This window comes from Pseudomonas sp. R9.37 (assembly GCF_963878885.1).
Classification (GTDB): domain Bacteria; phylum Pseudomonadota; class Gammaproteobacteria; order Pseudomonadales; family Pseudomonadaceae; genus Aquipseudomonas.
In genome coordinates, this window is sequence record NZ_CAWNZA010000007.1 from 1 (window position 1) to 103,342 (window position 103,342).

A 103,342-nucleotide genomic window follows, 5' to 3' on the forward strand; every position below is an offset into this window, starting at 1 on the left:
CACGGATTCAAGCCGGAGTGAGGGCACACCGAGCCTAAGCGAGGTGCCGAGTGGTGGGGCAAAGACCTTTTGGTTACTTTTGGGGCGTTTGCCAAAAGTGACCCGCTGTAAGAGCGGAACCGCCAGCGGCCGTGACCGCAGCAACGGATATACCCCCCCACCCAAACCCAACGGAACTTTGCCAACAAATAACCGCCTGAATCCGGTACGCTCACCCTTTTTATTCAAGGAGTTATTCCCCATGGCCAAAGCCACCGCCCGTCACATCCTCGTGTCCACTGAAGACAAGTGCAACGAACTCAAAGCCCAGATCGAAGGCGGCGCCGATTTCGCAGAAATCGCCAAAGCCAACTCCAGCTGCCCGTCCAGCCGCGACGGCGGTAACCTCGGTTCGTTCGGCCCAGGCCAGATGGTCAAAGAATTCGACACCGTCGTCTTCAGCGCCCCGGTCAACACCGTGCAAGGCCCGGTCAAGACCCAGTTCGGCTACCACCTGCTGGAAGTCACCAGCCGCCAGGACTGATCCAGTCTGTGCTGATGCTATAAACAACGGCCCGCCTTTTGGTGGGCCGTTGTGCATGTGATGACTGGCAAGGCTTAAGCCGATAACGTACACATCTCTATTCTTCTTCACCCGGCGCTCAAGGCTGACAATGCGATTGGCTTTTTCCATAAAATTCTGCAGCTCCGCCCTGGCCCTGCTGCTGGCCAGTACCGCTGTGATCGCGGCCCCGCAGACCTACCTCACGGTCTACGGCGAACCGGCCAAGTACCCCGCCGGCTTCACCCATTTCGACTACGCCAACCCCAACGCCCCCAAAGGCGGCAGCCTGCGGCGCTCGGCAATCGAGATCGGGCGTTTTGACCATGTGCTGCCGTACATCGACAAAGGCATCGGCGTCTCTCAGGTCGACGGCTGGCTCTACGCCCCGTTGGCCCAGCGCTCCCTGGATGAGCCCTACACCGTCTACGGCCTGGTCGCCGAGAAGATGGAGCGCGCCGACGACGGCCTGTCCCTGCGCTTCTACCTGAACCCCAAGGCGCGCTTCGCCGACGGCAAGCCGATCACCGCCGAAGACGTGCGCTACAGCTTCGACCTGCTGATGACCCAGGGCAGCCTGCGCTTTCGCACCCTGTTCGCCGACGTCAAGCACGTCGAAGTCGAAAACGAGCGCCAGGTGCGCTTCGATTTTTCCAGCAATGAAAACCGCACCCTGCCGCTGGATATCGCCACCCTGCCGGTGTTTCCCGAGCACTGGTGGAAAACCCGCGACTTCGCCAACGGCGGCGGCTACGAAGCCCCGCTCGGCAGCGGCCCGTATAAAGTCAGCAAGATCGACTCCGGCAGCACCATCACCTTCACCCGCGACCCGGACTGGTGGGGCAAGGACTTGCCCGTCAGCCGTGGCCTGTACAACTTCGATCACCTGAGCCTGGAGTACTTCGGCGATACCGAAGTGGCCCGTCAGGTGCTGCGCGGCGGTGCCTACGATTTCAACCGTGAGTTCTCCGCCACCGGCTATTCCATCGGCTACAAAGGCCCGGCGCTGGACGACGGCCGCCTGCAACGTGCGCACCTGGCCAAAGAGATGCCGCAACCGGCCCAGGGCTATGTGTTCAACGTGCAAAAGCCGATGTTCAAGGACCGCCGCGTGCGCCAGGCCCTGGCGATGCTGTGGGATTTTGAATGGGCCAACCGGCAGATGATGCGCAACCTGTACATTCGCCAGCAGAGCTATTTTTCCAATAGCCCGCTGGCCGCCAGCCAGCTGCCAACCCAGGAAGAACTGGCCATTCTTGAACCGCTGCGCGAACAGGTGCCCGCTGAGGTGTTCACCCAGGTGTTCAAGGCGCCGGTCACCGACGGCAGCGGCATGATTCGCGACAAACAGTTGCAAGCCCTGGCACTGCTGGAAGCGGCAGGCTGGAAACCCAAGGGTGACAAGCTGGTCAACGCCGACGGCGAGCCGCTGGAGTTTACTTTCCTCAATGCCCAGCCCGGCCTGGAACGCCTGCTGTTGCCGTACAAGCGCAACCTGGCACAGATCGGCATCACCCTGAATATCCGCCGCATTGACTCCTCGCAGTATGTGAACCGCATGATGGCCCGTGATTACGACATGATCGTCGTGGGCTTCCCGGTCACGACCTCGCCGGGCCTGGAGCTGTACAACTACTTCGGCTCGCAGGCGGCCTACGACCCCGGCGCCAACAACTACATGGTGCTCAAAGACCCGGCCGTCGACACGCTGATCAGCGGCCTGGTCAAGGCCACCACCCAGGCGCAGATGCTCACCTACGCCCATGCCCTGGACCGTGTGCTGCAATGGAATTACCTGTGGATCCCAAACTATTACCCGCCCGGCACCTCGGCCGCGTGGTGGAACCGCTTCGGCCGGCCGGCGATCGAGGCCAAGAACGACGAAGCCCTGGAAACCTGGTGGGAAATCAGCGCCACGCCACTGACCAATGAACAAATGAACGCCGAGTTGAAAAAACGTGGAGGGGCCCGCTGATGTTTGCCTATATCGTGCGGCGCCTGCTGCTGATCATTCCGACGCTGGTGATCATCCTGCTGGTCAACTTCGTCATCGTGCAGGCCGCACCCGGCGGCCCGGTTGAACAGGCCATCGCGCACTTGCAAGGGATTGGCGGCGGCGGCATCGGCGGCGGCTCCGGCGAAAGTATCAGCGGCTCCCGCGCCAGCCGCGGCCTGGACCCGAAACTGATCAAGGACATCGAAAAACAATACGGTTTCGACAAGCCCGCCCCGGAACGCCTGTGGCTGATGCTCAAGAATTATGCGCAGCTGGACTTCGGCAACAGCTTCTTTCGCGGCTCGACGGTGATCGACCTGATCCTGGAAAAGATGCCGGTGACAATTTCCCTCGGCCTGTGGGCCACGTTGATCACCTACCTGGTGTCGATCCCCTTGGGAATTCGCAAGGCGGTGCGCCACGGCAGCAGTTTTGACGTGTGGAGCAGCACTGCCATCGTCATCGGTTACGCAATGCCGGCGTTCCTGTTTGCGATGTTCCTGATTGTGGTGTTCGCCGGCGGTACGTCGCTGAACTGGTTCCCGGTGCGCGGGCTGGTCTCGGAGAATTTCGAAGAGCTGAGCACCGTGGGCAAGATTGCCGACTACTTCTGGCACCTGGTGCTGCCGGTCACCGCGCTGGTGATCGGCGGGTTCGCCACGCTGACCATCCTGACCAAAAACTCTTTCCTGAATGAAATTACCCGCCAATACGTGGTCACTGCGCGCGCCAAGGGTTTAAGCGAACGACGCGTGCTGTATGGCCACGTATTTCGCAACGCCATGCTGCTGGTGATCTCGGGGATTCCCCAGGCGTTCATCAGCGTGTTCTTCGCCGGCTCCCTGCTCATCGAGGTGATTTTCTCCCTCGACGGCCTGGGCCGCATGAGCTATGAAGCCGCCGTGTCCCGTGACTACCCGGTGGTGTTCGGCTCGCTGTTTATCTTCACCCTGTTTGGCCTCTTGATAAAACTCATCGGTGACCTCTGCTACACCCTGGTGGACCCGCGTATCGACTTCGCCGCGAGGAACGCCTGATGCTTGATTTGTCTCCGGTGGCGCGTCGGCGTTTCGAGCGCTTCAAGAAAAACCGCCGCGGCTGGTGGTCGCTGTGGCTGTTTATCGGCCTGTTTATCCTGACCCTGGGCGGCGAGCTGATCGCCAACGACAAGCCCTTGGTGCTCAGTTTCAAAAACGAGCTGTATTTCCCGGTGTTCAAGCGTTACACCGAGCAGCAGTTCGGCGGGCAACTGCCGTTCCAGGCCGACTACCGCAGTGACTACGTGCAAAAGCTGATCAAGCAGGACGGCGGCTGGATGCTGTTCCCGCCGATCCCGTTCAGCGATGACACGCCCAATTACGAACTGAGCCGCCCTGCCCCCAGCCCGCCCTCGGCGGTGAACTGGCTGGGCACCGATGATCAGTCGCGCGATGTGCTGGCGCGGGTGATCTTTGGCGCGCGCGTGTCGATCCTGTTCGCGTTGGCGCTCACCGCCATCAGCGCCGCCATCGGCATTGCCGCCGGCGCTTTGCAGGGTTATTACGGCGGCTGGGTGGACTTGCTGGGCCAGCGCGTCCTGGAAGTCTGGTCCGGGCTGCCGGTGCTGTACCTGCTGATCATCCTGTCAGGGTTCGTGGAGCCGAATTTCTGGTGGCTGCTGGGGATCATGGCGCTGTTTTCCTGGCTGGCACTGGTGGACGTGGTGCGCGCCGAGTTCCTGCGCGGGCGCAACCTGGAATACGTCAAGGCCGCACGTGCCCTGGGCCTGGGCGATGGCAAAATCATTCGCCGGCATATCCTGCCCAATGCCATGACCGCCACCTTGAGCTACCTGCCGTTTATTTTGACCGGGGCGATTTCCACCTTGAGCGCCCTGGATTTTCTCGGGTTCGGCATGCCGGCAGGCAGCGCGTCGCTGGGCGAACTGATCGCCCAGGGCAAGCAGAACCTGCAGGCGCCCTGGCTGGGCCTGACGGCGTTCTTCACCTTGGCGCTGATCCTGTCGTTGCTGGTCTTTATCGGCGAGGCATTGCGTGATGCCTTCGACCCCCGCTCATGAGTGACTGCCTATGAACCTCATTGAAATCCGCGACCTCAGTGTCGCCTTCAGCGGCCAGACCGTGGTGCGCAACCTGTGCCTGGACGTGCGCCAGGGCGAATGCCTGGCGCTGGTCGGCGAGTCGGGCTCGGGCAAGTCGGTGACGGCCCATTCGATCCTGCAACTGCTGCCCGAAGCCGGCACGCACACCACGGGCTCGGTGAAGTATCGCGGCCAGGAGCTGATCGGCGCGTCGGCGGCGACCCTGCAAAAGCTGCGCGGCAACCGCATTGCGATGATCTTCCAGGAGCCGATGACCTCGCTCAACCCGCTGCACAGCATTGAAAAACAGATCGGCGAAACCCTGCTGCTGCACAAGGGCCTGGGGGGCAAGGCGGCGCAGGCGCGCATCCTTGAATTGCTCGAGCTGGTGGGTATCCAAAAGCCCAAGGAGCGCCTCAAGGCCTATCCGCATCAGCTCTCCGGCGGCCAGCGCCAGCGCGTCATGATCGCCATGGCCCTGGCGTGTGAGCCGGAACTGTTGATCGCCGATGAACCGACCACCGCGCTGGACGTGACCGTGCAGCGCAAGATCCTGCTGCTGCTCAAATCCTTGCAACAACGCCTGGGCATGTCGCTGCTGCTGATCAGCCATGACCTCAACCTGGTGCGCAGCATTGCCCAGCGCGTGTGCGTGATGCGCGCCGGGGAGATTGTCGAGCAGGCCGACTGCCAGACGCTGTTCAACGCACCGCAACACCCTTACAGCCGCCTGTTGCTGGATGCCGAACCTGCCGGCGATGCGCTGTGCAGTGATGAACGCGAAACGGTGTTGCAGGTCGATGACCTGACGGTGCAGTTCCCCCTCAGCGGCGGGCTGTTTCGGCGCAAGACCTACCTGCGCGCGGTGGACGGCATCAGCCTCAGCGTGCAGCGCGGCAAGACCCTGGGAATTGTCGGCGAGTCCGGTTCGGGTAAATCGACCCTGGGCCAGGCGATCCTGCGTCTGCTCGACTCCACCGGCAGCATCCGCTTCCAGGGTGAAGCGCTCGACCCGCTGAATAATCAGCAAATGCGCCCGTGGCGCAAGCAGATGCAGGTGGTGTTCCAGGACCCTTACGGCAGCCTCAGCCCACGTATGTCGGTGGAGCAGATCATCAGCGAAGGCCTGGAAGTGCACGCGCCGTGCAGCTTGGCCGAGCGCGACGCGCAAGTGGTGCAGGTGCTCAAGGACGTGGGCCTCGACCCCACCAGCCGCCACCGCTACCCCCACGAATTTTCCGGCGGCCAGCGCCAACGCATCGCCATCGCCCGCGCGCTGGTGCTCAAGCCGGCACTGATGCTGCTGGACGAACCGACCTCGGCGCTGGACCGCACGGTGCAAAAGCAGGTGGTGGCGTTGCTGCGTGAGTTGCAGGAGAAATACGGCCTGACCTACCTGTTTATCAGCCATGACCTGGCCGTGGTGCGCGCCATGGCCCATGACATGATTGTGGTCAAGGACGGCAAGGTGGTGGAACGCGGCGCGAGCCATAACGTGTTCGAATCGCCACAGCATCCGTACACCAAAGAGCTGCTGGCAGCGGCGCACATCCCCTTGTAGGAGCACGCTCTCCCCTGTGGGAGCGGGCTTGCTCGCGAAGGCGGCGTGTCAGGCAATACCTGCGGCACTGCTACAGCGCTTTTTCGCGAGCAAGCCCGCTCCCACAGGGTTGCGACTCCACCCTCCATTTGTGTTGACGGCATAAATATGAACATCAGCGACAGCCTCAAGGACTACCAACAGGTTCGCGGCCTGGCCATCCAGTCGCTGTTCGAAATCATCGAGCAGTCCAGCGAAGGCACGGTGATTGTCGATCGCGACGCCAATATCGTGTGGATGAACGAGCGTTACGCCAAGCGCTTCGGCCTCAAGCGCGCCGACGAAGCCATCGGCCAACCGTGCGAGCAGGTGATCTCCAATAGCCTGCTCCGCCAGGTGGTGCGCAACGACCAGCCGATTTTGCTGGACATCCAGGACACGCCCAAAGGCCCGCTGGTGGTGATGCGCCTGCCCATTCACGATGACGCTGGCGCGGTGATCGGCGCGATTGGCTTTGCGCTGTTCGACGAGTTGCGCAACCTCTCGCCACTGATCGAGCGCTACCTGAGCATGCAGCAGGAGCTGGCGTCCACCCGCTCGCTGCTGCGCTCGCGGCAGAGCAAATACAACTTCGCGCATTTTATCGGCACCAGCGCGGCCAGCCTGGACGTCAAACGCCGGGCGCGGCGCAGTGCGAATGCGCAGTCGCCGGTGTTGCTGCTGGGTGAAACCGGTACCGGCAAGGAATTGCTGGCCCAGGCGATTCACGGCGCCTCGCCGCGTGCACACAAAGCTTTTGTCAGCATCAACAGCGCGGCGATTCCTGCGGATCTGCTTGAAGCCGAATTCTTCGGCACTGCGCCGGGGGCCTTTACCGGCGCCGACCGCAAAGGCCGTCCCGGCAAACTGCAGATTGCCCAGGGCGGCACGCTGTTTCTCGACGAGATCGGCGACATGCCCCTGCCGCTGCAAAGCAAACTGCTGCGGGTGTTGCAGGAAAAGGAATACGAGCCGGTAGGTTCCAACGAAATGCTGCACAGCGATGTGCGGGTGATTGCGGCCACGTCCATGGACCTGGAAGCGGCAATCAAGCGTGGCGAGTTTCGCGCGGATTTGTATTACCGGCTGAATGTGCTGCCGATCCAGGTGCCGCCGTTGCGCGAACGCCTGGATGACATTCCGGCGTTGAGCGAGGCGATTCTGGAGGAGCTGCGCAGCCAGCATGAACTGAACCGCGAGGCCCTGGCGTTGCTGGCACAGCATGCGTGGCCGGGGAATATTCGCGAGCTGCGCAATGTGCTGGAGCGCGCGGCGTTGTTGAGTGATGACCTGGTGCTGGATGCCAACGAGATTCGCGCCGCGATTGGCACGTTCAGCCCGGTGGCGCATGGCGCCGTAGCAACCGTCGAGGGCGAGACGTTTGCGGCGGCGCGGGAGCGGTTTGATCGGCAGGTGATTGAGGCAGCGTTGGCGGCGTGTGAAGGCAACGTCGTGGAGGCAGCCAAGCGGTTGGGGCTGGGCAGGTCGACGCTGTACAAAAAGATGGTGGCGCTCGGCATTGCCCAGTCTCAATAAAGAGACTCGATTCTCACTATAAAGACAATCGGATGTGGGAGCGGGCTTGCTCGCGAAAGCGGTGGTTCAGCAACTCATGCGCCGACTGATACGCCGCTTTCGCGAGCAAGCCCGCTCCCACATTGGGTATTCACCTGTCTCTAAATAGAGAGTAATTTCGGAATTACCGATCATAAATCAATAAATATCCTTATATTTCAAGAAGTTAATAAACTGGCACACATCTAGCTATAGCCCCTCTCCAACGCCTCACCCCACAAAAATAACAATTCGATCTGGAGACACACCATGAGTGTGATCATTGCCCTGGCAGCCCTCGCGCTGCTGATGCTGGCTGCCTACCGTGGCTACAGCGTGATCCTGTTTGCCCCCATCGCCGCCCTCGGCGCCGTACTGCTCACCGACCCGTCCGCCGTCGCCCCTGCGTTTACCGGGGTGTTCATGGAGAAAATGGTCGGTTTCATCAAACTGTATTTCCCGGTGTTCCTGCTCGGCGCGGTGTTCGGCAAGCTGATCGAGCTGTCGGGCTTTTCGCGCTCGATTGTGGCCGCCGCCATCCGTTTGCTCGGCACGCGCCAGGCGATGCTGGTGATTGTGCTGGTCTGCGCCCTGCTCACCTACGGTGGCGTGTCGCTGTTTGTGGTGGTGTTTGCGGTGTACCCGTTTGCGGCAGAGATGTTTCGCCAGAGCAATATTCCCAAGCGCCTGATTCCGGCGACCATCGCCCTCGGCGCGTTTTCGTTCACCATGGACGCCCTGCCGGGTACGCCGCAAATCCAGAACATCATCCCCAGCACCTTCTTCAACACCACCGCCTGGGCCGCGCCGTGGCTGGGGCTGATCGGCACCGTGTTCGTGTTCTGCACCGGCATGCTCTACCTGGCGCGCCAGCGCAACAAGGCCCAGCGTGCCGGCGAAGGCTATGGCACCGAGCTGCGCAACGAGCCGGAAACCGCGGACAACCTGGCGCTGCCCAACCCATGGATCGCGCTGTCGCCGCTGCTGCTGGTGGGCGTGATGAACTTGCTGTTCACCCACTGGATTCCGCAGTGGTACGGCAAGACCCACAGCCTCAGCCTGCCGGGCATGAGCGCGCCGGTGACCACCGAGATCGCCAAGCTCACCGCGATCTGGGCCGTGCAGGCGGCGTTACTGGTGGGCATCGTCATGGTGCTGGTGTTCGGCTGGTCGGCGATCAAAAGCAAGCTCGCCGAAGGCAGCAAAAGCGCGGTCAGCGGCGCGCTGCTGGCGGCGATGAACACCGCGTCGGAATACGGTTTTGGCGCGGTGATCGCCTCGCTGCCGGGCTTTCTGGTGCTGGCGGACTGGCTCAAGGGCATTCCCAACCCGCTGGTCAACGAGGCGATCACCGTAACCCTGCTGGCCGGCATCACCGGTTCTGCGTCGGGCGGCATGAGCATCGCCCTGGCAGCGATGTCCGAGAGCTTTATTTCAGCGGCCCATGCGGCCAATATCCCCCTTGAAGTGCTGCACCGGGTCGCGGCCATGGCCAGCGGCGGCATGGACACCCTGCCCCACAACGGCGCGGTGATCACGCTGCTGGCGGTGACCGGGCTGACTCACCGCGAAGCCTACAAAGACATTTTCGGCATCACGATTATCAAGACCCTTGCGGTGTTCGTGGTGATCGGTACTTTTTACGCCACCGGCATTGTGTGAGGTTTTCATGACGACATTGAACGGCAAGACCGCCCTGGTTACCGGCTCCACCAGCGGCATCGGTTTGGGCATCGCGCTGAGCCTGGCAGAGGCCGGCGCCAACCTGATCCTCAACGGCTTCGGCGACGCCAGCGCGGTGATCGCCCAGGTACAGGCATTGGGCGGCAAGGTCGGCCATCACCCGGCGGACGTCAGCGACCCGGCGCAGATCGCCGACATGATCGCCTACGCCGAGCGCGAGTTCGGCGGCGTCGACATTCTGGTCAACAACGCCGGCATTCAGCATGTGTCGGCGGTGGAGGACTTCCCGGCCGAGCGTTGGGACTCGATTATCGCGATCAACCTGTCGTCGGTGTTCCACAGCACCCGCTTGAGCTTGCCGGGCATGAAAGCCAAGGGTTGGGGGCGCATCGTCAACATTGCCTCGGTGCATGGCCTGGTCGGCTCGGTGGGCAAGGCGGCCTATGTGGCGGCCAAGCACGGCGTGATCGGCCTGACCAAGGTGGTGGGCCTGGAGACCGCCACCAGCAACGTCACCTGCAACGCCATCTGCCCAGGCTGGGTACTGACGCCGTTGGTGCAACAGCAGATTGATGACCGCGCAGCCAAAGGCGTGGACCCGCAGCAGGCGCAGCACGACTTGCTCGCGGAGAAACAGCCATCGCTGGCGTTTGTGACGCCGCCGCAGTTGGGTGAGTTGGTGTTGTTTTTGTGCAGTGAGGCGGGCGCCCAGGTGCGTGGTGCCGCGTGGAATATCGATGGCGGCTGGCTGGCCCAATAAAAACAGACGCTGAAGATCGAATGTGGGCGCTGGCTTGCTTGCGATAGCGGTGGGCCAGCTGGCTCATTTGTCACAGATACACCGCTATCGCAGGCAAGCCAGCCCCCACAGTTTCGACCTGTGTTGGCTGCAAGATTTGTACAAGAACAAGAGACTTCCTCATGTCCGACATCCTCTGGCAACCCTCCCCCGAGCGCATCCGCAACACGCGGATGGACCAGTTCCGGCGCTTCATCAACCAACGCCACAGCCTGCAGTTGGCCGACTACCCCGCCCTGCACCAGTGGAGCATCGACCAGCGTCCCGACTTCTGGCAGGCCATCGTCGCGTTCTTCGACGTGCAGTTTCGCAGCCCGCCCACCGCGACGCTGATCGAAGGCACTCAGATGCCCAGCGCCCAGTGGTTTCCCGGCGCCACCCTGAACTTTGCCGAACACCTGCTGCGCCGTCGCGACGGTCACCCGGCGGTGGTCGCGATCAGCGAGGATGGCCAGCGCGAACAACTGACCTACGCCGAAGTGGCCGAACACGTCGCCGGCCTGCAACACAGCCTGCGCGCGGCCGGTGTCGGCGTGGGCGACCGCGTGGCCGCGTGCATGCCCAACACCTGGCAAACCCTGGTGGGCATGCTCGCCACCACCAGCCTCGGCGCGATCTGGTCATGCTCATCGCCGGACTTCGGCACCCAAGGCGTGATCGACCGTTTTGGCCAGATCGAACCCAAGGTATTGATCACCTGCGCGGGCTATCGCTACGCCGGCAAGGGCATCGACCAAACGGCCAAACTGAATGAAATCCTCGCGCGCCTGCCGTCCCTCGAACAATTGATCATCGTGCCTTACGCGCGGCCTCAAGCGCGCGTCGCGGACTATCAGACCCAGGCCAGGGTGGCGCTGTGGGATGACTTCTACACCCCCGGCGGCGAGCCTGAATTTGTCGCGGTGCCGTTCGATCACCCGCTGTACATCCTTTATTCCAGCGGCACCACCGGCGTGCCCAAATGCATCATCCACGGCACCGGCGGTGTGCTGCTCACCCACCTCAAGGAACACGGCCTGCACGCCGACCTGTCGCGCGAAGATTGCCTGTTCTACTACACCACCTGCGGCTGGATGATGTGGAATTGGCTGGTGTCGGTGCTGGCCCTCGGTGCCACGGCGGTGCTGTACGACGGCTCACCGTTTCACCCCGGACCGGAACGCTTGATCGACCTGATCGACGCCGAGAAAATCAGCGTGTTCGGCACCAGCCCCAAATTCCTCGCCACCCTGGAAAAAGCCGGCGTGCAGCCGCGCCTGAGCCATTCGCTGAACAGCCTCAAAGGCCTGATCTCGACGGGCTCGCCGCTCTCGCCGCAGAGCTACGACTACGTGTACCGCCAGATCAAGCGGGAGCTGTGCCTGTCGTCGATGTCCGGCGGCACCGATATCGTCTCCTGCTTTGTGATCGGCAACCCGGTGCTGCCGGTACGTCGCGGGCAGATGCAGTGCAAGAGCCTGGCGATGGCCATCGAAGTATGGAACGAGCAGGGCAAAGCGGTGATCGGCGAAAAAGGCGAACTGGTGTGCACCCGGCACTTTCCGGCCATGCCGATTGGCCTGTGGAACGACCCGCAGCAGCACAAACTGCGCGCCTCGTACTTCAGCCAGTTTCCCGGCGTGTGGGCCCAGGGCGACTACGCCGAGCAATGCCCGACTGGTAGCTGGCTGATTCACGGCCGCTCCGACGCGGTGCTCAACCCCGGTGGCGTGCGCATCGGCACGGCGGAGATTTATCGCCAGGTGGAAAAAGTCCCGCAGGTGCTGGAAAGCCTGGCCATCGGCCAACGCTGGCAGGATGACGTGCGCGTGGTGCTGTTCGTGCGCCTTACAGACGGTATCGAACTGGATCAGGCCCTGGAGCAGCAGATTCGCCAGGTGATTCGCGCCAACACCACGCCGCGCCACGTGCCGGCGAAGATCCTCGCCGTCACCGATATTCCGCGCACCATCAGCGGCAAGATTGTCGAGTTGGCGGTGCGCAATGTGGTGCACGGTGAGCCGGTGAAGAACACCGACGCCCTGGCGAATCCGCAAGCGCTGGAGCAGTTTCGCCAGCGCCCTGAGCTGGCCGAATGATGAAAGGTTTCAGCGCAAAAGCACTCAATTGAAGACAAAGTCCCAATGCATGCTATTTTTCGAGGGGTAGTCAGCCGCTCCCGTCTCGCGGGATAATCGGCTTTTGTTGTACTTCAAAGTGTCAGGTGTAGGGCTTTTTCATGAATGGAACATCCACCGGTAGCGAAGCCGCTGCATTGATTGCGCGGCTGGACTGGGCGCAAAGCCCCCTCGGTGAGGCCAACGACTGGCCGCAAAGTCTACGCACAGCGGTCGACATCGTGGTCCACTCACCGATGCCAATGCTGCTGCTGTGGGGCCCCCTGCTCACGCAGCTTTACAACGACGGCTTTGCGCGGCTTGCGGGCAACAAGCACCCTGGCGCGTTGGGCCAGCCGGCGCATGAGACCTGGCCGGAATTGGCCAGCTTCACCGCGCCTGTCTACGACGCCGTGCTGAGCGGCCAGGTGCGCACGTTCAGCGAGCAACGCTTTGTGTTGCAACGCAACCACCGCGATACCGAGATCTGGCTCGACCTGACCTACAGCCCGGTCCGCGATGAAAGCGGGACGGTGGCCGGTATCCTGGTCACCGCCATCGAAACCAACGAACGGCGCAGCAAAGCCCTCGAGCTGCAGCAGCGCTCCGAAGACAGCCTCAAGGCCCAGCACAGCACCGAGCAACGCCTGCAACTGGCGCTGGCGGCAACGGATGCGGTCGGCACCTGGGACTGGGACATCGGCGAAGACCGCTTTATTGCCGATGCCCACTTCGCCCACCTGCACGGCGTCGACCCGAGTGACGCCGGCCTGCTGCCCATCAGCGACTACCTGCAAGGCGTACACCCCGAAGACCGTGGCATGGTGGCGCGCAGCATCAAGCATTGCATCACCTTCGGCACCGAGTACGCCGAGGAATACCGCCTGCTGCAAGCCGACGGCCAGGTGCGCTGGGTGTTCGCGCGCGGGCGCTGCTACAAGGATCATCAAGGCCGCCCGGCACGCTTTTTAGGCGCAGCGCTGGACCTGACCGAGCGCAAACACACCGAGCAGGCCCTGCGCCAAAGCCAGACCGAACTGCAATTGATCATCAACGCCATGCCGGTGCTGATCGGTTACGTCGACCATGAACAACGTTTTCGCCTGAACAACAGCGCTTACCTCGACTGGTACGGCATGACGCCCCAGGAGTTGTACGGCAAGAGCATCCGCGAAGTGCTCGGCGATGAGGTGTATGCCGGGCGCGAAGACAAGATCGCGGCCGCGCTCAAGGGCAAGGCGTGCAGCTTCATGACCGTGACGCCCCACCACGACGGCCGGCCGCGCCATGCACTGATGAAGTACTTGCCGCGCTTTAGCAATGACGGCTCGGTGAATGGCTTTTACATCTTCGTGATCGACGAGACCGAACGCAAACTCACCGAAGAAGCCCTGCGCCACCTCAACGAGAACCTCGAAGAACGCGTCGCCCAGCGTACCCAGGCGCTGGCCGAGGCCAACCAGCGCCTGCAAAACGAGATGTTCGAACGCGAGCGCGCCGAGGATGCGCTGCGCCATGCGCAGAAGATGGAAGCGGTGGGTCAGCTCACTGGCGGCATCGCCCATGATTTCAACAACATGCTCACCGGGATTATCGGCAGCCTGGACCTGATGCAGCGCTACATCGCCGCCGGGCGCAGCGATGAGATCGGCCGGTTTACCGACGCGGCGGTCTCCTCCGCTCACCGTGCGGCCGCCCTCACCCACCGGCTGCTGGCGTTCTCCCGGCGCCAGTCGCTCGACCGCCGCCCGCTGGACCCGAACACGCTGGTGGCGTCGCTGGAAGACTTGTTCCGCCGCACCAAAGGCGCGCATATCTCACTCAAGGTGCAGTTGGGCAAGGACATCTGGCCGGTGAATACCGATGCCAGCCAGTTGGAAAACGCCCTGCTGAACCTGGTGATCAACGCGCGCGACGCAATGCCCGACGGCGGCGAATTGGTGATTGAAACCGCCAACAGCTACCTGGACGGCACCGACATCACCACCCTCGAACCGGTCAAGGCCGGCGACTACGTGATGCTCGGCGTAAGTGACAACGGCAGCGGCATGGCGCCGAAGATTCTGGCCAAGGCCTTCGACCCGTTCTTCACCACCAAGCCCATCGGCCAGGGCACCGGCCTGGGGCTGTCGATGATCTACGGGTTTGCCCAGCAATCGGGTGGCCACGTGACCATTCAAAGTGAACCCGGCCAGGGCACCTGCGTGCGCCTGTACCTGCCGCGCCTGCATGGCACCGCGCTGGAAAGCAACCTCCCGCAGCACCTGAGTGAAGCGCCGCTGGCACTGGCCGGTGAAGCGGTGGTCGTCGTCGAGGATGACGCCGCGGTGCGCATGCTGGTGGTCAATGTGCTGGCTGAACTGGGCTACACCGCCCACCAGGCGGCGGATTCACGCACGGCACTGCCGCTGCTGGAGTCGGATTTGCGCGTGGACCTGCTGGTCACCGACGTCGGCCTGCCGGGCATGAACGGCCGCCAATTGGCAGAAATCGCCCGCCAGCACCGGCCCGGCCTGCGCGTGTTGTTCATGACCGGTTACGCCGAAAAAGCCGCCGAGCGCCAGGGCTTCCTGGAGGACGGCATGGACATGGTGGCCAAGCCATTCTCGGTTGAGCTGCTGGCGACCAAAATCCGCAGCATGATCAGCGTCGATGAATGAGTTCAGGCATAATCGCGCGCCCTTACGTTTGACCGTTGCCAGGTAACAACATGAAAGCCCAAGCCCGTCACATCCTGGTGAAAACCAGTGAAGAAGCCGAACAGCTCAAGCAGCGTATCGCCAAGGGCGAAGCGTTTGATGTGCTGGCCAAGAAATACTCGACCTGCCCGTCCGGCAAGCGCGGCGGTGATTTGGGTGAAGTGCGGCCAGGGCAGATGGTCGGGGCAATTGACGCGGTGATATTCAAGAAGCCGTTGAAGGTGGTGCATGGGCCGATCAAGAGCAAGTTTGGCTATCACCTGGTGCAGGTGTTTTACCGGGATTAAGTGTTTGGCTTGAGACCGCTATCGCAGGCAAGCCAGCTCCCACACTTGACCGCATTTCAACTCAAGAATGCAGCCTGCTGAAGGGATGCAGTCAACTGTGGGAGCCGGGCTTGCCCGCGAACCGCCGCAGGCGGCCATGTACCCGCTACCTCGGAATCAGTGCCCCCGGCACCTGGATGACCCGGCTCGCCAACCGATGCCCAGCCAACGCTGCCTCTTGCGACGGCTCACCCTTCAGCCGACTGGCCAATCGCAGGCAAGCCAGCTCCCATACCTGACTGCATTTCCACTGAAGGAATGCGGCCTGCTGAAGGAGTGCAGTCAACGGTGGGAGCCGGGCTTGCCCGCGAACCGCCACAGGCGGCCATGTACCCGCTACTTCGGAATCAGTGCCCCCGGCACCTGGATGACCCGGCTCGCCAACCGATGCCCAGCCAACGCTGCCTCTTGCGGCGACTCACCCTTCAGCCGACTGGCCAATCGCAGGCAAGCCAGCTCCCATACCTGACTGCATTTCCACTGAAGGAATGCGGCCTGCTGAAGGAGTGCAGTCAACGGTGGGAGCCGGGCTTGCCCGCGAACCGCCGCAGGCGGCCATGTACCCGCTACTTCGGAATCAGTGCCCCCGGCACCTGGATGACTCGGCTCGCCAACCGATGCCCAGCCAACGCTGCCTCCTGCGGCGGCTCACCCTTCAGCCGACTGGCCAGATACGCCGCACTAAACGAATCCCCCGCCGCCGTCGTGTCCACCACCTTCTCGACCTTCAACGCCGGCACCGCAAAACGCTCGCCGTCACAACGGATCAAGCACGCATCCGCGCCGCGCTTGAGCACCACCTCTGCAATCGCCGGATACGCCGCAAACACCTGCTCGCTGTCGGCGTACCCAAACAACGCACGCTCGTCGTCCTCGGTCAGCAAGGCAATATCCACCTCGGCCAACACGGCGTGGTACGCCGCGCGCGCCGCCTCGACGCTGGCCCATAAACGCGGCCGGTAGTTGTTGTCGAAGACTACCCTGCCACCGCGCTTGCGCGTTTCGATCAAGGCTTGCAGTAACCGCGTACGCCCGATTTCTCCCAGCACTGCCAGGGTAATACCGCTGAAATACACCACGTCATAACCCGGCAAAGCCGCCAGGATCGGCTCGGCGGCCGGGGTGGTGAAGCAGTCGCGCACGGCGGCTTCGTTGCGCCAGTAGAGGAATTTGCGTTCACCGTTGGCGTCCGTCTGGATGCAGTACAACCCCGGTAATCGCCCGGGCAAGCGTTGGACCCTGCCCAGGCCCAGGCCCTCTTCGGCCCAGTGCTTGCACATGGCGTCGCTGAAACTGTCATCGCCCAGGGCGGTGACGTAGTCGACCGTGCCGATGTCGCCCAGCTCGCGGCGCAGGTACACCGCTGCGTTCAGGGTGTCGCCGCCAAAGCTTTGTTGGAGGCTGCCGTCGGCGCGGTGTTGGAGTTCGATCATGCATTCGCCGATCAGGGCGATGCGCGGTTGTGGGTTCATGCCTTGGTCTCTCGCTGTTCTGGAGGGCCTCTTCGCGGGCAAGCCCGCTCCCACATTCAACCGCATGCCTTCATTTGAAATGCAATCAACTGTGGGAGCGGGCTTGCCGGCGATAGGCGCGACGTGGTCTAGAAGCAGGTATGCAGCGACTCGATCACCTGCAACTGCTCATCCACCAGGCAGCCCACTTGCCACTTATCGAAGGTCAGACAAGGGTGCGAGGTGCCGAACGAGATGATGTCGCCGATGCGCAACTCAACCCCCGGTGCCACCGTCATGAACGCATGCTGGTCCATCACCGCCGTCACGATGCAGGCGGTGACGTCATCGCCTTCGGCCGGCACAATTCCAGCCCGGTAGCGCTTGAGCGGCACCGGCAAACCGGCGTCGTAGGCCACGTCGCGCTTGCCCAGGGCGATCACCGCAAAGCCTGGCTCGGGCATCGATTGCACGTGCGCCCAGACTTCCAGCGCCGGGCGCAGGCCTTCGTTGAGGTCGCTGCGACGGTCGAGCACGCAGCATTGCGCTTGCTTGTAGATACCGTGGTCGTGGGCCACGTAACTGCCCGGGCGCAACACGCTTAAGAAACGCCCCGCGGCGTTTTGGGTTTCGAAGGACTCGGCGATCAGGTCGTACCAGGCCGAACCCGAGGCGGTAATGATCGGTTTGGGCAGGTCGAAAGAGCCGTTGTTTTGCAGGTCGACCGCCAGGCGCACCAGGCTGGCGGCGAAGTCGCGGATGCCGCTGATGGCGTGCTCGCCATGGATCACGCCTTCGTAGCCTTCAATGCCGGTGAGGGCCAGCGCCCGTTGGGCCTTGATCGCCTTGGCCAGGTCGCGCACTTCCTGCTCGCTGCGGCAGCCGCAACGGCCACCGACCACGCCGTACTCGATCATCACGTTCAAGCGCAGGCCACGGGCGGCGAAAAACAGCCCCAGGTCGGCGACGTTGTCCGGGTGATCGACCATGCAATGGAAGTCGAAGTCTTTGTCGGCCAGCAGATCAGCAATCAACGCCATGTTCGGCGCGCCGACCAATTGGTTGGCCATCAATACGCGACGCACGCCCCCGGCATAGGCGGCGCGGGTCTGCACCGCATTGGCCAGGGTGATGCCCCAGGCGCCCGCCTCGATCTGGCGCTGAAACAACGCCGGCATCATGCTGGTTTTGCCATGGGGCGCCAGTTCTGCGCCGCTGTTGCTGACGAAGTCCTGCATCCAGCGAATGTTGTGTTCCAGGGCGTCACGGTGCAGCACCAGGGCCGGCAAGCTGACGTCGCGGACCAGGTGGGCGCCAACGGCGGCGGCGCCTTTTTCAACGGCGTTGAGGGCAGTCATAAAAACTCCTATTCGTTGATGCGTCGGGCCAGGTTGTTGGCGCTGTCGATCAACACCCGGCGATAGTCGTTGTAGTTTTTGATCGCGTCGGCCCGTGGGGCAACGATGCACAAGGTCGCAATGCTGATGCCCTGCGCGTCCCGCACCGGGGCGGCGAAGCAATGGGTGAAGGTGTCGGCCACGCTGTCGAAGGAGAAGAACCCATCGAGCGTAGCCTGGCGGATCTGCGCCAGAAACGTCTCCAGCGGCAGGCGTTGGCCGTCCGGCAGGATGAAATCGTCGTAGTCGATCAGGTCGATAATCTGCTGGTCGCTCAAGTGCCCCAGCAACAGGCGCCCGGAAGCAGTCCAGGGGATCGGTGCGTTTTCGCCGATGTCCGACGAGATGCGGAAATGCCGCTCGCCCTCGCGCATCAGCGCCACCGTGTATTTGCGCCCGTTGAGCAGGCACATCTGCGCGGTTTCGTGGGTCTGGCTGACGATTTCCTGCAGGGCGTGATCGGCCTCGCGGGTCAGGTCGAAGTGGCGCAGGTGCGCCTGGCCGAGGAAGTACAGTTGGCGGCCGAGGTAGACGTGGCCGTCCTTGCCCACGGTTTCGAGGATGCGCCGCTCAAGCAACGAGGCGACCAATTCGTAGACCGTGGATTTTGGGCTGCCGATGCCGCTGGCAATATCATTCGGGCGCAGGGGCTGGCCGATTTCCTTGAGAAAATCGAGGATATCGAATGCACGGTCCAGTCCTTTGGCGCGGCGTTTGATGGTGTCTTCGGTCATGGCAGTTCGGTCCGGTCGAAATTCTAGGGTCTGGCAGAGATCCCCTGTGGGAGGGGGCTTGCCCCCGATTGCAGTGTGTCAGTTGATACAGGTGTTGCTGATACACCGCTATCGGGGGCAAGCCCCCTCCCACATTTGATCTTCAGTGGATTTCAAGAGAGGGGCATTTAGCCTTTTTTCTTGTAGGCCACGCAATCAATCTCAACCTTGCAGTCGACCATCATGTTGGCCTGCACACAGGCGCGCGCCGGGGCGTGTTCGGGGGTGAAGTACTCGCCGAACACCTTGTTGAAACTCCAGAAATCGCGCGGGTCTTCCAGCCATACACCAACGCGCACCACGTCTTTCAACTCGTAACCGGCCTCTTCCAGAATGGCCACCACGTTGCGCAGGGTCTGGCGGGTTTGTTCGATGATGCCGCCGTTGATGATTTCACCGTCCACCGCCGGCACCTGGCCCGAGACGTAGAGCCAGCCGTCCGCTTCCACTGCACGTGCGAAAGGACGCGGTTGGCCACCGCCGGCGGTGCTGCCGGTGCCGTAACGAGTAATGCTCATAAAGTTGCTCCTGATTTAAAAACGAATGTTCTTCAAAAATTCCGCCAGGCGCGGCGATTGCGGGCGTTCGAAGATGTCCTTCGCGCTGCCCTGCTCTTCAATGCGGCCCTGGTTCATGAATACGATCTTGTCCGACACTTCGTAGGCAAAGCGCATTTCGTGGGTAACCAGCAACATGGTCATGCCCTCTTCCGCCAGGCCCTTGATCACGCTGAGCACCTCGCCCACCAACTCCGGGTCAAGGGCCGAGGTGACTTCGTCGAAGAGCATCAAGCTGGGGTTCATCGCAATCGCCCGGGCAATCGCCACGCGCTGTTGCTGACCGCCGGACAACTGGCCGGGGAAGTGATTGCGCCGCTCCAGCAGGCCGACACGGTCCAGCCATTTTTCGGCGAGGGCCACGGCTTCGTCCTTGCCCATCTTCTTGACCTTGAGCAGGCCGAGGGTGACGTTTTGCAACGCGGTGAGGTGCGGAAACAGGTTGAACTGCTGGAACGCCATGCCGGTCATCGCGCGGTGCTGGGCAATCACCCGCTCAGGGTGGCGCACACGCTTGCCGGCGATTTCGCTGTAGCCGATGGACTCGCCGTCCAGGGTGATCTGCCCGCCCTGGAATTCTTCCAGCAGGTTGACGCAGCGCAGCAGCGTGGTTTTGCCCGAGCCGCTGGAGCCGATCAACGTCACCACGTTGCCGCGCTGCATGGACAGGTCGACACCCTGGAGCACTTCGACCTGGCCGTACTGTTTACGCAGGCCGCGAATGTTCAAAAGCGGTTGGTTGGTTTGAGGTTGGTTCATGGCAAGGCCACCCGCTTTTCAATGTAGCGCCCGAATAACTCGATGGCGTAGTTGATGACAAAGAACAGAAACCCGGCGAACAGGTAGAACTCCAGGGTCATGAAGGTGCGCGCGATCACTTGCTGGGTGCTCAGCAGCAGTTCGGCCACGCCGATCACCGAGAGCAAGGTCGAGGCCTTGACGATTTCCGTGGAGGAATTGACCCAGGTCGGCAGGATCTGGCGCAGCGCTTGAGGCAACAGCACGTAGCCCAGGGATTGGTAGAACGTCAGGCCAATTGCCTTGCCCGCTTCCAGTTGCCCACGGGGAATGGCTTGCAGCGCACCGCGCACGATTTCCGACACGTGAGAGCCGCAGAACAGCGTCAGCCCGACGGCGCCGGCCTGGAACGCGGTGATCTGCCAACCGAGCGCCGGCAGCATGTAGAAACACGCCAGCACCAGCACAAACACCGGCGTGCCACGGATCAGGTCGACATACAGACGAAACGGCGCGCGCATCCAGAATTTGCCGTAGGTCAGGATCAACCCGGCGACGATGCCGATCAGCGTACCGAAAATAATCGCCAGCGCAGACACATACACGCTGGCCTGAAAGCCCGCCCACAGGGTGTCCCGGGCGATCCACAACTCATGCAACCAGCTGGGGGACTCGTACATGGAAACCCTCCTTAACGACGGATCGCCAGACGCTGTTCCAGGTAACGGAGCAGCATGGCAATGAGGTAACAGGCAGCCACGTAGAGCGCGGTCGTGACCATCCAGGTTTCAATCACCCGGTAGCTTTCGACGTTGATCTTGCGGGCGTAATAGGTCAGCTCCGGCACGGCAATCGCCGCGGCCAGCGAGGTGTCCTTGAACAGCGAAATGAAGTTGTTCGACAACGCCGGCAAGACGTTGCGCAGCATCACCGGCACGGTGATGTAGGCGCGGATACGCCACTCACCCAGGCCGATGGCCAAGCCGGCTTCGCGCAAACCCTTGGGAATATTCAGCAGCCCGGCGCGAAACACTTCGGTGAGGTAGGCACCGGCGTACAACGACAGCGTGATGATGAAGGACGGGATTTTGTCGAGACGAATCCCCAGTGACGGCAGTGCAAAGTAGATCAACAGGATCAGCACCAGAATCGGCGTATTGCGGATCACCGTCACGTACACCGAGGCGATGATGCGCAACGCGCGGTGTCTGGACAGCATGGCGAACGCCATCATCAGGCCGATCACGCAGCCAATCGCGATCGACAGCAGCGCCAGCTCAAGGCCCAGGCCGAGCCCCGCCAGCAAGCTGGGGAAATCACGCCACACGGCGGCAAAGTTCAACTGATAGTTCATGGTCGGCAGTACCTGATTGGGGCGCCGTCAGCGACGCCCCAGGGTTTACGATTTACTTGAACTCAACCGGGAAACCGATCGCTGGCTCTGGCAAATCCACGCCGAACCACTGCTTGAACGAGGCCTTGTAGGTCGGGAATTCCACGCCGGTCATCGCTTCATGCAGCGCGGTGTTGACGAAGTTCAGCCAGTCCTGGTCGCCACGCTTGACCGCGCACGCGTAGGTTTGCGGGCTCCAGGCGTAGGTCGGGCTGCGGTAGCGGCCTGGGTTTTGCACCATCAGGTACTTGACCGACGACTGGTCGGTGGCGGCAGCATCGGCGCGGCCGGAGTTCACGGCCTGGTACATCAGGTCGACGCTGTCGTACTGGTCAACCTTGGCCTTGGGCAGCGCCTGGTGCACCAGCTCTTCGGCGTAGACGTTTTGCAGCACGGCCACAGTGACGCCGTCGCCGGCGGCTTGCAGGTCTTCGATTTCCTTGTACTTGCTGTTGTTCGGCAACAGCAGGCCCACGCCTTCGCGGTAATACGGCAAGGTAAAGGCAACCTGCTGCGCACGGCTGGCGGTGACGGTAATGAACTGGCAACTCATGTCGACCTTGTCGGTCAGCAGGTTGGGAATACGTGCGTCGGAAGACTGCACCACAAACTCGACCTTGCTCGGGTCGTTGAACAAGCCTTTGGCGACAATGCGGCCGATGTCGATATCAAAACCCTGCAACTTGCCATCCGCTCCCTGGAAGTGCCACGGCGCATTGGTACTGCCTGTACCCACGATGAGATGCCCACGCTTGAGCACATCATCGAGCTTGCTGTCCGCCGCGTGCACAACGCTTGCGAGGGAAGCCGATGCGGCGAAGAGAAAAACACACGCTTTAAACACGGAAGGTCGGTGATGCATGACAAGCACTCCAGGAGTTGTGTATTCCGCTATACCGGAACTTAGTATGTAACAACGGAATAGACAGCAGAAAGTGTGCCACACGCAGTCGCAGAAAAACATGACGCGGGTAAAGTTGTTCTAAATCAATTGGATAGATATTGAGCTGGGGTAAGGCGCTATGCCAGCAGCCGGGAATGTGTTGCTACGCAAGGCCACACACGGCGGTGACAGTTGGATGCGGCGCACCACGGTAGCGTTACCGTGCACCGTGGCGGTGCTCGGGCGTGGGTGTTTTCTGTGGCAAGCGGGCTTGGTGTGGCAGGCGGGCGTGTGATGGCAGACGGGCTTCTCGTGGTGGCAAGCGGGCTTCTTGTGGCGAGCGGGCTTGCCCCGCGTTGGGCTGCGAAGCGGCCCCAAAACCTGGCGACGCGGTTTTTCAGGTATAGCGCGGCGGCTGGCTTGGGAGCGCTTCGCACTCCAACGCGGGGCAAGCCCGCTCGCCACAGGAAGCTTGCTCACTACAGCTAGCCTGTTTGCCACGACTGGCCCGTTTGTCACATGGCCCATCTGCCACAAGTCGCCCGTCTGCCATGCCAGGTCTGCTCGTCACCAGCGTTTCTTGGCGAGGCTCTGGTTGTTTTTTTGTGCTGGGCTAGGCTGGTGGGAGGTCTGTGTACGGGAGCGTGGCGTGATGAAGGTAAGCCTTATGGTGGTGTTGCTGGGCTGTCTGGCGGCCGGTACGGCTTCGGCCAGTAATGATCGCCGTGAATGCAAGGAAGAACTGCAGAAGCTCAAGGAAGCCTTCAGCACCGATTACACCAGCCAGAACCACCATGGCTATCGTCGGGCGAAGGCGTCCAGGGACAATGAGGAATACAAGAAATGCGCGAGCCAAGCGCGCAAGGCGCGTGAACGAACCGAGCGTGCCGACGATGCATGAGCCTGTCTACCTGTGAAGGTTGACAGTAGACGGTGGTGATCTCGCGATTTAGCGTACCCGGCAGGCCCCCTCGGCCAGGTGCACAAGGAGATCATCATGGGTGCTGCCAATGCGGTGATTGATACCCTCAGCGACTACCAGCAGGTTCTGAATCAGCACCCGCTGGTGATCGTGCTGTTTACTTCTCAGTCCTGCCAGGCGTGCCTGGGAGTTCACCCACGCTTTAATAGCATCGCCGAAAAATACGCCGGCCGAGTGAAGAGCATGATCCTGGACACCGCCCGGACGCCGAGAATCGAAGGCGTGGACGGCACCCCCACCCTGGTGGTCTACAAAAATGCCCTTGAGGTCGAAAACCTCAAGGGCATTGGCGCGCCGGATGAACAGGAAGCACTTCTGGATCAGGTGTTCAAAGACTACGCGCCGTAGGTATCAGCAGCACCTGCGTCACCCGCCGCTCCTCCACTGCCGCCACCGTCAGGTGCCAGCCTTCGTGCTCCAGGCTGTCGCCCACTCGCGGCAAGCGGTCCAGCAGACTCATCACCAAACCTGCGAGCGTCTGGTAATCGTCGGTGGCCACGGCCTTGAAGCCGGTGCGCTGGCGCACCTGGTTAAGGGTCAAGGCGCCATTGGCGCGAAAGCCTGCGCCCTCCTCGACGATATCCGGCCCTTCGATTTCGCTGGCATCCGGCAATTCACCAGCGATGGATTCAAGGATGTCGGTCATGCTCAGCACGCCGATGAAATCGCCGAATTCGTTGATCACAAACGCAATATGGGTGGATGCCTGGCGCATCTGCTCCAGGGCGTTGAGGATCGAAAAGCTCTCCAGCAGGTTGACCGCGCGGCGCGCCAGGTGCTCCAGGTTCGGCTCGTGGCCGGCCAGGTATTCCTTGAGCAACTCCTTCTTGTGCACAAAGCCCAATGGCTCATCGACAGCACCGTTGCGGATCAACGGCAGCCGGGAGTAGGACGAATGCATCAATTTACGGCGGATAGTGTCGGCATCGTCCGCCAGATCGATACAGTCGACCTTGGCCCGCGGCGTCATCAAGCTACGGATCGGGCGCTCGGCCAACTGCAACACGCCACTGATCATCACGCGCTCGCGTCGGTCAAACAGCGGGCCCTGGGTCGCATCCGGCTCGCCCATCAAGTCGGCAACGTCGTCATCCATGCCCTCCACGGCCAGACTGCGACCCCCCAGTAAACGCATCACCGCATGCGCAGTGCGCTGGCGCACCGGCAACGTGCCCTGTACCGACTTTTTGCGACGGGCGCGGGCAAGCTGGTTGAACAGCTCCACCACAATCGAGAAGCCCATCGCCGCGTACAAGTACCCCTTGGGCACGTGGAAACCCAAGCCTTCTGCAGTCAGCACCAGGCCGATCATCATCAGGAAACTCAGGCACAGCATGATCACCGTCGGGTGCGCGTTGACGAAACGCGTCAGCGGCTTGCTCGCGACAATCATCAGGCCGATGGACACGATCACTGCGATCATCATCACCGCCAGCTCATCGACCATGCCCACGGCGGTCACCACCGCGTCGAGGGAGAACACCGCGTCGAGCACCACAATCTGCGCGACGATCGGCCAGAACATCGCATAGGTGGCTTTGCCCGCCCGCTGGGCCACATGACCTTCGAGGCGCTCGTGCAATTCCAGGGTGGCCTTGAACAACAGGAACACACCGCCAAACAACATGATCAGGTCACGGCCGGAAAACCCCTTGCCGAAAACCTCGAACAGCGGCTGACTAAGGGTGACCATCCAGGAAATACTCGCCAGCAGGCCCAGGCGCATCAGTAACGCCAGGGACAACCCGATCAACCGCGCCCGGTCGCGCTGCTCCGGCGGCAGCTTGTCCGCCAGGATCGCGATAAACACCAGGTTGTCGATGCCCAGTACCAGTTCCAGCACAATCAAGGTCAACAGGCCGAGCCAGGCCGTTGGATCCGCTAACCATTCCATTTATAGAGCCTCGTTATAGATGTCTGAATGCCGGACACGGCAAAGCGCGGTCAGTGGACCGGGACAAGGGCAGCCATCGGAATACGGGGTGATTCAGCGGGAACAGCAACAGCGGATGTCTTGGGGAAAGACGACTGGGAGGCTCCGAGAGGGTGTTCATGCAAGTCCTGCAGTGGAAAAGGACTTGAATCGTACAATCGAAACCTAAATTTCCTACAACGCAAAACTATTACAAAATCTGTACACAAGCCAACACAAAACCCATGTGGGAGCCGGCTTGCCTGCGACACAGGCAACTCGATGCGTCAGTAAAACCGAGGTGGCGCTATCGCAGGCAAGCCAGCTCCCACACAAGCCCGCTCCCACAGGTTGCTCTGCGTCGTGTCAGCTTTTACGCGTCGCATCATCCAGCGCCAAAATCGTATGCGCATTCGTCACCGTGGTTGCAAGGGTATTAATCACCCCGAGCGCAACGCGCCAAGCGTCGCCGCCGCCTTGGTGTTCTCACTGGCAATCGCCACCACGTCCGGGATGCGAAACAGCGCCTGCACCGTCAGGCCGATCACCCGCCCCTGGATGGCGTTGACCGCCGGCTGTCCGTGTATGTCGATAAAGTCATAACCCATCATGTCGCCCACCGTACCGGACACACGGTTAGCCCGCACAGCCCCCAACCCGCCGCGATCAAGCCTGCAGCTTAGTCATCTGCTTGACCTGCTCGATATACCGCACCACCGCTGGTGCTTTCTCAAAGCGGCGATGAATCAGCGACAGCCACGACGAGGCCTCGCTGCCCTTGATGCTGCGGTAGACCACGCCCGGCAAACTCACATGCCCGACCATCGACGCCGGCACCACCGCCACGCCCTGCCCTAACGACACCAACGCCATCACCGCCACCAAGCCACCCGGCTGTGGCCCCAGGCGCGGGGCAAAACCGCCCTGTGCGGCGACGTGCAAGGTGCCGCTGATTTGTTCCGGCAGAATAAAGGTCTCGTTTTGCAGGTGCTCACAGCCAATGGCTTTGAGCCCCAGCAGCCAGGAATCCTGCGGCAGCGCCAACACAAAGCCTTCGCTGGCCAGGCGCACGGCGTCCACGCCATCGGGCAGGGTCATGGGCGAGCGGATATAGCCGATGTCATAGCGCCCGTCCGCCACCGCGCTCGGCAATGTCGCCATCGCACATTCGCGCACGTTCACGCTCACATCGGGAAATGCCTGGCTGAACGCGCGCATCTGGCGCTGCAACACGCCGGAATACACCGCTGAGGCCACGTAGCCCAACTCGATATGACCAATCTCGCCGCGCCCGGCGCGCTGGGCACTGCGCTGGGCGAATTCGAATTGGCGCACCGTGGCTTCGGCTTCAACCAGCAACGCCGCACCGGCTTCGGTGAGGCTGACTTCGCGCTGCTGGCGGACAAACAAGCGCGTGCCCAGGTTGGCTTCCATGTCCTGGATTTGCCGGCTCAAGGTCGGCGGGGCGATGCCTAACTGCTCGGCGGCGCGGCTGAAGTTGCGCTGACGGGCGACGGCGAGGAAGTAGCGGAAATGGCGGATGTCCATTGCAGGATTAGCTCAAAGGTAATGAAGTGCTTCAGACCAGCTAACAAGACCGGTCTTCGCTGGCGATAAGCTCACAGCACCTGAACACTAGAGAGCCTACGCGATGATCGTCAACTGCCATTTCCTTATTGCCTGCAGGGTAATTCAGCCATGAGCCGGGTCAGTCCGCGCTTGACGCTGCTCACGGCGTCCGGCGTTTGTGCGCTGATCGTGCTCGACACCAATATTGTCGCCGTGACCCTGCCGAGCATCGCGCGTGACCTGGGCGCCAATTTTGCTGACATCGAGTGGGTGGTCAGCGCCTATATGCTCGCGTTTGCCGCGTTGTTATTGCCGGCCGGCAGCCTCGCCGACCGCTTTGGGCGCAAGAAGACTCTGGTCTGGGGCTTGAGCATTTTCATCCTGGCCTCCCTGGGCTGTGGCGCCGCACCGAATGCGCTGTTTCTGGACATCGCCCGCGCCGTCAAAGGCGTCGGCGCGGCGTTACTGCTGACCTCCGCCCTGGCCTCCATCGGCCATACGTTTCACGATGAAGTGGAGCGCGCCAAAGCCTGGGCGTTCTGGGGCGCGTGCATGGGCGTGGCGATGACCGCCGCGCCGACCTTGGGGGGCTTGATCACTCAGTACCTGGGCTGGCGCTGGATTTTCTACCTCAACCTGCCCGTGGGCCTGGGGCTGATGGCGCTGGTGCTGCGTGCGATTGCAGAATCCCGCGATACCCAATCGGCGCGGCTTGATCCGTGGGGCAGCCTGGCCTTCAGTGCCAGCCTGTTGTGCCTGATCTGGGGATTGATCGAGGCCAATCGCATCGGCTGGGACAACCCGCTGACCTATGCGCGGCTTATTGGCGGCGCCGTGCTGCTGGGTGTGTTTGTGCTCGTCGAGCGCGTGCAGCGACGGCCCATGGTGGACCTGCAGCTGTTTCGCCACCCGCGCTTTATCGGCGCATTACTGGGGATGTTTGCCTATGCCGGCTGCGCCCAGGTGATGATGACGCTGTTGCCGTTCTACCTGCAAAACGGTTTGGGCTTCTGTGCGATTGCCGCGGGCCTGGGGATGCTGCCGTTTGCGCTGACCATGCTGATTTGCCCACGGATCGGCGCTCGCCTGGCCGGGCGCTTTGCACCGGCGACCATGATGGCGAGCGGTTTGACGTTGGTCGGTTGCGGCAACCTGCTGAGCGCCTGGGCGGTCAATGTGGGTGGCTACGTGCCCTTCGCCCTGGCAATTGCCGTGACCGGCGCCGGCGCGGGTCTGCTCAATGGCGATACGCAGAAAAACATCATGGCTTGCGTGCCTCGGGACCGTGCGGGCATGGCATCAGGCATGAGTACGACGATGCGCTTCAGCGCGATCATGTTGGCTATCGGCGTGTACGGGGCATTGCTGAGCAGCCACAGCGAGCAATTGCTGCGCGCAAGTATCGAGCCGCAGTGGCAGGCGCAGGCAGCGGCGATTGCCTCGCGCGTGGTAGCCGGTGATATGCAGGCAGCGATGGGTGTGTTGCCGCAGACGGCACGGGCGGTGGTGCAACCGCTGGCACGGCAAGCGTTTGTGGGTGGGTTCAGCGCGGTGTTGTGGGTGGCGGGAGTGTTGGGATTGCTGGGGGCGTTGGTGGTGGGAATGCTGATGCGAAAGCCGATTCCCGTTGTGCTAGCGCAGAACTGAATGTGGGAGCGGGCTTGCTCGCGAATGCGCTGTGTCAGTCAACACATCTGAACTGAACCACCGCATTCGCGAGCAAGCCCTCTCCCACAAGGGGTTGACCTGCAGTCTGGAATTACCAGAACCGCTGCTGGGTCAACCGGCTCCACCAGGTCAGCAGCACTCGGTCCACCGAACCGCTGGCCGCCAGGCCGACCCGCTCTTGCAGGCTTTTACGCTCGGCATAGTGCAGGTGGAACACCTCGGCGGTCTTGGCCTTGGTGGCCAGGTATTCGTCGCTGGTTTGCAGCTCGTCGACCAATTGCTTGTCGAGGGCGGCAACACCCAGCCACACTTCCCCGGTCGCGACATCATCGATTGCCAGCTGAGGGCGATAGCGCGACACGAAGTTCTTGAACAGCTGATGGGTGATGTCCAGGTCTTCCTGGAACTTCTCGCGGCCCTTCTCGGTGTTTTCGCCAAACACGGTGAGGGTGCGTTTGTATTCACCGGCCGTCAGCACCTCGAAATCGATGTCATGTTTTTTCAGCAGGCGGTTGACGTTGGGCAACTGCGCTACCACGCCAATAGAACCAAGGATGGCGAACGGTGCGCTGATGATCTTCTCGCCGATGCACGCCATCATGTAGCCGCCGCTGGCCGCGACCTTGTCGATGCACACGGTCAATGGCACGCCCGCCTGGCGGATACGCGCCAGCTGGGATGAGGCCAGGCCGTAGCTGTGGACCATTCCGCCGCCGCTTTCCAGGCGCAGCACCACTTCGTCTTTCGGCGTGGCCAGGCTCAGCAGTGCGGTGATTTCATGGCGCAGGCTCTCGGTGGCCGAGGCCTTGATGTCGCCGTCGAAATCCAGCACAAACACCCGTGGCTTGGCCTCGGATTTCTTCTTGCCTTTCTTTTTTTCGGTTTTGCTTTCGGCTTTGCGCAGGGCCTTGAGCTGGTCCTTGTCGAGCAGGCTCGACTCCAGGCGCTCACGCAGGCCCTTGTAGAAATCATTGAGCTTGCTGACCTGCAATTGGCCGGCGGACTTGCGACGACCTTTGCTGCGCAGCGCCGCGAAACTGATCAGTACCACCAGAATAGCGACCACCAGGGTGACGGTCTTCGCCAGAAAGCTCGCGTATTCGGCCAGAAAATCCATATGTCTCCTTAAAAATGCACTGCGCCAGGCGCGGATGGGCCCAGCATACCGACGGCACCGCGTTCGAGCCAGTGATCAAACCGCCAGCAAGCGGGCTCTAACGGGCTTTTAAAACAAGCGTATGTTTTTTCATTGACAGCTCTCCGGCATCCTCATAACCTCGCCAGACTTTCAACGTACCGGGAAAACGGACGTGGGCAGCATTTATCTGATTCGACATGGCCAGGCCTCTTTCGGTGCAGACGACTATGACGTCCTGTCGCCCGTCGGCGTGGAACAAGCGCAAGTGCTCGGACGCCATCTGGCAGACCTGGGCCTCACGTTCGATCGCTGCATAGCGGGCGACCTGCGCCGCCAGCAGCACACTGCCACGTCCGTACTCGATCAATATGCAGCCCGTGGCCTGCCGGTACCTTCGCTGGACATCGACAGCGCCTTCAACGAATTCGACGCCGACGCGATCATCCGCGCCCTGCTCCCCGACCTGCTGACCACCGAGCCCGAAGCCCTGGAGATCCTGCGCAATGCGGCGCACAACCGCAGCGAATTCCAGCGCATCTTCGCGTTGATCATCGAGCGTTGGCTGGCCGGCACCTATGACCCACCGGGGCTGGAAAGCTGGCTGGGGTTTGTCGAACGCGTACAAGGCGGCCTGCAACGGATTCTCGAAACCGCCCAGAACACTGACAAGATCGCCGTGTTCACCTCCGGCGGCACGATCACCGCCCTGCTTCACTTGATTACCCGCATGCCTGCCGCCCAGGCGTTCGAACTCAATTGGCAAATTGTTAACACCTCGCTCAACCAGCTGAAATTCCGTGGACGCGAGGTGGCGCTGGCTTCCTTCAACAGTCATACCCACTTGCAACTGTTGAAGGCGCCGCAGCTCATCACTTTCCGATGAACTGCGGCCAACCGTGACCCCAAGGTCACTGGACTCTACCCTTAAGGATCGAAACCATGACTGACGTAGCCAAAGCTGTAGAAGCAATGAAAGCCAAATTCAACCCAGCCGCTGCCGACGGCCTGGACCTGGTGTTCGGTTTCCGTATCGACGACACCCAGAACTTCTCGCTGGTGGTCAAGAACAACACCTGCGAACTGCTCGAAGGCGAAAACCCTGACGCCCAGGTCACGCTGGTCACCGACGGCGAAACCATGGAAGGCATCGTCAGCGGCGACACCGATGGCATGCAGGCCTTCATGAGCGGCAAACTGCGCACCGAAGGCGACATGATGCTGGCAATGAAGCTGAGCGAGCTGTTCCCGGCTTGATCACGCTGATTGTGTAGCGCGCTTTACCCCGACAAATCCCGCCACATGGCGGGATTTGTTGTTTGCGGGAGCGGCAAACAGCCGTGACCACCATCCCCACCACTCATCGCCCACAATTGCCCTTGATTGCCTCGCCCGCAAACGCCCGCCGAACAAACCCTGTCGAATCACCCAAAGACCCATTCACCGCCCCGGAGTGATCCAGCGCTGGATAGAAATGCCATTCCACCCGATCCCCTGCCTGACAGGCATCCCGGACCAAGGCTTGTTGGCCCGGCACAAACACATCTCGGTCTTTACCGCCGGTGCCGAGAAACACCGGAATATCGGTTTTCAACGTGGGATAAGCCGCTTCACGCCCCACCCGATCCAACGCTGCCTTGGGCGATCGCTTGAAGCTGTTATTGAAGGTCAACCCGTCAGCCACCACCCGCTGCTCGATGGCATGCAAGCACTCATCCTGGCTCGCCCTGAAGGCCGGCAGCGCCCGCTCAGCCAGGTAGTCGGCGGGCACGAACGAAGGGTCCAGCAACGCCACCGTACTGAGGCGCAACAGGTTATAGGCAAACGTCGGCACCACCGAACGGCGTGCGTTTTCAAGTTCTGGGCTGTGGCCCTGGGCGCGCGCAGAGGCATAAGGCGTACCGGTCGCCACCACCCCGACAACCTCCACATCCGGCGCGTAGTCCTTGGCCATTACCGCCGTGGCGAACGCCGCGCGGCCACCCTGGGATTGCCCGAACACCACTGCCCGCCTGGACACGTTGACAGGCGCAGCGCCGACCGCACGGATGCTGTCCAGCACGCCATACGCCAAGGGACGCGTCAGCCCATAAGGGTGCAACCCGGGCGTGCCCAGCCCCTGGTAATCAGTGGCAACAATCGCATAGCCCTGCTCGAGCCAGTCATTGAGATAGCGCGTATCCCGTGGACTGCGCTGATTCAGCGAAGGCGCGCAACGATCAGCACTGCCGACCGTGCCGTGAGCCCATGCCATCAGTGGCCAGCCACCCGCAGGCGCTGGGCCCTTGGGCACGAACAACGCACCGGAGACCGCGACAGGCGTGAGGTTGTCGAGCCCATCGGTGGAGGAATACAGGATCCGCAGGTTCAGCCCGGCCGACGCCAGGCTCTGCTGCGGCGTCAATGCTTCACTGCGCAGCAGTTTGCCGGGCATTGGCGGCACAGGGTCAGCCCAGGTGTAAAACGCGTCAGCGGCGCTGCTACTGCCGGCCGCCAGCACCCATAGCAACGCCCACGCGCGCATCGCGCATCACCACCCTTCTTTCAGCATGCGCAATTCCAGGTGCTGCAACAGCATGATGGTTTTGCCATCGACAATCTCACCGCTCTGCACCATCGCCAGCGCCTGTTCAAAGCTCAGCTCCAGCACTTCGATGTCTTCACCCTCGTCGATCAGCCCGCCGCCGTCGCCGACCCGGTCTGCTGCCTGGTACTCGCCGATAAAGAAGTGAATGCGCTCGGTCACCGAACCGGGGCTCATGAACGCCGCGTAGATTTTCTCCACGGAGCCGACGCGGTAGCCGGTTTCTTCTTCGGCTTCGAGGCGAATGCGCTCTTCGGGGGTGGCGTTGTCCAACAAGCCGGCGGCCGCTTCGATCAAGTAGCCGGGGTAATCGTTGACGAACGTGGGCATGCGGAACTGGCGGATCAGCAGCACGGTGCGCTGTGCGCGGTTGTACAGCAGAATCGTTGCACCGTTGCCGCGGTCGTACACCTCACGGGTCTGGGCTTGCCAACTGCCATCCTGGCGGCGCAGGTCGAAGGTGTATTTTTTCAGAAGATACCAATTGTTCGACAGGGTTTCTTCGGCGGTGATGCGAACGGGGCTGTTGTCCATGGTCTGGCCTCTGCTCAAAGGAGCGCGAGCATGTCGCGGCGCCAATGTCAGCGTCAAGCGAATCGCTTGTGCAAACAGGCGCGCGGGTATCGGGTTCAGGAAGCAGTCACGGCCTGAGCGAGCGGTTGCTTGATGCGCGGCCACGCGGCCGCAACTTCTTCAGCGCTGGCGGCCTTGATCCGTGCCAGATCGCGCGGGTAATCCACCCCAGGGTTCTCAGTGAACCGCGTCGCCGTGAATTGGCCATTGCTGGCCCGCAGGATGTATCCCGTGTCCTGGCAGTGCTGCGAGGCAAGAAACAGCACACCCGGCGCCACCCATTCTGGCTTGAGTTCGTCCGGTTCCCCGGTCACGCCCCACATGCGCGTCTTGGCCACCGGCGAAATCGCATTGACCTTGATGCCGGCTTCGGCGCCTTCATGGCTCAGGGCATTCATGATGCCCAGTTGCGCCATCTTGCCGGCGCTATAGGCTACCAGGCCGGTCTGCTCGTATTGCGCGTACAGGGCGCGGTCGGAGGTGGTCAGGATGATGCGCGGCGCCGATGAGCGCAGCAGGTGCGGCCACGCATGCTTGCACAACCACAGCGGCGCGTAGAGGTTGATGTCCATGGCGCGCTGGAGGAACGCGGCATCCAGGTCTTCGATGTTCTGATAACCCACCCATCCGGCATTGTGGATCAGGATATCGAGTTGACCGAACGCCTCGATAGCGAACCCGATCAGTTGCCGGCACCCCTCGGGCGTAGACAAGTCGCCGCCATGCCCCAGCACCTTGAGCCCTTGCGCCTGCAACTGCTGCGCCGCATTGAGCACCACTGAGCCATCGCTGCCGGCGCCGTCACTATCGGCACCGATATCGCTGATCACTACCCGCGCGCCACGGGTCGCCAACGCCCGTGCATAGCTCAGACCCAGCCCGCGTGCGCCACCGGTGACAATGGCGGTTTTGCCTGTGAAATCCATGTGCATACTCTCCTGTTAAGCCCGCCACCCTAACAACCCAGGCAGGCGTTGTTCAATGCTGTAACACTTTGCAAGCAATCCCCATTCACGGCTGTCGAATTAATTCCTGCCCCTTAAAGCCATCTGGTAAAACCCCAGCTTCGCTTTTGTCCTGGAACCTTCATGTCATCTCGTTTTTTGTCTCGCCTGGGCCTGCGCTGGTTTCCCCTACTGTGCATGGCCATCCTGATCATCGGCCTGCCGGTAGGTTGCGCGGTGCTTCAACACAAGGAGCGCGAGCTGGTGTTTCGCATTGAGCCGGGTACCGCCGGCTGGTACACCGGCTTGCCCAAGGCCGTGCAGGAATTCGATATAAAACCCGCCAGTTTCAAGTCAGGCCAGAACCTGCATGGCTGGTGGTACCCGGCCGACAAGCAGGATGCTCCAGCGATTCTGTACCTGCACGGCGTGCGCTGGAACCTCACCGGCCAGCTGTTTCGCATTGAACAACTGCACGCACTGGGCTTTTCGGTGCTGGCCATCGACTACCGCGGTTTCGGCCAGAGTCACGGCGACTTGCCTTCGGAAACCAGTGTGTATGAAGACGCCCGCATCGCCTGGGAGCGCTTTCAGGTGCTGCAGCCAGACCCGAGCAAACGCCTGATCTACGGGCACTCGCTGGGTGGCGCGGTGGCCATCGACCTGGCAGCGCAGTTGAGTCAACAGACGCCGGTGCCCGTGCGCGGCCTGGTGATCGAATCCACTTTCACCTCGCTGGGGGACGCGGCCGCGGCCGTGGCCAATACCTCGCTGCCGGTGCGCTGGCTGCTGTCGCAGAAGTTCGACTCCATCGACAAGATTGCCGGCGTGCACATGCCGCTGCTGGTGGTGCACGGCCTGGCCGACCCCTACGTGCCACCGCGTTTCAGCCAACAACTGTTCGACGCCGCTCAAGAGCCCAAACGGTTGCTGCTGGTGCCTGGCGCCACGCATAACAACAGCATGAGCCTGGCCGGGCGCAACTATGGGCAAGCGCTGGAAAAACTGATGCAAGCGCAGATGCCCGCACAGGTGGTGACGCACTCCACAGGTCGCAACGGCGACTCTTGAAAGTACTTTTCGGCACTGGGTCCGCGCTTGGCTGTCAAGCGTAAACCCTGCCCATACTGGCCCGCGCCGCAAGTTGATCAAATATTAACCGAGGGTTAAATCGCCAACCCCGCCGGGCCTTCGCAAAGTTATCCACAGAGATACCCACGGTTTTCGTGGACAACTCTTTTTACTTTTTTACGATCTTTTTGCTCAGCAAACCCCTTCGGGAAAGGTGCCGGGCAGCAAAATATCGCGATTCACATCGCGTATATCGTTATAGCCGCACAGCGCCATCGACACATCCAACTCACGGGCAATGATGTCAAGGGCCTTGGTCACGCCCGCTTGGCCCATGGCGCCCAAACCATACAGGTGCGGTCGACCAATCATGGTGCCTTTGGCGCCCAGTGCCATCGCCTTGAGCACGTCCTGGCCAGAGCGAATGCCGCCGTCGAGCCACACTTCAATCTGATTGCCCACCGCTTCGACAATTGCCGGCAGTTGGCTGATGCTCGACGGTGCACCATCCAGCTGGCGCCCACCGTGGTTACTCACCACCAATGCATCAGCGCCGGAGTTAGCCGCCAGCCGTGCATCCTCGACATCGAGAATGCCCTTGATAATCAGCTTGCCACCCCAGCATTTCTTGATCCATTCCACGTCGTCCCAGCTCAGGCGCGGGTCGAACTGCTGGGCGGTCCACGACGACAGCGAACTCATGTCCGCCACGCCTTTAACGTGGCCGACAATATTGCCGAAACCACGGCGTTTGGTGCCCAGCATGCCCATCACCCAGCGCGGCTTGGTTGCCATGTTGAGGATATTGGGCAGGGTCAGTTTGGGAGGCGCCGACAAACCGTTGATCAAGTCCTTGTGGCGTTGCCCAAGAATCTGCAGATCGAGGGTCAGCACCAGCGCATCCACACCCGCGGCTTTGGCGCGCTCGATCAATTGCTCGATAAACCCGCGGTCACGCATCACATACAGCTGGAACCAGAATGGCTGGCCGACCTGTTCGGCGATGTCCTCAAGAGAACAGATGCTCATGGTCGACAGCGTGTAGCGCAGGCCAAAAGCGGCGGCGGCGCGGGCAGTCAGGATTTCGCCATCGGCGTGCTGCATGCCCGCAAGCCCCGTGGGCGCCAGCGCGACCGGCATGGCCATGTCCTGGCCGATCATGCGGGCGCGGATCGAACGTTGATCGATGTTGCGCGCCACGCGCTGACGAAATTTGATGCGGGCAAAATCGCTTTCATTCGCCCGATAGGTGCTTTCAGTCCAGGAGCCGGAATCGGCGTAGTCGTAGAACATCCGTGGGACACGTTTTTGCGCCAGCTTGCGTAAGTCTTCGATGGTTGTAATCAACGACATCTAGGTCACCTCTCCCTGAACTGAGCCCAGAGAGTAACCGCCGATCAGCCGCGCAACCAGTCATTGCGTTTATATCGGCAGACGCCTAATCTCGCACAACCCCGCAGAAAGACGCATAAACATGCAAAACACTCATCAAGCCATTGACCTGCCTTCGTTGCGCAAACAGAAGATCCTGTTGCTGCTGGAGCGCGACGGCAAAGTGACCGCATCCGAATTGGTGGATCACTTTGCCGTGTCCCAGGACACCATCCGCCGCGACCTCGGTGAACTGGCCGCCGCCGGCCTGTTGCAACGCGTGCACGGCGGTGCCCTGCCCCGGCCCAAAGACACCGGCAAAGACTTCTTCACCCGTGTGGGCGAGACCAATGAGGTCAAACGCCACCTTGCGCGCCTGGCCGCCGATCGCGTGGAAGATGGCCAGATCGTGCTGTTCGACTCCGGCTCGACCACGCTGCAAATTGCGCAATCCCTGCCACGCGCGATCCGCCTGACGGTGGTTACGCCGTCGCCGATGATTGCCATCGCCCTGGCCGACCACCCGGATGTGAAAGTGATTGTGGCGGGCGGCCAACTCAACCCTGCCACCTTGTCCACCAGCGGCCACGAAACCGTGCGCCTGATCCAAAGCATCAAGGCCGACCTGCTGTTTACCGGCGTGTGCGCGTTGCATCCGCAAGTGGGCATCAGCTCGTTGCATTTCGACGAAGTGGCGGTCAAGCAAGCGTTGCTCGACAGTGCCTCCCATGTGGTGGCGGTGACCATGGCAGACAAGCTCGGCGCGGTGGAACCCTTTGTGGTGGGCCCGTGCAGCCGCATCCATACGCTGATCACCGAGTGGCACGTACCGAGTGTCGATGCCTATGAGCAGTTAGGGCTGGAAGTGCTGCGCGTGGAGGTCGAGTAGGTACAAGGCATCGGCGGTGGCATTACCGCTGGCGGTGTTGTCGAAGATGCACCAGGTGGGAATACCTGCCGCAACATAGTGGCTCAGTTGCTGCGAGAATGCCTGCACGCGTTCCGGCCCATACGCGCTGTGATAAATACGCGGCGAGCCGTGCAATCGCCAATACTGCACGCCCTGCCAGCCGATGCCCGCGTCGATGACCGGCGGGTCGGCGACCACACGACCTATGTGTAAATCCTGCAATAACGCCTCGGCCTCAAGCCAGCTGGCATGGCGCGGTTCCAGAACCACGGCACCGGCAAAACGTTGGCGTAGCGCCGTGAAAAACGGCGCAGCAATCGCCGCGTCATAGCCCAAAGACGGTGGTAATTGAATCAGCAGGCAGCCCAGCTTTTCACCCAGTCTCAGGCACTGCTCAAGGAATTCATCCAGCGCGGTTTCGCAGCGCTGCAAGCGCAATTCATGGGTGATGCGCTTGGGCACCTTGACCGAAAAACGAAACGCCGGCGGCACCGATTGCGCCCAGCGCTCATAGGTCTTGGGCAGGTGCGGGCGATAAAACGAACTGTTGATTTCCACGGCGTTGAAACGCGACGCGTAACGCTGCAGGTGTGTACCCTCGCTCGCAAACGCCGCCCACTGTTCACGCGGCAAACTCCACCCCGCGCAACCCACATACAGCGCTGCCGTCAAAACAGCACCTTGGCGGCATCGCGCATGAAAATCTCGATGGTCTTGGGCCCGACTCCCGCAAATTCACCCAGGCGCTTTTCGAAGGCCTCACGGTCTTCGCTGGCGCTGCGAATATGGCTGATCTTGCCGCCATACTCGGCATTCAATTTGGCACTCAGGTCGAGCAAACGCTGCGCCGTGGTTTCGTCATAGCGCACGTAATGCGCGCGCCCAAGCATCGACACCAACTCCCTGGAGGTGCAGTGCTGCAACTTGCGCGCGGTATCGCGGCCTTGCTCTTCAACAATCACCTTATATGCCTGGGCAGCGATCGGCGCCTGAATGCGCTTGCCCATCAGGAAGCTGGCGATAAACCACTTGAACAGGCTGGCGTCGTCTTCAGGCCTTAATTCGATGCCCAACTGCGCAGCCGTAATCGACCTGGCCATGTTCAGTGGCCCAACTTGCGCTCAGCCTTGGCGGCTTGCTCGTTGATGGCGTCCGTTTGGCGTTCGATGTCTTTGATCGACGTGGGCGTCAGCACCTTGTCGACACTTTCAGTTTTTGGGTTCGGGCGTTCCAGCGTGTGGCCCTTGTCGGCTTTGTCGGTGCCTTTTTGGGCGTGTTCGGAACTGATCGGGGTTGGGGTTTTATCGGCAGTCACAGTCTGTCTCCAAACAGTTGAAGGCCCACAAAAAATAGCAGGCGCTTATGCAGCAGAGCCTGTCGAATTTCGATAGTTCAAGGAAATTGGCGTGCATGACCACCGGAGAAAAAACCGCGAATTAATTTAAACCTTTTGCCGAGGCGCCCCCTCAACAGTCAGGTACGGCATCACGCCACTGTCGATTTCAAGGAGATCCACCATGACTACTCTGCTGATGAAACAAATGGGCCTGACCTTTGTGCTGGTTGCAGGCTCGATTTCCACGGCCATGGCCGCAACGTCCAACAGCTTTGTCGACGACGCCGCCCAGGGCGGTATCACCGAAGTGGAAGCCGGCAAGCTGGCTCTGGAAAAAAGCAGCTCGGCCGACGTCAAGACTTTTGCTCAGCACATGGTCACCGACCACACCAAAGCCAATCAGGAACTGACGGCATTGGCGAAAAAGCTGGATATCGAAGTCCCCGATGACGCCGCCCTGACCGACAAGGCCAAAAAAGCCATTCTCGAAATGCGCGACGAGTCGTTCGACAAGGCCTACGCCAACAACCAGGTCGCCGCTCACGAAAAAACCGTCGAATTGTTCCAGAAAGAAGCCGCTTCCTCGGACAACGCCGAGCTGAAGGCCTTCGCCGCCAAGACCCTGCCGACCCTTGAAGCCCACCTGAAAATGGCCAAGGAGCTGCAAGCCAAACACGACCACTAAAACCATCCCTGACCCAGGAGACACTCGACCATGAGTTCGCAACTCAACGGCAAGAAAATCCTCATCATCACTTCCAATACCGGTATCGAACGCGATGAGCTGGTCAAGCCACTGGAAGCGCTGCGCGGTTATGGCGCCACGGTGACTCACGCGTCCAGCAAAGGCGGCACCACTCAGACCTTCGTCGGTGACACCGAGAAGGACAAGACCGTGGAATCCGACGTGCAATTGTCTCAGGTTACAAGCAGCGACTTTGACGCCCTGGTTATCCCGGGCGGCACCGTCAACGCTGACACCTTGCGCCAGGATGCCGCCGCGCTGCGCCTGATCAATGACTTCGTCAAGGCCGGCAAAACCATCGCGGCGATCTGCCACGGGCCATGGACGCTGATCGACGCTGGCGTGATCAAGGGCAAGACCCTGACCTCGTACAAAAGCGTGCGGATCGACCTTGAAAACGCTGGAGCCGCCGGTTGGGTGGATGCCCAGGTCAAGGAATGCAAGGCCAATGGCTGGACCCTGATCACCTCGCGTACCCCGGATGACTTGCCGGCGTTCAACGAAGCGATTGCTAAAGCTGTTGCGGGCTAAACCACCCGCTTGAACGTAAACAGGCGCCCAATGGGCGCCTGTTTGCGGTCTTCAATGGACTCAGCTTTTACGCTGCTCGGCCATTTCACGTTTTGGCCCGAACAAGGCCCAGACAATCAGCCCGAACAGCGGCACGAAAATCAGAATGATCAACCACAGCCCCTTGGTCTCCCAGCCACCGGTGCTGCGCAGTACGACGTTAATCGCCCATAGTTCCAGGATCAGCAAAATCACGGCCAGAATGATCCAGATAGTTTCCAATTGCATAGCTCACCTCCTGAGGTCTATGCATTAGGTCAAGCAGATGGCCTGAGGGTTCCATTCGATTTTCAGCAAGGGCTCACGCCCAACGGTTGCAGCTAATCCTGCGTGACCTTCTAGACTCAAGACTGAATCACCTCGCCTGCACTGATTTAAGGAGGTTCAGGATGACCGAGCACGTTATCCACTTTCACTGCCAGATCGACCAGAGCACCACCGAGCGCTTTCGCGACTGTTGCCTGGACGCTATCGGCGAAGGCGCCAGTTCCCTGCTGCTGAACCTGTCGACCACCGGTGGCAGCACCAATTTCGGCTTTACCCTCTACACCTTCCTCAAGGCGTTGCCGGTGCCCTTGTGCGCGATCAACGCGGGCAACATCGAGTCCATGGGCATCATCATGTTCCTGGCGGCGAACCGACGCATCACCACGCCACACTCTCGATTTTTGATCCATCCGATGAACTGGTATTTCAGCCAGAGTTCAGTCGATCACCAGCGTCTGCGTGAATACCTGTCGAGCCTGGATAACGATCTGGCGCGCTACGTGAAAATCTATGAGTTGGAGACCGCTCGAGCCGAGACCCAGCTGGACATTTTCAAGTGCCTGTCGGCTGAGGAAAAAGTCATCGCTGCGCATGAATCGCTGGCCTATGGCATCGCCCACGAGGTGCAACAGGTGGTGTTCGCCGAAGACATCAAGCATTGGAAGGTCAGCGGCGCATAGAGGCGGCGTATTGCAATCTGTTGCCTGCCCAACCATGCAAGCTGCACGAATTCGTTGCCTTGCATATCTTCCTATCTAATTGATTAATATAGATTTATTAAATTTATTCAAGTTGGTACAACTGATGCAACCTCCAGGGCACGAGGCGTGCACTTCGACATGCCCGAATGCTATCCGTGAGGTTTCACCATGAATGCAATCGACCTTCTCAAGGCTGACCACGAACGCGTCAAAGCGCTGCTGACCCAACTGAGCGAGTCCACCGAGCGTGGCGTCAAGAAACGCACTGAATTGCTGGCCAAACTCGAGATGGAAATCAGCCTGCACACCCGACTCGAGGAAGAGATCCTTTACCCGGCCTTCCGCAAGGCTGGCGGTAAAGAGCAGGACATCATGTACCACGAAGCCAAGGAAGAGCACCGCACCGTCGATGCCCTGGTGCTGCCCGACCTGAAACAGACCGAGCCGTCCACCACTGAGTTTTCCGGGCGCGTCAAAGTGGTCAAGGAACTGTTGGAGCACCACATCGAAGAAGAGGAATCCGAGATGTTCCCGCAGGCCAAGAAGCTGTTGGGCAAGACCGTGCTCGAAGCCCTTGGCGCAGAAATGGAAGCGATGAAAGCTGCGCACAAGAAAGCCCAGGGCGCCAAGCCGATCGCGGCCTGATGCCCGTTCGTCGCATGGCCACGAACTATTTCAAACTTTGATTTCGATTACGCATTCCCAATTAGGCGACACCGTTGATTCATTCATTGAAGAGGGATTTTGAAATGGCTACCAGCGGAAAAACCACGACAGGTGCAGGCGGTAAAGCCAAGCCAGACACGGCCAAGAAAAGTGGCGGTCAAGGCTCCGGCGGCAATTTTGCCAACGACCGTGAAAAAGCTTCTGAAGCCGGCAAAAAAGGCGGAGCCCACAGCTCCGGCGGCGGCGCCAAGAAGTCTTGATTGAAGCACCACCGGGGCCCGGGTTTCCCGGGCTTCGGCCCACGCAAGGGGATTGAGTCATGAAGACCAGTATTTCCCACAGGATGTTGCTCGTCGTCGGCGTCTCAGCGCTGCTGGCAAGCCCTGCTTTCGCCGCCTTTGGCGATGCCGTCGCCCCCGCCGCGAATTCACTGAGCGGTAACAGCGCAGCAGGTTCTGCCCTGCCGCCAGGCACCTATCCGAGCAGCCCTTCCGACAGCGACAAAAAAACGGAAACGCCATCCAAAGAGAAGGCCTCGACGAGCGGGACTTCACACAAGCAACCCGACGCGAAAAAACCCCAGAAAAAGACGCCGCGCAGCAGCGGCAGCAACTAGCCACTCACAAGGGCCAGGTGAAACGCCTCGCCACCTACCTTGCTCCCAAGGCCACGGCGTGGCCTGGGACCCGCCGCGACCTCCCAGGGACTCAGGGCACCGGCAACCAACCGCTGAAATCACCCTGATGGTTCAACGGGCACCAGCCAAAGTCATCCAGCGGCGCTGGCAATGGCTGATGTTCGACGCCTTCCAACCCACTGCCCTTCCAATCGAAAATCCTCGCCCCTCGCCACCCCAGAACCACGCCCTGCGCCTGGCTTTGATCGGCAGTGATCCAGCGCGCCGCCGCGGCCGCCATGAAAGCCTCGATGGGCTCCTCATCAATCTGTGATCGATACCCCGAGGCGAGCAGCCAGCGGCAGACGTTGAGGTGGTACGTCCAATCCAGCGGCGGCTGGTTGTGATAGGCCCAGGTCATGAAACTGCGAAACAGGTTCAACCCTTCCGGAGGATCCAGCTTGAGCAAGGCCGGGCAGATATCGAACAAGGTGTGCCAATACGGCAATAAACGCGCATCCAGGTGCACGAAGCAGCGCGAATTGCTCGGGTAATCAGGCAGCGTCGGTTCGGCGCGCATACGCCGAGATGCCTTGCTGACCAGGCGACTGGCGCCTGCAGGCAATACAGAAATCATCAAATACACTCACAGTCGTGACGATAGAACGCCTCCTGAACACAGGAGACCCAAGGCACACGTCAGAATGCGGGGGAAGCGCGAGGGTTGGCCGAGGGCCAGGAATAACGCGGCGGCGCCTTGTTGCGCCGCTCATGGGCAGGACGTGGGGCGTGCCCGAGCCCCAACAGCCAGGCCAGCCCGATGAGGAACACGATGGCCACGGTGACGGCAGCGCATACCGGGCAGGCAAAGTAGTTCGAGATGTTGCCAGAAGACGGGTAACCCAACCCTTTGTCGGAAAGTGGCGCCTGGCTGCCGTCCACCGAGCAGAACGCACCGCCAATGCCGTTGAGCTGCTCGCCAAGCATCTGCCCATGGCCCAAACCGCAGACGAACAGGTTCATCAGCACGCAGAAGTACAGGGCCCAGGCGATCAGCGAACGGTCGGGGTGGCTCAATTTCATGGCGGCGACTCTACCACTGAAGCGCCAAAGGGATGAAGCACGGCGCGCCCTGTGGCAGAACGTCGCAGATTACGTGGGCTGGCCTGGGTTGGTAGACTGTGCGCCCGCATCGTTACTCCTTTTCAAAGCCTGCTATGCCGTTGCAGAGTCATCCAGGCGTTTCACAGGATGCACAGTTGATGAGTACGTTATTCACCCGCCGCAAAGTGCTGACCGGTATGGGCCTGTTGGGCCTGGGCAGCCTGCTGGGCGGCTGTGATTACAGCCCCAAGCTGAACTTCAAGTACGGCAAGGACCTCAGTGACAAGATCATGGGCCGCACCTTCAAGCTCAAGAACACCGACGGTGAAACCGTCACCCTGAGCTCGTTCCGTGGCTTGATGCCGGTGGTGTTCTTCGGCTTTACCCAGTGCCCCGCCGTGTGCCCGACCACTCTGGCCCGCGCCGCCCAGGCCAAGAAGCTGATGGGCCGCGACGGCCAGATCATGCAAGTGGTGTTCATCACCCTCGACCCCGAGCGCGACACCCCGGCGATTCTCGACAAGTACGTCAAGGCCTTCGACCCAAGCTTTGAAGCGCTCTACGGCACCCCGGAAGAAATCGCCGTGGCCGCCAAGGAGTTCGGGATCTTTTATGAAAAGATCCCCGCCGGCGACACCTACACCCTGTCGCACACGGCCACCAGTTTCGTCTTCGACACCCGCGGCAACCTGCGCCTGGGCCTGTCGGCATCCCTTACCGCTAAAGAGTGCGCAGAAGACCTGCTCACCGTCATGGAGGTCTGCTAATGACTGCTGTTCAACACCTCAAGCGCACCCTGATCGGCCTGTCCCTGCTGGGCCTTGCGGCGCACGCCAGTGCCCAGGTGCTGGTGACCGACGCGTGGGTTCGCGCCTCTGTGCCGGGCCAGCCGTCCAGCGGCGCGTTCATGACCGTCACCGCCGACAGCGACAGCAAACTGCTCAGCGTGGCGTCGCCGGTGGCCAAGGACGTGCAGATCCATGAGATGAGCATGAAGGACGACGTGATGCGCATGGGCCCGGTGGACTCGGTCGCCCTGCCCGCGGGCAAAGCGGTCAAGCTCGACCCAAATGGTTACCACGTGATGCTGATGGGCCTGACCGGGCAAATCAAGGAAGGCGACCAAGTGCCGCTGACGCTGACGGTGGAGAACGCCAAAGGCGAGAAACAGTCGATTGAAGTCAAAGCGCCAGCCCGTGGGCTGGACGGTATGGACCACAGCACGATGCACTAAGCCACCTCGTGGCGAGCCGCGCTTGTTGCAACGAGCCGGCTTAGCGTGGCAAACGGCTTGTGGCGGATGGCGGGCTTAGCGTGGCGAGCGGGCTTGCCCCGCGTTGGGCTGCGCAGCGGCCCCAGTCAATCCACCGCAATCCATCAGCAATAACGCGGCGCCTGGTTTCAGGGCCGCTTCGCGCCCCAACGCGGGGCAAGCCCGCTCGCCACAACAGGCCCGCTCGCCACCCCAAGGCCGCTCGCCACGATAAGCCGGCCCAACACAACAAGCCCTTGCCAGCCCACGCCAACGCCATATCCAAAAGCTCTGCCCTCAACACTTTCTATATATTTTCAATCTACAAACAGACCCGATAGCCTGATGTTGACGCGCGCGCCTCACCGCGTTCGACGGCTCATAATTCCAACAATAATCGGGTACCTCTGTGAACACATCTCCCCGCGCCCTCAAAAGTCTGCTTCACCTGGCTGTGGCCTTCGCCCTGTTCCACAGCGTCGGTGCCCAGGCGGCCAACACCGGCGAACTGCCCTGCGCCACTACCGAACAATGCGCGGCCCAGGCGGCCAAAGTCGGTGCCACCCCCGACAGCGCGCAAACCGGGCACAACGCCAAGGGCGACCCGACCCAGACTCAATTCGCCTGGCTGAACCGCATCAACAAGGCCTCGATCGTAATGCTCACCGAAGAAGGCATCGTGGCGCCGGCCATGGGCCAGAAGCTCGCCGGTGGCGTGCGTTACGCCATTGCCCAGGCCGACCAGCCCGGCGGCAAGCGCCCCAGCGATGTGCTGCAGCTGGAAAAAATCATGACCGACAAGATCGGCCCTGAAGCCTCATTGATTCACTCCGGCCGCAGCCGCCAGGACATGCTCGCCACCTACCGCCTGGCCGTCCTGCGCAGCCAGGTGCTGGCCTACAGCGAGGCACTGAACGCCACCCGCCTGCGCCTGCTCGACATTGCCGACAAGAACGTCGACACCCTGGTGCCCGCCTACACCAACGGCGTGCAGGCCATGCCCATCAGTTACGCGCATTACCTGCTGGCGTTTGAAGCCGCCTTCGACCGCGATGGCCAGCGCATCCGCGAGCTGTACGCCCGCTTGAACCAGAGCCCGATGGGCACTGCGGTGCTGGCAAACTCGGCTTACCCGCTGAACCGCGAGCGCCTGGCTGAACTGCTGGGCTTTGATGGGGTGCGCGAGAACTCGCTGGATTCGAGCCAGGTCTCGACCTACGACATTCCCATCGAGGCGGCCAACCTGGCGTCATCGTCGGCAATTCGCGTGGGCGCGATGATTGGCGACATTCATACCCAGTATCACCAGATCCGCCCGTGGTTGTTGCTCGATGAAGAAGCCACCTACACCAGCAGCGCCATGCCGCAAAAACGCAACCCGGGCTTGCTGATGCGTGCACGTGAAAGCGCCTCGGACGTGGTCGGCCTGGCCCAGGCCGTGACGCTGCGCGCGCACAACGTCACCACGGGCATGACCGATTACAAGTTTGCCTTCGACTCACTCGGCGTGTTCCGCTCGACCACCGAAATGTTCGAGGCCATGAACGCGGTACTCGACGCCCTGCAGATCAACCCGCAGCGCGCGCTGGAAGAACTCGAATCGGAATGGACCACCTCGATGGAGCTGGCCGACACCCTGGAGCGCCAATACAAGGTGCCGTTCCGCATCGGTCACAGCTTTGCCTCGTTGATCGTCACCCAAGCGCGCAGCAACGGCACAACGCCGAAGACCTTCGCGTACGCCGATGCGCAGAAGCTGTATAGGCAGGCGGCGGACACGTACAAGTGGACACCGAACACCTTGCCGCTGGATGAAGCGGGCTTGCGAGCCGCGCTGTCGCCGACCACCATGGTGCAGACGCGCAAAGGCACCGGCGGCCCGCAACCGCAGGAGGTCAAGCGCATGCTGGTGGAGGCGCGCAAGACGTTGGAGGGGGATCAGCAGTGGCTCAAGGAGCGACGTGAAAAGCTCAAAGGCGCCGAAGAAAACCTCGACACGGCGTTCGACAAACTGGCCAACACCAACGGTTGAAGCGCATTCCAAAGGTGAGAGCGGGCTTGCTCGCTTCCACCTTTTTGCGCCGGGTTCAGTTTAAAATCGCCATTTGCCGGCGCAACATCTCAGGATCTATCGACTTCTGCCACCGGCATATCGCCAGGCATGCCACACAGTTGCCCAGCACGTTCGTCAGCGAGCGGCATTTCATCAACCGCTCCACTCCCAGCAATAATCCCACCGCTTCCAGCGGCACCCATTGCAGGATGTTCAAGGTCGCGATCAAGGTGAACAGCGCCGAACCTGCCACGCTGGTCGAACTTAATGAAGTGATCAGGCACACCAGCAACACCGCGGCCAATTGCGGCACTGCCATTTCCACCCCGCCCCTGTGCGCCAGAAACATGATGGCCGTGGTCAGGTACAGGTTGGTGCCGGCCAGGTTGAAGGTGTAGCCGGTGGTCAAAACAAGCCGCACTAATTGACGGTCACAACCTGCCGCTTCAAGTTTGCTCACGCAACCAGCAAGTGCTGCCACGGAAGAACCGGTGAAGGCCACCCATAACAATTCTTCTTTTAAATAAACAATAAGGCTGGGCAACTTTATACCCACCCACCGCGTGATAGCCGCGAACACAATCATCACAAATAAGGCACAGGTTATATAAATAACCAGCACAAACTTTATCAAGGGCACTACCGAACTAACGCCATACTTTCCCACCACAAACGCCATGGCGCCAAAGGCCGCCAACGGTGCCCATTGCAAGATAATCCGCAACAGATAAAACAACCCTTGCACCGCGGTTTCCAAGCCGCTCAGGCAGCGATTGGCGAAGACGCCGCCACGCCCCAGCACCAGCCCGCAGATGATCGCCGCCAGCATCACTTGCAGCACCAGGCTTTGCGTAAACACGTGATAAAGCGTTGACCACGCGCACAGCAGGGACAGCTCAGTCATCCCCAGTGCAGGTGCAGGCGGCGCGGGCAAGGCACCATGCCCGAGGTTGAACGCCCAGCCGGTCGCCATGCCGACCAACAGCGCAGCGCAGGACATCAATTGGAAATACACAATGATCCGACGCACCACATGCCGCTGACCGGGCGCGCGCTGGATACCCGCAACCCCGGTGGCCACCAGTACAAACAGCAGAAACGGCATCAATAAAGCGACTAACTTTATAAAGCCGTCACTGAGCAGTTTCAGGTCAACTGCCCGCTCCGGATACGCCCAACCCACCGTTATGCCAAGTGCGATGGCAATCAAAATAGACAGGCTTGTGTTGCTGGCGTATCGGATCGACATCAGCGCTCTTGCCTGTTTTTATTTATTGTTATTGTCGTTAACCGCCGCGTTCGGCATATTGACCGCCTGGCCGCTTCTGGCCGCAAATAATAAAGTCTTGTCACGGGATACACCACCATGGAACTTCGTCATCTGCGCTATTTCATCATGGTGGCCGAAGAGCGACATTTCACCCGTGCCGCCGCGCGCCTGAACATGCAGCAACCGCCCCTCAGCCAACAGATTCGCGCCCTCGAACAGGAACTGGGTTTCGACCTGTTCAAACGCCATCCCAAGGGCGTCGACCTCACCGCCGGCGGCCTGGTGTTTCTCGACGAAGCCCGCGTGATCCTCGCCCGCGTCGAGCACGGCGCGCTCAAGGCCTCCCGTGCTGCCCAGGGCATCGAAGGCACGCTGGTGATCGGTTTTACCAGCTCGGCTGCCGCTCACCCGCTGATCCCGCGCATCATCCGCGCCTACCGCGAGCGCTACCCCGGCGTGGAACTGTCGATCAACGAAGGCAGCGCCCGGGAAGTGACCGAGGACGCCATCGAAAAACGCATCGACATCGGCATCCTGCGCGCGCCGGTCAGCACCCATCAAAGCCTGACATTCCACCGTCTGCTCAACGAAGAAATGCTGCTCGCCCTGCCCACCGGGCATCCCTTGCTCAAAGAACCTGGCAGCACCCTGCCGCTCATCGCGCTCAAGGACGAACGCTTCATCCTGGTCCGCCGCCCCGGCGCGCCGGGCATGTACGCCAACCTGATCACCGCGTGCCAGAACGCCGGGTTCGAACCGAAGATCGCCTTTGAGGTGGAACGCATGCTGACCAACGTCAGCCTGGTAGCGGCTGGCGAAGGCATCTCGGTGGTGCCGGCGTCGATGCGCGATGTGCACCGCGAAAGTGTGGTGTATTGCCGGATCAGCGACGCCAGGCCCAAGCTGCTGGCGCCGATTACCCTGGTGCGGCGCGCGTTCAACCCGTCGGCGCCGCTGCAGAACTTTATTGACCTGGCGCGGGCGTCTGCTGGGGTGTATCGCAAAGGGTGAGGCTCAATCCACGATAAACAGCTTCGCGCCGGTGAGGGTGGATGAGCGATGCCCTTCCATGTCATTGCCCACCTGGTAACTCATCCCGGCCGTGAGGGTGAACTGGCGGCCGTCTTCCAATTGCGTGTGCAATTGCCCTTCCAGACACAGCAACACATGCCCGCGCCAGCACCAGTGATCGGCCAGGTAACCGGGCGTGTATTCGACCATGCGCACACGGGTGGTGCCGAAGTGGCACGTGCGCCACAGGGCATTGCCGGTGACGCATGGGTGCAGTTCAGGTTCGAGGGTGGACCAGTCGGTGGTGGCAAACGGGACGGCGGTCAGTTCCATGGTGGGCTCGGTCATTATTTAACGTGGCTCGACCCTATCCGCCCGCCACGCGCAGCGGTAGACACAGATCGCCGGCTTTTGTGGGATACAGGAGCTCGCGCTTGTTATCCTGCTCGCCCGGCTCTCATGGACGCGTGCTTATGCCGATCGACCCCGCTTTCATCCTTCACGAAACCGAGCACTGGCGGCTCAATCATCACCTGGCGTCAAAGCTGCCGGGCTACCTGATGCTGGGTGCAAAGGCACCAATCGACTCGCTCGCCGACATGCCGGAAGCCGCGCTGGCTGAGCTGGGGGGCTTGCTGGCTAAAACCCAACGGGTGATCGAGGCGCAACTGCAGCCCAAATGGTTGTACATCAGCCGCTACGGGCACATGCCCGGCTTCCCGCTGCACTTTCACCTCATCCCGGTGTACGACTGGGTCGAGCAGGCGTTTTGGCAGGACCCGCGATACCGCGTGCTGCAACGTTTTGGCACCCAGGAGCCAGCGCAGACGCTGACCGACGGGGCCGAGTTGACGCTTTTTGTATGGCGCGAGTTCGGCGAAAGCCCAACGCCGCCGGCGGTTCAGGGGGACTCGGTTAAACAGGTTATCGAGCGACTGCGCACGGCCTTCCAAGCCCGCCCCCGATCCCCTGTGGGAGCTGTCGAGCTTTAGCGAGGCTGCGAAGGCGGCGGCACTGCTGAAAAAACTGTCGTCTGACCCACCGCTTTCGCAGCCTCGCCGGGGCTCGACAGCTCCCACACGGACCGCGCCCATGCCAAGACGCCGCCGAGGCCTCGGCTGATCGGCTACGCACGCCCCCTTCAAGCCCGCCCCCGATCCCCTGTGGGAGCTGTCGAGCTTTAGCGAGGCTGCGAAGGCGGCGGCACTGCCGGAACAACGGTCGCCTGACCCACCGCTTTCGCAGCCTCGCCGGAGCTCGACAGCTCCCACAGGGATCGCGTCCATGCCCAGAGGTAGCCGAGGCTTCGGTTGATACCCTGTGCACGCCCCTTCAAGCCCTCCCCCGATCCCCTGTGGGAGCTGTCGAGCTTTAGCGAGGCTGCGAAGGCGGCGGCACTGCCGAAATAATTGTCGCCTGAACCACCGCATTCGCAGCCTCGCCGGGGCTCGACAGCTCCCACACGGACCGCGTCCATGCCCAGATGTTGCCGAGGCTTCGGTCGATACCCTGCGCACGCCCCTACAAGCCCGTCCCCGATCATCGGTGTTAGCCGCAGCTATTCGCGTCCTCGGCAACCAGTCGCTTGGTCATCGGTATACACGCCAGTGTCAGCCCCGACGGCGAGTGATACACCGCTTGTTTGTCGCCCGCATAACCGCACGCCCTGTAGAAGCTCGCCGCGTTGAGCGTCGAATCCAGCACGACGTGCTCAATGGCCAGTGCCCGTGCGAGGTTTTCCAAGTGATCAAGCATTGCCTTGCCGTACCCGCGTCCGGCAAATTCAGGGAGCACAAACAGCGCGCCCACTTCGTGGTTGTCCGGGTCGAGCATCCCGGTGACCACGGGCTCGCCATTCACCCAGCCCAGGTAAAACGGCTTGTCCATCAGCGCGCTGTAGCCGTCTTCGGCGCGGCCGCGGGTCCACAGCAGCATCTGTTCGCGGCTGTAGGCGCCGATGCATTGGCTGCGGATGGCCAACAGGCGAATGTCGAACGCCGCTCGGGCGTCCGCTTGGGTGGCGCGTTTAATCTGCAGCATGCTTCTCTCCGTCCATGACCTCATCGTGCCATTAGCACACTTGTGCTAATCGACCCCTTTGCCCGGCGGCGCTATATTCCACGGCACTTCCAACGCTCCCCCCGGCACCGCACGCCTGTTGCGCGAGGGTGCCTTGCGCGCTGGAAAAACCCTGACAATCCCAAGGAAGAACCCTCATGAACCTGCACGCCTGCGTTACCCGTCTCACCCTGCTTGGCGCCCTGATTATCGGTGTTGCCGGTTGCAGCAACGTCAAGCCCAATGAAGACCATCTCAAGACGCTGTCGGAAACCAACCTCGGTGAGCCGGTCAAGCGTATCTCCAACGTGCGCAATGACTCTATGACCACCTACTACATCGCCAGCACCGCGTCTGGTGATTACAACTGCACCGTGCCCAGCGGTGCCAGCGGCGGCTTGTTCACCGTGGCCAGCTTTGGCCTGATGAAACCCAGCGCCTGGTGCATGCCCAAAGGCGCCAAAGGCGGTCAGGCCGCACCGTTCATGCAGTGACGGTTGGCTGGCTGAGGTCACGCAGCGTGCCGCGTAGCTCTGCAGGCCGCACCGGTTTGGACAGAATCGCGATCTTGCGGTCATGCAGGGCAGCCTGGATTTTTTCCACGTCGTGCCCGGTCAGAATCAGCGCCGGCACCGCCCAGCCGCGTTGCTGGCGCAGGGCATCGATGCACTCGATGCCGGTGGCGTGGTTGCCCAGGTCATAGTCGGCGACGACGATGTCGCAGTCGCTGACCAGGCCCTGCCCGCTGGATTCGGCCTGCACCTCGCAGCCCCAGCGCTCCAGCAAGGCCTGGGTGGCCAACAGCACGTTGTGGTCATCTTCCACCAGGCAAACTTTCAGACCCGTCAGCAAGCCGGCCTGGCGCGGGTCGTCTCGCGCCGCCGGTTGGCGCGGCGCCCTCGCCAGTGCCAGGCCGTACAGGCTCACGGAGGTGCCATGGCCCAGCCGAGAACGCAGGCTCACGTGCACGCCCATCAACTGCCCCAGCCGCTTGACGATGGACAGCCCCAGGCCCACGCCTTCGACGTCCTTGTCACGCAGTTGGCGTACCCGATAGAACTCTTCGAAGACCTTCGCCTGATGCTCCTCGGCAATGCCCCGCCCCTGGTCGTGCACCTGAAGCGACACGCCGCCGTTGCGAATGCGCGCGCCGATCAGTACCGGCCGCTGCGCGCCATATTTGAAGCAATTGGAGAGCAGGTTTTGCACCATCGTCGCCAACATCGCGGGGTCGACCTGCACCCAATACGCACACGGCCGCAGGCGCAGTTGCACCCCGGCCCAGTGCGCCGCCTCGGCGTGCTGGTGCACCAGGTCGGCGAGGAATTCGCCCAGGTGAATCACTTGGTATTTGGGCAACAGCCTGCCGTTGTCGAGGGTGTAGAGGTCGAGAATCGAACGGAACAGCTGCGACACGTTGAGCAGCGAGCGGTCGATATTGTCCACCAACCGCTGCTCGTCATGCCCAAGCTTTGCCTCACGCAAACACGCCGTAAACAGCCCGATGGAGTGGATCGGCTGGCGCAGGTCGTGACTGGCCTGGGCCAGGAACCGCGATTTTTCCAGGTTGGCCGCGATGGCTTCTTCGGACGCCTTGCGCGTGCGCTCGAGCAAAATATGCGCGTACACCGGGATCACCGTGCTGGTGATCATCAGCATCAGCACCATGAACGGTTGCGCCTGCCACAGGGGCGTCAGCCGGTACACGATCAGCAGCGCGAGCAACGCCAGCCCCGTGGCAATCGCCAGGTAGCGCGAGCCGTAGCGCATGCCGTTGCCCAGGTTGACCCACACCATCACGGCATACAGCGGCAATGCCGCTTCACCGCCCACCACCAGCCCGAACGAGGTGCCGGTGTAGTCGTGGATCATGCCCAGCACCCGCCGCGTCGGGTAATGCCCGGGCCAGCGCGCTATGACCTGGCGCAGCGCGATGGAGGCCAGCAGGAACGCGACGATGTACAGGATCACCGGCACGTAGGTGTCCACCGACTGACCGGGAAAGAACCCCAGCGCGCCGATGTAGACAATCGCGATGGCGGCCACCACGATGCGCAGGTTGGCCTGATCGAGTTCGGAGTTGGTCTCATGACTCATGGATGACGTCCTTGTGCGGCAATCGATCTGTCCGGAACGCGCCAGAAGCGTCCCTGTGGCGCGGTGCTAAAGTAGCATGGCACAGCACTCGCTTGCCCCAGGAAGGAGCACACCATGACCGGCCGGATCATCATAGCCGACGACCACCCGATGTTTCGCGAAGGCATGCTGCGCACCGTGCAGCGCCTGCTGCCCGAGGCCGTGGTGCAAGAGGCCGGCGACCTGGACGCGGTGCACGCATTGACCCGCGACGGCAGCGATATCGACACACTGATCCTCGACCTGCGCTTTCCCGGCCTGACCTGCATGAGCCAGCTGGCCGAGCTGCGCCAGCACTTGCGGCGCAGCACCTTGATTGTGGTGTCGATGGTGGATGACCCGGCGCTGATCGAGCAGGTCATGGCGCTGGGTGCCGACGGGTTTATCGGCAAGAACATCACCCCGGACGAAATCGGCCAGGCGCTCCTGGCGATTCGCGACGGCGAAGTGCTGGTCAAGTTCGCGCCCTCCGGCCTGCTGCCCCTGGGCACCCCCACCCTCACCGCGCGCCAGCAAGAAGTGCTGCGCCTGATCGCCCAAGGCAAGACCAACAAGGAAATCGCCAAAGCCCTGGCGATCTCGCCATTCACCGTGCGCATTCACGTGTCGTCGCTGCTGCGCAGCTTGAAGGTGCCCTCGCGCGCGGCAGCGGCCGTCAAGTACTGCGCCGAGCGCTAGGCGTTTTCGTTGCCGGGGCGCGTGAAGGAGTAACGGTCGATGTCCGTTCGCAGCGTCCAGCCCTGCCCTTGCCAAAACGCGGCGGCATGGGTGTTGGTCTTGAACACATCGAGGTGGCATTTGCCGATGCCCAGTTGCTCCAGCGCACCGAGGCAGCGCTCGACCAGTGCCTGGGCGATGCCTTGGCGGCGATAGTCCGGCAGCACCAGCAGGTGTTGCAGATAGCCACGCCGGCCATCATGGCCGCACATCACGCAGGCGATCACCCGGCCGGCGGCGTGGGCGACAAAACTCATCTCGGGGTTGCGCGCCAGGTAGCGCTCGGTGGCCTCGCGGGAATCGGCGTCGCGCAGGGAAATGCCCGGGGTGTTTTGCATCAGGGCGAGGACCGCGTCGTAGTCGGCGGGGGTCATTACACGGATCGTAGGCATGGCGTCTGTCCAATGTGAGAGCGGGCTTGCTCGCGAAAGCGATGGCTCAGTGAAAGCTATATTGACTGAAATACCCCATGCGCGGGCAAGCTCGCTGCCACATCGGTTCTGCGCCATTCAGCGCGATCGTGTCAGCCGCTCTGCATCCGATATTTATGCTCTGTTCCCAGCTTAATAATATTTTATTAAAAATCGCCCTCCCCCTAGCCTTGACGCCATGCCCAAGCTGAATCCAACTGCATTACGCAAGGACAGACACATGACGCAAGCAATAACAAAAACAGACACCCTGGTTGTGGGAGCCGGTCAAGCTGGCGTGGCCATGAGCGAACACCTGAGCAAGCACGGTGTGCCGCACCTGGTGCTGGAGCGCAGCCGCATCGCCGAGCGCTGGCGCACCGGGCGGTGGGATTCGTTGGTGGCCAATGGGCCGGCCTGGCATGACCGTTTTCCAGGCCTTGAATTCGATGACGTCGCCGCCGATGGTTTCGCGCCTAAAGAGCGCGTGGCCGATTACTTTGAAGCCTATGCGCGCAAATTCAACGCGCCGATCCGCACCGGCGTGGAGGTGACCTCTGTGGTGCGCAATGTCGGCCGCCCGGGCTTTACCGTGCACACCAGCGAAGGCGTCATCGAAGCCAACCGCGTCGTCGCGGCCACCGGGCCGTTCCAGAAACCGGTGATTCCAGCAATTGCGCCTAAAGACATCGCGCTGCACCAGATCCATTCCGCCGACTATCGCAACCCTGCGCAACTGCCCGCCGGCGCCGTGCTGGTCGTGGGTGCCGGCTCGTCCGGCGTGCAGATCGCCGATGAATTGCAGCGCTGCGGCCGCCAGGTGTACCTGTCGGTCGGCGCCCACGACCGTCCGCCGCGTGCCTACCGCAACCGCGATTTCTGCTGGTGGCTGGGCGTGTTGGGCGAATGGGATCAAGCCGCGATGAAGCCTGGCCGCGAGCACGTGACCATTGCAGTGAGCGGCGCCCACGGCGGCAAGACCATCGATTTTCGCGAGCTGGCCCAGCAAGGCATGACCCTCGTCGGCCTCACCCAATCCTTCAACGGCAGTACCGCCACCTTCCAGGCGAATTTGGTGGACAACCTGAAACGAGGCGATGAGAACTACCTGGCCCTGCTGGACGCGGCAGATGCCTACATCGAGCGCAATGGCCTCGACCTGCCGATGGAGCCCGAAGCACGCCGCGTGTTTCCCGACGCCGAATGCATCAAACACCCGATCCTGGAGCTGGACCTGGTAGAGGCCGGTATCACCTCGATCATCTGGGCCACCGGCTTTGCCGTGGATTACAGCTGGCTGAAGGTCGATGCCTTTGACGCCGCCGGCAAGCCGCAGCACCAGCGCGGCGTGGCCCCCGAGTCGGGGATTTACTTCCTCGGTCTGCCTTGGCAATCGCGCCGTGGCTCGTCCTTTATCTGGGGCGTTTGGCATGACGCCAAGTACGTGGCCGACCACATTGCCATCCAGCGCCAATACCTTGAGTACCGTGAACCCGCACCGATTGTTCAACCCTCACCTGTCAGCGCCTGATCACTTTTTTCTGGAGTTTTTTGATGCCTACTCACACGCGTATCCGCATGTTCAACACCAAGGAAACCTACCCCAACCAGAGCCTGGACAACGACCTGTGCCAGGCCGTGCGCGCCGGCAATACGGTGTATGTGCGCGGCCAGGTGGGCACTGATTTTGACGGCAACCTGGTTGGCCTCGGCGACCCGCGCGCGCAAGCCGAGCAAGCCATGCGCAACGTCAAGCAACTGCTTGAAGAAGCTGGTTCCGACCTGAGCCACATCGTCAAAACCACCACCTACCTGATCGACCCGCGCTACCGCGAGCCGGTGTACCAGGAAGTCGGCAAGTGGCTCAAAGGCGTGTTCCCGATTTCCACCGGGTTGGTGGTGTCGGCGCTGGGCCAGCCGCAGTGGCTGATGGAAATTGACGTGATCGCCGTCATCCCCGAATAAGGAGCCGCACATGACCTTTTCAATCGTCGCGCGCTGCGCGGACACCGGCCAGCTGGGCATCGCCATCAGCTCATCGAGTATCGCCGTGGGTGCGCGCTGCCCGTGGCTGCGGCCCGGTGTGGGCGCGGTCTCGACCCAGAACATCACGCTGCCGGCCCTGGGCCCGGACGTGCTCGACCTGCTCGAACACGGCCTCGCGCCGGCCGAGGCCGTCGACAAGGCCCTGACCCGCAACGGCTACAGCCAGTACCGGCAACTGACGGCGATTGATCACCTGGGCCGCAGCGTGCATTTCAGCGGCAGCGAAACCCTCGGTACGCACCACGCGGTGTCGGGCGAACAATGCGTGGCGGCGGGCAATATGCTCGCTGACCGCGCGGTGATCGAGGCGATGGTCACGGCCTTCGAGCAAGGCGAAGGCCAACTCGCCGACCGCCTGCTGGCCGCCATGCACGCGGCCATCGCCGCCGGTGGCGAAGCCGGCCCGGTGCACTCTGCCGCCTTGGTGGTGGTGGGCGAACTGACGTGGCCGATCATCAACTTGCGGGTGGACTGGGCCGATGAACAGCCGATCGGCGAACTGCAAAAACTGTGGGACGCCTACCGCCCACAAGTACAGGACTACATCGACCGCGCGCTCGCCCCCGACCGCTCGCCCGGCTACGGCGTGGCCGGGGACGAGCGATGAGCACCAGCCGCCAATTGCTGCAGACGCTGGTGGGCTTCGACACCACGAGCCGCGAATCCAACTTGCAGTTGATCGCGTTCGTGCGCGACTACCTGGCCGAATTCGGGGTCACCAGCGAGCTGGTCTACAACGCGCAGCGCAGCAAGGCCAACCTGTTTGCCAGTGTCGGCCCGACGCAGGTGCCGGGCATTGTGCTGTCGGGGCACACCGATGTAGTGCCGGTGGATGGCCAGCCGTGGACCGTGCCGGCGTTTGAGTTGACCGAGCGCGACGGCAAGCTGTTTGGTCGCGGCACGGCGGATATGAAGGGGTACATCGCCTGTGTGCTGGCGCTGGTGCCGGCATTGGTGGAAGCCGACTTGCGCCTGCCGGTGCATATCGCCCTGTCTTACGACGAGGAAGTCGGCTGCCTGGGCGTGCGCGCCTTGCTGGCGGTGCTGGAGCAGAGGCCGGTGAAGCCGATGCTGTGCATCATCGGCGAGCCGACCGAACTCAAACCGGTGCTCGGCCACAAGGGCAAATTGGCGATGCGCTGCGATGTACATGGCGAGGCCTGCCATTCGGCGTATGCGCCGTCTGGCGTGAACGCGATTGAGCATGCCGCCGAGTTGATCGGTGAGCTGGGGCGGATCGGCCAGCGACTGCGCGAGCAACAGGATTCGCGCTTTGATCCGCCGTTCAGCACGGTGCAGACCGGAATGATCTCGGGTGGCAAGGCGCTGAATATCGTGCCGGCAGACTGTCGGTTTGATTTTGAGATTCGCGCCTTGCCGTCGCAGGACCCAGGCGACGTGGCGTCAGCGCTGCGGGCCTACGCCGAACAGCAGGTGCTGCCGCGTATGCAAGCGGTGAGTGCGCAGAGTGCGATTCGGTTTACCGAGTTGTCAGCGTATCCGGGGCTGGTGACCGATGAGCGCAGCCAGGCAGCGCAGCTAATCGCAGCGTTCAGCGGTTCGCGGGATTTCGGCACCGTGGCGTTCGGCACCGAGGGCGGGTTGTTTGATGCGGTGGGTATTCCCACGGTGGTGTGTGGGCCCGGGAGCATGGACCAGGGGCACAAGCCGGATGAGTTTGTCAGTGTGGCGCAGTTGCAAGGCTGCGATGCCATGTTGCAACGGATGCTGGACTCGATTCGCGCCTGAGCCGCCAGGCTGTCAAACCCGCACAGCAACGGTGAGGGGGAGCAAGTCCCCTCTCACCCTCAAGGGTGTGTTCAATCCTGGCGTGGCGCCGCGCCTGTCGACTCGCGCTCAATAAGTTGCACCTCCAGCATCGACGGCGCCTCACAGGCAAGCCCGGCGAGACGATCAATCAGGTACTGCGCGGCCAGTTCGCCGATCTGCCGGTCGGGCACCTGAACGGTGGTCAAGGCAGGCCGACTGTGGGCAGCGATCTCGATGTCGTCGAACCCGCAAATGGACAATTGGTCGGGCACCGCAATGCCCAGCGCCTGGGCTTCCAGCAATGCGCCGATGGCAAGCATGTCGTTACCGCAAATGATCGCAGTGGGCGCCGGTTGTTGGCTCATGATGTGTTGGAGGCTGGCGCGGGCAAACGCGACGCGCCCCTCGTTCAGGCTCTGGGCGCGAATGGCCTGATGCTGAGGCCGCAGGGCCAGCCCTTGCTCGGCCAGGGTGGCGTGCACGGCCTGTAGCCGGGCCTGGATGCGGCCGTTGTCGGTGACCGACTGGAAAATGATGCCAAAACGCTGATGCCCCAGCGCCAACAGGCGCCGGGTAATCATTGCGTAGGCCTGCCCATGGTCAAACCCCGCGCAGGGATGCCGTGCACCGGCGCGCTTGCCAAAGGTGACCACATACGGCGTGCCTTTGGCATCCAGCTGATCAAATAACGCATCGGGGTAATCATCCCCAAGCAGTGCCAGCGCATCGACGCCACGCGCCAGCATACCTCTGGCCTGACGATAACCTTCGCCCGGGTCATACGCCGAACAGGCGACAAACACCGCCAGCCCCTGGGCACCCAAACGGTTCTGGAACGCCTGCAACTGCTGGTGAAATTTCTCGTGTTCCAGGGTCGGCACGATCACGCCGATGGTGTACGAACGCCTGGAAACCAACGAACGCGCCGCCGCGTTGGGCACCCAGTCCAGTTGGTCGATGGCCGCGCGGACTTTGGCGCGGGTTTTTTCACTGACGCGTTGCGGCTCATTCAAATAGCGCGAAACCGTTGCGGTCGACACATTGGCGATCCGGGCGACATCGGCGAGCACCGGTTCCTGGGAAATGGGCGCATGAGGCGTGTCGCGGGGCGTGGTGATTGCAGCGGGCATAGGTGGCTTCATGTCAAAAAGTAAGCGTTACGCACAACCTAAGCGGGCACCTCGGCGCAGTCAATGAATCGTTGACAGCCAGCAAACTGAAAATCTAGGATGTAAGCGCCAGACAAAAAATAAACATTTTCAACATACGTTGTTTATATTGGGCACTCCGCGTTAAAGGTTCGTGCAACCAGGGACGATTTTTGTCGGGATGACAAACGATTACATAATGCCATGTGCTGCCACGTCAGCCGGGAAGCCGGGCCAACGTGCCGGGTCAGCGCACGCTGTCAAAAACAATAAAAAGAGACATCCATCATGAGTCAGACACCTGCACACCCCGTTGCGCCACCGCGCATTCGGCGCCAGCAAACCCTCGCCCTCAGCCTGCTGGTGCTCAGCGGCATCATCAACTACCTGGACCGCGGCACGCTGGCCGTTGCCAATGAATTCGTGCGCGCCGACCTTGATCTGTCGCTGGGCGAAATGGGCATCCTGCTCTCGGCTTTTTCCTGGAGCTATGCGCTTTGCCAACTGCCCGTCGGCGCCCTGGTCGACCGCATCGGGCCACGCTGGTTGCTGGGCGGCGGCCTGGTGCTGTGGTCCCTGGCCCAGGCGGCTGGCGGCCTGATGTCGAGCTTCGGCTGGTTCTTGCTCGCCCGCGTGCTGCTGGGGATCGGCGAGTCGCCGCAATTCCCGTCTGCCGCGCGGGTGGTGAGCAACTGGTTTCCACTGCGCTCACGCGGCACGCCCACCGGCATCTTCAATTCAGCCTCGCCGCTGGGTATCGCGCTGGCCCCGCTGTGCCTCTCGGCGCTGATCGCGGCACTCGACTGGCGTTGGGCGTTCTACCTCACCGGCGCCGCCGGGCTGTTGGTCGCGGTGGTCTGGCTGGTGGTCTATCGCGACCCGGTCAAGGACACGCTCACCGAGGAAGAACGTCGCTACCTGTACAGCGATGAACCCCACGTCACCACTCCCAAGGTCACGTTCGCTGACTGGCGCGCACTGTTCTGCCACGCGACAACCTGGGGCATGATGCTCGGCTTCATGGGTTCGGTGTACTTGAACTGGGTCTACCTGACCTGGCTGCCCGGCTACCTGCGCAGCGCCCGGCACATGAGCCTGGAGATGAGCGGCGTGGCTGCTGCGATTCCGTTCCTCTGCGGGTTTATCGGCGCGCTGGTCGCCGGCTGGGTGTCCGACCGCATCACCAGGCGCAGCGAAACCGCGGTGCTGGGACGCCGCAACGCGATGGTCGTCGCGATGGTGGGCATGGTGATTTTCACCATCCCGGCCGCGCTGGTAGAGAGCAATGTCATCGCCGTGGCCTGCATTTGCGTAGTGATCTTTTTGGCCAACGCGTCCTCGGCGTGCGCCTGGTCTTTGGCCACCGCCGTCGCGCCGGCCAATCGCGTGGCTTCACTGGGGGCGATCCAGAACTTCGGCGGCTTCCTGGGCGGCGCACTCGCGCCGATCATGACCGGCTACATCGCCCAGACCTGGTCGTTCGTGCCCGCACTGCTGACCGGCGCGGCCATCGCCATGATCGGCGCCCTGTCGTACCTGTTCCTGGTACGCCACCCCATCCCCGACACCCCGCCAGCCTGCGCGGTCACCGCCGCGGCGGCTCACCCATGAACATTCATCCAGAGGACGCCTCTATGCCCCGCCCTGCCCAACCTGTCATCGAAGGCATCGTGCCGGTGATGCTCACGCCCTTTGACGAGACTGGCCACATCGACTTCCCCGGCGTCGACCGCTTGATCGAGTGGTACCTGGGCCTTGGCTGCGACGCGTTGTTCGCAGTGGCGCAGTCCAGTGAGATGCAATGGCTGAGCCTCGACGAGCGCATGCAACTTGCCCGGCATGTGGTTGAGCGAGTGGCCGGGCGGGTGCCGGTGGCGGTGTCCGGCCATATCAGCGACTGCCTCGAGACCCAAGTGCACGAGCTTAATGCGATGGCCGCCAGTGGCGCCGACGCCGTGGTGCTGGTGACCAACCACCTTGACCCGCAACGCCAGGGCAGCAAGGTGTTTCTCGATAACCTGCACACCCTGCTCGAACGCCTGCCCGTTGACGTGCCCTTGGGCCTCTACGAGTGCCCGGCGCCCTACCGGCGCTTGCTCAGCGACGAGGAGCTGCAAGCCTGCATCGACAGCCAGCGCTTTATCATGCTCAAGGACGTGAGCTGCGAGCTGCAAGTGGTCAAGCGGCGCGTTGCCTTGGCGCAGGGCTCGTCGCTGCGCATTCTCAACGCCAATGCGGCGATCGCCTGGGACGCCCTGCAAGCCGGGGCCGCGGGCTTCAATGGCGTGTTTACCAACTTCCACCCCGACCTGTATCAGTGGCTGCGCCTGCATGGCGCACAACACCCGCCACTGGCGCAAGAGCTCGCGACCTTTCTGGTGCTGGCGGCCACCACAGAAGGCATGGGCTACCCGGCCCTGGCAAAAATCTACCACCAGCGAATCGGCACCTTCGCGTCCATACGTTGCAGGGTGATCGACTACGACGTGCGCGAACGCCATTGGGCCCTGGACGCCGTGCTCGATAAAATCGTCGCGGGTACCGAACACTTTCGCGCCAGAATCCGCGCGCTCGATACCCCGCAGGCGACACTGCCGGGAGAACCGCGCCATGGCGGATAACCGTGTCATCTGCGTGGGTTGCGCGCTGTGGGACACCATCTTCAGCGTGGATCACATCCCGTCGCGCGGTACCAAGATTCTCCCCCGCCAGGCGGTCCAGGCCGCGTCAGGCATGGCCACCGCCGCAGCGGTAAGCATTGCGCGCCTGGGTGGTCCGGTTGCCCTGTGGGTGCGTATCGGCGACGACGCCACCGGCACAATGCTCATCGATGACCTGAGCCAGTCCGGCGTCTGCACCGCATGGATTCGCCAGGTGCCCGGCGGGCGCACGCCGTTCTCGACCATCCTGGTGGACCGTGACGGCGAGCGGCTCGTCGTGCCGTTCATCGACCCCACACTGGAAGCCGACGCCGCCTGGCTGCCCCTCGACGACATCGCTGGCGCGGCGGCGGTAATGGCCGACATGCGCTGGCTGCAGGGGGCTCACGCAGCTTTCAGCGCCGCCCGGCGGCTGGGCGTGCCGACGCTGCTGGATGCCGACGTCGCAGCCGTGGAAGACCTTAACGCGCTGATCCCCCTGGCAGATCATGTGCTGTTTTCCGAACCGGCCTTGCAGTTGCTGGCTGGCAACGTCCCGCCCGAAGAGGCGTTATTGGCCCTGGCGTCGCGCTGCGAGGCCAAGGTGATCGGCGTCACTCTAGGCGAACGCGGCTCGCTGATCTGGCAGCGCGAAGGGTCGAGCACTGCGGTGCAGCACTTCACGACACCCCACATTCGCGCAATCGACACGCTCAACGCCGGGGATGTCTGGCATGGCACCTATGCGTACGGCCTGGCGCATGGCTGGACGCTGGCCGAGCGCGTACGCGCCGCGAGCGTTGCCGCCGCGATCAAATGCGAAGTGTTTGGCGGCCACCGGGGCGCGCCGACCCTGGCACAATTGGTCGCGCGCCTGGGCGCAGAAATGTCGCCGTGCTAACCCAGCAGCCGCGCGAGCTCTTCGCGGCAGTAGTCGACGAACAATTGCACCGGCTTGGTCAGCGGCGCGCGACGCAGCCAGACTGCCGATAGCCCTGAGCCGGTCACCGTCTCTGCCAACGGTACACACACCACCTTCTGGCCATCGTAGGTGTATTCGGTAAACGGTTTGGTCACCAGGATCGAAAACCCGAACCCCCTGCCCACCATGCCCCGCACCATCTCGATCGACGGCGAGCTGAACACGATATTGGGTGTCAGCCCGCGCTCTTCAAAGATGCTCACGAAGTAGGTGCGGCTCGGCAGCACATCCAGCAAGATCATGGGCTCCAGCACCAAGTCCGCCAGCGATACCCTGGCCTGCTGCGCAAAACGGTGATCCGCCGGCAGCAAGGCATACGGCTGTTGCGGCGGCATCAGCGGCGTGGTTTCAATCGTGCCGCCCAGGTCATGCTCGAACAGCATCGCCACATCGATACTGCCCGCCGTCAGCGCCTGCACCAGTTCTTGCTGCTCGCCATCACGAATACGGATTTCCACCCCGGGCCAGCGCGCCTTGAAGCCCGCGATCAAACGCGGCAAATACAACGGCGCCACCGTCTCAAAGCAACCGATGTCGATCTGCCCCGCCACCACATCATTGTCGGCCAAGGCGTTCTGCTCGAACTCATGTGCGACCCGCAACAGCTCCAGCGCCTTGCGATAAAACCGCGCGCCGCTGGGCGTGAGTGAAACACCCTGGGCGTGATGGCGAATAAACAACTGCACGCCAAAGCTGTCTTCCAGCTGCTTGATCGCGGTGGAGACCGACGGCTGCGCGATATACAGCTTGCGCGAGGCCTCGGCGACGCTGCCGCACTCGGCCGTGGTAACAAAATATCTGAGCTGGCGCAGGTTATAGGCAGCCATCGGGACCTCCAGAAACGTGGGACTTCGCCCCAAACAAGTGCGCGAAAATCGGCTTTTTCACACTGATCCAAGCCCCTGCAACATACCGGAGCAAAAAATCCGGCGAGATACTTTTTTTAAGGTCTATAGCAACAAACTTACTAATTTACCTCCCTGCGTCCATTGCAGATGATCACTCCAACAACAAAGCGTCGCCCACGCGTCGCACAGCGAAGTACGTCAACGTACTCACCTTGCCTTGGAGCTCGTCATGGTTACCACTGCAACATCCTCCGCCCCGCTTATCGAAAAACACACGATTGGATACGTGCCCCCGGAAGATCGCCACGGAAAGGTAAGAGACCTGTTCACCCTGTGGTTCGGCGGCAACATCGCACCGCTGCCCATCGTCACCGGCGCGTTGGGCGTGCAACTGTTCCACTTGAACCTGGTGTGGGGCATCGTCGCCATCCTCGTCGGCCACCTGGTCGGCGGCGTGCTGATGGCGTTGCACTCAGCCCAAGGCCCGCAAATGGGCATCCCGCAAATGATCCAGAGCCGCGCCCAGTTCGGCTCGCTCGGCGCCCTGCTGGTGGTGGTGATCGCCGGCGTCATGTACATCGGTTTCTTCGCCTCCAACATCGTGCTGGCCGGTAAATCCCTGCACGGCGTGGTCGACAGCGTGCCCGTGCCGGTCGGCATCGTCATCGGCGCCATCGGTTCCGGGATCATCGGCATCATCGGCTACCGCTTCATCCACGTGCTCAACCGCATCGGCACCTGGGTGCTCGGCGCCGGCATCGTGCTGGGCTTCGGCTATATCTTCACCCATGTGCAGACCACGGATTTTCTGACCCGCGGCAGCTTCAACATTTCCGGTTGGCTGGCCACCGTGTCCCTCGCGGCGCTGTGGCAAATCGCCTTCGCACCTTACGTGTCGGATTATTCGCGCTACCTGCCGGCCGACGTCCGCGTGGCGTCGACGTTCTGGACCACCTACCTGGGCTCTGTCCTTGGCTCCAGCCTGGCCTTCATCTTCGGCGCCGTCGCCGTGCTCGCCACCCCGGTCGGCATGGACACCATGGACGCCGTCAAACTCGCCACCGGCGCCATTGGCCCACTGATGCTGGTGCTGTTTTTGCTCAGCGTGATCAGCCACAACGCCCTTAACCTCTACGGCGCGGTACTGTCGATCATCACCTTGGTGCAGACCTTTGCGTATCGCTGGATTCCTACCGCCAAAAGCCGTGCGGTGATCTCGATTCTCGTCCTCGCCGCCTGCGCGATTGCGGCGGTGTTCGCCTCCAAAGACTTTATCGGCCACTTTGTCGACATGGTGCTGGTGCTGCTGGTGGTACTGGTGCCGTGGACGGCGATCAACCTGATCGACTTCTATGCGATTCACAAAGGCAAATACGACATTGCCTCGATCTTCCGCGTGGATGGCGGGATTTACGGCAAGTACAACCCACAGGCGCTGCTGGCGTATGCCATCGGGATTGCAGTGCAGATTCCGTTTATGAATACGCCGCTGTATGTAGGGCCGATTTCCGAACACATCAATGGCGCGGATTTGTCCTGGGTGGTGGGGTTGGTGGTGACGTCGCCGTTGTATTTCTGGTTGGCAAGTCGCGACAGTGCGTATAAGCGACGCATGGACGGGGGCAAGTTGGTGGGTGGCATTTGAGGTAAAAGGCTGAAGTATTCTTAGAGTAATGGGTGGAACCATCCCTATCGTGGCTTTGCAGCTGCGGTATGGGTGGTTTTTTTCGTTTGGGCTGCGGTTACGCGCGTGAAGGCTGTGCACGCGCGCACGTGCGTGGCGTTTGATCAGCCCGTTGACGTGTTGTGGCCAATAATGACCCAAGTTCGATTCGAGGGCTGGCTTAGTCTGACAAAGCCGCTGAAACGTAGCGCGCTGCTTAGTCTGCTTTGGGCCATAAGTTGCCACTCGTGAGGGGTTCTTGCGACATAACAACGGCGACTTGCGCGACAACTTTCCATTTAACCCTAATGGCTCCCGAGCCGAAATGGAGTAGCATTCCACCCAGTAGCTTGGTTTAAACAGATTGTTTTTCGGATCAGGGTCGCATTGTGGAAAAGCTAAAACGCCTTCAAAGCGGAATAGAAGGGCTCGATGCTCTGCTCAAGGGCGGATTGGTCGAGGGTGCTTCATATATTATTCAAGGACGCCCAGGGTCTGGAAAAACGATCCTTGCCAACCAGCTGGGGTTCCATCATGCGAATAATGGGGGCCGGGTTCTGGTCGCCACGCTGCTGGCAGAGTCACATGACCGTCTTTTTCAATTTCTTTCTACGTTGAGCTTTTTTGATTCATCCAAAGTCGGTGCCGAAATTCAATTTGTCAGCGCCTTTGACACGCTGGAAAACGACGGGCTGGATGAAGTAGTCAAGCTGCTTCGGCGTGAGATAAGCCGCCAAAAAGCCACGGTGATGGTAGTAGACGGGCTGCTCAACGCGCGTTCTAAAGCCGATTCGCCCATAGACACGAAAAAATTCATTTCAGAATTGCAAGGGCACGCCGCTTTCGCCGGTTGCACGGTGCTGTTTCTTACCAGCTCCCGACTTGATGACGGAAGCCCTGAGCACACCATGGTAGATGGCGTCATCGAGATGGGCGAAGAGCTGTATGGCACTCGCTCGGCACGTCGCATCCAACTGCGTAAAACCCGCGGCAGCGGAGCAATGACCGGTCTTCATGAGTGCGAAATCACCGACCATGGCTTGGTGGTTTACCCTCGCCTCGAAAGTCTTTACAGCCACCCGTCCGCCCCGGACAGCGCCGACATGACGCGCATTGCCAGTGGCGTCGGATCACTGGACGGCATATTGGGCGGAGGCCTTTACAGTTCCAGTGTGTCTCTGGTCATAGGGCCCTCCGGGATTGGTAAAACGACCCTGGGTCTGAAATTTCTGTCCGAGTCGACGGTGGATATGCCAGGGCTGCACTTTGGCTTCTACGAGAGCCCACAACGGTTGCGGCTCAAAGGCCAGTCACTGGGTATCGATATCAAAGCCATGGAAGACAGCGGCGCGCTGAGCATTGCCTGGCAGCCAACCACCGAAGGCCTGCTGGATGGGCTGGGAGCACGATTGCTGAGCATCGTTGAGGAAAAGGGCATCAAGCGCCTGTTCATCGACAGCCTCAGTGGCATGACGCGAGTCTCGACCAACCCGGCGCGCATTACCGACTTCTTCAGTGCGCTGATGAACGAGTTGCGGTCCAGGGGCGTTACGGTTTTTGCATCCTGGGAAATGCGCGATTTGTTTGGCTCCGAGGTCAGCGCACCCAGTTCCGACCTGTCCAGCATCGTCGATAACCTGATGCTGATGCGGTTCTCTGAGAATCGCGATGAACTAAGCAGGACGTTATCCATTCTTAAGGTACGAGATAGCGCTTATGACCCCTCTCGATTCGAGGTCGTCATCCAAGATCAAAATGTTTTTCTGAGAAAGGCTTCAAGTCATGAACCTTCAGTCGTCACTGAGTCATCACCTGGTTCAATTTCTTAAGCTTTCGAGTGGGTTGAACTAACATGACCACCATTCTGGTCGTCGACGACGAGTATTTGATCGCTGATATTCTCAGCTTCGCGCTGGAGGATGAGGGGTTCATGGTGGTAACGGCCAGCAATGGTCGAAAAGCACTCGAGGTGCTGGACAGAGAACGCCCTGCCCTGATCATCACCGACTTCATGATGCCGGTCATGGACGGCCAGGAGTTCGCCACCGCTGTCCGCGCCCTTCCCGCAGGCAATCATTTACCGATCATTTTGATGAGCGGCGCTCAGGCGCACATTGGCATGCAGCGATCGGACTTGTTTGATGTTGTGCTGCCAAAGCCCTTCAATATCGATTTGATCATTGCCGAGGTCAGGAAGCTGTTGTCCTCTGATCAATCGGTCGTTCTCTGAGTCATGAGGCGGGTGGGTAATTGAACGTATTTGCCCGCCCCGTGGCCTTTAACTGAAGCTGACCCTCGCACTGCAAGGTTATGAGCGGCGTAGAACCACCCGCGGCGGGCCAGGTGAAGCCGGCCTTGCGTCGACCGGCGCTTGGTCTGAGAACTTCGAACGGACTGTGTCGACATGAGTTGTCAGGTGGCATCCGCCAAGTAGTAAAGGATGTACCCGCAATACGTAAGAGCACCGGCTGCTACCTCTGCCTCAAAGCACTTTTTGAGTGCATCCTCATCAGCAAAACCGTACGCCAACAACTTGTCACCGGCAAAATCAGCAAGTCGCCACACGTCGAAACCATCGATCTCACCGTGGGCCCCAAAGTCGAAGTCCACCGTGCCTGTGGGGAGTCTGACCGCGCAGCCGTAGCCGTGCTTGAAGTAACGAACGCCGCCTTCAAGCTCGCCGTGCTGAGGAATGTCATTTACCACCCAATCCACATTCGTCGCGGGCAGCGGGATGCCAGACCGCTGCATCATGGCCACCGCGACGCCGACACTTGCCTGGTAGTCGCTGATCAAAATGGCGAGTTGATTATTCATACCGTCTCACTGTTATAGATGTCCGTGATGGCCAGAAAAATAGTTGGCCCGTCCGGTAATGTTAGCGCTCGATAGAAACCCCGTGTGTTCAGGTGAGTTGTGAGAAAACCCGCTTCTGCGGGTTTTCTGGTTTTCGCCGGTCGGTTCAAGCCCACCTTTTTTGTGGTGAGCGGGCTTGCCCCGCGTTGGGTTGCGCAGCAGCCCCAGAAACAGCCACTAAAATTTGCCTGGCGTACCGCGTTTGTTTTGACTGGGGCTGCTTCGCAGCCCAACGCGGGGCAAGCCCGCTCGCCACAAAAAGCCCGCGCGCGGCATTGAATGGGCCGGCGTACTGCAACAAGGCAGCTCGCCACAATCCGTGTCAGACCCTTGATGTTTCTTTATGATGTGGCCTTTCGCTTAACGTCCCAGGAAATACCCATGCCCGCCCTCACCTTCCGTAACGCCCTCCCCGCCGATGCCGCGCGCTGCTTTGAAATCGAAATCAGCGCTTACGAAGGCGATGAGGCCGCGACCCTGGAGAAAATCGCTACGCGCATTGCGCAGTACCCCGAAGGCTTTTTGATTCTGGAGGCGGATGGCGAGATGGTGGGTTTTATCAACTCTGGCTGCGCCCATCAGGTGGTGATGTCGGACGAGGCGTTCAAGGAGTTGGTGGGGCATTCGGCCGAGGCGCCGAATGTGGTGATCATGTCGGTGGTGGTTGACCCGGCGCAGCAGGGCAAGGGCTATTCCAAGCGGTTGATGACCGAGTTTGTGCAACGCATGCAGGCCATGGGCAAGCAGACGATTCACTTGATGTGCAAGGAGCAGCATGTGCCGTTGTACACGCGCATGGGTTACAGCTATGTGCAGCCTTCGCCTTCTGACCATGGCGGGATGGCGTGGCATGAGATGGTGATGGCTTTATAATTGCCGCCATATACCTCACCCAGCGTCTCATTGGGCTCGCCGAATTAACTCGGATCAGCCCCTTACTTATCCGCTCTCTCGACGCGACCCTTGGGCCGAACGTCAATCCCGAACAAAAGACTCAACCACTCTCAGCAACCCGTATTTTTGACCCGGGGAAGGAACCTCCACGTGACCAGCGCAAGACCGCTCACCTTTCAACAAGCTCTTAAAAAGAATCTCAAGCGCATGCTGACGTTCTGGGCACCGCTCAGCGTTATCTTTACCGGGCTTGGCGCGCTGTTGGGGTTTTATACGCTATCGACCTACGCGACTGCGGTTGGGCGCCCCGACTTAATCGCGGCTGCATTGGAGGCAAAATCAGCCTTGGTCCCCTGGCTTGCCACTGTCATAGGAATGCTCGCCGCGTACATGCTGATCCTGTTGTCGACGACGGTGTTATTCGGGCTTACGGTATCTATGTTCAATGACGCCCCGCCCCTGCAGCCCAAGCTAACTGGCGTCATTTTGGTGCCTGCGCTGGTGGGTATTCTCGGTTTTCTATGGCTGAATTTCCAAGAGCCGCTGCTGAGTAATTGTTGGAAAGGTAGTTGGGCATTGGCGTGGCTCCTCTTCGCCCTGTTTTGGACGTTGTTAATGCCCTCGTTCAGGAATGCGGTTTGCACCTGCGCAGACAACGCCGGGCCGGGCAATTCAACGAGCTGGCCGCTACGGTTCTGGTTCATGCTGATGGTTACGCTGCTGCTCGCCAGCACAGTGATATCCGCCGTATTCCCCACGCTTCTGATCATCAAGGCGTATATCGGGAAAGACACGCCAGAGGCTGTCAATCGCTTGATGACGATCTCAATGTTCGCCGCCTGCGTCGCCTTACTGCCTGTAATCATTTTCTATGTCAGTAAAGCTGATCTGTTCAATCGCATCGCGTTTAGCGTAATAGCAACAGTGGGCATCGGCTTGATCGTTATTATGATGTCGCCGGGAAGCCCTGCTGCAATTGTTTACTCGGCAGCGCTAGTCATGAAAGTTCGAGACCCTGAACCAGCCAATTTCATGCTGACGAAAACCTATGCCAAGGAAGACTTTGATCGGATGGTCTGGGGCAGTGTCGAAAAGCGGCGCGGCCAACCCGTGGTGTCGGCCTTCCCGTTATTTTCGTTCGGCGACGTGCTGTTGTTGTGTCCAACCAGCCTGATTACCAAGCAACGCCAGGATTGGCCGCAAGATTCGGTTTACTGCGTACTCACCCAAAGTAGTAACGCCATTCGCGTCCCCAAGCGAGCAACTCAGGCAGCGGCCCCGGCCATCAAGCAGATAAAAAAACGCCTAAAAGCCCAGCTAAGTGTTCATTGGCAGGCGCGCCCACTGGAGCTCAGCACGATGCAACCGCCACTTGTTGAAATCAGCGACCAACCCAACCCCGACGCCGAGCGCCTGCTCGGCAACGGTCTCGCCGCGTTCAATGAAGCCATCACCGGTGCCAACGACCGCCAGCCACTGACGGTGCTGGTCAGGGATCCGGGCACTCGGCAGATCCTCGGCGGCATCACCGGCAAAACCTCTTTGGGCATGGCCTTCCTCGACCTGTTTCACTTGCCCGATGCCCTGCGCGGCTCGGGCCTGGGCAGCCAATTGCTGCAAGCCTTCGAAGACGAAGCCCGGCGCCGGGGTTGCTTGAGCGCGGTGCTGTATACCCTCAGTTTTCAGGCACCGGCGTTTTACCAGAAGCAGGGGTGGGTGCGGTTTGGTGAGGTGCCGTGCTTGCCTGCGGGCAGCAGCCGGGTGTTTTTGTCTAAGGCGCTTTGAGGGTTTGCCAGTCGAGGCCGGCAAAGTGTTGCGTAAATTCGAATAGCTCGCGGTCGATGACTTCGGCATGCCCATGCACCCCGCTATCCGCCAGGCTGTACGCATCATCAAAATACCCGCACGCCTGCAGGGTGCCGGGTAAGTCGTAGCCTGACCGGGCCCATAGACGGTAGATGCCCTCGGCCAGGCGTCGCCCGAAGGTGGGGTCACCAAGAAGTCGGCTGTGCGCAACCGACAGCACATAAGGCAGCATTTCGTCTTCGACCATGGCCGGCGTGGCGACTTGCAATAGCTGCCACATGACCTCCTCGCGACTCGACCTGCTCATGAGCGCGAGTTCTATCAGCGCATAGGGAGGATGCTGCAGTGTCGCCAGTGTCGCATCCGCCCATTGAATGACCGCGGCCACATCGATAACGCCGACGTCCAAGGCGCACCTGAGGTAGGCGACGGTTAGACCAAAGGCTGCTCCATCCTCGCTCATCATTCACCCGCCGGCGCTCAGGGTTTTGCCAAACAACCGGTTCTCGTGGGTTTCGCCCTGGAACGTATAGGTCGGCGAGCCCAGCAGTTCGTAGCCGCGGCGCGGGTAAAAACCCAGTGCCCGTTCATTGCCGACCCACACCGTGGCCCACAACAGTGAAGCCCCGGCCAGCGCTGCGTGTTGCTCGGCCGCTTGCAGCAGTTGGTAGCCGATACCCCGGCCGGTAAAGCGCTCCTGGATGTACAGGCGTTGTAGCTCGGCAACGTTGGAGGATGGAAGCATTGCGTGCCCGGCGCGCAGTTTGATTTGAGCAAAACCGACGAGGTGGCCGTTGGTTTCTGCCACCACCAGAGCGCTGCCTGGTTCAGTCATCAGCCGCGAGATGGTAGCCGGCGCAAAGGCTTGCAGCGCTTCGGTGGCGATGGCGCTGCGAATGCCTTCGGTAGCGTAGGTGTCGAGAAATACCTGCATGCCCAGCACGCCGATGCATAAGGCATCCTGGGGGCTGGCGGCGCGAATCTGGATGGACGAAGACGATGTCATGTGCGGCTCTAGGGCTGAAAACGGCGTGAGCAGGGTTTTTAGCATAAATGGACCTTGGCCGGCGTATTCCACCCGCAAGCCACTCCCATTTTGCGCACAAGGGGTTTGAGGCTGAACTGTCGGGTGGAGTACTCGACGGCTGGCACCTGCCGACCGGCTACACCTACCAACACACTCGTGATGCCGACGGCTGCGTGTATAGCTCAGCGTTGCTGACGGCCCTGGCGGTCTGTGTAATGATCGCCCTTCGTTCCTCAAGGGATGGAGCCACCGCCATGTCGCTGAACACCTCCGCTGACCCCGCACAAGCGCCGCGCTTCTGGCGTGATGAGCGTTTGCCGTTCATCGAAGCGCGGACCATCGCCGATGGGCGCAAGGTCACTTATACCCGTCACGCCCACGAGCATTTTTCCATCGGTGCGATCACCACCGGGCGCAGTTATTATCACTACGGCGCGCAGACGTTTGAGATCAGCGCCGGCACGGTGGTGTTGATGAACCCCGGCGATGTGCATGCGTGCAATCCGATCTACGACCAGCCTTGGTCGTATCACATGATTTACCTCGACACGCCTTGGCTGACCGACCTGCAATACCAGCTGGGATTCAGTACCGATCAGGGTTATCGGCCGTTCAACACGCCTTACACCCGCGATCCGGTGCTGTTCAACGGTTTGATCGAGCTGTACGCAATGCTGCTGGATGAGCACTCCGAACTGCTGCAAAAACAGAGCGCGCTGGTGAGTTTTTTTACCGAGGTGCAACAGCGTTTAAACCCTTCGTTGACGCCAGTGCGGGAGGTCAACCACAAGCTGGAGCGCGCCGCCGAGTACATCCGCGCGCACTGCACCGAGGCGTTGAAGCTCGAGGAGATTTGCCTGGCGGCCGAGCTGTCGCCGTCGTACCTGATCCGTGCGTTCAAGCAGTATTACGGGCTGACGCCGCATGCCTTTCTGGTCAACCGGCGTATCCAGTTTGCCCGAACGCAATTGCGCAACGGCGAGTTGATCGCTGACGTGGCGCTGGCGGCAGGGTTTGCTGACCAGGCGCATTTTCAGCGCGCGTTCAAACAGCATTTCGCCGCTACGCCGGGGCAATACCGCGACTTGCTCAAGCCATCAGCAAATAACCCACACTGGCCACCAGCAACGCGGCCATTGAGCGGTTGAACAGGCGTACGCCTTGCGGGTTGCTCAGGTAGCGTCGCAAGAACGTCCCGGCGTATGCCCAGCACGCCACCGACAGGTAGCAGATCACCAGGTAGAGCGCCGCAAACAGCCACACTTGGCCCGCATCGCCGTCCGCCACAAACAACCCCATCCCTGCCACACAGGCCAGCCAGGCTTTGGGGTTGAGCCATTGCATGATCGCGCCGTAAAGCATCGACGGCGCGGTGGCGGTGCCATCAGCGTCGAGCCGGCCATCGTCCACCGCCAGCTTCCAGGCCATGTACAGCAAAAACGCGACACCGCCCCACTGGATCAACTGGGTCAGGATCGGCCAGCGCACCAACACTTCATGCAGGCCCAGGCCGATCAGCACCAGCAGCAAGGTGAAGCCGACGGCGGCGCCGAACACGTGTTTCTGGCTGGCGGCAAAGCCGAAGCGCGCGCCGGCGCTGAGCGCGACCACGTTGACGGGGCCCGGTGTGATGGAGGTGGCCAGGGCGAAGGCGGCCATGGAGAGGATCAAGCTCATTGCGATTCCTTTTTGTTGTGCCAAGCGAAGATGGCACCACGGTAAAGCGCTGAACGTGCGTGGTATTGAAGAAAATCACCCTGAGCACTTAGACGGTTTTATTCCATTGATATAACTGCATTTTTTTCTCTCATTCGGTGAGTTTCGATAGACAAAAATGCATATTTTCAACACCGACGCCGATGCTAGAGTTCAGCGCCTTCTCACTGCAAAAAAGGATTCGCCATGTCACGTCGCCTGCTGGCAGTTGCCTGCCTGATGCTGTCTTTCTCTGCGGTCCACGCTGCCGAACGCTGGGAAACCCTGCCGCCCACCCCAGCACCGGTGGCCGGTGCCAAAACCGGTTACGCCGCCGTCAATGGCATCAAGGTCTATTACACACGCACCGGCCACGGCTCGCCGGTGGTGTTGCTGCACGGTGGCTTGTCCAATTCGGATTACTGGGGCAACCAGGTCAAGGCCCTGGCGGCCAAGCACACGGTGATCAGTATCGACAGCCGTGGCCACGGGCGCAGTTCGCGGAATGACAAACCCTACGGCTACGACTTGATGGCGGATGATGTAGTGGGCGTGCTCGACAGCCTGAAAATCCCGCGTGCCGATATCGTCGGCTGGAGCGACGGCGCGATCATCGGCATTGACCTGGCGCTGCGCCACCCGAACCGCATCGGCAAAGTGTTCGCCTTCGCCGCCAACACCCAGACGTCCGGCGTCAAAGACGCGGTCGAGAAAAACCCGACCTTCGCCGCCTTCATCGAACGCGCTGGCAAGGAGTACGCCAAGCTGTCGCCGACGCCCAAAGAGTACGACGCGTTTGTCGAGCAGATCAGCCATATGTGGACCAGCCAACCGAACTGGACCGACGCGCAACTGGCGAGCATCAAGACCCCGATTCTGGTGGTGGACGGCGACCATGACGAAGCGATCAAGCGCGAACACACCGAGTACATCGCCGCGACCATTCCGGGTGCCGGCCTGCTGATTCTGCCGAACACCAGCCACTTCGCCTTCCTGCAAGACCCGGCGTTGTTCAATGCCGCGCTGTTGGACTTCCTCGACAGCAAATAGACCCTGTACCCTGTCGGCGCGCACCGGTTGCGCGCCCACAGTTCCCAGCCACGTCAGGACGCCAATGCCCAACCCCATTCCTCGCCGGCGCGATGCCGCCGTCACCCGCGAAGCCATCGTGTCGTCTGCGCGCAAGGCGTTTGCCCGATCAGGCTACGATGGCGCCGGGCTGGGAGAAATCGCCGCAGGCGCGGGGGTGACCGTAATGCTGGTCAACCGCTACTTCGTTTCCAAGGAGCAGCTGTTTGCCGAAGTGATCGCCGAGGCGCTGGCCAGCCCGCGCGCCCTGACGCAAGGCAACCTCAGCGCGGCAACCCTCGGCCGCACCCTCGCCACCGCGTTGGTCAGCATCACCGAAGCGGGCAGCACGCCGCTGGATGGCTTCCTGATCATGCTGCACTCGGCGTCGAGCAAGCGCGCGACGGCGATTGGCCGCGAGCACGTCGAAAAAGGCCACCAGGCGACCATGGCCGCCGCGCTCCAGGGCGCGCATCGCGAAGAGCGCGCAGCGCTGGTGATGACGCTGGTGTCAGGCTTTCAAGTGATGCGCCGGATGCTCGAACTGTCGGCGCTGGCCAAGGCCGACCCGCAGGTGTTGATCGACTTGCTGACGCCGCTGTTTCAGCAACTGGTGGACGGCTGAACCTGGTTACTTCACGAACAATTCCCGGTCCCGCGCCTTCACATGGCCGGGGCGATGGCAGGCATCGAACCAGGGTTTCTCCCCCGCAGTCGGCGGTTTGGCCAGGCGCAAGGCGTGCAGCGCGCCGGGCTGGCCGGCATTGACGCGAAAGTGGAAGTGATCGAGTAGGCGCAACGCCTCGATGGGGTGCACCACGGCGATCTTGGGCGTCACGCACTTTGCCGTTGATCTGGCTGAGGAACACGATGGAATACAACACCGAACTGCTGGTTTGCCCGATGCTGGTGGCGATAGGGTTCAGGGACAGCGCGCCGTCGGCGTGGGGCGCAAAGCACAGTGAGACTTTTGAGCCGGGCTGATCGCGCACCTCCCAGCACTGCGGTGAAAGCGGATGCTTGCGCAAGGTCGCGGGCGCGGTCCAGTAGGCGTCGAATACCTCGGCACACTTTCCGGCCACGTTTTCATCGTCGAACAGCAGCACGTTGTTGGCCTGAATATACAGGCCGCGCAGGGCGAAACTGGTGGAGCCGCCGAGCACACGTATGGCCTTGCCCGCGCGCCGCACAATCAGCACTTTGTTGTGCTGCTGGCTGGAAAAATGCAGGCGCTTGACCTGCGCCCCAGTGGTTGGCGCCGGGGTAGCGCACTTCGATGCTGAAGCCCACGAAGGCGGGCGGCGCCAGGTCTTGCGCGAGGTCGAACGCCAGCAGCGCAGCGTCCTCGCCGCGGTACAGCTTGAAGGTCAGCCCCTGGGAGCTGGTCTTGCTTTCAAAGTCGGTGATTATGGCGTGTCTCCTCTCCTGGAAGACCTCCGTACACCGGACGGGGCGTTAACCCGCTCACCACTGGGAAGCGTTCTTGTAAAGTCCAGCGGCTACGCCGCATCAAGCCACCGGCGCTTGCGTAACGATGTCTTCCAGGCCCAGCACCCGGCCATCCTCAGACACGATCTCGACCTTGCGCAGCGGCTTGAGCGAACGCGCATCCAGCACGCGCGCACTGACATGCTCAGGCTCGGTGTGCGCCTCGCCCCATTGAGCCAGCGTGACCAGCACCGGCATCAGCGCGCGGCCCTTGTCGGTCAGTTGGTATTCATTGCGCGCGCCGACCTCACTGGTGTGCAGCAGGCCTTGCTCGACCATGTCCTTGAGGCGGGTGGCGAGGATGTTTTTCGCTACGCCCAGGTGTTTCTGAAAATCGCCGAAGCGTGTCACCCCGGCAAACGCGTCGCGGATGATCAACAGCGTCCACCAATCCCCCACCACATCCAACGCACGGGCGACCGGGCAGCCGTCGCCTTCCAGGCATTTGCGTTTCATCGTCGGGCCTCCAGCAATCAGAAATATTCGGTTGCATTATAGGACCAACAGGCTCAGGATAAAAACGGTTTCATTATTAAACCTAATTTATCGCGGGAGCTGATCATGGATATTCGTGGAAAAGTGGTGTTGGTCACCGGCGCCAACCGTGGCCTGGGCAAAGCCTTTGTGACCGCGCTGTTGGCAGCGGGCGCGGCCAAGGTGTATGCAGCGGCGCGCGACCCGGCCAGCGTGAACATTCCCGGCAGCACGCCGATTGCTCTGGACATCACCGACCCGGCCAGCGTGCAGCGCGCCGCCGAGCAGTGCACCGACGTCAGCGTGTTGATCAACAACGCGGGCTTTCTGAAGTACGGCTCGTTGCTCGCCGACGACAGCGTCGAGAACCTGCAGCAGCACTTTGAAGTGAACACCTTCGGCACCCTGCGCCTGAGCCGCGCATTTGCGCCAATCCTGGCCAAGCAAGGCGGCGGCGCGCTGATCAATATCCTCTCGGTATTGAGCTGGCTGAGCCCGCCCGGCTCCGGCGGCTACAGCACGTCGAAATCCGCCCAGTGGGGCCTGACCAACGGCCTGCGCGGTGAACTGCGCGAGCAAAATACCCTGGTGATCGGCGTGCACCCGGCCTATATCGACACCGACATGGTGGCCGATGTCCAGGCACCGAAAAGCACGCCCCATGAAGTGGTCGCGATCACCTTGCAAGCCCTGAGCGAAGACCGTGAAGAAGCATTGATCACCGACATGACCCACGCGGTGAAAGCTTCGTTGTCCACCGCCAGCCCGGTCTACCTCACCCGTTGATCAACGAAAAGTGCGCGCCCACCCCGGCGCGCACGCCCTCGCCCACCGCCAGCGCCACGGAGCCGGCGGCAAGTGAGGTATCGCCACAGGCAAACACACCGGTCACGGAGGTCTGGCGCGTTTCATGGGTGTGCACATAGGCGCCCGTGGGGCCGTCGGCCAATTCACACCCCAATTGCGCAGCCAACGGGCTGATGCGGGTGCGCGACAGGGTGAAGACACCGTCCAGCGCAATGACGCGGCCATCTGCCAATTCCAGGTCGGCGCGTTCGCCGCTGATGCGCGTGACGGTTGTGCTTTCCACTGAAACTCCCCGTCGATCCAACTGCGCCTGCTGTTCGGCATCCGGCGTGAACACGCCATTGGTGAACAAGGTGGTGGTGCCCCAATCCGGCAGCATCAGCGCGTGGTGCATCGCCAGCGCGGAGGTGGCCAATACGCCGATGCGGCCTTGGTCGAGTTCATAGCCGTGGCAGTAAGGGCAATGAAACACGCGTGTGCCCCAGCGTTCCTGCAGGCCTTCGATGGCGGGTAATTCGTCGACCACCCCGGTGGCGAGGATCAGGCGTCTGGCCTTGAACTCGCCATTGCACTGGGTGCGCACACTGAAACCGCCCTGCTGCACGACGGCTGTGATCACGCTGTCCTGCACCCAGGTTACCGTCGGGTACTCCATCAGTTGGCTGCGGCCCTCGGCGGCGATGACATCGGGTGACTGGCCGTCCTGACCGAGAAAACCATGGGAGGTGGCGGCAAAGCGATTGCGCCGCTGACCGGCATCGATCATCAACACCTTGCGCCGCGCCCGCGCCAACTGCAGGCCTGCAGACAGGCCGGCATAGCTGCCGCCCACAATAATGACGTCGTGCACCATGAACGTGACCTCGTGTGTTGCGCGCACGGTTATCCGTGCGCTTTCACGACACACCATAAGTTACGTAAAAATACCGCGTCAAGCGTCTCGCAACTTTTCAGGTTACAAACGATACTTTGCGCCGACTCGACTGGGGATTATTTGATGAGAAACGACACCCGCCTCTCGCGCATGCTGCATGTGCTGATCCATATGGGCCGCCATGAAGAGCGCGCCACCTCGGAAACCATCGCGCAGATGCTAGGCACCAACCCGGTGGTGGTGCGACGCACCCTGGGGTTGCTCAAGGAAAAGGGCTATGTGCGCTCGGAAAAAGGCCATCAGGGCGGCTGGACGCTGGGCAAACCCTTGAGCGACATCACCTTGCTGGATATTCACAACGCGCTGGGCACGCCGTCGATTTTCGCCATTGGCCTGTCCACCGACCACCCGCAATGCCTGGTGGAACAGGCCGTAAACGCGGCCCTCACGGACGCATTCGACCAGGCGCAGGCGCTATTGATCGCGCGCTTGGGCGATGTAACGCTGGCGCAGTTGGCGGATGATTTTGACCAGCGCTACCGCGTCGCGATGGCGCCCTGAGCGCTTACAACCCGCGACTGCGCAACCACTGCAAAAAGCCTTTTTTGACTGGCACCACCGGCGATTCCTGGGTCATGGCCTGCGCTGCGTGCACGCGAAAATCCAGCAGCGCCTTCATCGCTTCGCTGATGTCATGCCGCGCGTCCAGGCAGGGTTTGAGGTATTCCTTCTCGATGCGGTACAGGGTGCAGAAGGTCTTGGCGGAAAAGTCCGCCAGCGCCGCCTGGTCGGACAGAATCCCCGCCTCGCCAATCACTTCACCCGGCCCCATGCGCCCGGCTTCGAATTTGTGACCGCCCTTGATCAGCATCACCGAGACCACACCGGACTCGACGATAAACAAATGATCGCTGACCTCCCCCGCCGGCAGGATCATTTCGCCAGCACGGTAAGTGTGCAGCGTCATGTTCTGGCTGAAGGTGTCCTTCTCCTCCTGGCGCAGCGTGGAGAAAATCGACGAGCGCTCCAGCAATGCGCGTGCGCCGGACAGCGCCGGCGGCGCGCCGCTTTCGGTGGCAGACAGCAACCCCACACCCGCCGCCTGCAGGTGCCTGAAAGCCAAATCGTAAAGCTGGTTACGCACTTCACGCTTGAGGGTCATGGCTGGCACAAAGCCGCTGATTTCATACTCGACGCCGCCACTGGCGGAGGTCTTGAATGCCACGCTCGGCGCGGGGTTGACCAGCAGCGGTCGGCACCCTTGCATGGCGCGCTCGAGCGCCTCAATCACGATTTGCGGACGCGCATGCGGGCTGACTTGCAGGCTGACGGCCAGGCCGAACATGTCGGCGGGGCGGGAGAAGTTGATGATCTTGGCCTTGGCCGCCAGAGAATTGGGGATCACCGCCATGCTGCCCTGGGAGGTCTGCAGGCGCGTGGCACGCCAGTCGATATCGGTGACGCGGCCTTCGGTGCCGTCGATGGAGATCCAGTCATCCAGCTGATACGGCTTGGTGGTGTTGAGCACGATCCCGGAAAACACGTCGCTCAAAGTGCTTTGCAACGCCAGGCCGACAATGATCGCCACCGCGCCGGAGGTGGCGAGCACGCCCTTGACCGGCAGGTCGAGCACGTAGGCCATGGCGGCGATGATCGCGATCAGGAAGATCACCGCGCCCATCAAATCCTGCAGCAAGCGCCCGCCATGGCCGACCCGTTGCATCATCACCGCACCGAGCAATACCGTCAGGGTTCGTGCGGCGAACAGCCACCAGCCAATCTGCAAGGCAGTAGCCGACAGGTGCAAGGCGGTGTTGTCGGTGTACGGTGCGAGCTGCATGGGGTTCATGCCGTCGTTGAACAGTACGGCGCTGTACACGGCAAAGATCGCCAACCGCGCCGCCAGCTTCCAGTTGGCGAGGTTGACGGAAATAAGCCGCCACACGGCAATGTCGATAAAGATCAGCGCCACGGCGCACAACATCGGGTGATCAGCAATAAATGAGGGCATCCAGGCGACTCCAGGGCGAATGCTCAGAAGATCGCATGAATCGGGAATGCTGGAAAACAAAATGTGGGCGCTGGCTTGCCGGCGATACCGACACCTCGGTGTATCAGTTGCTCCGAGGTGATGCTATCGCAGGCAAGCCAGCTCCCACAGGGGTTTGCGCTCGACAGTCAAGCCTGCATCTGTCCGAAACGACCGGACTGGTAGTCAGCAAACGCCTGATGAATTTCCTGCTCGGTGTTCATCACGAACGGGCCGTGGCCGACGATGGGTTCATCGATCGGTTCACCGCTGAGCAGCAACACCTTGGCGTCGTCGTTGGCCTCCAGGGTGAGTTGATCACCGTCGCGCTCGAACAACGCCAGTTGCCCTTGGCGTGCCACTTCCTCGCCATTGACCAGCACGGTGCCACGCAGGATCACCAGCGCAGTATTGCGCCCGGCGTGCAAGTCCAGCGCCACCGCTTTACCGGCGTTCAGCCGCAAGTCCCACACGTCAATCGGCGTGAACGTACGCGCCGGCCCTTGAGTACCGGAAAATTCACCGGCGATCAGGCGCAATTGCCCGGCGTCGTTGGCCAACGGCAGCACCGGAATGTCGCCGTCGACGAGGGTCTGGTAACCGGCGTCGGCCATTTTGTCCTTGGCCGGCAAGTTGACCCACAGCTGCACCATTTCCAGCGCCCCGCCGCTGCGGGCAAAGGCTTCGGAATGGAATTCTTCATGAATGATGCCTCGCGCGGCGGTCATCCACTGCACATCGCCGGGTCCGATCGTGCCACCGGCGCCGGTGGAATCACGGTGCTCGACTTCGCCGTCATACACGATGGTCACGGTTTCAAAGCCGCGATGCGGGTGCTGGCCTACACCGCGACGTTGTTCGGTGGGGGTGAAATCGGCCGGGCCGGCGTGGTCCAGCAACAGGAATGGGCTGATGTGCTTGCCCATCGCGTCGTAGGAAAACAGCGTGCGCACCGGAAAGCCGTCACCGACCCAATGGGCGCGGGGGCTGGTGTAGATGCCGATGATTTTTTTCATGGTGTACCTCCAAAGTGCCTACACCCTAAGTCCGTCGGCCTCTGAACACTAGCCGGCAAAAGCAGCCCTGATCGTCCTACGTATAGGACAGTCCCTTGACCGGACGTTGGCGCAACAAGTGGAACGCGACAAACGCCGACACCGCAAAGCTGGCCTCAATGACGATCATCGGCGTGGCACTGCCATCGCGCAAATGGCTCAGCAACAGGCCGCTGCAGGTCGCACCAAACATCTGCGAAAACCCCATCAGGCCAGCGGCCAGGCCCGCGCGGTGAGCGTTGGGCATCACCGCGCCCGTGACCGAGCCGGGGAGCACCAGGCCACCGCCCAGGGTCACCAGCGCCACCGGAATGTCCAGGCCCAGCACCGACAGGCCGAACAGCTGGTAAATCAGCACCGCCGATACGCCGCCGATGGCCACCAGTGTCACGCCCGTCGCCACAATCCGCTGCGGTCCCAGGCGCATGATGTTGCGCCGGGTGTAGGTGGAACCGACGATCAGCATCGACACAATCACGCCAAAATTGATGCCGTATTCAAGGCTGCTGAAACCCAGCAGGTTGATAAACACCGCCGACGAACCCGCAATCACCGAGAACATCGCGCCATAGGTACAGGCCAATGCCACGGCGTACGCCCGGTATTGACGGCCCTTGAGCAAATCCAGGTAGTGCCCGCCGAGGGTACGCCAATGGCCGGCCGTGGGATCGAGGCAGTGGTTGCTCTCGCGAAAGAACAGCACAGCCAACGCCAGCACCACACTGCCAATGATCAGGGCCACAACAATCGGCTCGTGCCAGCCCAGCAGCTTGATCAGCAGCCCGCCGATCATCGGCGCGACGACAATGGCGTAAAGCATGCCGATCATGGTCAGCGCCAGGGCCGGCCCGGCTTCGGCTTGCCACACGTCACGCACCACGGTACGCGCCAACACCAGCGCGGCGCAGGCGCCGAGGCCTTGCAACACGCGGGCGGCAATGAATTGGCCAATGTCGTTGACCAGCAGCATCGAGAAAGTCGCCAGCACATACAGGACCAGGCCGCCGATCAGCACCGGACGACGGCCGATACGGTCCGACAACGGCCCGAACAACAATTGCCCGAGGCCGAATGCAGCAACAAACGCCGACAACGCCATCAGCGCCGAACCGGCTGGCGCCGCCAGCGCCTGCTCGATGTCGCCAAGGCCCGGGATGATCAATTGCGTCGACACTTCACCCAGCGCCGTAAGGGCCACCAGGAAAAACAACATGCTTTGCGAGGGGGCCGGGGCGTTTGCCATGGGGAATATCCGGGGGCTGGATTAATTTATATTTCGACCATAATATGCGTAAAAAATTATGTCCATAATTTTTTATTCACTGGTTAGCCCGGAGCCCGTCATGATCCCTCTTCCCCTGCGTCTTCTCACGCCTTTAGCCCTGTTGATCCTCCTCGGCGGCTGCAACAGCAAGGCCGACACCGCCGCCGAAGTGCCGCCGCCCCGCCCCGTGCTCGCGGCCAAAGTCGAAGCCGCCGGCACCCAGCAAAGCGCGTACACCGGCGTAGTGGCTGCGCGCACAGAAAGCGACCTGGGCTTCAGGGTCAGTGGCAAGGTCATAGACCGCAAGGTCGACCCCGGCCAACATGTCTCCCGTGGCGACACCCTGCTGGTGCTGGACATCGGCGACTTCGAGCTGGCACTGCGCTCGGCCAGGAACCGCGTGAACGCGGCCCAGGCGCAAGTGCGCCAGCGCCGCGATGATGAAAACCGCTACCAACGCCTGGCAAGCACCGGCGCCGTGTCGCGGCAGATTTTCGACCAGTCGGCGACCAACCTGCGCGTCGCCGAGGCTGAGCTGGCTTCGGCGCAATCGGACGCCAGCCAGATCGAAAACCGCCGCGCCTACTCGGTGCTCAAGGCCGACGGCGACGGCATCATCACCGATGTGCGCGTGGACCGCGGCCAAGTCGTCGCCGAAGGGCAGATCGTCGCGCGCCTGGCCCATGACGGCGCTCGCGAAGCCATCGTCAACCTGCCCGAAAACCAACGCGACCACGCCTCACAAAAAGCCTTGGCGTTCCCCTTCGGCGCGCCGGACCAGGCCGTGACTGCCACCTTGCGCGAGCTGTCCGCCAGCGCCGAGCCGACCACCCGCACCTACCGCGCGCGCTACGTATTGCACGGCGCCGTTGACCGTTTCGCCCTTGGCTCGACCATCACCGTTCGCCTGCAAGGCAATGGCCAGGCCCAGCAAACCCGCGTGCCCATCGGCGCGTTGCAAGACGCCGGGCAAGGCACCGGCGTGTGGCTGATTGGCGCAGACGACACCGTCAGCTTCGCCCCCGTCAAGGTCGCCAGTCTCGGCCAGGAGGATGCCCTGCTCGACAGCGGCCTCACACCCGGCCAGACCATCGTCGCCCTCGGCGCGCACCTGCTGCACAGCGGTGACGTGGTGCGCCTGCTGCCCGCCCAAGCACTGGCCCTCAACCGTAAACAGGACCACTGAGCATGCGCGGCATCAACCTCTCCGAACTGGCGGTGAAACACCGCGCAGTCACGCTGTTTCTGATCATCGCGATCCTCGCCGCCGGCATCTTCTCGTTCGGCCAACTGGGGCGCGCCGAAGACCCATCATTTACCGTCAAGGTCATGACCATCACCGCCGCCTGGCCCGGCGCAACCGCCCAGGAAATGCAGGAGCAAGTCGCCGACCGCCTGGAAAAACGCCTGCAGGAACTGGACTACTACGACCGCGTCGAGACCATCGCCCAGCCGGGTTTTGTGTCGATGCGCATGACCTACAAAGAGTCCACGCGCCCCAGTGAAATCCAGGATCTGTTCTACCAGACCCGCAAAAAGCTCAGCGATGAAGCGTCGAAACTGCCCAAAGGCGTGATCGGGCCGTTCTTCAACGATGAATATTCCGACGTGTATTTCGCCCTTTACGCACTGGAAGCCGAGCACTTGCCGCATCGCCAGCAAGTGCAAATGGCCGAAGAACTGCGCCAGGGTTTGCTCAACCTGCCGGGCGTGAAAAAGGTCAACATCCTCGGCGAGCAGGCCCAGCGGATCTTTGTGGAGTTTTCCTACGAGCGCCTGGCAACCCTGGGCATCAAGCCCGATCAGATTTTCGCCGCCCTCGCCGCGCAGAACGCCGTAGCGCCATCGGGCTTCGTCGAAACCGCCGGCGCCCGCGCCTATATCCGTATCGACGGCGCCTTCGACAGCCTCGCGCTGATCGAAAACGTGCCGCTGGAAGTCAACGGCCGTGTGCTGCGCATTGCCGATGTGGCCACCGTCAGCCGTGGCTATGAAGACCCGCCCAGCTACCGGATTCGCCATCAGGGCGACCCGGCGCTGATGCTCGGCGTGATCATGGAAAAGCACTGGAACGGCCTGGAGCTGGACAAAAGCCTCAAGGCCCAGGAAGCCAAAATCCAGGCCGATCTGCCGCTGGGCGTGAACTTCGCCAAGGTCTCCGACCAGGCGAAAAACATCAGCCTGGCCGTGAATGAATTCATGCTCAAATTCTTCGTCGCCCTGGCCGTGGTGATGGTCATCAGCCTGCTGGCGCTGGGCTTTCGCGTGGGCCTGGTGGTGGCCGCCGCAGTCCCGCTGACCTTGTCCGTGGTGTTTGTGATCATGCTGCTGACCGGGCGTGAATTCGACCGTATTACCCTGGGCGCGCTGATTATTTCCCTGGGTTTGCTGGTGGACGACGCCATCATCGCCATCGAGATGATGGTGGTGAAACTCGAGGAAGGCTTTGACCGGATTCATGCCGCCACGTTTGCCTGGAGCTCCACCGCCGCGCCGATGCTGACCGGCACGCTGGTGACGATCATCGGCTTTCTGCCGGTGGGTTTCGCGCGCTCGGGCGCCGGGGAATATGCCGGCAATATCTTCTGGATCGTCGGCTTTGCGTTGATTTCGTCGTGGCTGGTGGCGGTGGTGTTCACGCCGTACCTGGGCGTGAAATTGCTGCCGCAGATCAAACCGGTGCCGGGCGGCCACGACGCCATCTACGCCGGCCGTTACTACCAGAGACTGCGTGATGTGGTCCAAGCCTGTGTGCGCAGGCGCTGGTGGGTGACGGGCTTGGTGGTGGCGGCCTTTGTGCTGTGCGGCTTGGGGATGGGCGCGGTGAAGAAGCAGTTCTTCCCCAACTCTGACCGTTCCGAACTGATCCTTGAGGTGTACATGCCGCCCGGCAGCGCGTTCAAAAGCACCGAGGCGGTGGCGGCGCAGTTGGAGAAAGCCCTGCTGCAAGAGCCACAGACCCGCCTGGTCGATACCTATGTGGGCGGCGGCGCGCCGCGCTTCTTCCTGTCGCTGAACCCCGAGTTGCCCGACCCGGCGTTTGCCAAGCTGATTGTGCAAACCCCGGACTCGCATGCCCGCGATGCGCTGAAACTGCGCATGCGTGAGCGCATAGCGGCCGGTGAATTCCCGGCTGCGCGTGTGCGTGTAACGCAATTGCTGTTCGGCCCACCCGTGCCGTTTCCGGTGGTGTTTCGTGTGTCCGGGCCAAACGTGGATGTACTGCGCGGCGTGGCCGAAGAGGTGCGTCGCATTGTCGCCGCCAACAAGCTGACCAAAGACGCCTTTCTCGACTGGGGCGAGCGCACCAGCGGCTACCGCCTGGTGCTTGATCAGGACCGCCTGCGCCTGCTGGGCTTCACGCCCAATGAGGTCAAATCGCAGCTCAATGCCTTGCTCAGCGGCAACCCGATCACCGAGGTGCGCGAAGGCAATCGCACCGTCTCCGTGGTCGCCCGCGCCCAGGGCAACCAGCGCGAAGACCTCGGCAATCTCAACAATATGACCCTGACCAACAGCGCTGGCACTTCAGTGCCGCTGGCCCAGGTCGGGCACTTCCAAGCGGTCATGGAAGAACCGATCCTCAAGCGCCGCAACCGCGCGAGCACCGTGGAAGTGCGCGCCGACATCATCGACGGCGTACAACCGCCCGACGTGGAAATGGCCGTGCACAAAGACCTGCAACCGCTGATCGCAAAGCTGCCTGCCGGTTACCAGATCGACATCGGCGGCCCGGTGGAAGAAAGCGCCAAGGCCAACGTCGCGCTGGCCGCACTGTTCCCGATCATGATTTTGCTGACGCTCACCGTGATCATGTTCCAGGTGCGCTCGTTCGGCGTGATGTTCATGGTCTTCGCCACCGCGCCTCTGGGCCTGATCGGCGCGGTGCCGACCTTATTGCTGTTCAACCAGCCGTTCGGGTTCAACGCGATTCTGGGCCTGATCGGGATTGGCGGCATCCTGATGCGCAACACGCTGATCTTCACCGATCAGATCCGCCAGAACCAGGAGCACGGCATGGCGATTCGCGAAGCGATTATCGAAGCCACCGTGCGCCGCGCACGGCCGGTGATTTTGACGGCGTTGGCAGCGGCGCTGGCGTTTATCCCGCTCACTCTGTCGGTGTTCTGGTCGTCCCTGGCTTACGTGCTGATTGGCGGGGTACTGGTGGGCACGGTGTTGACGCTGTTGTTCCTGCCAGCGCTGTGCAGTCTGGTGCTTGGGCGAGAACAGGCAAGGGCTACCGAAACATCACAGGCAACACCCGGATAAGCTCTACAGATACCACCTGAAAACCTCGGCAAAGTCCTTCGCCTGATCACACAGTGCGAGGGATTGCAGATGGTTTTTTTCCGTTAAAGCCCCAGTTAATGGGGCTGTCTTTTGATCGTCGCCACCAACCAACACATTGGCCTTCTGGTACTGGCCGCAATGATTCAGAGACGCGAGACGTCGAATCCGTTCTCAGCGATTTCAAACGCTGCCTCAATACCTACGAGCTCTGGGCGGAAAGCTACGTCAGAGTTCTCGATTTGTACCCATCGGCAACACGCCAGTGATGTTGCAAACCATCGACCCCAACAGTGACCCCTGGGCGACCCCATCAAAAAATTTATCGGCCCCAGCGGCATTCTGAAAATCACCGAGTGCGATCGTAACCAGAAGTACCGAGTCAATTTTTACCCCAACGTTTCTAAAGAACACATCAAGGCCTTATATGCCACCTATCAGTCGGTCATCACCTCGCTGGAGCACTGGCTGCGCCACAGACGAAAATTTCGAATCTGCCTTCTATCTATTACCTATTTCGAAGATGAAATCATCGACAACATAGCCTTTATGAGGGTGCCACTCGAACGCCTTAAACACTATGAGAGAGAAGCAGCCTAAGAAAAAATCAATACAAGACCGACCTCTCTAAACACTCTATCTAAAGGCAACATAATTCTATGTAAATGAGCACTCAATTCGAAAGTCACAGAATGCAACTCGCGGCCCTGAATGAAGCCACCACAAGAGCAGACCCTAATCTGGAGCCTTTTACAGGGGAAGACTATTACGGAAACCCTATAGTGCGCATGCAATTGCAAGGCAGTGGTAAAGGATACATCCCAAACCCAGACGACCTGAAAGCTCAGACTTGAATTACCGACATCGAAAACCTTTAATCGACACTTTAGGCGCCACGCTTGAGGACACACTTATAACTTCTCGCAAGCGCTTAGCCCAGCGCCTGGACTTTACTGCTCCCTACCCTGGGGATGGAGCACTCTGGAGAACCCAAGAGGTTTCTTCGAGGACATTTAAAGGTTGACGAATGAGTGTTGGAAAGACGACCTTCAAAAAGCCAGCCTCGAAGACCAATCCACATGGTGAATGCCACCGGCATCACTGACGCGCCTAGAAATACTGTGGCGGGCAGGCTTGCCCTGCTTGGGACTGAAGCCCCAACAAGGGCGACGCGCCTCTTAAGCCAAAACCGCGTCGCCAGTTTCGGGCCTGCTGCGCAGCCCAACGCAGGGCAAGCCTGCTCGCCACAATAAAACCGCTAGTCACAACAGGCCTACTCACCGGATAGCGAGGTTCACCCTCAAAAAATGAGTGAACCCAGCGCACCAATCAACGCTTCGAAAGCTCCATAATCATCCGGCTAAGCAAGTAAATTCGCGGCGCTACACTCTCCACTTCCGCATATTCCTCTGGGGTATGTATGTTGCCACCGACAATCCCGAACCCATCCAGCGTCGGTGTCCCAACCCCGGCAGACAAACTGGCATCCGCTGCCCCGCCGCTGCCTTCGATGGTCAACTTACGCCCCAGCTCCCCGTAAATCCCCTGGGCGATTGCGACCAGCTTGTCCGACTCCGGCGTCTGCGGCATTGGCGGTAAACCGCGCAGCAAACTGGTTTTCACTTCGGTGTCCGCAATCAACTTATTCGCCGAAACACGGGCCAGGTCCTTCTCGATCCGGTCGAACTCTTCCGGCAATGCCGCGCGTACGTCTGCCTTGGCCGTCGCCTGGTCGGGGATGACGTTGACGCGGTCGCCGGCCTTGAGCACGGTGAAGTTGATGGTGGTTTTCTTCTCTTCATCGCCCAGTTTGCCCAGTTGCAGGATCTGGTGCGCCGCTTCCATCGCGGCGTTGCGGCCCAGTTCCGGGGCGACGCCGGCGTGGGCGGCTTTGCCTTTGACTTCAACCACGGCGGTGGCGCTGCCTTTGCGCCATACCACCAGGCCGTCGGCTGGGCGGCCGGGCTCGAGGTTGAGGGTGACGTCGTGGCCCTTGGCGGTGGTGCGAATCAGTTCGGAGGCAGCGTCGGAGCCGGTTTCTTCGCTGGCATCGAGCAGGAAGGTGATCTGTGCGTAGTCCTTGAAACCCTGATCTTTCAGTACCTTCAGCGCATAGATGCCAGCGACGATGCCACCTTTGTCATCCATCACACCGGGGCCATAGGCGCGGCCGTCCTTGATGTGGAACGGGCGTTCGGCGGCCGAACCTTCCTTGAACACCGTGTCCATGTGGGCCATCAGCAAAATCTTGGCTTTGCCGGTGCCTTTGAGGGTGGCGATCACGTGACTGTTGTTGGCCGCTTTGTCCGGCACCAGCTCGATGCTGAAACCGAGCTGCTTCAATTCTTCTACGGCGATGTCGCGCACTTGGGTCAGGCCGGGCTCGTAGCCGGAGCCCGAATCGATATTCACCAGACGCTCAAGCAGCTTCAGCGCTGGGGCCTTGTATTGTTCGGCGCCGGTCTGGATCTGTTTGTGGGGTTCAGCGCTGTAGGCCGGCACGGCGAAGGACATGGCCAGGGTCGCGGCCAGGAGGGTACGGGAGAAGGTGAAGAGCATGGACCGATCCTTGTTTTTTTGTTGGGGGGTGCGCCAACACCCTACCCCACTAGACCGATCGCAACCAACTCCCTTGCACTGAACTCACACGGTTGCGCCCGCTGCTCTTGGCCTCATACAACGCCTGGTCGGCGTCGTTGAGCCAACTGGTCGAATCCGCGTGCGCAGGTTGATACGGCGCCAGGCCAATGCTCAGGCTGGCGCGCAGTGTCGGGTCTTGGGTGTACGCCAATGCGTTGAAGCGGTCGCGCAAGGCGTCCATCACTTCGGTGGCGCGGTGCAGGGGCATGTCCGGCAGGATCACGCAGAACTCATCGCCGCCATAGCGCCCGGCAAGGTCGGTGGTGCGCAGGTTCTGTCGCAGCACTTTGCTCAGTTGGCGCAGCACGATATCGCCGGTAACGTGGCCGTAGGTGTCGTTGATAGTCTTGAAATGGTCGATGTCGATCAGCGCAATGGCCGCGCCCACCTGCTCTCTGCGACAGCGTTGGAATTCGATCTCCAGGTGGTCCTTCCAGGCACCGTGGTTAAGCAGGCCGGACAGGCTGTCGGTGCGGCTCAGCGCCAGCAACTCGCGTTTGTGCCGGGCGAGGGTCACGGCCTGGCGATAACAGATCCAGCCCAGGACCAGCGGGTACACCATCAGAATCGGCAAGCAGGCGTAAAGCTGGGTTTCAGTGGTGACGGCGATGAACGCCGGGGCGAACACCAGCAACGACGCGCCGACACCCAAGGCCTGCGCCACCCAGCCCGCCAGCATGAAGCGCGGCCCGCCAATGGCGACGTTGTTCATGGTCATCATCGACAGCGTGGTGACACTGGGCAGCGGGTTGAAGTGCATGGCGCCGACCCAGAACCCGCCGCAAAAGGAATCAAACAGCAGGTTACGGCGTTCGCTGCGCAGTGAGTTGCTGGCGCGGCGCGACCATTGATAGGCAATGTGCGGCCAGACAAAGGCGTTGATCAGCATCCACGCCCACACCCACAGCGGGGGATGCAGGGGGTACATGCCAAACACCACGCACACAAAACCGAGCGTCAGCCCCAGCGTGCGCGACTTATACAACCGTGAAGCGAGCGGAAGTCCATTTCCTCCGGCGGTTGACATGGCTTGGTGTGATCCTGGATGAATGCCTGGAGTCTATCAGGGCAACGTCAAATCGCCACTACCGCTCATAAACCTGCGAATCGCGCCCTCAGTGCGAAAAACCGCGCGCCAGCATCAGCGCCACACCCAGCAACAGCACTGCCGTGACCCGTTGCAGCAACACCCTCCGCCTGGGGGTTTCCAGCACGTGTTTGATGCGTTGGCCGAAATAGCAATACAGGCAGCCGCTGGCAAACTGCAGCAACAGGAACGTCAGCCCGAGGATGGCGATATCTGCCGCGCGGCTGTGCCCTCCCGCTCCGGCAAACTGTGGGAACACAGCGCTGAACATGATGAGGGTCTTGGGGTTGGAAAACCCGGTCAGCAAGCCCTTGCCGAACAGGCTGCGCGCGCCCTGCGCGGCACCGTCCCGGTTGATCGATACGCCGCTGCTGGTCCACTGCCGGTAGGCCAGGTAGAGGATGTAGGCCACACCCACACACTGGAGGGTCTGGGTGATGGCAAGGTTGCCCTTGATCAATTGCGAGAAGCCTACGGCAAAGATCAGGATCGAAATCAGGTACGACACACTGGCGCCGATCTGCGCCGGGATCGAGCTGCGCAGGCCGTCCTTCAACCCCAGGCTTAACAGCAGCAGGGTCATCGGGCCGGGGCTGAAGGTCATGGTGGCGCAAAACAGCAGAAAATAGAGAAACGAAGAAAGCGTCAACGTACTGGTCATGAGCCCAGACCCGGGTTGGCAGAAACAACGGCGAAGGTGCGCGCCAGGTCGGCCAGAGCGGCCTGCGCGCTGTGGTGACAGGTTTCAAAGGCCACCAGGCCTTTCCAGTTCGTCTCGACGATAGCTCGCAGCACCTCGGCGTACGCGCAGTTGTAAGCGTCGTGCGCCTCCTTGTGGTTGCTGAAGGAAATACCCTTGATCAGCGCGGGGTACTTGCGCATCGCTTGCGCGGGCAAGCGACTGTCGATGTGTGTGTGGCCGGCGTCGAGCAAGCAGTACACATTGCTGTGCGCTTGCAGGTGCTCGAACACAAAGGCGAATTGCGCTTGGTGGGTGAAAATCCGGTAGTTGACGTAGTTGGACAGACTCTCCAGGTAGATATCCGTGCCCTTGGCCTCGGCGTACTGCGCCAGCTCCTTGACCGATTTGAGGTAATGCTCAAGGGCGATGTCCTTGGCCTCCAGCACCCTTTGCGGACCCACGATACAGCCGCCGTGGATGATCAATGGCGCGCCCAAACGACTGGCGACATCGACCTCTCTTTCCACGTACTCCACCGCCGCCGCACGAAAAGCGCCGACATCGCTGCCCAGCGGCGCCTTGAAGTTACTGTGGAATATTGGCTGAACACCGCTGGCGGCGATCTTCTCCTGCAGGCTGGCGATGCGCGCATCAGTCCAGTCCTCGACCCTTTCGCCTAACAGGCTGGCGTCGATGTACCAGTGGCTGTAGCCCCCTTCAATGGCGCTTTGCAGGCCCTTTTCGGCCCCCAGGTATTTATGCTGGGCCACACCCAGGCAGAACGGCGCGCCGGGGTTGATCAGTTGGCTGTCCATCACGTAATCCCTGTCATTGATGGCCCGCAGTCTAGAGCGGCAGCCTTGCACAGGGCAGGTAAAGTAATGCCTAATCCGGCCGAACTTTACCGGTAACAATCACCGGTAAAATAACCGGCAAATACCAGGAAGGTTTATGTTTGTACCCGCCATCGCCTTTGTTGACGGCACGCCCAAGGTTCAGCAGATTGTCGACGCGTTCAGCCAGGCCATCGAGCACGGCGACTGGGCGCCGGGCAGCAAATTGCCGTCGGTGCGTGAATTGACCCAGACCCTGGGCGTGGGCAAATTCACCCTCAATGAAGCGCTGGACCGCCTGCGCGGGCGTAACCTGCTGACCTCCAGCCAGGGCCGCGGCTACTTCGTGGCGATGGACAGTGCCCGCCCCGCCTCGATGACCTGGGTCGACCTGTTGCCCCAAGACCTGCTCAGCGTCTTGCGCCGTCCTTTGGTCACCGCCGGCGGCGAGCTGCGTCCCGGCAGCGGGCACTTGCCGGAGGGCTGGTTGAACAACGACGCCCTCCGCCACGCCCTGCGCAGTGTGGTGCGCGCGCCGTCGTTGCGCATCGCCGGGCTGGGCGCGCCGGCCGGGCTGTTGCCGCTGCGCCAGGCGCTGCAACAAAAGCTGCACGCTGAAGGCCTGTCAGTGCCGGTGGAACAAATCATCACCACGCCCAACACCGTGCAAGGCCTGGACATGCTCATGCGCCTGCTCGCCCGCCCCGGCGACACCGTGCTGCTGGACGCGCCGTGCTACTTCAACTTCCACGCCAACCTGGCCTTGCACGGCGTCAACGTAGTGACCATCGAGCGCCGCCCCGACGGCTTTGACTTCGCCGCCCTTGAAGCACTGCTGGCCGAACATCGCCCCAGTCTGTACCTGACCACCAGCGTGCTGCATAACCCCACCGGCCATTCCTTCAGCCCCAGCCAGGCGTTTCGCCTGCTGCAACTGACTCAGCAATACCACTGCCATATCGTCGAGGATGACCTCTACGGCGACCTGCACCCCAGCCCGCCCCCGCGCCTGGCGGCTCTCGCCGGGCTGGACCAGGTCACGTACCTGTCTGGTTTCTCCAAGATTCTGAGCGCCAACACCCGCGTCAGCTATGTGGTGGCCGCGCCGCAACTGGCGGCGAACCTGACCAACATGAAGTTGATGAGCGGTGGCGTGACCTCAGAGCTGTTCGAGCAACTGGTCTATCGCATGCTCAGCGAAGGCAGCTACGCCAGGCATCGCAAGCGCATGGTGCAACGGTTGATGGAGTCCGGCGGACGCGTCGAGCAATGGCTCAAGCGTTGCGGGTGCGAGCTGCCGATGGCGTATGAGGGCGGGATGTTTATCTGGGCGCGACTGCCGCAGGCGGTGGACGGCGAACTGCTGGCCCAGCACGCGTTGAAACACAGCATGGTTCTGGCGCCGGGCGCCTTGTTCGGTTATGACCCGGCGCACCTCAACGCGATGCGTTTTAATGTCGCCCACAGTGATGAACCGCGCGCGCAGCAGCTATTCGAGACACTGCTGCTCAAGGCCGTGCGCGCCCCTTGAGCATGCCGTGGTTGACCAGCAAGGTGCGCATCGCGTTGCGGGTGATCCCCAGCAAGTCCGCGGTGCGCAGTTGGTTGAAGCCACAAAACGCAAACGCCTCGCGCACGATCAGGTCCTCGATATCGTGCAGCAAGGTGTCTCCCGGCACCTCGAATAACCTCAACAGCTGCTCGCGCATCACCTCCTGCGGGATGCGCGGCGCACCACTATTGGCGCTCGCGTGCAGCGCGCTGAGCCCGGCGGAGAACTTCAGGTGGCTAGGCATGATCGGCTTGTCGCCGGCCACCAGCAGCGCCAGGTGCACGACGTTTTCCAGCTCGCGGATATTGCCCGGCCACGGGTACTCCAGCAGCGCCTGGGTGGCGGATTCGGAGAGCATCGGCTCGGCGATCTTGAGCTTGGCGCTGTACAGCCGGCGAAAGTGCTCCACCAGCGGCAAGATGTCCAGCGGCCGCTCGCGCAGCGGCAGCACCTGCACCTGCGCGACGTTGATGCGGTAAAACAGGTCCAGACGAAAATTGCCGGCCTCCACCGCCTGTTCCAGGTCGATGTTGGTGGCGGTCACCAGGCGGATATTGATCTTGACCGGCTTGCGCGAGCCGACCCGCACCACCTCCTGTTCCTGCAGCACACGCAGCAACTTGACCTGCAGAGGCAGCGGCAGGTCGCCGATTTCATCCAGGAACAGGGTGCCGCCATCGGCCTCTTCAAACCAGCCGATCCGCCGCCCGGAAGCACCGGAAAACGAGCCGGCTTCATGCCCGAAAAACTCGCTTTCGGCCAGGTTCTCGCTGATCGCGCCGCAGTTCACCGGCACAAACGCGCCAGTGCGGCCGCTGGCGCTGTGGATGTAGCGCGCCACCAGCTCCTTGCCGGTGCCGGTTTCGCCATTGATCAACACCGGCGCTTCGCTGGGGCCGACGCGTTTCAAATAATCGAGCAGTTGCAACGAGCGCGGGTCGGAAAACACCAGGGCCTTGGCACGGATCGACAGCGGGTCTTTTTCGCCCTGGGGCAAGGTCAGGATCGGCGTGGGCTGCCCGTGGGGACGGTTCATGAACAATTTCCCGGCGGCGAGATAAAAGAAGTAACGGTGACTTTACCCAGCCGCGCATATAACTAGAAATATTAAAAATTCATTAGTACATAACCGTTTATCGGCGGTGCGCCAGCGGCCTCACACAGCGATCCCCCAGGCTTTGCACGCCCTGCACCAGCACCACCAGCACGATGACCGTGACCACCATGATCTGATTGTTGAAACGCTGATAACCATAACGAATCGCCAGGTCGCCCAGGCCGCCGCCACCGATCGCGCCAGCCATGGAGGAAAAGCCGATCAGCATCACCAGCGTCAGCGTGACCCCGGCCACCAGCGCGGGCAAGGCTTCCGGCAGCAGCACCTTGAGGATCACATGGCGCACGTCACCGCCCATGGCGACGATGGCTTCTATGCGCCCCTTGTCCACTTCATCCAGGGCGGTCTCGACAATGCGCGCAAAAAAAGGAAAAGCGCCAATCGTGATCGGCACCACGGCCGCCGTACTGCCCAATGTGGTGCCGACGATCAGGCGCGTCAGCGGGATCAACGCGATCAGCATCACCACAAACGGCAATGACCGCCCCAGGTTGATCACGGCGCCCAACGCCCGGTTGAGCCGTGGCAAAGGCAGCAAACCGCCGCGTCGGCTGATAAACAGCACCACGCCCAGCGGCAAGCCGATCAACAGCGTGAACAGGCCCGCCAGCAGCACCATGTACAGGGTTTCGCCGGTGGCGTTGAGCAGCAGTTGAACAATCTCGTTCCAGTCGGTTTTCATACGGCCCTCACCACGGGCAGGGTTGGCGCCAACGAACGGCCCAGGCGCGATGTCGGGTCGGCTTGCAACTGCAGCAGCGTGCCGCTTTCCACCACGCGGCCATCGGCCAGCGACACTGCGCTGTCACAGATGGCCTTGACCACGTCGAGTTCATGGGTGATCAACACGATGGTCACGCCCAACTGCCGATTGATGTCGCGCAACAACTCAAGAATCGACGCGGTGGTGTGCGGGTCCAGCGCGCTGGTGGCCTCATCCGATAACAAATAGGCTGGACGCGCCGCCAATGCCCGGGCAATGCCCACACGTTGTTTCTGCCCACCGGAAAGCTGCGAAGGAAACGCCCCAGCCTTGTCACTCAAACCCACCAACGCCAGCAACTCGGCCACCCGCGCCGCGCGCTCGACCTTGGGCACCTGGGCGATTTCCAGCGGCACCGCGACGTTGCCCGCCATCGTGCGTGAATGCAGCAGGTTGAAGCCCTGGAAGATCATGCCGATGCGCTGGCGTTGCTCGCGCAGTTGCTTGTCGCTCAGTTGGGTCAGGTCCTGGCCATCCAAAAGGATGCGCCCGCAGGTGGGCCGCTCCAGCAGGTTAAGGCAGCGCAACAAGGTACTTTTACCCGCCCCGCTGCGGCCGACGATGCCAAAAATCGACCCGTCGTTTATCTGCAACGACACGTTATCCAGCGCCGCCGGCTGGCCGTCGGCGTAGGTTTTGCTGACGCCCTCGACGACGATCATTTGGCCGCCACCGGGATCACGGAGCCCGCGTATTTTTCGCTGATAAACGTGGCTACCTCCGGCGAGCGCAGGTCCTTGGCGAGCTGCTTGATGCGCGGGTCATCGACCAGTTTTGGTGTGGTCACCAGGATATTCGCGTACGGGTTGCCCTCGGCTTTCTCCAGGCCCAAGGCGTCTTTGGCCGGCACCAACCCGGCTTCCAGAGCGAAGTTGCCATTGATCACCGCCAGGTCCACATCGTCCAGCGCACGCGGAATTTGCGGCGATTCAATCTCCAGAATCTTCAAGTGCTTGGGGTTCTCGGCGATGTCCTTGGGCGTGGCCTGCTCCTTGGACGCGTCATTGAAGCCCGGCTTGAGCGTGATCAGGCCGTTCGCTTGCAACAGGTACAAGGCGCGGCTGAGGTTGGTGACGTTATTCGGCACCGCCACCGTGCCTTTGTCCGGCACCTGAGCGAAGTTTGTGTGGCGATGCGAATAGATGCCCAACGGCTCGATATGCACGGTGGCGGCCACGGCAAACTTCTGGCCGAGGGCCTGTTCCTGGGCGTTAAGGAATGGCAGGTGCTGGAAGTAATTGGCGTCGACATCACCGTGCGCCAGCAGCTCGTTGGAGTTCACGCCGCTGGGGATCTCGATGATTTTCAGGTTCAGGCTCGGGTCGAGCTTCTGCACATACTCGAGGATCTGCGCATGGGGAATCGGGTCGGCGGCGACACGCAGCGCATCGGCGGCCGACACACTCAATGAGGCCAGCAATGCCGCCAACGTCAGTGCGGTTTTCTTCAACATGGTGATCTCCTGATCAGGCGGACAGTGCGTGGGGAAGTGTGGCGTCGGCGTAAAAACGTTGGGCGACATCCGGGTGCGAGCGCAGGCGGCCCTTGAGGTAGTTCCAGCCGACATCGCGCAGCAACGGGTTGCGCGGGTCACTGGTGGGGCCGTGGGCATCGCGCAGCAGTTCGGGGGCCAGGTCATACACCGGCACCACCGCATCCAGCTGCGCGCCGAGGAAGAACGCCAGGGACAGGCGCTCGCTACCCAGCGGCGGCGACACCACGCGGTGTACGGTGGCGCGCAAGTAACCGTTGCTGGCCAGCTCAAGCAGTTCGCCGATATTCACCACCAAGGTTGCGGGGCGTGGCGACGCATCAATCCAACGGCCCTCCTCCACTTCCACCTGCAACCCGGCCTGCTCGTCCTGCAGCAGGAAGCTCAAAAAGCCGGAGTCCTTGTGTGCGCCCACGCCCTGGCGGCTTTGTTGCGCGTGGCGGCCGGGGTAGCGAATCAGCTTGATGTGCTCGTTGGGTTGGTCGCCGTACAGTGCGTCAAAAGCGTGCTCAGGCAGCGACAGCGCCTGGGCGAAGGCGCGTAGCAAGCGCAACGACATGTGCGTCATTGCCTGCTGCCAGGCCAGCACCAAGGGTTTGAGTTCGGGTAAGGCCACAGGCCATTGGTTGGGGCCTTGCAGACGGGCCCACGCGGCCGGGTGCTCAGCCTCACTCAACGGCTCGCGTTCGGCGCCGACGTCAAACTGTTCGCGCAGGTCTGGCTGGCCGCGAGTGATCTCCGACGCGGCGCGATTGTAGCCGCGAAAGTGCGCGGAGTTGAGCATGCCGACCGCCAGTTTGTCGGCCTCGGGCAAGGCAAAAAATGCGCGCGCCTGCTGCTGCACCTGAGCCAGCAGCGCCGGGTCGATGCCGTGACCGGTCAGGTAGAAAAAACCGACCTGCCGTGCAGCAGAGCGCAATGCATCGAGAAAGTCGCCGCGTTGCTCAGGCGTGCCGTCAAGGTGCGACAGATCCAGCAGCGGCAAGGTGGTGATTGATTGCAGCATCGGCGGCTCACTCCATAAGCGTCTTGGGTTGGAGCAACCAAGCTAAACGATCTTAAAAAACCTTAATAAATACCTTTTTAGCATTAGCTTAGGCGTGCGGGTGAACGACGCCGGACGCTAGCCTGTCGGTTTTTTTGCCTCGCTGTGTATCTCGTTATCGCCAGATACACTGCAATACAAAGGGCACAAGGCAAAGCCTGCGGCGATGGCTAGACTGCGGCCCATGAGCATTTAACGAGGAACGCAGCATGGACCATGTCGACCATATCCTGATCGTCGATGACGACCGCGAGATCCGCGAACTGGTGGGCAATTACCTGAAGAAAAACGGCATGCGCACCACGGTGGTCGCCGATGGCCGTCAGATGCGCAGCTTCCTCGACACCACCCCGGTTGACCTGATCGTGCTGGACATCATGATGCCCGGCGACGACGGTTTGCAGCTGTGCCGCGAGCTGCGGGTGGGCAAGCACAAAGCCACGCCGGTGCTGATGCTCACCGCGCGCAACGATGAAACCGACCGCATCATCGGGCTGGAAATGGGCGCCGACGATTACCTGGTCAAACCCTTCTCCGCCCGCGAACTGCTGGCACGGATCAACGCCGTGTTGCGCCGCACGCGCATGCTGCCGCCGAACCTGGTGGTGAGTGAAACCGGGCGGCTGATCCGCTTCGGGCGCTGGCGCCTGGACACCACCGCCCGCCACCTGCTCGACGAAGACGACACGCTGGTGGCCTTGAGCGGCGCCGAATACCGCCTGCTGCGGGTGTTCCTCGATCACCCGCAGCGCGTGCTCAACCGCGACCAACTGCTCAACCTGACCCAGGGTCGTGACGCGGATCTGTTCGACCGCTCCATCGACCTGCTGGTCAGCCGCCTGCGCCAACGCCTGTTGGATGACGCACGTGAACCGGCGTATATCAAGACCGTGCGCAGCGAGGGTTACGTATTTTCCCTGGCGGTGGAAATCCTTGGAGCCACGCAATGAAATGGCGGTTGGGTTGGCCGCGCACGCTGGCGTCGCAGTTGTCACTGATCTTCCTGATCAGCCTGGTGTGCGCCCATGGCTTGTCGTTCAGCGCGCAATTCTACGAGCGCTATATCAGCGCGCGCACCGCGATGCTCGGCAACCTGGAGAACGATGTGTCGACCTCGGTGGCAATTCTCGACCGCCTGCCCGCCAACGAGCGCGCCAGTTGGCTGCCGCGTATCGACCGCCAGAACTACCATTACCTGCTCAATGCCGGCGAGACCGGTGAGCCGATGAGCAGTGACGACGTGCCGATGGCCGCCACCTCGATTGCGGATGCGCTGGGCGAGCAGTACGCGTTGACCTTTCGCACCATTCCGGGCCTGCAGAAGCACTTCCAGGCGCACCTGACCCTGGCTGACGGCAACCCGATCACCCTGGATGTGCGCCCGGCGGCCCTGCCCGTGGCGTATTGGTTGCCGGTGGTGCTGATCCTGCAATTGGCGCTGTTGCTCGGCTGCACCTGGCTGGCGGTGCGCCTGGCGATTCGCCCGCTGACGCGCCTGGCCCGCGCGGTAGAAACCCTCGACCCCAACGCCCATCCGACGCCGCTGGACGAACACGGCCCGACTGAAGTGGCGCATGCGGCGGCGGCGTTCAACCAGATGCAACAACGCATCGCTGAATACCTCAAGGAACGCATGCAGATCCTCGCGGCCATTTCCCACGACCTGCAAACGCCGATTACCCGCATGAAACTGCGCGCCGAGTTCATGGAAGACTGCGCCGAGCGCGACAAACTCTGGAGTGACCTGGGGGAAATGGAACACCTGGTGCGTGAAGGCGTGGCCTACGCGCGCAGCGTGCACGGCGCTACCGAAGCCAGCCATCGCATCAACCTCGACGCGTTTCTGGACAGCCTGGTGTTTGATTATCAGGACATGCACAAGCAGGTCAGCATCACCGGTAAAAGTGCGCTGGTGCTCGACACCCGCCCTCACGCCTTGCGGCGGGTGTTGGTGAACCTGCTGGACAACGCGCTGAAATTCGCCGGCAGCGCAGAACTGGCGGTCGGCTCGACGCCAAATGGGCAGCTGTCGATCAGCGTATTGGACCGCGGACCCGGGATTGCCGAGGACGAACTGGTGCGCGTCATGCAGCCGTTTTATCGGGTAGAAAGCTCACGCAATCGCGGCACCGGCGGCACCGGGCTGGGCCTGGCGATTGCGCAGCAACTGGCGGTGGCGATCGGTGGCTCACTGACCTTGAGCAATCGCGCGGGCGGTGGGCTGTGCGCGCAGATTCGGCTGAGCTTGTAGCTCGCCTTTTAATGCACGTTGCTAATAAATAAATCGAATGATAATTCCATATTTTAATACTTAGGTTAGAACCAACAGGCATTTTACAGACCCGGCGCCTGCCCTTACTTTTGAGCCGAGTGACCGACCCCACGCCCGGAGGAGGTGTTGATCCCGTACCTGACAAGGACTGACCATGAGCATTGAATTCATCGGCTATATCGGCGGCCATCACGCCTCTGAGATCCACCCGCGCAGCGGCCCGACCCTGCAACCGGACTACGTCGAAACCGTGGCCCGCGCCCACGAAGAGGCAGGCTTCGACCGCGCCCTGGTGGCCTTCCATTCCAGCAGCCCGGACAGCACCTTGATCGCCGCGCATGCCGCCAGCGTGACCCAAAAGCTGCAGTTTCTAATCGCCCACCGCCCAGGCTTTGCCCAGCCGACGCTGGCTGCGCGCCAGTTCAGCACCCTGGATGTTTTCAACGGCGGGCGCACCGCCGTGCACATCATCACCGGTGGCGATGACCGCGAACTGCGCGCCGATGGCAGCCACATCGGCAAGGACGAACGCTACGCGCGCACCGACGAGTACCTCAGCGTGGTGCGCCAGGAATGGACCAGCGAGCAGCCCTTCGATTTCGCGGGTACGTACTACCAGGTGGAAGGCGCGCACTCGACGGTGAAGTCACCGCAGCAGCCGCACATTCCGCTGTATTTCGGTGGCTCCTCCGCGGCAGCGATTGCGGTGGCGGGCAAACATGCCGACGTGTATGCGCTGTGGGGTGAAACCTATGAGCAAGTGCGAGAAGTGGTGACTCAGGTGCGTGCCGAAGCGGCCAAGCATGGGCGCACGATCCGCTTCAGTTTGTCGTTGCGCCCGATCCTCGCCGAGACCGAGGAACTGGCGTGGGCGCGCGCCGAGACGATCTTGCAACAGGCCACGGCGCTGGCTGAGAAGAACGGATTCGTGCGACGGGAACCGCCGAACGAAGGCTCACGCCGGTTGCTGGCAGCCGCGGCGCAAGGCTCGCGGCTGGATAAGCGGTTGTGGACCGCAGTTGCCGGGCTGCTCGGCGCCCAAGGCAACTCCACCTCACTGGTGGGCACCGCCGAACAAGTCGCTGAAGCCCTGTTGGATTACTACGATTTGGGGATTACCACCTTCCTGATTCGCGGCTTCGATCCGCTCAATGATGCAATTGATTACGGCAAGCGCTTGATCCCACTCACCCGCCAATTGGTCGCAGAGCGCGAGCAGGCCCGGCAGGTTGCGTAAGTGGGACCTGGCTTGCCTGCGATGGCATCGATTGGGTGTTACTGATACACCGAGGTGCCTGCATCGCAGGCAAGCCAGCGCCCACAGAAAAGCCAAGCAGTGCGGTGCTGGCAACTGAACTCGGTCAACTTGTGGGAGCGGGCTTGCTCGCGAAAGCGGTGGGTCAGCCAACTCATGTGTAGCTCGCACACCGCCTTCGCGAGCAAGCCCGCTCCCACATTTGGAGCTCAGTGCATCAGAAAAAGATGTGTTGCTGTGCTGTTGCCCTGCTTTGCTTCTACCACTCAGGTCGGCTACCAGGCCGCCGTGCTCTGCTGTTGATCTTGATCTGACAGGCCCCGTCAACCACGCTGGCCGAACGCAGGCTCACGCCGGTTGCTGGCAGCCGCGGCGCAAGGCTCGCGGCTGGATAAGCGGTTGTGGACCGCAGTTGCCGGACTGCTCGGCGCCCAAGGCAACTCCACCTCACTGGTGGGCACCGCCGAACAAGTCGCTGAAGCCCTGTTGGATTACTACGATTTGGGGATTACCACCTTCCTGATTCGCGGCTTCGATCCGCTCAATGATGCAATTGATTACGGCAAGCGCTTGATCCCACTCACCCGCCAATTGGTCGCAGAGCGCGAGCAGGCCCGGCAGGTCGCGTAAGTTGGAGCTGGCTTGCCTGCGATGGCATCGATTGGGTGTTACTGATACACCGAGGTGCCTGCATCGCAGGCAAGCCAGCTCCCACAGAAAAGCCAAGCAGTGCGGTGCTGGCAGCTGAACTCGGTCAACTTGTGGGAGCGGGCTTGCTCGCGAAGGGGGTGGGTCAGTCAACTCATGTGTAGCTGGCACACCGCCTTCGCGAGCAAGCCCGCTCCCACATTTGGATCTCGGTGCATCAGATAGAAGTGTGTCGTTCTGCTTCTGCCCTGCTCTTGCTTCTACCACTCAGGTCGGCTACCAGGCCGCCGTGCTCTGCTTTTGATCTTGATCTGACAGGCCCCGTCAACCACGCTGGCCGAACGCAGGCTCACGCCGGTTGCTGGCAGCCGCGGCGCAAGGCTCGCGGCTGGATAAGCGGTTGTGGACCGCAGTTGCCGGACTGCTCGGCGCCCAAGGCAACTCCACCTCACTGGTGGGCACCGCCGAACAAGTCGCTGAAGCCCTGTTGGATTACTACGATTTGGGGATTACCACCTTCCTGATTCGCGGCTTCGATCCGCTCAATGATGCAATTGATTACGGCAAGCGCTTGATCCCACTCACCCGCCAATTGGTCGCAGAGCGCGAGCAGGCCCGGCAGGTCGCGTAAGTTGGACCTGGCTTGCCTGCGATGGCATCGATTGGGTGTTACTGATACACCGAGGTGCCTGCATCGCAGGCAAGCCAGCTCCCACAGAAAAGCCAAGCAGTGCGGTGCGGGCGGCTGAACTCGGTCAACTTGTGGGAGCGGGCTTGCTCGCGAAGGGAGTGGGTCACTCAGCACATGTGTAGCTGACACACCGCCTTCGCGAGCAAGCCCGCTCCCACATTTGGAGCTCAGTGCATCAGAAAAAGATGTGTTGCTGTGCTGTTGATCCGCTTTTGCTTCAACCACTCAGGTCGGCTACCAGGCCGCCGTGCTCTGCTTTTGATCTTGATCTGACAGGCCCCGTCAACCACGCTGGCCGAACGCAGGCTTGAATCCGTGGGTAACCCGGCAGGACGCCGGGTTAGCCGTGTTGGGCCATGGATGGCC

The 103,342-nt window shown here is 61.5% G+C and carries 101 protein-coding genes and 7 pseudogenes; 58 read left to right on the forward strand and 50 right to left on the reverse strand.

Annotation, left to right across the window (positions count from 1 at the left end; all coding sequences use genetic code 11):
* Window positions 1-241 precede the first annotated feature (241 nt).
* From AACU78_RS04955 to AACU78_RS05005, 11 genes are all read left to right on the forward strand, one after another.
* Window positions 242-523, forward strand: a complete 282-nt coding sequence (locus tag AACU78_RS04955; protein ID WP_010210937.1) for a peptidylprolyl isomerase — start codon at window positions 242-244, stop codon at window positions 521-523.
* 130 nt (window positions 524-653) lie between these two features.
* Window positions 654-2,516 carry an extracellular solute-binding protein gene (locus tag AACU78_RS04960; RefSeq protein ID WP_106580112.1) on the forward strand — a complete coding sequence of 621 codons (1,863 nt, stop codon included), beginning with the start codon at window positions 654-656 and terminating at the stop codon, window positions 2,514-2,516.
* Window positions 2,516-3,574, forward strand: a complete 1,059-nt coding sequence (locus AACU78_RS04965; RefSeq protein ID WP_106580113.1) for a microcin C ABC transporter permease YejB — start codon at window positions 2,516-2,518, stop codon at window positions 3,572-3,574. The genes AACU78_RS04960 and AACU78_RS04965 overlap by 1 nt, the downstream gene beginning before the upstream one ends.
* Entirely contained in the window at window positions 3,574-4,596 is a 1,023-nt protein-coding gene (locus AACU78_RS04970; protein ID WP_164487925.1) for an ABC transporter permease, read from the forward strand. Before AACU78_RS04965 ends, AACU78_RS04970 begins: the two co-directional genes overlap by 1 nt.
* 10 nt (window positions 4,597-4,606) lie before the next feature.
* Window positions 4,607-6,178, forward strand: a complete 1,572-nt coding sequence (locus AACU78_RS04975; protein ID WP_106580115.1) for an ABC transporter ATP-binding protein — start codon at window positions 4,607-4,609, stop codon at window positions 6,176-6,178.
* Window positions 6,179-6,325: 147 nt separating this feature from the next.
* Complete coding sequence (locus tag AACU78_RS04980; protein WP_106580116.1) at window positions 6,326-7,732, forward strand: sigma-54 interaction domain-containing protein; 1,407 nt, start codon at window positions 6,326-6,328, stop codon at window positions 7,730-7,732.
* 288 nt (window positions 7,733-8,020) lie between these two features.
* Window positions 8,021-9,412 (forward strand): GntP family permease, encoded by a 1,392-nt coding sequence (locus AACU78_RS04985; protein ID WP_106580117.1) that lies wholly within the window; start codon window positions 8,021-8,023, stop codon window positions 9,410-9,412.
* A 7-nt stretch (window positions 9,413-9,419) separates the two neighbouring features.
* Window positions 9,420-10,193, forward strand: coding sequence for a 3-hydroxybutyrate dehydrogenase (locus AACU78_RS04990; protein WP_106580118.1), 774 nt, complete (start codon window positions 9,420-9,422; stop codon window positions 10,191-10,193).
* Between the two features lie 161 nt (window positions 10,194-10,354).
* Entirely contained in the window at window positions 10,355-12,310 is a 1,956-nt protein-coding gene (locus AACU78_RS04995; RefSeq protein WP_106580119.1) for an acetoacetate--CoA ligase, read from the forward strand.
* Between the two features lie 140 nt (window positions 12,311-12,450).
* On the forward strand, window positions 12,451-14,988 hold the full coding sequence (locus AACU78_RS05000) for a PAS domain-containing sensor histidine kinase (RefSeq protein ID WP_106580120.1): 2,538 nt from the start codon (window positions 12,451-12,453) through the stop codon (window positions 14,986-14,988).
* A 50-nt stretch (window positions 14,989-15,038) separates the two neighbouring features.
* On the forward strand, window positions 15,039-15,314 hold the full coding sequence (locus AACU78_RS05005; protein WP_106580121.1) for a peptidylprolyl isomerase: 276 nt from the start codon (window positions 15,039-15,041) through the stop codon (window positions 15,312-15,314).
* Between the two features lie 145 nt (window positions 15,315-15,459).
* On the opposite strand, the pseudogene AACU78_RS05010 reads toward AACU78_RS05005, so the two are convergent.
* The 10 genes and pseudogenes from AACU78_RS05010 to AACU78_RS05055 all read right to left on the reverse strand — a co-directional run.
* Window positions 15,460-15,564, reverse strand: a pseudogene (locus AACU78_RS05010) (sugar kinase); the annotation flags it as partial.
* Window positions 15,565-15,689: 125 nt separating this feature from the next.
* Window positions 15,690-15,794: pseudogene (locus AACU78_RS05015) on the reverse strand (sugar kinase); the annotation flags it as partial.
* Between the two features lie 125 nt (window positions 15,795-15,919).
* Window positions 15,920-16,825 (reverse strand): sugar kinase, encoded by a 906-nt coding sequence (locus tag AACU78_RS05020; protein ID WP_106580122.1) that lies wholly within the window; start codon window positions 16,823-16,825, stop codon window positions 15,920-15,922.
* A gap of 128 nt (window positions 16,826-16,953) precedes the next feature.
* Window positions 16,954-18,162 carry an amino acid deaminase gene (locus AACU78_RS05025; protein WP_106580123.1) on the reverse strand — a complete coding sequence of 403 codons (1,209 nt, stop codon included), beginning with the start codon at window positions 18,160-18,162 and terminating at the stop codon, window positions 16,954-16,956.
* Between the two features lie 8 nt (window positions 18,163-18,170).
* Complete coding sequence (locus AACU78_RS05030) at window positions 18,171-18,935, reverse strand: IclR family transcriptional regulator (protein ID WP_106580124.1); 765 nt, start codon at window positions 18,933-18,935, stop codon at window positions 18,171-18,173.
* Between the two features lie 167 nt (window positions 18,936-19,102).
* On the reverse strand, window positions 19,103-19,492 hold the full coding sequence (locus tag AACU78_RS05035; RefSeq protein WP_106580125.1) for a RidA family protein: 390 nt from the start codon (window positions 19,490-19,492) through the stop codon (window positions 19,103-19,105).
* 15 nt (window positions 19,493-19,507) lie between these two features.
* The gene (locus AACU78_RS05040; protein WP_106580126.1) at window positions 19,508-20,290 is read right to left on the reverse strand and encodes an amino acid ABC transporter ATP-binding protein; all 783 of its coding nucleotides are present in this window, start codon (window positions 20,288-20,290) and stop codon (window positions 19,508-19,510) included.
* Complete coding sequence (locus AACU78_RS05045; protein ID WP_025857548.1) at window positions 20,287-20,949, reverse strand: amino acid ABC transporter permease; 663 nt, start codon at window positions 20,947-20,949, stop codon at window positions 20,287-20,289. The genes AACU78_RS05040 and AACU78_RS05045 overlap by 4 nt, the downstream gene beginning before the upstream one ends.
* 11 nt (window positions 20,950-20,960) lie before the next feature.
* Entirely contained in the window at window positions 20,961-21,623 is a 663-nt protein-coding gene (locus tag AACU78_RS05050) for an amino acid ABC transporter permease (RefSeq protein WP_106580127.1), read from the reverse strand.
* A 52-nt stretch (window positions 21,624-21,675) separates the two neighbouring features.
* Window positions 21,676-22,524 (reverse strand): transporter substrate-binding domain-containing protein, encoded by an 849-nt coding sequence (locus AACU78_RS05055; RefSeq protein WP_065929539.1) that lies wholly within the window; start codon window positions 22,522-22,524, stop codon window positions 21,676-21,678.
* A 673-nt stretch (window positions 22,525-23,197) separates the two neighbouring features.
* On the opposite strand from AACU78_RS05055, the gene AACU78_RS05060 reads away from it, so the two are divergent.
* Both AACU78_RS05060 and AACU78_RS05065 read left to right on the forward strand, forming a co-directional pair.
* Complete coding sequence (locus AACU78_RS05060; protein WP_106580129.1) at window positions 23,198-23,446, forward strand: hypothetical protein; 249 nt, start codon at window positions 23,198-23,200, stop codon at window positions 23,444-23,446.
* 96 nt (window positions 23,447-23,542) lie between these two features.
* Window positions 23,543-23,875, forward strand: coding sequence for a thioredoxin family protein (locus tag AACU78_RS05065; RefSeq protein WP_106580130.1), 333 nt, complete (start codon window positions 23,543-23,545; stop codon window positions 23,873-23,875).
* Here AACU78_RS05065 and AACU78_RS05070 read toward each other — a convergent pair.
* The 3 genes and pseudogenes from AACU78_RS05070 to AACU78_RS05080 all read right to left on the reverse strand — a co-directional run bounded on the left by AACU78_RS05070 (window position 23,856) and on the right by AACU78_RS05080 (window position 26,987).
* The gene (locus tag AACU78_RS05070; RefSeq protein ID WP_106580131.1) at window positions 23,856-25,421 is read right to left on the reverse strand and encodes a TerC family protein; all 1,566 of its coding nucleotides are present in this window, start codon (window positions 25,419-25,421) and stop codon (window positions 23,856-23,858) included. The genes AACU78_RS05065 and AACU78_RS05070 overlap by 20 nt on opposite strands.
* Window positions 25,422-25,805: 384 nt before the next feature.
* Window positions 25,806-26,074 (reverse strand): annotated as a pseudogene (locus AACU78_RS05075) (sugar-binding domain-containing protein); the annotation flags it as partial.
* Window positions 26,075-26,105: 31 nt separating this feature from the next.
* A complete protein-coding gene (locus AACU78_RS05080) occupies window positions 26,106-26,987 on the reverse strand; it encodes a LysR family transcriptional regulator (RefSeq protein ID WP_106580132.1) in 882 nt (293 codons plus the stop codon).
* A gap of 150 nt (window positions 26,988-27,137) precedes the next feature.
* On the opposite strand from AACU78_RS05080, the gene AACU78_RS05085 reads away from it, so the two are divergent.
* Window positions 27,138-28,655: an MFS transporter gene (locus tag AACU78_RS05085; RefSeq protein WP_106580133.1), complete on the forward strand. Its 1,518-nt coding sequence runs from the start codon at window positions 27,138-27,140 to the stop codon at window positions 28,653-28,655.
* A gap of 112 nt (window positions 28,656-28,767) precedes the next feature.
* Here AACU78_RS05085 and sohB read toward each other — a convergent pair whose 3' ends face one another.
* Complete coding sequence (gene sohB / locus AACU78_RS05090) at window positions 28,768-29,793, reverse strand: protease SohB (RefSeq protein WP_106580134.1); 1,026 nt, start codon at window positions 29,791-29,793, stop codon at window positions 28,768-28,770.
* A gap of 193 nt (window positions 29,794-29,986) precedes the next feature.
* On the opposite strand from sohB, the gene AACU78_RS05095 reads away from it, so the two are divergent.
* Together AACU78_RS05095 and AACU78_RS05100 are read left to right on the forward strand one after the other, a co-directional pair.
* Entirely contained in the window at window positions 29,987-30,697 is a 711-nt protein-coding gene (locus AACU78_RS05095; protein ID WP_106580135.1) for a histidine phosphatase family protein, read from the forward strand.
* A 56-nt stretch (window positions 30,698-30,753) separates the two neighbouring features.
* Window positions 30,754-31,068, forward strand: a complete 315-nt coding sequence (locus AACU78_RS05100) for an SCP2 sterol-binding domain-containing protein (protein WP_016969749.1) — start codon at window positions 30,754-30,756, stop codon at window positions 31,066-31,068.
* A gap of 103 nt (window positions 31,069-31,171) precedes the next feature.
* Here the strand turns inward: AACU78_RS05100 and AACU78_RS05105 are convergent, their stop codons facing one another.
* The 3 genes from AACU78_RS05105 to AACU78_RS05115 all read right to left on the reverse strand — a co-directional run bounded on the left by AACU78_RS05105 (window position 31,172) and on the right by AACU78_RS05115 (window position 33,894).
* Window positions 31,172-32,335 (reverse strand): alpha/beta hydrolase, encoded by a 1,164-nt coding sequence (locus tag AACU78_RS05105; protein ID WP_106580136.1) that lies wholly within the window; start codon window positions 32,333-32,335, stop codon window positions 31,172-31,174.
* A gap of 6 nt (window positions 32,336-32,341) precedes the next feature.
* On the reverse strand, window positions 32,342-32,929 hold the full coding sequence (locus AACU78_RS05110) for an NUDIX domain-containing protein (protein WP_106580137.1): 588 nt from the start codon (window positions 32,927-32,929) through the stop codon (window positions 32,342-32,344).
* 95 nt (window positions 32,930-33,024) lie between these two features.
* The gene (locus AACU78_RS05115; protein ID WP_106580138.1) at window positions 33,025-33,894 is read right to left on the reverse strand and encodes an SDR family NAD(P)-dependent oxidoreductase; all 870 of its coding nucleotides are present in this window, start codon (window positions 33,892-33,894) and stop codon (window positions 33,025-33,027) included.
* A 162-nt stretch (window positions 33,895-34,056) separates the two neighbouring features.
* Here AACU78_RS05115 and AACU78_RS05120 point away from each other — a divergent pair, with 162 nt between their 5' ends.
* Window positions 34,057-34,983 carry an alpha/beta hydrolase gene (locus AACU78_RS05120; protein ID WP_106580139.1) on the forward strand — a complete coding sequence of 309 codons (927 nt, stop codon included), beginning with the start codon at window positions 34,057-34,059 and terminating at the stop codon, window positions 34,981-34,983.
* A 192-nt stretch (window positions 34,984-35,175) separates the two neighbouring features.
* Here the strand turns inward: AACU78_RS05120 and AACU78_RS05125 are convergent, their stop codons facing one another.
* On the reverse strand, window positions 35,176-36,336 hold the full coding sequence (locus AACU78_RS05125; protein ID WP_106580140.1) for an alpha-hydroxy acid oxidase: 1,161 nt from the start codon (window positions 36,334-36,336) through the stop codon (window positions 35,176-35,178).
* Between the two features lie 121 nt (window positions 36,337-36,457).
* Between AACU78_RS05125 and AACU78_RS05130 the strand changes: the two genes are divergently transcribed.
* The gene (locus tag AACU78_RS05130; RefSeq protein WP_106580141.1) at window positions 36,458-37,243 is read left to right on the forward strand and encodes a DeoR/GlpR family DNA-binding transcription regulator; all 786 of its coding nucleotides are present in this window, start codon (window positions 36,458-36,460) and stop codon (window positions 37,241-37,243) included.
* Here the strand turns inward: AACU78_RS05130 and AACU78_RS05135 are convergent.
* From AACU78_RS05135 to AACU78_RS05145, 3 genes are read right to left on the reverse strand one after another with little or no spacing between them, the layout of a single operon-like run.
* Window positions 37,208-37,936, reverse strand: coding sequence for a DUF72 domain-containing protein (locus tag AACU78_RS05135; protein ID WP_256587055.1), 729 nt, complete (start codon window positions 37,934-37,936; stop codon window positions 37,208-37,210). The genes AACU78_RS05130 and AACU78_RS05135 overlap by 36 nt on opposite strands.
* Window positions 37,933-38,364 (reverse strand): DNA methylase, encoded by a 432-nt coding sequence (locus AACU78_RS05140; RefSeq protein WP_106580142.1) that lies wholly within the window; start codon window positions 38,362-38,364, stop codon window positions 37,933-37,935. The genes AACU78_RS05135 and AACU78_RS05140 overlap by 4 nt, the downstream gene beginning before the upstream one ends.
* Window positions 38,365-38,366: 2 nt before the next feature.
* Window positions 38,367-38,579, reverse strand: a complete 213-nt coding sequence (locus tag AACU78_RS05145) for a hypothetical protein (protein WP_106580143.1) — start codon at window positions 38,577-38,579, stop codon at window positions 38,367-38,369.
* 202 nt (window positions 38,580-38,781) lie between these two features.
* Here AACU78_RS05145 and AACU78_RS05150 point away from each other — a divergent pair, with 202 nt between their 5' ends.
* Window positions 38,782-39,285 (forward strand): DUF4142 domain-containing protein, encoded by a 504-nt coding sequence (locus AACU78_RS05150; RefSeq protein ID WP_106580144.1) that lies wholly within the window; start codon window positions 38,782-38,784, stop codon window positions 39,283-39,285.
* Between the two features lie 30 nt (window positions 39,286-39,315).
* The gene (locus tag AACU78_RS05155) at window positions 39,316-39,876 is read left to right on the forward strand and encodes a type 1 glutamine amidotransferase domain-containing protein (protein WP_106580145.1); all 561 of its coding nucleotides are present in this window, start codon (window positions 39,316-39,318) and stop codon (window positions 39,874-39,876) included.
* 60 nt (window positions 39,877-39,936) lie between these two features.
* Here AACU78_RS05155 and AACU78_RS05160 read toward each other — a convergent pair whose 3' ends face one another.
* Window positions 39,937-40,143 (reverse strand): PLD nuclease N-terminal domain-containing protein, encoded by a 207-nt coding sequence (locus AACU78_RS05160; protein WP_106580146.1) that lies wholly within the window; start codon window positions 40,141-40,143, stop codon window positions 39,937-39,939.
* A 161-nt stretch (window positions 40,144-40,304) separates the two neighbouring features.
* Here AACU78_RS05160 and AACU78_RS05165 point away from each other — a divergent pair, with 161 nt between their 5' ends.
* The 4 genes and pseudogenes from AACU78_RS05165 to AACU78_RS05180 all read left to right on the forward strand — a co-directional run bounded on the left by AACU78_RS05165 (window position 40,305) and on the right by AACU78_RS05180 (window position 42,165).
* The gene (locus tag AACU78_RS05165; RefSeq protein ID WP_106580147.1) at window positions 40,305-40,862 is read left to right on the forward strand and encodes an ATP-dependent Clp protease proteolytic subunit; all 558 of its coding nucleotides are present in this window, start codon (window positions 40,305-40,307) and stop codon (window positions 40,860-40,862) included.
* Between the two features lie 189 nt (window positions 40,863-41,051).
* Complete coding sequence (locus AACU78_RS05170; protein WP_106580148.1) at window positions 41,052-41,528, forward strand: hemerythrin domain-containing protein; 477 nt, start codon at window positions 41,052-41,054, stop codon at window positions 41,526-41,528.
* A gap of 170 nt (window positions 41,529-41,698) precedes the next feature.
* Window positions 41,699-41,809 (forward strand): annotated as a pseudogene (locus AACU78_RS30030) (KGG domain-containing protein); the annotation flags it as partial.
* 59 nt (window positions 41,810-41,868) lie between these two features.
* Complete coding sequence (locus AACU78_RS05180; protein ID WP_106580150.1) at window positions 41,869-42,165, forward strand: hypothetical protein; 297 nt, start codon at window positions 41,869-41,871, stop codon at window positions 42,163-42,165.
* Between the two features lie 91 nt (window positions 42,166-42,256).
* Here the strand turns inward: AACU78_RS05180 and AACU78_RS05185 are convergent, their stop codons facing one another.
* Window positions 42,257-42,802: a putative natural product biosynthesis protein gene (locus tag AACU78_RS05185; RefSeq protein ID WP_106580151.1), complete on the reverse strand. Its 546-nt coding sequence runs from the start codon at window positions 42,800-42,802 to the stop codon at window positions 42,257-42,259.
* A gap of 62 nt (window positions 42,803-42,864) precedes the next feature.
* Window positions 42,865-43,248, reverse strand: coding sequence for a DUF2946 domain-containing protein (locus AACU78_RS05190; RefSeq protein WP_106580152.1), 384 nt, complete (start codon window positions 43,246-43,248; stop codon window positions 42,865-42,867).
* A gap of 179 nt (window positions 43,249-43,427) precedes the next feature.
* Here AACU78_RS05190 and AACU78_RS05195 point away from each other — a divergent pair, with 179 nt between their 5' ends.
* The 3 genes from AACU78_RS05195 (at window position 43,428) to AACU78_RS05205 (ending at window position 46,553) form a co-directional block, all read left to right on the forward strand.
* The gene (locus tag AACU78_RS05195; RefSeq protein ID WP_106580153.1) at window positions 43,428-44,036 is read left to right on the forward strand and encodes an SCO family protein; all 609 of its coding nucleotides are present in this window, start codon (window positions 43,428-43,430) and stop codon (window positions 44,034-44,036) included.
* Entirely contained in the window at window positions 44,036-44,503 is a 468-nt protein-coding gene (locus AACU78_RS05200) for a copper chaperone PCu(A)C (protein ID WP_106580154.1), read from the forward strand. The genes AACU78_RS05195 and AACU78_RS05200 overlap by 1 nt, the downstream gene beginning before the upstream one ends.
* 427 nt (window positions 44,504-44,930) lie before the next feature.
* Window positions 44,931-46,553: an argininosuccinate lyase gene (locus AACU78_RS05205; RefSeq protein WP_106580156.1), complete on the forward strand. Its 1,623-nt coding sequence runs from the start codon at window positions 44,931-44,933 to the stop codon at window positions 46,551-46,553.
* A 55-nt stretch (window positions 46,554-46,608) separates the two neighbouring features.
* Here the strand turns inward: AACU78_RS05205 and AACU78_RS05210 are convergent, their stop codons facing one another.
* Entirely contained in the window at window positions 46,609-47,823 is a 1,215-nt protein-coding gene (locus AACU78_RS05210) for a cation:dicarboxylate symporter family transporter (RefSeq protein WP_106580157.1), read from the reverse strand.
* Window positions 47,824-47,940: 117 nt separating this feature from the next.
* Between AACU78_RS05210 and AACU78_RS05215 the strand changes: the two genes are divergently transcribed.
* Window positions 47,941-48,855, forward strand: a complete 915-nt coding sequence (locus AACU78_RS05215; RefSeq protein WP_106580158.1) for a LysR family transcriptional regulator — start codon at window positions 47,941-47,943, stop codon at window positions 48,853-48,855.
* A 3-nt stretch (window positions 48,856-48,858) separates the two neighbouring features.
* On the opposite strand, the gene AACU78_RS05220 is transcribed toward AACU78_RS05215, so the two are convergent.
* Entirely contained in the window at window positions 48,859-49,188 is a 330-nt protein-coding gene (locus AACU78_RS05220) for a DHCW motif cupin fold protein (protein WP_106580159.1), read from the reverse strand.
* 140 nt (window positions 49,189-49,328) lie between these two features.
* On the opposite strand from AACU78_RS05220, the gene AACU78_RS05225 reads away from it, so the two are divergent.
* The gene (locus tag AACU78_RS05225) at window positions 49,329-49,847 is read left to right on the forward strand and encodes an HIT family protein (protein ID WP_106580160.1); all 519 of its coding nucleotides are present in this window, start codon (window positions 49,329-49,331) and stop codon (window positions 49,845-49,847) included.
* A 556-nt stretch (window positions 49,848-50,403) separates the two neighbouring features.
* Here AACU78_RS05225 and AACU78_RS05230 read toward each other — a convergent pair.
* Complete coding sequence (locus tag AACU78_RS05230; protein ID WP_106580161.1) at window positions 50,404-50,895, reverse strand: GNAT family N-acetyltransferase; 492 nt, start codon at window positions 50,893-50,895, stop codon at window positions 50,404-50,406.
* A 176-nt stretch (window positions 50,896-51,071) separates the two neighbouring features.
* Here AACU78_RS05230 and AACU78_RS05235 point away from each other — a divergent pair, with 176 nt between their 5' ends.
* Window positions 51,072-51,407 (forward strand): hypothetical protein, encoded by a 336-nt coding sequence (locus AACU78_RS05235; RefSeq protein WP_106580162.1) that lies wholly within the window; start codon window positions 51,072-51,074, stop codon window positions 51,405-51,407.
* Here AACU78_RS05235 and AACU78_RS05240 read toward each other — a convergent pair.
* Window positions 51,397-53,010 carry an ATP-binding response regulator gene (locus tag AACU78_RS05240; protein WP_106580163.1) on the reverse strand — a complete coding sequence of 538 codons (1,614 nt, stop codon included), beginning with the start codon at window positions 53,008-53,010 and terminating at the stop codon, window positions 51,397-51,399. The genes AACU78_RS05235 and AACU78_RS05240 overlap by 11 nt on opposite strands.
* Before the next feature lie 114 nt (window positions 53,011-53,124).
* Between AACU78_RS05240 and AACU78_RS05245 the strand changes: the two genes are divergently transcribed.
* On the forward strand, window positions 53,125-53,727 hold the full coding sequence (locus AACU78_RS05245) for a LuxR C-terminal-related transcriptional regulator (protein WP_106580164.1): 603 nt from the start codon (window positions 53,125-53,127) through the stop codon (window positions 53,725-53,727).
* On the opposite strand, the gene AACU78_RS05250 is transcribed toward AACU78_RS05245, so the two are convergent.
* The gene (locus AACU78_RS05250; protein WP_106580165.1) at window positions 53,724-54,158 is read right to left on the reverse strand and encodes a GNAT family N-acetyltransferase; all 435 of its coding nucleotides are present in this window, start codon (window positions 54,156-54,158) and stop codon (window positions 53,724-53,726) included. The two genes, AACU78_RS05245 and AACU78_RS05250, sit on opposite strands and share 4 nt — an antisense overlap.
* Window positions 54,159-54,375: 217 nt before the next feature.
* On the opposite strand from AACU78_RS05250, the gene AACU78_RS05255 reads away from it, so the two are divergent.
* The 4 genes from AACU78_RS05255 to argE are packed head-to-tail and all read left to right on the forward strand — an operon-like array spanning window position 54,376 to window position 57,971.
* Window positions 54,376-55,707, forward strand: coding sequence for a flavin-containing monooxygenase (locus tag AACU78_RS05255; RefSeq protein ID WP_371924199.1), 1,332 nt, complete (start codon window positions 54,376-54,378; stop codon window positions 55,705-55,707).
* A gap of 23 nt (window positions 55,708-55,730) precedes the next feature.
* Complete coding sequence (locus tag AACU78_RS05260) at window positions 55,731-56,141, forward strand: RidA family protein (protein WP_010171793.1); 411 nt, start codon at window positions 55,731-55,733, stop codon at window positions 56,139-56,141.
* Window positions 56,142-56,151: 10 nt separating this feature from the next.
* On the forward strand, window positions 56,152-56,829 hold the full coding sequence (locus AACU78_RS05265; protein WP_106580167.1) for a DUF1028 domain-containing protein: 678 nt from the start codon (window positions 56,152-56,154) through the stop codon (window positions 56,827-56,829).
* A complete protein-coding gene (argE, locus tag AACU78_RS05270) occupies window positions 56,826-57,971 on the forward strand; it encodes an acetylornithine deacetylase (protein WP_106580168.1) in 1,146 nt (381 codons plus the stop codon). The genes AACU78_RS05265 and argE overlap by 4 nt, the downstream gene beginning before the upstream one ends.
* Before the next feature lie 71 nt (window positions 57,972-58,042).
* On the opposite strand, the gene AACU78_RS05275 is transcribed toward argE, so the two are convergent.
* Window positions 58,043-59,122, reverse strand: a complete 1,080-nt coding sequence (locus AACU78_RS05275; protein ID WP_106580169.1) for a LacI family DNA-binding transcriptional regulator — start codon at window positions 59,120-59,122, stop codon at window positions 58,043-58,045.
* Window positions 59,123-59,428: 306 nt separating this feature from the next.
* Here AACU78_RS05275 and AACU78_RS05280 point away from each other — a divergent pair, with 306 nt between their 5' ends.
* From AACU78_RS05280 to AACU78_RS05290, 3 genes are read left to right on the forward strand one after another with little or no spacing between them, the layout of a single operon-like run.
* Window positions 59,429-60,751, forward strand: coding sequence for an MFS transporter (locus tag AACU78_RS05280; RefSeq protein ID WP_106580170.1), 1,323 nt, complete (start codon window positions 59,429-59,431; stop codon window positions 60,749-60,751).
* Window positions 60,752-60,774: 23 nt separating this feature from the next.
* Window positions 60,775-61,761, forward strand: coding sequence for a dihydrodipicolinate synthase family protein (locus AACU78_RS05285; RefSeq protein ID WP_106580171.1), 987 nt, complete (start codon window positions 60,775-60,777; stop codon window positions 61,759-61,761).
* A complete protein-coding gene (locus tag AACU78_RS05290) occupies window positions 61,751-62,680 on the forward strand; it encodes a PfkB family carbohydrate kinase (protein ID WP_106580172.1) in 930 nt (309 codons plus the stop codon). Before AACU78_RS05285 ends, AACU78_RS05290 begins: the two co-directional genes overlap by 11 nt.
* Here the strand turns inward: AACU78_RS05290 and AACU78_RS05295 are convergent.
* Window positions 62,677-63,588, reverse strand: coding sequence for a LysR substrate-binding domain-containing protein (locus AACU78_RS05295; RefSeq protein ID WP_106580173.1), 912 nt, complete (start codon window positions 63,586-63,588; stop codon window positions 62,677-62,679). The two genes, AACU78_RS05290 and AACU78_RS05295, sit on opposite strands and share 4 nt — an antisense overlap.
* A gap of 250 nt (window positions 63,589-63,838) precedes the next feature.
* Between AACU78_RS05295 and AACU78_RS05300 the strand changes: the two genes are divergently transcribed.
* The 3 genes from AACU78_RS05300 to AACU78_RS05310 all read left to right on the forward strand — a co-directional run bounded on the left by AACU78_RS05300 (window position 63,839) and on the right by AACU78_RS05310 (window position 67,502).
* Window positions 63,839-65,254, forward strand: a complete 1,416-nt coding sequence (locus tag AACU78_RS05300; protein ID WP_106580174.1) for a purine-cytosine permease family protein — start codon at window positions 63,839-63,841, stop codon at window positions 65,252-65,254.
* Between the two features lie 407 nt (window positions 65,255-65,661).
* Window positions 65,662-67,101: an ATPase domain-containing protein gene (locus tag AACU78_RS05305; RefSeq protein ID WP_106580175.1), complete on the forward strand. Its 1,440-nt coding sequence runs from the start codon at window positions 65,662-65,664 to the stop codon at window positions 67,099-67,101.
* Between the two features lie 23 nt (window positions 67,102-67,124).
* Window positions 67,125-67,502: a response regulator gene (locus tag AACU78_RS05310; RefSeq protein ID WP_106580176.1), complete on the forward strand. Its 378-nt coding sequence runs from the start codon at window positions 67,125-67,127 to the stop codon at window positions 67,500-67,502.
* A gap of 182 nt (window positions 67,503-67,684) precedes the next feature.
* Here the strand turns inward: AACU78_RS05310 and AACU78_RS05315 are convergent, their stop codons facing one another.
* Window positions 67,685-68,089 carry a DUF6896 domain-containing protein gene (locus AACU78_RS05315; RefSeq protein WP_106580177.1) on the reverse strand — a complete coding sequence of 135 codons (405 nt, stop codon included), beginning with the start codon at window positions 68,087-68,089 and terminating at the stop codon, window positions 67,685-67,687.
* 420 nt (window positions 68,090-68,509) lie between these two features.
* On the opposite strand from AACU78_RS05315, the gene AACU78_RS05320 reads away from it, so the two are divergent.
* Together AACU78_RS05320 and AACU78_RS05325 are read left to right on the forward strand one after the other, a co-directional pair.
* Window positions 68,510-69,001 carry a GNAT family N-acetyltransferase gene (locus tag AACU78_RS05320; RefSeq protein WP_106580178.1) on the forward strand — a complete coding sequence of 164 codons (492 nt, stop codon included), beginning with the start codon at window positions 68,510-68,512 and terminating at the stop codon, window positions 68,999-69,001.
* 1,380 nt (window positions 69,002-70,381) lie between these two features.
* Window positions 70,382-70,807: a GNAT family N-acetyltransferase gene (locus AACU78_RS05325; protein WP_106580209.1), complete on the forward strand. Its 426-nt coding sequence runs from the start codon at window positions 70,382-70,384 to the stop codon at window positions 70,805-70,807.
* On the opposite strand, the gene AACU78_RS05330 is transcribed toward AACU78_RS05325, so the two are convergent.
* The gene (locus tag AACU78_RS05330; protein ID WP_250212342.1) at window positions 70,794-71,108 is read right to left on the reverse strand and encodes a hypothetical protein; all 315 of its coding nucleotides are present in this window, start codon (window positions 71,106-71,108) and stop codon (window positions 70,794-70,796) included. The two genes, AACU78_RS05325 and AACU78_RS05330, sit on opposite strands and share 14 nt — an antisense overlap.
* 186 nt (window positions 71,109-71,294) lie before the next feature.
* The gene (locus AACU78_RS05335; RefSeq protein WP_250212341.1) at window positions 71,295-71,834 is read right to left on the reverse strand and encodes a GNAT family N-acetyltransferase; all 540 of its coding nucleotides are present in this window, start codon (window positions 71,832-71,834) and stop codon (window positions 71,295-71,297) included.
* Window positions 71,835-72,109: 275 nt separating this feature from the next.
* On the opposite strand from AACU78_RS05335, the gene AACU78_RS05340 reads away from it, so the two are divergent.
* Window positions 72,110-73,003 carry an AraC family transcriptional regulator gene (locus AACU78_RS05340; protein WP_106580181.1) on the forward strand — a complete coding sequence of 298 codons (894 nt, stop codon included), beginning with the start codon at window positions 72,110-72,112 and terminating at the stop codon, window positions 73,001-73,003.
* Here the strand turns inward: AACU78_RS05340 and AACU78_RS05345 are convergent.
* Window positions 72,945-73,532: a LysE family translocator gene (locus AACU78_RS05345; protein WP_106580182.1), complete on the reverse strand. Its 588-nt coding sequence runs from the start codon at window positions 73,530-73,532 to the stop codon at window positions 72,945-72,947. The genes AACU78_RS05340 and AACU78_RS05345 overlap by 59 nt on opposite strands.
* 225 nt (window positions 73,533-73,757) lie before the next feature.
* Here AACU78_RS05345 and AACU78_RS05350 point away from each other — a divergent pair, with 225 nt between their 5' ends.
* Complete coding sequence (locus AACU78_RS05350) at window positions 73,758-74,600, forward strand: alpha/beta fold hydrolase (RefSeq protein ID WP_106580183.1); 843 nt, start codon at window positions 73,758-73,760, stop codon at window positions 74,598-74,600.
* A 64-nt stretch (window positions 74,601-74,664) separates the two neighbouring features.
* Window positions 74,665-75,243, forward strand: a complete 579-nt coding sequence (locus AACU78_RS05355; protein ID WP_256587058.1) for a TetR/AcrR family transcriptional regulator — start codon at window positions 74,665-74,667, stop codon at window positions 75,241-75,243.
* A 6-nt stretch (window positions 75,244-75,249) separates the two neighbouring features.
* Here AACU78_RS05355 and AACU78_RS05360 read toward each other — a convergent pair whose 3' ends face one another.
* The gene (locus AACU78_RS05360) at window positions 75,250-75,456 is read right to left on the reverse strand and encodes a hypothetical protein (RefSeq protein WP_106580185.1); all 207 of its coding nucleotides are present in this window, start codon (window positions 75,454-75,456) and stop codon (window positions 75,250-75,252) included.
* Between the two features lie 178 nt (window positions 75,457-75,634).
* On the opposite strand from AACU78_RS05360, the gene AACU78_RS05365 reads away from it, so the two are divergent.
* Window positions 75,635-75,901 (forward strand): hypothetical protein, encoded by a 267-nt coding sequence (locus AACU78_RS05365; protein ID WP_146151471.1) that lies wholly within the window; start codon window positions 75,635-75,637, stop codon window positions 75,899-75,901.
* A gap of 226 nt (window positions 75,902-76,127) precedes the next feature.
* Here AACU78_RS05365 and AACU78_RS05370 read toward each other — a convergent pair whose 3' ends face one another.
* Entirely contained in the window at window positions 76,128-76,562 is a 435-nt protein-coding gene (locus AACU78_RS05370) for a winged helix-turn-helix transcriptional regulator (protein WP_106580186.1), read from the reverse strand.
* Window positions 76,563-76,667: 105 nt separating this feature from the next.
* Here AACU78_RS05370 and AACU78_RS05375 point away from each other — a divergent pair, with 105 nt between their 5' ends.
* Entirely contained in the window at window positions 76,668-77,366 is a 699-nt protein-coding gene (locus AACU78_RS05375; protein ID WP_106580187.1) for an SDR family oxidoreductase, read from the forward strand.
* Here AACU78_RS05375 and AACU78_RS05380 read toward each other — a convergent pair.
* Window positions 77,356-78,240, reverse strand: coding sequence for an NAD(P)/FAD-dependent oxidoreductase (locus AACU78_RS05380; RefSeq protein ID WP_106580188.1), 885 nt, complete (start codon window positions 78,238-78,240; stop codon window positions 77,356-77,358). The genes AACU78_RS05375 and AACU78_RS05380 overlap by 11 nt on opposite strands.
* Before the next feature lie 144 nt (window positions 78,241-78,384).
* Between AACU78_RS05380 and AACU78_RS05385 the strand changes: the two genes are divergently transcribed.
* Window positions 78,385-78,822, forward strand: coding sequence for an Rrf2 family transcriptional regulator (locus AACU78_RS05385; RefSeq protein ID WP_106580189.1), 438 nt, complete (start codon window positions 78,385-78,387; stop codon window positions 78,820-78,822).
* 4 nt (window positions 78,823-78,826) lie between these two features.
* On the opposite strand, the gene AACU78_RS05390 is transcribed toward AACU78_RS05385, so the two are convergent.
* The 3 genes from AACU78_RS05390 to AACU78_RS05400 form a co-directional block, all read right to left on the reverse strand.
* Complete coding sequence (locus AACU78_RS05390) at window positions 78,827-80,272, reverse strand: mechanosensitive ion channel family protein (RefSeq protein WP_106580190.1); 1,446 nt, start codon at window positions 80,270-80,272, stop codon at window positions 78,827-78,829.
* Window positions 80,273-80,439: 167 nt separating this feature from the next.
* Entirely contained in the window at window positions 80,440-81,306 is an 867-nt protein-coding gene (locus AACU78_RS05395; protein ID WP_106580191.1) for a pirin family protein, read from the reverse strand.
* Between the two features lie 76 nt (window positions 81,307-81,382).
* The gene (locus AACU78_RS05400) at window positions 81,383-82,588 is read right to left on the reverse strand and encodes a multidrug effflux MFS transporter (RefSeq protein ID WP_106580192.1); all 1,206 of its coding nucleotides are present in this window, start codon (window positions 82,586-82,588) and stop codon (window positions 81,383-81,385) included.
* A 100-nt stretch (window positions 82,589-82,688) separates the two neighbouring features.
* On the opposite strand from AACU78_RS05400, the gene AACU78_RS05405 reads away from it, so the two are divergent.
* The 3 genes and pseudogenes from AACU78_RS05405 to AACU78_RS30035 form a co-directional block, all read left to right on the forward strand.
* Window positions 82,689-83,795 (forward strand): efflux RND transporter periplasmic adaptor subunit, encoded by a 1,107-nt coding sequence (locus AACU78_RS05405; RefSeq protein WP_106580193.1) that lies wholly within the window; start codon window positions 82,689-82,691, stop codon window positions 83,793-83,795.
* Between the two features lie 2 nt (window positions 83,796-83,797).
* Entirely contained in the window at window positions 83,798-86,881 is a 3,084-nt protein-coding gene (locus tag AACU78_RS05410) for an efflux RND transporter permease subunit (protein WP_106580194.1), read from the forward strand.
* 104 nt (window positions 86,882-86,985) lie between these two features.
* Window positions 86,986-87,373, forward strand: a pseudogene (locus AACU78_RS30035) (hypothetical protein); the annotation flags it as partial.
* An 855-nt stretch (window positions 87,374-88,228) separates the two neighbouring features.
* On the opposite strand, the gene AACU78_RS05415 reads toward AACU78_RS30035, so the two are convergent.
* From AACU78_RS05415 to AACU78_RS05430, 4 genes are all read right to left on the reverse strand, one after another.
* On the reverse strand, window positions 88,229-89,458 hold the full coding sequence (locus AACU78_RS05415) for a M20/M25/M40 family metallo-hydrolase (RefSeq protein WP_106580195.1): 1,230 nt from the start codon (window positions 89,456-89,458) through the stop codon (window positions 88,229-88,231).
* Between the two features lie 49 nt (window positions 89,459-89,507).
* Window positions 89,508-90,566 (reverse strand): diguanylate cyclase, encoded by a 1,059-nt coding sequence (locus AACU78_RS05420; protein ID WP_106580196.1) that lies wholly within the window; start codon window positions 90,564-90,566, stop codon window positions 89,508-89,510.
* 88 nt (window positions 90,567-90,654) lie between these two features.
* Complete coding sequence (locus AACU78_RS05425) at window positions 90,655-91,287, reverse strand: LysE family translocator (protein ID WP_106580197.1); 633 nt, start codon at window positions 91,285-91,287, stop codon at window positions 90,655-90,657.
* A complete protein-coding gene (locus AACU78_RS05430) occupies window positions 91,284-92,123 on the reverse strand; it encodes a sugar phosphate isomerase/epimerase family protein (RefSeq protein WP_106580198.1) in 840 nt (279 codons plus the stop codon). The genes AACU78_RS05425 and AACU78_RS05430 overlap by 4 nt, the downstream gene beginning before the upstream one ends.
* A gap of 136 nt (window positions 92,124-92,259) precedes the next feature.
* Between AACU78_RS05430 and AACU78_RS05435 the strand changes: the two genes are divergently transcribed.
* Window positions 92,260-93,672, forward strand: a complete 1,413-nt coding sequence (locus AACU78_RS05435; RefSeq protein ID WP_106580199.1) for an aminotransferase-like domain-containing protein — start codon at window positions 92,260-92,262, stop codon at window positions 93,670-93,672.
* Here the strand turns inward: AACU78_RS05435 and AACU78_RS05440 are convergent.
* From AACU78_RS05440 to AACU78_RS05460, 5 genes are all read right to left on the reverse strand, one after another.
* Complete coding sequence (locus tag AACU78_RS05440) at window positions 93,650-94,729, reverse strand: sigma-54 interaction domain-containing protein (RefSeq protein WP_106580200.1); 1,080 nt, start codon at window positions 94,727-94,729, stop codon at window positions 93,650-93,652. The genes AACU78_RS05435 and AACU78_RS05440 overlap by 23 nt on opposite strands.
* A gap of 97 nt (window positions 94,730-94,826) precedes the next feature.
* Entirely contained in the window at window positions 94,827-95,492 is a 666-nt protein-coding gene (locus AACU78_RS05445; RefSeq protein ID WP_106580201.1) for a methionine ABC transporter permease, read from the reverse strand.
* A complete protein-coding gene (locus AACU78_RS05450) occupies window positions 95,489-96,235 on the reverse strand; it encodes a methionine ABC transporter ATP-binding protein (protein ID WP_106580202.1) in 747 nt (248 codons plus the stop codon). Before AACU78_RS05450 ends, AACU78_RS05445 begins: the two co-directional genes overlap by 4 nt.
* Window positions 96,232-97,026: a MetQ/NlpA family ABC transporter substrate-binding protein gene (locus tag AACU78_RS05455; protein WP_106580203.1), complete on the reverse strand. Its 795-nt coding sequence runs from the start codon at window positions 97,024-97,026 to the stop codon at window positions 96,232-96,234. Before AACU78_RS05455 ends, AACU78_RS05450 begins: the two co-directional genes overlap by 4 nt.
* Before the next feature lie 13 nt (window positions 97,027-97,039).
* Window positions 97,040-98,071, reverse strand: a complete 1,032-nt coding sequence (locus AACU78_RS05460) for an isopenicillin N synthase family dioxygenase (protein ID WP_106580204.1) — start codon at window positions 98,069-98,071, stop codon at window positions 97,040-97,042.
* A gap of 248 nt (window positions 98,072-98,319) precedes the next feature.
* On the opposite strand from AACU78_RS05460, the gene AACU78_RS05465 reads away from it, so the two are divergent.
* The 5 genes and pseudogenes from AACU78_RS05465 to AACU78_RS05485 form a co-directional block, all read left to right on the forward strand.
* Window positions 98,320-99,060 carry a response regulator gene (locus AACU78_RS05465; protein WP_106580205.1) on the forward strand — a complete coding sequence of 247 codons (741 nt, stop codon included), beginning with the start codon at window positions 98,320-98,322 and terminating at the stop codon, window positions 99,058-99,060.
* The gene (locus tag AACU78_RS05470; protein ID WP_106580206.1) at window positions 99,057-100,361 is read left to right on the forward strand and encodes an ATP-binding protein; all 1,305 of its coding nucleotides are present in this window, start codon (window positions 99,057-99,059) and stop codon (window positions 100,359-100,361) included. The genes AACU78_RS05465 and AACU78_RS05470 overlap by 4 nt, the downstream gene beginning before the upstream one ends.
* Window positions 100,362-100,536: 175 nt before the next feature.
* Entirely contained in the window at window positions 100,537-101,619 is a 1,083-nt protein-coding gene (locus tag AACU78_RS05475) for an LLM class flavin-dependent oxidoreductase (protein WP_106580207.1), read from the forward strand.
* A 339-nt stretch (window positions 101,620-101,958) separates the two neighbouring features.
* Window positions 101,959-102,267: pseudogene (locus AACU78_RS05480) on the forward strand (LLM class flavin-dependent oxidoreductase); the annotation flags it as partial.
* A 340-nt stretch (window positions 102,268-102,607) separates the two neighbouring features.
* A pseudogene (locus AACU78_RS05485) lies at window positions 102,608-102,916 on the forward strand (LLM class flavin-dependent oxidoreductase); the annotation flags it as partial.
* Window positions 102,917-103,342: the final 426 nt, after the last annotated feature.

Bases quoted from the DNA above. Each gene is read 5' to 3' on its own strand.
- AACU78_RS04955 (WP_010210937.1), top strand. From the start codon at position 242: ATGGCCAAAGCCACCGCCCGTCACATCCTCGTGTCCACTGAAGACAAG.
- AACU78_RS04960 (WP_106580112.1), top strand. From the start codon at position 654: ATGCGATTGGCTTTTTCCATAAAATTCTGCAGCTCCGCCCTGGCCCTG.
- AACU78_RS04965 (WP_106580113.1), top strand. From the start codon at position 2,516: ATGTTTGCCTATATCGTGCGGCGCCTGCTGCTGATCATTCCGACGCTG.
- AACU78_RS04970 (WP_164487925.1), top strand. From the start codon at position 3,574: ATGCTTGATTTGTCTCCGGTGGCGCGTCGGCGTTTCGAGCGCTTCAAG.
- AACU78_RS04975 (WP_106580115.1), top strand. From the start codon at position 4,607: ATGAACCTCATTGAAATCCGCGACCTCAGTGTCGCCTTCAGCGGCCAG.
- AACU78_RS04980 (WP_106580116.1), top strand. From the start codon at position 6,326: ATGAACATCAGCGACAGCCTCAAGGACTACCAACAGGTTCGCGGCCTG.
- AACU78_RS04985 (WP_106580117.1), top strand. From the start codon at position 8,021: ATGAGTGTGATCATTGCCCTGGCAGCCCTCGCGCTGCTGATGCTGGCT.
- AACU78_RS04990 (WP_106580118.1), top strand. From the start codon at position 9,420: ATGACGACATTGAACGGCAAGACCGCCCTGGTTACCGGCTCCACCAGC.
- AACU78_RS04995 (WP_106580119.1), top strand. From the start codon at position 10,355: ATGTCCGACATCCTCTGGCAACCCTCCCCCGAGCGCATCCGCAACACG.
- AACU78_RS05000 (WP_106580120.1), top strand. From the start codon at position 12,451: ATGAATGGAACATCCACCGGTAGCGAAGCCGCTGCATTGATTGCGCGG.
- AACU78_RS05005 (WP_106580121.1), top strand. From the start codon at position 15,039: ATGAAAGCCCAAGCCCGTCACATCCTGGTGAAAACCAGTGAAGAAGCC.
- AACU78_RS05020 (WP_106580122.1), bottom strand. From the start codon at position 16,825: ATGAACCCACAACCGCGCATCGCCCTGATCGGCGAATGCATGATCGAA.
- AACU78_RS05025 (WP_106580123.1), bottom strand. From the start codon at position 18,162: ATGACTGCCCTCAACGCCGTTGAAAAAGGCGCCGCCGCCGTTGGCGCC.
- AACU78_RS05030 (WP_106580124.1), bottom strand. From the start codon at position 18,935: ATGACCGAAGACACCATCAAACGCCGCGCCAAAGGACTGGACCGTGCA.
- AACU78_RS05035 (WP_106580125.1), bottom strand. From the start codon at position 19,492: ATGAGCATTACTCGTTACGGCACCGGCAGCACCGCCGGCGGTGGCCAA.
- AACU78_RS05040 (WP_106580126.1), bottom strand. From the start codon at position 20,290: ATGAACCAACCTCAAACCAACCAACCGCTTTTGAACATTCGCGGCCTG.
- AACU78_RS05045 (WP_025857548.1), bottom strand. From the start codon at position 20,949: ATGTACGAGTCCCCCAGCTGGTTGCATGAGTTGTGGATCGCCCGGGAC.
- AACU78_RS05050 (WP_106580127.1), bottom strand. From the start codon at position 21,623: ATGAACTATCAGTTGAACTTTGCCGCCGTGTGGCGTGATTTCCCCAGC.
- AACU78_RS05055 (WP_065929539.1), bottom strand. From the start codon at position 22,524: ATGCATCACCGACCTTCCGTGTTTAAAGCGTGTGTTTTTCTCTTCGCC.
- AACU78_RS05060 (WP_106580129.1), top strand. From the start codon at position 23,198: ATGAAGGTAAGCCTTATGGTGGTGTTGCTGGGCTGTCTGGCGGCCGGT.
- AACU78_RS05065 (WP_106580130.1), top strand. From the start codon at position 23,543: ATGGGTGCTGCCAATGCGGTGATTGATACCCTCAGCGACTACCAGCAG.
- AACU78_RS05070 (WP_106580131.1), bottom strand. From the start codon at position 25,421: ATGGAATGGTTAGCGGATCCAACGGCCTGGCTCGGCCTGTTGACCTTG.
- AACU78_RS05080 (WP_106580132.1), bottom strand. From the start codon at position 26,987: ATGGACATCCGCCATTTCCGCTACTTCCTCGCCGTCGCCCGTCAGCGC.
- AACU78_RS05085 (WP_106580133.1), top strand. From the start codon at position 27,138: ATGAGCCGGGTCAGTCCGCGCTTGACGCTGCTCACGGCGTCCGGCGTT.
- sohB (WP_106580134.1), bottom strand. From the start codon at position 29,793: ATGGATTTTCTGGCCGAATACGCGAGCTTTCTGGCGAAGACCGTCACC.
- AACU78_RS05100 (WP_016969749.1), top strand. From the start codon at position 30,754: ATGACTGACGTAGCCAAAGCTGTAGAAGCAATGAAAGCCAAATTCAAC.
- AACU78_RS05105 (WP_106580136.1), bottom strand. From the start codon at position 32,335: ATGCGCGCGTGGGCGTTGCTATGGGTGCTGGCGGCCGGCAGTAGCAGC.
- AACU78_RS05110 (WP_106580137.1), bottom strand. From the start codon at position 32,929: ATGGACAACAGCCCCGTTCGCATCACCGCCGAAGAAACCCTGTCGAAC.
- AACU78_RS05115 (WP_106580138.1), bottom strand. From the start codon at position 33,894: ATGGATTTCACAGGCAAAACCGCCATTGTCACCGGTGGCGCACGCGGG.
- AACU78_RS05120 (WP_106580139.1), top strand. From the start codon at position 34,057: ATGTCATCTCGTTTTTTGTCTCGCCTGGGCCTGCGCTGGTTTCCCCTA.
- AACU78_RS05125 (WP_106580140.1), bottom strand. From the start codon at position 36,336: ATGTCGTTGATTACAACCATCGAAGACTTACGCAAGCTGGCGCAAAAA.
- AACU78_RS05130 (WP_106580141.1), top strand. From the start codon at position 36,458: ATGCAAAACACTCATCAAGCCATTGACCTGCCTTCGTTGCGCAAACAG.
- AACU78_RS05140 (WP_106580142.1), bottom strand. From the start codon at position 38,364: ATGGCCAGGTCGATTACGGCTGCGCAGTTGGGCATCGAATTAAGGCCT.
- AACU78_RS05150 (WP_106580144.1), top strand. From the start codon at position 38,782: ATGACTACTCTGCTGATGAAACAAATGGGCCTGACCTTTGTGCTGGTT.
- AACU78_RS05155 (WP_106580145.1), top strand. From the start codon at position 39,316: ATGAGTTCGCAACTCAACGGCAAGAAAATCCTCATCATCACTTCCAAT.
- AACU78_RS05160 (WP_106580146.1), bottom strand. From the start codon at position 40,143: ATGCAATTGGAAACTATCTGGATCATTCTGGCCGTGATTTTGCTGATC.
- AACU78_RS05165 (WP_106580147.1), top strand. From the start codon at position 40,305: ATGACCGAGCACGTTATCCACTTTCACTGCCAGATCGACCAGAGCACC.
- AACU78_RS05170 (WP_106580148.1), top strand. From the start codon at position 41,052: ATGAATGCAATCGACCTTCTCAAGGCTGACCACGAACGCGTCAAAGCG.
- AACU78_RS05180 (WP_106580150.1), top strand. From the start codon at position 41,869: ATGAAGACCAGTATTTCCCACAGGATGTTGCTCGTCGTCGGCGTCTCA.
- AACU78_RS05185 (WP_106580151.1), bottom strand. From the start codon at position 42,802: ATGATTTCTGTATTGCCTGCAGGCGCCAGTCGCCTGGTCAGCAAGGCA.
- AACU78_RS05190 (WP_106580152.1), bottom strand. From the start codon at position 43,248: ATGAAATTGAGCCACCCCGACCGTTCGCTGATCGCCTGGGCCCTGTAC.
- AACU78_RS05195 (WP_106580153.1), top strand. From the start codon at position 43,428: ATGAGTACGTTATTCACCCGCCGCAAAGTGCTGACCGGTATGGGCCTG.
- AACU78_RS05200 (WP_106580154.1), top strand. From the start codon at position 44,036: ATGACTGCTGTTCAACACCTCAAGCGCACCCTGATCGGCCTGTCCCTG.
- AACU78_RS05210 (WP_106580157.1), bottom strand. From the start codon at position 47,823: ATGTCGATCCGATACGCCAGCAACACAAGCCTGTCTATTTTGATTGCC.
- AACU78_RS05215 (WP_106580158.1), top strand. From the start codon at position 47,941: ATGGAACTTCGTCATCTGCGCTATTTCATCATGGTGGCCGAAGAGCGA.
- AACU78_RS05220 (WP_106580159.1), bottom strand. From the start codon at position 49,188: ATGGAACTGACCGCCGTCCCGTTTGCCACCACCGACTGGTCCACCCTC.
- AACU78_RS05225 (WP_106580160.1), top strand. From the start codon at position 49,329: ATGCCGATCGACCCCGCTTTCATCCTTCACGAAACCGAGCACTGGCGG.
- AACU78_RS05230 (WP_106580161.1), bottom strand. From the start codon at position 50,895: ATGCTGCAGATTAAACGCGCCACCCAAGCGGACGCCCGAGCGGCGTTC.
- AACU78_RS05235 (WP_106580162.1), top strand. From the start codon at position 51,072: ATGAACCTGCACGCCTGCGTTACCCGTCTCACCCTGCTTGGCGCCCTG.
- AACU78_RS05240 (WP_106580163.1), bottom strand. From the start codon at position 53,010: ATGAGTCATGAGACCAACTCCGAACTCGATCAGGCCAACCTGCGCATC.
- AACU78_RS05245 (WP_106580164.1), top strand. From the start codon at position 53,125: ATGACCGGCCGGATCATCATAGCCGACGACCACCCGATGTTTCGCGAA.
- AACU78_RS05250 (WP_106580165.1), bottom strand. From the start codon at position 54,158: ATGCCTACGATCCGTGTAATGACCCCCGCCGACTACGACGCGGTCCTC.
- AACU78_RS05255 (WP_371924199.1), top strand. From the start codon at position 54,376: ATGCCCAAGCTGAATCCAACTGCATTACGCAAGGACAGACACATGACG.
- AACU78_RS05260 (WP_010171793.1), top strand. From the start codon at position 55,731: ATGCCTACTCACACGCGTATCCGCATGTTCAACACCAAGGAAACCTAC.
- AACU78_RS05265 (WP_106580167.1), top strand. From the start codon at position 56,152: ATGACCTTTTCAATCGTCGCGCGCTGCGCGGACACCGGCCAGCTGGGC.
- argE (WP_106580168.1), top strand. From the start codon at position 56,826: ATGAGCACCAGCCGCCAATTGCTGCAGACGCTGGTGGGCTTCGACACC.
- AACU78_RS05275 (WP_106580169.1), bottom strand. From the start codon at position 59,122: ATGCCCGCTGCAATCACCACGCCCCGCGACACGCCTCATGCGCCCATT.
- AACU78_RS05280 (WP_106580170.1), top strand. From the start codon at position 59,429: ATGAGTCAGACACCTGCACACCCCGTTGCGCCACCGCGCATTCGGCGC.
- AACU78_RS05285 (WP_106580171.1), top strand. From the start codon at position 60,775: ATGCCCCGCCCTGCCCAACCTGTCATCGAAGGCATCGTGCCGGTGATG.
- AACU78_RS05290 (WP_106580172.1), top strand. From the start codon at position 61,751: ATGGCGGATAACCGTGTCATCTGCGTGGGTTGCGCGCTGTGGGACACC.
- AACU78_RS05295 (WP_106580173.1), bottom strand. From the start codon at position 63,588: ATGGCTGCCTATAACCTGCGCCAGCTCAGATATTTTGTTACCACGGCC.
- AACU78_RS05300 (WP_106580174.1), top strand. From the start codon at position 63,839: ATGGTTACCACTGCAACATCCTCCGCCCCGCTTATCGAAAAACACACG.
- AACU78_RS05310 (WP_106580176.1), top strand. From the start codon at position 67,125: ATGACCACCATTCTGGTCGTCGACGACGAGTATTTGATCGCTGATATT.
- AACU78_RS05315 (WP_106580177.1), bottom strand. From the start codon at position 68,089: ATGAATAATCAACTCGCCATTTTGATCAGCGACTACCAGGCAAGTGTC.
- AACU78_RS05320 (WP_106580178.1), top strand. From the start codon at position 68,510: ATGCCCGCCCTCACCTTCCGTAACGCCCTCCCCGCCGATGCCGCGCGC.
- AACU78_RS05325 (WP_106580209.1), top strand. From the start codon at position 70,382: ATGCAACCGCCACTTGTTGAAATCAGCGACCAACCCAACCCCGACGCC.
- AACU78_RS05330 (WP_250212342.1), bottom strand. From the start codon at position 71,108: ATGTGGCAGCTATTGCAAGTCGCCACGCCGGCCATGGTCGAAGACGAA.
- AACU78_RS05335 (WP_250212341.1), bottom strand. From the start codon at position 71,834: ATGACATCGTCTTCGTCCATCCAGATTCGCGCCGCCAGCCCCCAGGAT.
- AACU78_RS05340 (WP_106580181.1), top strand. From the start codon at position 72,110: ATGTCGCTGAACACCTCCGCTGACCCCGCACAAGCGCCGCGCTTCTGG.
- AACU78_RS05345 (WP_106580182.1), bottom strand. From the start codon at position 73,532: ATGAGCTTGATCCTCTCCATGGCCGCCTTCGCCCTGGCCACCTCCATC.
- AACU78_RS05350 (WP_106580183.1), top strand. From the start codon at position 73,758: ATGTCACGTCGCCTGCTGGCAGTTGCCTGCCTGATGCTGTCTTTCTCT.
- AACU78_RS05355 (WP_256587058.1), top strand. From the start codon at position 74,665: ATGCCCAACCCCATTCCTCGCCGGCGCGATGCCGCCGTCACCCGCGAA.
- AACU78_RS05365 (WP_146151471.1), top strand. From the start codon at position 75,635: ATGCTTGCGCAAGGTCGCGGGCGCGGTCCAGTAGGCGTCGAATACCTC.
- AACU78_RS05370 (WP_106580186.1), bottom strand. From the start codon at position 76,562: ATGAAACGCAAATGCCTGGAAGGCGACGGCTGCCCGGTCGCCCGTGCG.
- AACU78_RS05375 (WP_106580187.1), top strand. From the start codon at position 76,668: ATGGATATTCGTGGAAAAGTGGTGTTGGTCACCGGCGCCAACCGTGGC.
- AACU78_RS05380 (WP_106580188.1), bottom strand. From the start codon at position 78,240: ATGGTGCACGACGTCATTATTGTGGGCGGCAGCTATGCCGGCCTGTCT.
- AACU78_RS05385 (WP_106580189.1), top strand. From the start codon at position 78,385: ATGAGAAACGACACCCGCCTCTCGCGCATGCTGCATGTGCTGATCCAT.
- AACU78_RS05390 (WP_106580190.1), bottom strand. From the start codon at position 80,272: ATGCCCTCATTTATTGCTGATCACCCGATGTTGTGCGCCGTGGCGCTG.
- AACU78_RS05395 (WP_106580191.1), bottom strand. From the start codon at position 81,306: ATGAAAAAAATCATCGGCATCTACACCAGCCCCCGCGCCCATTGGGTC.
- AACU78_RS05400 (WP_106580192.1), bottom strand. From the start codon at position 82,588: ATGGCAAACGCCCCGGCCCCCTCGCAAAGCATGTTGTTTTTCCTGGTG.
- AACU78_RS05405 (WP_106580193.1), top strand. From the start codon at position 82,689: ATGATCCCTCTTCCCCTGCGTCTTCTCACGCCTTTAGCCCTGTTGATC.
- AACU78_RS05410 (WP_106580194.1), top strand. From the start codon at position 83,798: ATGCGCGGCATCAACCTCTCCGAACTGGCGGTGAAACACCGCGCAGTC.
- AACU78_RS05415 (WP_106580195.1), bottom strand. From the start codon at position 89,458: ATGCTCTTCACCTTCTCCCGTACCCTCCTGGCCGCGACCCTGGCCATG.
- AACU78_RS05420 (WP_106580196.1), bottom strand. From the start codon at position 90,566: ATGTCAACCGCCGGAGGAAATGGACTTCCGCTCGCTTCACGGTTGTAT.
- AACU78_RS05425 (WP_106580197.1), bottom strand. From the start codon at position 91,287: ATGACCAGTACGTTGACGCTTTCTTCGTTTCTCTATTTTCTGCTGTTT.
- AACU78_RS05430 (WP_106580198.1), bottom strand. From the start codon at position 92,123: ATGGACAGCCAACTGATCAACCCCGGCGCGCCGTTCTGCCTGGGTGTG.
- AACU78_RS05435 (WP_106580199.1), top strand. From the start codon at position 92,260: ATGTTTGTACCCGCCATCGCCTTTGTTGACGGCACGCCCAAGGTTCAG.
- AACU78_RS05440 (WP_106580200.1), bottom strand. From the start codon at position 94,729: ATGAACCGTCCCCACGGGCAGCCCACGCCGATCCTGACCTTGCCCCAG.
- AACU78_RS05445 (WP_106580201.1), bottom strand. From the start codon at position 95,492: ATGAAAACCGACTGGAACGAGATTGTTCAACTGCTGCTCAACGCCACC.
- AACU78_RS05450 (WP_106580202.1), bottom strand. From the start codon at position 96,235: ATGATCGTCGTCGAGGGCGTCAGCAAAACCTACGCCGACGGCCAGCCG.
- AACU78_RS05455 (WP_106580203.1), bottom strand. From the start codon at position 97,026: ATGTTGAAGAAAACCGCACTGACGTTGGCGGCATTGCTGGCCTCATTG.
- AACU78_RS05460 (WP_106580204.1), bottom strand. From the start codon at position 98,071: ATGCTGCAATCAATCACCACCTTGCCGCTGCTGGATCTGTCGCACCTT.
- AACU78_RS05465 (WP_106580205.1), top strand. From the start codon at position 98,320: ATGGACCATGTCGACCATATCCTGATCGTCGATGACGACCGCGAGATC.
- AACU78_RS05470 (WP_106580206.1), top strand. From the start codon at position 99,057: ATGAAATGGCGGTTGGGTTGGCCGCGCACGCTGGCGTCGCAGTTGTCA.
- AACU78_RS05475 (WP_106580207.1), top strand. From the start codon at position 100,537: ATGAGCATTGAATTCATCGGCTATATCGGCGGCCATCACGCCTCTGAG.